Annotated in this window: 103 protein-coding genes and 1 riboswitch (1 of these 104 running past the window's edge); of the genes, 26 read left to right on the plus strand and 77 right to left on the minus strand. The window is 63.7% G+C overall.

Features of this window, described 5'->3' with window-relative positions:
• The 3 genes from I8J29_RS15355 to I8J29_RS15365 all read right to left on the minus strand — a co-directional run.
• Positions 1–958: response regulator (locus I8J29_RS15355; protein ID WP_208848432.1), on the minus strand; the 958-nt coding region annotated here is incomplete at its 3' end.
• A 350-nt stretch (positions 959–1,308) separates the two neighbouring features.
• Positions 1,309–2,319, minus strand: coding sequence for a TRM11 family SAM-dependent methyltransferase (locus tag I8J29_RS15360; protein ID WP_240546226.1), 1,011 nt, complete (start codon positions 2,317–2,319; stop codon positions 1,309–1,311).
• A gap of 4 nt (positions 2,320–2,323) precedes the next feature.
• Positions 2,324–3,238 carry an ArsR/SmtB family transcription factor gene (locus tag I8J29_RS15365; protein ID WP_208848433.1) on the minus strand — a complete coding sequence of 305 codons (915 nt, stop codon included), beginning with the start codon at positions 3,236–3,238 and terminating at the stop codon, positions 2,324–2,326.
• A gap of 164 nt (positions 3,239–3,402) precedes the next feature.
• Here I8J29_RS15365 and arfA point away from each other — a divergent pair, with 164 nt between their 5' ends.
• Together arfA and I8J29_RS15375 are read left to right on the plus strand one after the other, a co-directional pair.
• Positions 3,403–4,911 carry an arabinosylfuranosidase ArfA gene (gene arfA / locus I8J29_RS15370; RefSeq protein WP_208848434.1) on the plus strand — a complete coding sequence of 503 codons (1,509 nt, stop codon included), beginning with the start codon at positions 3,403–3,405 and terminating at the stop codon, positions 4,909–4,911.
• Between the two features lie 408 nt (positions 4,912–5,319).
• Complete coding sequence (locus I8J29_RS15375) at positions 5,320–5,691, plus strand: VOC family protein (protein ID WP_208848435.1); 372 nt, start codon at positions 5,320–5,322, stop codon at positions 5,689–5,691.
• Positions 5,692–6,337: 646 nt separating this feature from the next.
• Here the strand turns inward: I8J29_RS15375 and I8J29_RS15380 are convergent.
• From I8J29_RS15380 to I8J29_RS15400, 5 genes are all read right to left on the minus strand, one after another.
• Positions 6,338–7,966 (minus strand): sensor histidine kinase, encoded by a 1,629-nt coding sequence (locus I8J29_RS15380; RefSeq protein WP_208848436.1) that lies wholly within the window; start codon positions 7,964–7,966, stop codon positions 6,338–6,340.
• Complete coding sequence (locus I8J29_RS15385; protein ID WP_208848437.1) at positions 7,963–8,646, minus strand: response regulator transcription factor; 684 nt, start codon at positions 8,644–8,646, stop codon at positions 7,963–7,965. Before I8J29_RS15385 ends, I8J29_RS15380 begins: the two co-directional genes overlap by 4 nt.
• A 359-nt stretch (positions 8,647–9,005) precedes the next feature.
• Positions 9,006–9,290, minus strand: a complete 285-nt coding sequence (locus I8J29_RS15390; RefSeq protein WP_208848438.1) for a small, acid-soluble spore protein, alpha/beta type — start codon at positions 9,288–9,290, stop codon at positions 9,006–9,008.
• Between the two features lie 65 nt (positions 9,291–9,355).
• Positions 9,356–10,309 carry a magnesium/cobalt transporter CorA gene (gene corA, locus I8J29_RS15395; RefSeq protein WP_208848439.1) on the minus strand — a complete coding sequence of 318 codons (954 nt, stop codon included), beginning with the start codon at positions 10,307–10,309 and terminating at the stop codon, positions 9,356–9,358.
• Between the two features lie 82 nt (positions 10,310–10,391).
• A complete protein-coding gene (locus I8J29_RS15400; RefSeq protein ID WP_208848440.1) occupies positions 10,392–11,798 on the minus strand; it encodes an S-layer homology domain-containing protein in 1,407 nt (468 codons plus the stop codon).
• Between the two features lie 442 nt (positions 11,799–12,240).
• Between I8J29_RS15400 and I8J29_RS15405 the strand changes: the two genes are divergently transcribed.
• Together I8J29_RS15405 and I8J29_RS15410 are read left to right on the plus strand one after the other, a co-directional pair.
• The gene (locus I8J29_RS15405; RefSeq protein WP_208848441.1) at positions 12,241–13,245 is read left to right on the plus strand and encodes a helix-turn-helix transcriptional regulator; all 1,005 of its coding nucleotides are present in this window, start codon (positions 12,241–12,243) and stop codon (positions 13,243–13,245) included.
• Positions 13,246–13,319: 74 nt separating this feature from the next.
• Complete coding sequence (locus I8J29_RS15410) at positions 13,320–14,114, plus strand: SDR family NAD(P)-dependent oxidoreductase (protein WP_208848442.1); 795 nt, start codon at positions 13,320–13,322, stop codon at positions 14,112–14,114.
• 104 nt (positions 14,115–14,218) lie between these two features.
• Here the strand turns inward: I8J29_RS15410 and I8J29_RS15415 are convergent, their stop codons facing one another.
• From I8J29_RS15415 to I8J29_RS15440, 6 genes are all read right to left on the minus strand, one after another.
• Positions 14,219–14,818 (minus strand): response regulator transcription factor, encoded by a 600-nt coding sequence (locus I8J29_RS15415; RefSeq protein WP_208848443.1) that lies wholly within the window; start codon positions 14,816–14,818, stop codon positions 14,219–14,221.
• 3 nt (positions 14,819–14,821) lie between these two features.
• A complete protein-coding gene (locus I8J29_RS15420; RefSeq protein ID WP_208848444.1) occupies positions 14,822–16,072 on the minus strand; it encodes a sensor histidine kinase in 1,251 nt (416 codons plus the stop codon).
• Between the two features lie 3 nt (positions 16,073–16,075).
• Positions 16,076–16,828, minus strand: coding sequence for an ABC transporter permease (locus I8J29_RS15425; protein ID WP_090639293.1), 753 nt, complete (start codon positions 16,826–16,828; stop codon positions 16,076–16,078).
• An 84-nt stretch (positions 16,829–16,912) separates the two neighbouring features.
• Positions 16,913–17,803, minus strand: a complete 891-nt coding sequence (locus tag I8J29_RS15430; protein WP_208848445.1) for an ABC transporter ATP-binding protein — start codon at positions 17,801–17,803, stop codon at positions 16,913–16,915.
• 513 nt (positions 17,804–18,316) lie between these two features.
• Positions 18,317–19,234, minus strand: a complete 918-nt coding sequence (locus I8J29_RS15435) for a DMT family transporter (protein ID WP_208848446.1) — start codon at positions 19,232–19,234, stop codon at positions 18,317–18,319.
• Between the two features lie 282 nt (positions 19,235–19,516).
• Entirely contained in the window at positions 19,517–20,083 is a 567-nt protein-coding gene (locus I8J29_RS15440) for a PadR family transcriptional regulator (protein ID WP_208848447.1), read from the minus strand.
• A 163-nt stretch (positions 20,084–20,246) separates the two neighbouring features.
• Here I8J29_RS15440 and I8J29_RS15445 point away from each other — a divergent pair, with 163 nt between their 5' ends.
• The 4 genes from I8J29_RS15445 (at position 20,247) to fdhD (ending at position 24,730) form a co-directional block, all read left to right on the plus strand.
• Positions 20,247–20,759 carry a hypothetical protein gene (locus tag I8J29_RS15445; protein ID WP_208848448.1) on the plus strand — a complete coding sequence of 171 codons (513 nt, stop codon included), beginning with the start codon at positions 20,247–20,249 and terminating at the stop codon, positions 20,757–20,759.
• A gap of 160 nt (positions 20,760–20,919) precedes the next feature.
• Positions 20,920–21,288: a Na-translocating system protein MpsC family protein gene (locus tag I8J29_RS15450; protein WP_090639304.1), complete on the plus strand. Its 369-nt coding sequence runs from the start codon at positions 20,920–20,922 to the stop codon at positions 21,286–21,288.
• A 178-nt stretch (positions 21,289–21,466) separates the two neighbouring features.
• Positions 21,467–23,845 (plus strand): FdhF/YdeP family oxidoreductase, encoded by a 2,379-nt coding sequence (locus I8J29_RS15455; RefSeq protein ID WP_208848449.1) that lies wholly within the window; start codon positions 21,467–21,469, stop codon positions 23,843–23,845.
• Positions 23,846–23,923: 78 nt separating this feature from the next.
• Positions 23,924–24,730: a formate dehydrogenase accessory sulfurtransferase FdhD gene (fdhD, locus tag I8J29_RS15460; RefSeq protein ID WP_208848450.1), complete on the plus strand. Its 807-nt coding sequence runs from the start codon at positions 23,924–23,926 to the stop codon at positions 24,728–24,730.
• Positions 24,731–24,817: 87 nt separating this feature from the next.
• Here the strand turns inward: fdhD and I8J29_RS15465 are convergent, their stop codons facing one another.
• The 13 genes from I8J29_RS15465 to I8J29_RS15525 all read right to left on the minus strand — a co-directional run bounded on the left by I8J29_RS15465 (position 24,818) and on the right by I8J29_RS15525 (position 42,010).
• Positions 24,818–26,101, minus strand: coding sequence for an alpha-L-fucosidase (locus I8J29_RS15465; RefSeq protein ID WP_208848451.1), 1,284 nt, complete (start codon positions 26,099–26,101; stop codon positions 24,818–24,820).
• A 190-nt stretch (positions 26,102–26,291) separates the two neighbouring features.
• On the minus strand, positions 26,292–27,950 hold the full coding sequence (locus I8J29_RS15470) for a type 2 periplasmic-binding domain-containing protein (protein ID WP_240546227.1): 1,659 nt from the start codon (positions 27,948–27,950) through the stop codon (positions 26,292–26,294).
• Between the two features lie 152 nt (positions 27,951–28,102).
• On the minus strand, positions 28,103–29,002 hold the full coding sequence (locus I8J29_RS15475; protein WP_090639312.1) for a carbohydrate ABC transporter permease: 900 nt from the start codon (positions 29,000–29,002) through the stop codon (positions 28,103–28,105).
• Positions 29,003–29,016: 14 nt separating this feature from the next.
• A complete protein-coding gene (locus I8J29_RS15480; RefSeq protein ID WP_338113177.1) occupies positions 29,017–29,922 on the minus strand; it encodes an ABC transporter permease in 906 nt (301 codons plus the stop codon).
• A gap of 429 nt (positions 29,923–30,351) precedes the next feature.
• Positions 30,352–32,565, minus strand: coding sequence for a cache domain-containing protein (locus I8J29_RS15485; protein ID WP_208848453.1), 2,214 nt, complete (start codon positions 32,563–32,565; stop codon positions 30,352–30,354).
• A gap of 1,216 nt (positions 32,566–33,781) precedes the next feature.
• Positions 33,782–34,285, minus strand: coding sequence for a glutathione peroxidase (locus I8J29_RS15490; protein WP_208848454.1), 504 nt, complete (start codon positions 34,283–34,285; stop codon positions 33,782–33,784).
• Between the two features lie 205 nt (positions 34,286–34,490).
• Positions 34,491–35,786, minus strand: coding sequence for an outer membrane protein assembly factor BamB family protein (locus I8J29_RS15495; protein WP_208848455.1), 1,296 nt, complete (start codon positions 35,784–35,786; stop codon positions 34,491–34,493).
• 287 nt (positions 35,787–36,073) lie between these two features.
• Positions 36,074–36,904: a helix-turn-helix transcriptional regulator gene (locus I8J29_RS15500; RefSeq protein WP_208848456.1), complete on the minus strand. Its 831-nt coding sequence runs from the start codon at positions 36,902–36,904 to the stop codon at positions 36,074–36,076.
• A gap of 45 nt (positions 36,905–36,949) precedes the next feature.
• Entirely contained in the window at positions 36,950–38,407 is a 1,458-nt protein-coding gene (locus I8J29_RS15505) for a stalk domain-containing protein (protein WP_208848457.1), read from the minus strand.
• Positions 38,408–38,598: 191 nt separating this feature from the next.
• A complete protein-coding gene (locus I8J29_RS15510) occupies positions 38,599–38,973 on the minus strand; it encodes a VOC family protein (protein ID WP_208848458.1) in 375 nt (124 codons plus the stop codon).
• 70 nt (positions 38,974–39,043) lie between these two features.
• Positions 39,044–39,892, minus strand: coding sequence for a sugar phosphate isomerase/epimerase family protein (locus I8J29_RS15515; protein WP_208848459.1), 849 nt, complete (start codon positions 39,890–39,892; stop codon positions 39,044–39,046).
• A 27-nt stretch (positions 39,893–39,919) separates the two neighbouring features.
• Positions 39,920–40,801: a sugar phosphate isomerase/epimerase family protein gene (locus I8J29_RS15520; protein WP_208848548.1), complete on the minus strand. Its 882-nt coding sequence runs from the start codon at positions 40,799–40,801 to the stop codon at positions 39,920–39,922.
• Positions 40,802–40,936: 135 nt separating this feature from the next.
• Entirely contained in the window at positions 40,937–42,010 is a 1,074-nt protein-coding gene (locus tag I8J29_RS15525; RefSeq protein WP_208848460.1) for a Gfo/Idh/MocA family protein, read from the minus strand.
• Between the two features lie 127 nt (positions 42,011–42,137).
• On the opposite strand from I8J29_RS15525, the gene I8J29_RS15530 reads away from it, so the two are divergent.
• Positions 42,138–42,998 (plus strand): helix-turn-helix domain-containing protein, encoded by an 861-nt coding sequence (locus tag I8J29_RS15530; RefSeq protein WP_208848461.1) that lies wholly within the window; start codon positions 42,138–42,140, stop codon positions 42,996–42,998.
• A gap of 76 nt (positions 42,999–43,074) precedes the next feature.
• On the opposite strand, the gene I8J29_RS15535 is transcribed toward I8J29_RS15530, so the two are convergent.
• Positions 43,075–43,662, minus strand: a complete 588-nt coding sequence (locus I8J29_RS15535; protein WP_090639326.1) for a guanylate kinase — start codon at positions 43,660–43,662, stop codon at positions 43,075–43,077.
• A gap of 296 nt (positions 43,663–43,958) precedes the next feature.
• Here I8J29_RS15535 and I8J29_RS15540 point away from each other — a divergent pair, with 296 nt between their 5' ends.
• The 4 genes from I8J29_RS15540 to I8J29_RS15555 all read left to right on the plus strand — a co-directional run bounded on the left by I8J29_RS15540 (position 43,959) and on the right by I8J29_RS15555 (position 47,724).
• A complete protein-coding gene (locus I8J29_RS15540; RefSeq protein ID WP_208848462.1) occupies positions 43,959–44,789 on the plus strand; it encodes a hypothetical protein in 831 nt (276 codons plus the stop codon).
• Positions 44,790–44,901: 112 nt separating this feature from the next.
• On the plus strand, positions 44,902–46,194 hold the full coding sequence (locus tag I8J29_RS15545) for a glycoside hydrolase family 18 protein (protein WP_208848463.1): 1,293 nt from the start codon (positions 44,902–44,904) through the stop codon (positions 46,192–46,194).
• A 499-nt stretch (positions 46,195–46,693) separates the two neighbouring features.
• Positions 46,694–46,921: a PspC domain-containing protein gene (locus tag I8J29_RS15550; RefSeq protein WP_090639328.1), complete on the plus strand. Its 228-nt coding sequence runs from the start codon at positions 46,694–46,696 to the stop codon at positions 46,919–46,921.
• 89 nt (positions 46,922–47,010) lie between these two features.
• Entirely contained in the window at positions 47,011–47,724 is a 714-nt protein-coding gene (locus I8J29_RS15555; protein WP_208848464.1) for a PspA/IM30 family protein, read from the plus strand.
• Positions 47,725–48,241: 517 nt separating this feature from the next.
• On the opposite strand, the gene I8J29_RS15560 is transcribed toward I8J29_RS15555, so the two are convergent.
• Positions 48,242–48,619 carry a MerR family transcriptional regulator gene (locus I8J29_RS15560; RefSeq protein ID WP_208848465.1) on the minus strand — a complete coding sequence of 126 codons (378 nt, stop codon included), beginning with the start codon at positions 48,617–48,619 and terminating at the stop codon, positions 48,242–48,244.
• A gap of 187 nt (positions 48,620–48,806) precedes the next feature.
• On the opposite strand from I8J29_RS15560, the gene I8J29_RS15565 reads away from it, so the two are divergent.
• Positions 48,807–49,670 (plus strand): SDR family oxidoreductase, encoded by an 864-nt coding sequence (locus I8J29_RS15565; RefSeq protein WP_208848466.1) that lies wholly within the window; start codon positions 48,807–48,809, stop codon positions 49,668–49,670.
• A 342-nt stretch (positions 49,671–50,012) separates the two neighbouring features.
• Here the strand turns inward: I8J29_RS15565 and I8J29_RS15570 are convergent, their stop codons facing one another.
• Positions 50,013–50,510 carry a hypothetical protein gene (locus I8J29_RS15570; protein WP_208848467.1) on the minus strand — a complete coding sequence of 166 codons (498 nt, stop codon included), beginning with the start codon at positions 50,508–50,510 and terminating at the stop codon, positions 50,013–50,015.
• A 165-nt stretch (positions 50,511–50,675) separates the two neighbouring features.
• Here I8J29_RS15570 and I8J29_RS15575 point away from each other — a divergent pair, with 165 nt between their 5' ends.
• The 5 genes from I8J29_RS15575 (at position 50,676) to I8J29_RS15595 (ending at position 54,327) form a co-directional block, all read left to right on the plus strand.
• Complete coding sequence (locus I8J29_RS15575; protein ID WP_208848468.1) at positions 50,676–50,864, plus strand: hypothetical protein; 189 nt, start codon at positions 50,676–50,678, stop codon at positions 50,862–50,864.
• A 123-nt stretch (positions 50,865–50,987) separates the two neighbouring features.
• A complete protein-coding gene (locus I8J29_RS15580; protein WP_208848469.1) occupies positions 50,988–51,911 on the plus strand; it encodes a helix-turn-helix transcriptional regulator in 924 nt (307 codons plus the stop codon).
• 6 nt (positions 51,912–51,917) lie between these two features.
• Positions 51,918–52,919 carry a cysteine peptidase family C39 domain-containing protein gene (locus I8J29_RS15585; RefSeq protein WP_208848470.1) on the plus strand — a complete coding sequence of 334 codons (1,002 nt, stop codon included), beginning with the start codon at positions 51,918–51,920 and terminating at the stop codon, positions 52,917–52,919.
• 72 nt (positions 52,920–52,991) lie between these two features.
• Positions 52,992–53,948 (plus strand): hypothetical protein, encoded by a 957-nt coding sequence (locus I8J29_RS15590; RefSeq protein ID WP_208848471.1) that lies wholly within the window; start codon positions 52,992–52,994, stop codon positions 53,946–53,948.
• A 109-nt stretch (positions 53,949–54,057) separates the two neighbouring features.
• Complete coding sequence (locus I8J29_RS15595) at positions 54,058–54,327, plus strand: hypothetical protein (RefSeq protein WP_208848556.1); 270 nt, start codon at positions 54,058–54,060, stop codon at positions 54,325–54,327.
• A 132-nt stretch (positions 54,328–54,459) separates the two neighbouring features.
• On the opposite strand, the gene I8J29_RS15600 is transcribed toward I8J29_RS15595, so the two are convergent.
• The 13 genes from I8J29_RS15600 to I8J29_RS15660 form a co-directional block, all read right to left on the minus strand.
• Positions 54,460–55,698: a trans-sulfuration enzyme family protein gene (locus I8J29_RS15600; protein WP_208848472.1), complete on the minus strand. Its 1,239-nt coding sequence runs from the start codon at positions 55,696–55,698 to the stop codon at positions 54,460–54,462.
• Positions 55,695–56,522: a carbohydrate ABC transporter permease gene (locus tag I8J29_RS15605; RefSeq protein ID WP_090639347.1), complete on the minus strand. Its 828-nt coding sequence runs from the start codon at positions 56,520–56,522 to the stop codon at positions 55,695–55,697. Before I8J29_RS15605 ends, I8J29_RS15600 begins: the two co-directional genes overlap by 4 nt.
• Positions 56,522–57,400, minus strand: a complete 879-nt coding sequence (locus I8J29_RS15610) for a carbohydrate ABC transporter permease (protein ID WP_090639349.1) — start codon at positions 57,398–57,400, stop codon at positions 56,522–56,524. Before I8J29_RS15610 ends, I8J29_RS15605 begins: the two co-directional genes overlap by 1 nt.
• A gap of 79 nt (positions 57,401–57,479) precedes the next feature.
• Positions 57,480–58,808, minus strand: coding sequence for an ABC transporter substrate-binding protein (locus tag I8J29_RS15615; protein ID WP_090639352.1), 1,329 nt, complete (start codon positions 58,806–58,808; stop codon positions 57,480–57,482).
• Positions 58,809–58,923: 115 nt separating this feature from the next.
• Entirely contained in the window at positions 58,924–59,604 is a 681-nt protein-coding gene (locus I8J29_RS15620; RefSeq protein ID WP_240546228.1) for a FadR/GntR family transcriptional regulator, read from the minus strand.
• 137 nt (positions 59,605–59,741) lie between these two features.
• Positions 59,742–60,236, minus strand: coding sequence for a translation initiation factor IF-3 (gene infC / locus I8J29_RS15625; protein ID WP_208848473.1), 495 nt, complete (start codon positions 60,234–60,236; stop codon positions 59,742–59,744).
• Positions 60,233–61,120 carry an NAD-dependent epimerase/dehydratase family protein gene (locus tag I8J29_RS15630; RefSeq protein WP_208848474.1) on the minus strand — a complete coding sequence of 296 codons (888 nt, stop codon included), beginning with the start codon at positions 61,118–61,120 and terminating at the stop codon, positions 60,233–60,235. Before I8J29_RS15630 ends, infC begins: the two co-directional genes overlap by 4 nt.
• Positions 61,121–61,510: 390 nt before the next feature.
• A complete protein-coding gene (locus I8J29_RS15635; protein ID WP_208848475.1) occupies positions 61,511–62,686 on the minus strand; it encodes a GntR family transcriptional regulator in 1,176 nt (391 codons plus the stop codon).
• Positions 62,687–62,913: 227 nt separating this feature from the next.
• Positions 62,914–63,366: a hypothetical protein gene (locus I8J29_RS15640; RefSeq protein ID WP_208848477.1), complete on the minus strand. Its 453-nt coding sequence runs from the start codon at positions 63,364–63,366 to the stop codon at positions 62,914–62,916.
• Between the two features lie 150 nt (positions 63,367–63,516).
• Positions 63,517–64,032: a GNAT family N-acetyltransferase gene (locus I8J29_RS15645; protein WP_208848478.1), complete on the minus strand. Its 516-nt coding sequence runs from the start codon at positions 64,030–64,032 to the stop codon at positions 63,517–63,519.
• 44 nt (positions 64,033–64,076) lie between these two features.
• Positions 64,077–64,238 carry a hypothetical protein gene (locus tag I8J29_RS15650; protein ID WP_208848479.1) on the minus strand — a complete coding sequence of 54 codons (162 nt, stop codon included), beginning with the start codon at positions 64,236–64,238 and terminating at the stop codon, positions 64,077–64,079.
• A gap of 125 nt (positions 64,239–64,363) precedes the next feature.
• Complete coding sequence (locus tag I8J29_RS15655) at positions 64,364–64,996, minus strand: hypothetical protein (RefSeq protein WP_208848480.1); 633 nt, start codon at positions 64,994–64,996, stop codon at positions 64,364–64,366.
• A 179-nt stretch (positions 64,997–65,175) separates the two neighbouring features.
• Complete coding sequence (locus tag I8J29_RS15660; RefSeq protein ID WP_208848482.1) at positions 65,176–65,751, minus strand: hypothetical protein; 576 nt, start codon at positions 65,749–65,751, stop codon at positions 65,176–65,178.
• A gap of 239 nt (positions 65,752–65,990) precedes the next feature.
• Here I8J29_RS15660 and I8J29_RS15665 point away from each other — a divergent pair, with 239 nt between their 5' ends.
• Positions 65,991–66,950: an MraY family glycosyltransferase gene (locus I8J29_RS15665; RefSeq protein ID WP_208848483.1), complete on the plus strand. Its 960-nt coding sequence runs from the start codon at positions 65,991–65,993 to the stop codon at positions 66,948–66,950.
• Positions 66,951–67,063: 113 nt separating this feature from the next.
• Here the strand turns inward: I8J29_RS15665 and I8J29_RS15670 are convergent, their stop codons facing one another.
• From I8J29_RS15670 to I8J29_RS15710, 9 genes are all read right to left on the minus strand, one after another.
• Positions 67,064–67,513 carry a DinB family protein gene (locus I8J29_RS15670; protein ID WP_208848484.1) on the minus strand — a complete coding sequence of 150 codons (450 nt, stop codon included), beginning with the start codon at positions 67,511–67,513 and terminating at the stop codon, positions 67,064–67,066.
• A 19-nt stretch (positions 67,514–67,532) separates the two neighbouring features.
• Positions 67,533–68,336 (minus strand): DeoR/GlpR family DNA-binding transcription regulator, encoded by an 804-nt coding sequence (locus tag I8J29_RS15675; RefSeq protein WP_208848485.1) that lies wholly within the window; start codon positions 68,334–68,336, stop codon positions 67,533–67,535.
• A 346-nt stretch (positions 68,337–68,682) separates the two neighbouring features.
• Positions 68,683–69,117: a hypothetical protein gene (locus I8J29_RS15680; protein ID WP_208848486.1), complete on the minus strand. Its 435-nt coding sequence runs from the start codon at positions 69,115–69,117 to the stop codon at positions 68,683–68,685.
• A gap of 14 nt (positions 69,118–69,131) precedes the next feature.
• Positions 69,132–70,100, minus strand: a complete 969-nt coding sequence (locus tag I8J29_RS15685; protein WP_208848550.1) for an ABC transporter ATP-binding protein — start codon at positions 70,098–70,100, stop codon at positions 69,132–69,134.
• Positions 70,101–70,108: 8 nt separating this feature from the next.
• On the minus strand, positions 70,109–71,122 hold the full coding sequence (locus tag I8J29_RS15690) for an ABC transporter ATP-binding protein (protein ID WP_208848487.1): 1,014 nt from the start codon (positions 71,120–71,122) through the stop codon (positions 70,109–70,111).
• A gap of 35 nt (positions 71,123–71,157) precedes the next feature.
• Positions 71,158–72,003, minus strand: coding sequence for an ABC transporter permease (locus tag I8J29_RS15695; protein ID WP_208848488.1), 846 nt, complete (start codon positions 72,001–72,003; stop codon positions 71,158–71,160).
• A 4-nt stretch (positions 72,004–72,007) separates the two neighbouring features.
• Positions 72,008–72,958: an ABC transporter permease gene (locus tag I8J29_RS15700; RefSeq protein WP_208848489.1), complete on the minus strand. Its 951-nt coding sequence runs from the start codon at positions 72,956–72,958 to the stop codon at positions 72,008–72,010.
• Between the two features lie 70 nt (positions 72,959–73,028).
• On the minus strand, positions 73,029–74,660 hold the full coding sequence (locus I8J29_RS15705) for an ABC transporter substrate-binding protein (RefSeq protein ID WP_240546229.1): 1,632 nt from the start codon (positions 74,658–74,660) through the stop codon (positions 73,029–73,031).
• A gap of 331 nt (positions 74,661–74,991) precedes the next feature.
• Positions 74,992–75,282, minus strand: coding sequence for a hypothetical protein (locus I8J29_RS15710; protein ID WP_208848490.1), 291 nt, complete (start codon positions 75,280–75,282; stop codon positions 74,992–74,994).
• 397 nt (positions 75,283–75,679) lie between these two features.
• Between I8J29_RS15710 and I8J29_RS15715 the strand changes: the two genes are divergently transcribed.
• A complete protein-coding gene (locus I8J29_RS15715; RefSeq protein ID WP_208848491.1) occupies positions 75,680–76,327 on the plus strand; it encodes a transcriptional regulator in 648 nt (215 codons plus the stop codon).
• 744 nt (positions 76,328–77,071) lie between these two features.
• Here I8J29_RS15715 and I8J29_RS15720 read toward each other — a convergent pair.
• The 5 genes from I8J29_RS15720 to I8J29_RS15740 form a co-directional block, all read right to left on the minus strand.
• The gene (locus I8J29_RS15720) at positions 77,072–77,956 is read right to left on the minus strand and encodes a carbohydrate ABC transporter permease (RefSeq protein WP_208848492.1); all 885 of its coding nucleotides are present in this window, start codon (positions 77,954–77,956) and stop codon (positions 77,072–77,074) included.
• A gap of 16 nt (positions 77,957–77,972) precedes the next feature.
• On the minus strand, positions 77,973–78,872 hold the full coding sequence (locus I8J29_RS15725) for an ABC transporter permease (protein WP_208848493.1): 900 nt from the start codon (positions 78,870–78,872) through the stop codon (positions 77,973–77,975).
• A gap of 84 nt (positions 78,873–78,956) precedes the next feature.
• Positions 78,957–80,720 (minus strand): extracellular solute-binding protein, encoded by a 1,764-nt coding sequence (locus I8J29_RS15730; protein WP_208848494.1) that lies wholly within the window; start codon positions 80,718–80,720, stop codon positions 78,957–78,959.
• 131 nt (positions 80,721–80,851) lie between these two features.
• Positions 80,852–82,654 (minus strand): response regulator, encoded by a 1,803-nt coding sequence (locus I8J29_RS15735; protein WP_208848495.1) that lies wholly within the window; start codon positions 82,652–82,654, stop codon positions 80,852–80,854.
• Positions 82,632–84,413, minus strand: coding sequence for a sensor histidine kinase (locus tag I8J29_RS15740; protein WP_208848496.1), 1,782 nt, complete (start codon positions 84,411–84,413; stop codon positions 82,632–82,634). Before I8J29_RS15740 ends, I8J29_RS15735 begins: the two co-directional genes overlap by 23 nt.
• Positions 84,414–84,861: 448 nt before the next feature.
• Here I8J29_RS15740 and I8J29_RS15745 point away from each other — a divergent pair, with 448 nt between their 5' ends.
• Complete coding sequence (locus I8J29_RS15745; RefSeq protein ID WP_208848497.1) at positions 84,862–85,878, plus strand: LLM class flavin-dependent oxidoreductase; 1,017 nt, start codon at positions 84,862–84,864, stop codon at positions 85,876–85,878.
• A 79-nt stretch (positions 85,879–85,957) separates the two neighbouring features.
• Here the strand turns inward: I8J29_RS15745 and I8J29_RS15750 are convergent, their stop codons facing one another.
• From I8J29_RS15750 to I8J29_RS15770, 5 genes are all read right to left on the minus strand, one after another.
• A complete protein-coding gene (locus I8J29_RS15750) occupies positions 85,958–86,899 on the minus strand; it encodes a hypothetical protein (protein ID WP_208848498.1) in 942 nt (313 codons plus the stop codon).
• Between the two features lie 28 nt (positions 86,900–86,927).
• Positions 86,928–87,995 (minus strand): phosphotransferase family protein, encoded by a 1,068-nt coding sequence (locus tag I8J29_RS15755; protein WP_208848499.1) that lies wholly within the window; start codon positions 87,993–87,995, stop codon positions 86,928–86,930.
• Positions 87,996–88,045: 50 nt separating this feature from the next.
• Positions 88,046–89,860, minus strand: a complete 1,815-nt coding sequence (locus I8J29_RS15760; protein WP_208848500.1) for an ABC transporter ATP-binding protein — start codon at positions 89,858–89,860, stop codon at positions 88,046–88,048.
• Positions 89,861–89,900: 40 nt separating this feature from the next.
• Complete coding sequence (locus I8J29_RS15765; protein ID WP_208848501.1) at positions 89,901–91,643, minus strand: ABC transporter ATP-binding protein; 1,743 nt, start codon at positions 91,641–91,643, stop codon at positions 89,901–89,903.
• Between the two features lie 173 nt (positions 91,644–91,816).
• Positions 91,817–92,140, minus strand: a complete 324-nt coding sequence (locus tag I8J29_RS15770) for an MGMT family protein (RefSeq protein ID WP_208848502.1) — start codon at positions 92,138–92,140, stop codon at positions 91,817–91,819.
• Positions 92,141–92,453: 313 nt separating this feature from the next.
• On the opposite strand from I8J29_RS15770, the gene I8J29_RS15775 reads away from it, so the two are divergent.
• Entirely contained in the window at positions 92,454–93,686 is a 1,233-nt protein-coding gene (locus tag I8J29_RS15775) for an aminopeptidase (protein WP_208848552.1), read from the plus strand.
• A 109-nt stretch (positions 93,687–93,795) separates the two neighbouring features.
• Here the strand turns inward: I8J29_RS15775 and I8J29_RS15780 are convergent, their stop codons facing one another.
• The 8 genes from I8J29_RS15780 to I8J29_RS15815 form a co-directional block, all read right to left on the minus strand.
• On the minus strand, positions 93,796–95,046 hold the full coding sequence (locus tag I8J29_RS15780; RefSeq protein WP_208848503.1) for a cytochrome P450: 1,251 nt from the start codon (positions 95,044–95,046) through the stop codon (positions 93,796–93,798).
• A gap of 34 nt (positions 95,047–95,080) precedes the next feature.
• Positions 95,081–95,641 (minus strand): TetR/AcrR family transcriptional regulator, encoded by a 561-nt coding sequence (locus I8J29_RS15785; protein WP_208848504.1) that lies wholly within the window; start codon positions 95,639–95,641, stop codon positions 95,081–95,083.
• 227 nt (positions 95,642–95,868) lie between these two features.
• Entirely contained in the window at positions 95,869–96,591 is a 723-nt protein-coding gene (locus tag I8J29_RS15790) for an amino acid ABC transporter ATP-binding protein (RefSeq protein ID WP_208848553.1), read from the minus strand.
• Positions 96,592–96,608: 17 nt separating this feature from the next.
• A complete protein-coding gene (locus I8J29_RS15795) occupies positions 96,609–97,259 on the minus strand; it encodes an amino acid ABC transporter permease (RefSeq protein ID WP_208848505.1) in 651 nt (216 codons plus the stop codon).
• Positions 97,260–97,343: 84 nt separating this feature from the next.
• The gene (locus tag I8J29_RS15800) at positions 97,344–98,186 is read right to left on the minus strand and encodes a basic amino acid ABC transporter substrate-binding protein (RefSeq protein ID WP_208848506.1); all 843 of its coding nucleotides are present in this window, start codon (positions 98,184–98,186) and stop codon (positions 97,344–97,346) included.
• Between the two features lie 353 nt (positions 98,187–98,539).
• Entirely contained in the window at positions 98,540–100,882 is a 2,343-nt protein-coding gene (locus tag I8J29_RS15805) for a histidine kinase (RefSeq protein WP_208848507.1), read from the minus strand.
• 177 nt (positions 100,883–101,059) lie between these two features.
• Positions 101,060–101,254, minus strand: a riboswitch (cyclic di-AMP (ydaO/yuaA leader).
• 252 nt (positions 101,255–101,506) lie between these two features.
• Positions 101,507–102,766 carry a DUF445 domain-containing protein gene (locus I8J29_RS15810; RefSeq protein WP_208848508.1) on the minus strand — a complete coding sequence of 420 codons (1,260 nt, stop codon included), beginning with the start codon at positions 102,764–102,766 and terminating at the stop codon, positions 101,507–101,509.
• A 146-nt stretch (positions 102,767–102,912) separates the two neighbouring features.
• Entirely contained in the window at positions 102,913–103,659 is a 747-nt protein-coding gene (locus I8J29_RS15815) for a class I SAM-dependent methyltransferase (protein ID WP_208848509.1), read from the minus strand.
• A 456-nt stretch (positions 103,660–104,115) separates the two neighbouring features.
• Between I8J29_RS15815 and I8J29_RS15820 the strand changes: the two genes are divergently transcribed.
• From I8J29_RS15820 to I8J29_RS15830, 3 genes are read left to right on the plus strand one after another with little or no spacing between them, the layout of a single operon-like run.
• The gene (locus tag I8J29_RS15820) at positions 104,116–105,144 is read left to right on the plus strand and encodes a LacI family DNA-binding transcriptional regulator (protein ID WP_208848510.1); all 1,029 of its coding nucleotides are present in this window, start codon (positions 104,116–104,118) and stop codon (positions 105,142–105,144) included.
• Positions 105,141–106,124, plus strand: coding sequence for an N-acetylglucosamine kinase (locus tag I8J29_RS15825; RefSeq protein ID WP_208848511.1), 984 nt, complete (start codon positions 105,141–105,143; stop codon positions 106,122–106,124). Before I8J29_RS15820 ends, I8J29_RS15825 begins: the two co-directional genes overlap by 4 nt.
• Positions 106,125–106,179: 55 nt before the next feature.
• Complete coding sequence (locus I8J29_RS15830) at positions 106,180–107,490, plus strand: 6-phospho-beta-glucosidase (protein ID WP_208848512.1); 1,311 nt, start codon at positions 106,180–106,182, stop codon at positions 107,488–107,490.
• A gap of 93 nt (positions 107,491–107,583) precedes the next feature.
• Here the strand turns inward: I8J29_RS15830 and I8J29_RS15835 are convergent, their stop codons facing one another.
• The 7 genes from I8J29_RS15835 to I8J29_RS15865 all read right to left on the minus strand — a co-directional run.
• Positions 107,584–108,501 carry a copper amine oxidase N-terminal domain-containing protein gene (locus I8J29_RS15835; protein WP_420831126.1) on the minus strand — a complete coding sequence of 306 codons (918 nt, stop codon included), beginning with the start codon at positions 108,499–108,501 and terminating at the stop codon, positions 107,584–107,586.
• Positions 108,502–108,574: 73 nt separating this feature from the next.
• Positions 108,575–109,222, minus strand: a complete 648-nt coding sequence (locus I8J29_RS15840) for a hypothetical protein (protein ID WP_208848514.1) — start codon at positions 109,220–109,222, stop codon at positions 108,575–108,577.
• A gap of 1,116 nt (positions 109,223–110,338) precedes the next feature.
• Positions 110,339–111,517: a response regulator gene (locus I8J29_RS15845; protein ID WP_208848515.1), complete on the minus strand. Its 1,179-nt coding sequence runs from the start codon at positions 111,515–111,517 to the stop codon at positions 110,339–110,341.
• Positions 111,489–113,324 (minus strand): sensor histidine kinase, encoded by a 1,836-nt coding sequence (locus tag I8J29_RS15850; protein ID WP_208848516.1) that lies wholly within the window; start codon positions 113,322–113,324, stop codon positions 111,489–111,491. Before I8J29_RS15850 ends, I8J29_RS15845 begins: the two co-directional genes overlap by 29 nt.
• Positions 113,325–113,366: 42 nt before the next feature.
• Complete coding sequence (locus I8J29_RS15855; protein WP_208848517.1) at positions 113,367–114,191, minus strand: carbohydrate ABC transporter permease; 825 nt, start codon at positions 114,189–114,191, stop codon at positions 113,367–113,369.
• Positions 114,192–114,207: 16 nt separating this feature from the next.
• The gene (locus I8J29_RS15860) at positions 114,208–115,098 is read right to left on the minus strand and encodes a carbohydrate ABC transporter permease (RefSeq protein ID WP_090639471.1); all 891 of its coding nucleotides are present in this window, start codon (positions 115,096–115,098) and stop codon (positions 114,208–114,210) included.
• Between the two features lie 146 nt (positions 115,099–115,244).
• Positions 115,245–115,343, minus strand: the 3' end of a protein-coding gene (locus I8J29_RS15865; protein WP_208848518.1) for an extracellular solute-binding protein. Its footprint extends 1,263 nt past the window's final position; the window shows 99 of its 1,362 coding nt (coding positions 1,264–1,362); its start codon lies beyond the right edge, outside the window — the gene reads right to left on this strand; its stop codon occupies positions 115,245–115,247.

Raw genomic sequence — 115,343 nt, forward strand, 5'->3', positions numbered from 1 at the left:
GTTCGCGGGTCGCGGGCTCCGCCGGCTCCGGCCGGAAGGCGGCGTCGACGGGCGGCGCGGCCGCGAGCGTCCCCTCCTCGGCGTTCGCCGCGAGCGCCGCGGCCGCCGCCCGGGCGGACAGATGGATGCCGGCGGGCGACGCCGCCGCATGGCCGATGCCGCCGGAGAAGGCGGACTTGAACAGCCCCCGGTACTTGCGCCACATCGGAAGCAGCTCGGCGAAATGCCGCTCGGCCTCGGGCTTCGCGCACAGCACGTACGCCTCGCCCGTCTGCCCGTTCACCCAATGGTAGCCGAGCTCCTTGCCTTCCCACAGATCCGCCAGGATGTTGTCGAGCGAGAACGCGAGCAGCCGCCGCTCCTTGTCCCCGATCCGCGCGCCCGCCGCGATCCGGTCCGGCCGGAAGATTGCGACCGTGAAGCTGCCGCCTTCGAGCAGCACCTCGCCGCCCGCGCAGCCCTCCTCGAGATCGGCCTCGGAGAGCGGCTCCTGGAACAGGCGGCGCAGGAAATCGTCGCGCAGCACCTTCGCGAGCAGCTCGGCCTTGCGCTTCAGCACGGAGACGCGGAGCTCGGCCTGCTTCTCCTCGCGCAGCCGCTCCACGGCGCGCGCGAACGTATCGCGCAGCATCTGGAACTGCAGCGGCTTCAGCAAGTAATCGATCGCGCCGAACTGAAGCGCCTTCTGGGCGTATTCGAAATCGCTGTAGCCGGACAAAATGACGACCCGGATGAACGGATAGCGCGCGTTCATAGACGTCATCAGCTCGATGCCGTCCATGAACGGCATGCGGATATCCGTCACCACGATGTCGACGGGACGCTCCTCCACGAATTGAAGCGCTTCCAATCCATGCGAGCAGGTGCCCGCCACTTCGATCCCGACCGTCTCCCAGGACCAGGAAGCGAGGCCCTCGCGAATTTCTTTCTCGTCGTCCACGATCAGCAATTTGTACACGTTGCGAATCCCCCCGTATCTGTCGGTCCCAACAAGTAACAGTATTGCGTTATTGATTCCAGTGTACTGCTGCCCGGCCCGGCCGACAAGGGAATCCCGGAAAAAGGAAGGCCGTTGGTCCCGGGCGAGGGCGAAAACCGGAAGGATTTGGCGAATCGCATAATTATGGAAGAAATTCGCCGCGTTTCGTCACGGCGAACGGCAAAAAAGCCTCCCGTTCCGGGGAGGCCCCGCTTATTCGAAATCGCTGAAGCATGTTATTCGGCACGCTTACTTGGAATGTTTATTTTAACCGTTTGTTATTCGAAACACGATTTCGGTACGCCGTAGTTCGCAGCCTCGTCGCTGCTTCACCGCACCCGTGCTTCATCGGCGCCTTGCCGCTTCGCTCGTTCGCCCTCGCACACCAGCACGTGCCGCTCGAACTTGCCCTTGCGGACCGCGGCCCGGTCCAGGACGCGCAGGCCCGCCTGCGCCAAGGCGGCGTCGATCGTCTCCGTCGTGACGACGACGACCCGGCGCGCGAGCCGGCGCGCGGCGCGCAGCATGGCGAGCCGCTCGTCCTCCGGCAGCACGGAGCACAGATTGTACGGCAGGTCGAGCACCGCCGCGTCGCACGGCCCTTCCGGACCGGGCGCAAGCGTCGTCATGTCCGCGAGCTTCACGACGTCCGGCATGCCGAAATGCGCCAAATTGAGCCGCGCGCCCTTCAGCGCGAGCGGGTTCACGTCGTAGCCGACGATGTCGATCCCCATCGACAGCGCCTCGATCAGCACCGTGCCGATGCCGCAGCACGGATCGACGGCGCGCAAGCCCGCGCGGATGTCCGGCACGGCGAGGTTGACGACCGCCCGCGCGACGCGCGTGCCGAGCGCCGTGGAATACGGCTGCGGCTTATCGTTGTGCTTCAGCCACGCGGCCTCGCTCTTCGCGTACTCCCCGAACCAATAGCGCCCCCGCGCGAAGGCGACCCCGAACAGCCGCTCCGGCCGGCGCATCTCGGCTTTGCCGGCGATCCGCCAGCCGATCGTCCGCTCGGCCGCGCGCTGCGCGTCGTAGTCCGGCTCGCCGCAGACGAACGTCACCTTGAACGTCCGGCCCTCGAGCCGCACGGCGTCCGCGGCATAGGCGGCGATGTCCTCGGGACGCCCGCCGGACGCCGTGACCGCGAGCCGGCCGCGGATGAACGGGCTTCGGCTCGGATCGACGTTTTTATCGGATATCACACAACCGTCGACAGGTTCGGCGCCGAACAGCGCGCGCATCTCCAGCAGGAACAAGTCCCGCTCGTCCTCGTGCGAGGCGACCGGATAGAGAAAAACCGGTCGTTCCGGCCCGTGCATGTTTTGCATGTTTTGCATGTCCTCAGCCTTCCATTCCCGCGCTGCGGTAAGTGCGGAAGAGGATCGACTGGTTGTAGTTGCCGAAGCCCTCGCCGTAGAGGGTAAGGCCGCCGACATGCTCCGCGTCCTCGGGCACCTCGAAGCGCAGCTGCCAGTCGTTGCGCGCCCGGACGATGTCCCGCAGCGTCACGGCGGACAGCCGCTGGCCGTCGATGAAGGTGCCGTCGTTCGTGACGCGGACGACCTTCAGCCAGCCGTACTGGTTGACGGTCCACCAGGGAGGCGTCAGCCGGCCGCGGCCGTCGCCGGAATCGCCGGGGCTCGTCCAGACGCCGAGCAGCGTGTCGTTGAGGTAGAAGTGGATGTCCGACGGCCAGTCCGCCTGCACGCCGGGAGCCTCCGAGCCGATCTCGAACGAGATTTCGATCTCCTCCAGCGCTTGGCCGGGGAGGACGTAGTTCGGAATCCGGTATTGAACGAAGCCTTTGCCGAACCAGAGGATCTGCGCGTGCATCCGCTCCGGCTCCATGAAATAGCGCGGGTCGTCGAACTGCCCGATGATCCGCTCCGTCGTGGCGAGCCCGCAGGTCGGGTGCACTTCGAAATCCGTGTAATGCCCGACCGGCACGGCGATCTCCTGGCATTCCCGCTTCTGTCCCTCCGGCTGCGGCAGGGACAGCTCGACGCGGCTGACGGCGAGCGAGCAGATCTTGTGCGTGCCGCCGCCCCGCCGGACGAGCTTCGTGCGGATCAGGCCGCCCTTCTCCAGCTTCTTCGTGTGCATCGTCACGATGGCGCTGCTGAGGCCGAGCGCCGCGGCCAGCTCCTTCACGTTCATCGGCTGCTCCGACAGCAGCTCCAGGATGCGCAGGCGGACGTCGCTCGCGAGCGCTTCGTAGAGAGGGAGCCATTTCCGGTCCAAATTCGCGCGTATCATTGCTTCTCACCGCTCCATCCATTCAAGTTAACCTTTATATTAATTCAGAACGAAGCAAAAGAAAAGCTTGCTACGAGACTTCGGGATAGGGTTTAATAGGGTTGCAAGCGCTATTATGTTAATTGGTTAACAACAATATTAATTTAATTGACGAGGTGGGTTCCATGGCAATGAAAGCGACGATGATCGTGGATAAGGATTTTACGATCGGCGAGGTCGATAAACGTCTCTACGGCTCGTTCATCGAGCATTTGGGGCGGGCGGTGTACGGCGGCATTTACGAGCCCGGCCATCCGTCGGCCGACGAGCAGGGCTTCCGGACCGACGTGCTGGAGCTCGTGAAAGGCATCGACGTGCCGATCGTCCGCTATCCCGGCGGCAATTTCGTCTCGGGCTACAACTGGGAGGACGGCGTCGGGCCGGTCGAGCTGCGTCCGAAGCGGCTGGAGCTCGCTTGGCGCACGGTCGAGCCGAACCTGATCGGCTTGAACGAGTTCGTCGACTGGTGCCGCAAGGCGAATTCAGAGCCGATGATGGCGGTCAACCTGGGGACGCGCGGCCCCGAAGAAGCCCGGCAGCTCGTGGAATACAGCAACCATCCGTCCGGCTCGCAATGGAGCGATCTGCGCGTCTCGCACGGGTACAAGCAGCCGCACGGCATCAAGACGTGGTGCCTCGGCAACGAGATGGACGGCCCGTGGCAGATCGGCGCGAAGACCGCCGCGGAATACGGCCGGATCGCGGCCGAGAGCGCGAAGGTCATGCGCTGGGTCGACCCGTCCATCGAGCTGGTCGCCTGCGGCAGCTCCAGCCTGAACATGCCGTCCTTCCCCGAGTGGGAGCGGACGGTGCTCGAGCTGTGCTACGACCAGGTGGACTACCTGTCGCTGCACCAATATTACGGCAACCGCGACAAAGATACGGCGAACTTCCTCGCCCAATCCATGGGCATGGACAGCTTCATCCACTCCGTCATCGCCACGGCCGACTACGTGCAGGCGAAGAAGCGGAGCAAGAAGAAGATTCACCTCTCCTTCGACGAATGGAACGTCTGGTACCACTCCAACGACGCCGACGCCCGGATCGAGCCGTGGTCGGTCGCGCCGCCGCAGCTCGAGGACGTCTACAACCACGAAGACGCGCTGCTCGTCGGCAGCATGCTCATCAGCCTGCTGAAGTGCGCGGACCGGGTGAAGATGGCCTGCCTCGCGCAGCTCGTCAACGTCATCGCGCCGATCATGACCGCGAACGGCGGCGGCGCCTGGAAGCAGACGATCTACTTCCCGTACATGCACGCGAGCCTGTTCGGCCGCGGCACGGCGTTGGTGCCGCTCGTCTCGTCGCCGAAGTACGACGCGAAGGACTACACCGACGTGCCGTATCTCGACGCGGTCGCGGTGCACAACGCGGAAGCCGGCGAAGTGACCGTCTTCGCGGTCAACCGTCACCTGAGCGAAGCGCTGCCGCTCGAGATCGACCTGCGCAGCTTCGGCGCCTGCCGCGTGCTGGAGCATCTCGTGCTCGAGAGCGACGACCTGAAGGCGGCGAACACGCAGGACGCGCCGGACCGCGTGGCCCCGCACGCGCGCGGCGGCGCCGAAGCCGACGGCGGCGCGGTGCAGGCGCGGCTAGGCCGAGCGTCGTGGAACGTGATTCGCTTGAAGGTGGTTTAAAGCGCGAGACGAGGAAGGGACGGAAGGGCGAAGGCGGAAGGGATGGCAGGTCGAACGAGGAAGGGATGGCAGGTCGTAAGACGACCTCCCGTCCCTTTTTTTGCTGCGTGCCGGTGCGTGGTTTCTGGACGGCGTCCGCTCGCTCCTGACCAGTGTAGCTCCGATTGCGCAACTTGCCGCTCAACGAATATACTATCATTATACGAAACTAAATTTCATACAATGAAACCATTCCGTGAAACCGGACCATGAAATCATACGGAATCCAAACCATGAAAACATTCGATAACTCAAAACCATGAAATCATACGATAACACCATACCTTGAAAACATTCGATAACTCCAAACCATGAAATCATACGATAACACCATACCTTGAAATCATCCTTCGTTAGGAGGCGTTGTTCATGACATTCTCGTTCCTCGGCATCAATCACGTTCAGCTTGCCGCGCCGAAGGGCTGCGAGGCGGCAGCAAGGGCGTTTTTCGGCGGCGTGCTGGGCTGGCCGGAGCTGCCGAAGCCGGAGCCGCTCGCGCGGCGCGGCGGCGTCTGGTTCCGCTGCGGCGCGCATCAGGTGCACATCGGCGTCCAGCGCGATTTCTCGCCGGCGACGAAGGCGCATCCGGCCTTCGCGGTCCGCGGGCTCGACGCGCTGATCGCCCGCCTTGCCGCGCGCGGCTATGCCGTTACGCCCGACGACGCGCGCGGAGAAGAAGGCGTGCGGCGCTTCTACGCGAACGATCCGTTCGGCAACCGGCTGGAATTCATGGAGCTTTAGCCGCGCCCCATTGTTGGCCATGCTTGCGCCCGGCGCCCGGCCGCCGCATCTTAGTACCTCCGCATCCCCATATGCATCCACCGCCTGCAGGTCCGCCTAGTTCATCCGCCCTGCCGCCCTAGTCGCCAATCGCGGGCACTCGTATGCACACGTACTCGCCGCGGCCCGAAGGGCGACAAACGCCAAAAAGCCCCGGATCCAAAGGAATCGCGGAGCTTTCCTATCGAGGCGGAAGAGCGTCGCAAGCCGCGGCGGGCTCTTGTACGCTGGCGGCACGGGCAAGTACCGCGGATGCTCTCGGGGTTCGCTGGGCACTCGCGAGGCGCGACGGACACCTAATCGCGAACTTTCGCGGCCACCAGAGCCGTTATTTGCGCGAAAACGGGCTTATCGCCATTGAAACGGCCACACGTTCCGCTATTGCACCATTTCGAGGCCTAATAGCTTGCCAAACAAGCCAATAAGCGCTCCCGTGTCCGCGAAACGGGGATTTGACGCCCATTCGCGTAAATAGCGGCTCTCCTGTCCGCCTAACAGCGCCCGCTCTCCCCTCCCCTCCCCTCCCGACTTATTAGCGGCCTAACCGCAAAAAAGCCCCGCCCGCCCGCGACGACCGCGGACAAGCGGGGGTCTCCCCATACCCAAGCTACGCCGCGCCCGGCAGCAGCACGTCGAAGCGCACGCCCTCCGGCGTGTTGCCGATCCGGTACTTCGCGCCGTGCGCGTCCAGCACCTTGCTGACGATGTACAGCCCGAGCCCGCTGCCGCCCGTCGACCGGCTGCGCGACTGCTCCGCGCGGAAGAACGGCTCGAACAAGCGCGGCAGCTTCGCCTCGTCCAGCTGGACGCCGGTGTTGAGCACCTCCAGCCGGTAGCGGAGCGGCGCCGCCTCGAGGTCGTCCAGCAGCTCGGACGCCGTCGTGCCTTCCAGCGTCGCGCCGGCGGAACCGGCCGCCGCCGCCTTCGCGCCTCCATGCCCGCCGAACGCCTCGTCCGGCGTTCCCGCCGCCCCGCCGGCCGCCCGGCGCTCCTCCACGAGCCGCACGTACACCCGCTCGCCTTCGCCGGAATACTGCACCGCGTTCGTGATGATGTTCGACACGGCTTTCGAGATGAGCCGCTCGTCGGCAATGATCATCGCTTCCTCCGGCAGCTCGCAGGCCAGCTCCATCTGCTTCACGCCCGCCAGGTAGCTCATGCCGTCCATCGATTCCCGCACGAGCTCGGACAGGTCCACCTTCCGCATGAGCGGCCGGAAATCGCGGCTTTCCAGCTTCGACAGCTCCAGAATCTCGTGCACGAGCTTGTCCATGTCCTGCATGATCCGGTACGACTTGCGCAGGTACGTGTCCCGGTCGCGAAACGGCCCGACGCCCGCGATCATCGCCTCGAGCTGGCCGCTGACCGCGGTGATCGGCGTCTTCAGCTCGTGCGAGATCGTCGCCACGAACTCCCGCCGTTTCGCCTCCTGCTCCCGCTCCCGCTCGATGTCGCTCTTCAGCTGGGCGTTCGCGTCCTGCAGCTCGCCCATCGTCGACTGCAGGTTCACGGCCAGCTTGCTCAGGCTGAGCGACAGCTCGCCGAGCTCGTCGCGCGACTTGAGCGCGGGCTCCGTCGCCGTGAAATCGAGCTTCGCGAGCCGGTGCGCCACGCCGTTCAACGACAGCAGCGGCCGCGCGATCAGCCGGGCGTAGATGAACGCGCCCCCGATGGCGATCAGCAGGATCGGGACGAGCATGTACGGCAGGAACAGCAGGATGACGTCGGCCGCCTCGCCGATCGGCTGCAGCGGCGCATCCACGTACAGCGTGAACGGTTCGTCGCTGCCCGCGAACGCGACCTGCCGTTCGGCGCTCAGGATGCGATCGCCGCCCGCCGCCCCCGGTCCGCCGCCGCGGTCCACGAACCGCCCCGTCTCCATCTGCTTGCGCAGCAGCGGGAAGCCGCCAACGCCGGAGCCGTCGGACAACCAGCCCTTGAACGAGCGGAAGTTCGGCGGAATGTAGTACCCGCCCCCGTCCTTGTCCCGCAGCATCATGACGGCGTTATGCTCCTGCCCGAACGCCGCGATCCGCGGCAGTCCGTCCTCCGCCGACCGCCCGTCCACGGCGCGGACCAGCTCGTTGACGCCGCTTTCGAGCCGCGACTGCTTGATGTAGCGGTAGTAGCTCGGCAGCATGAAATACAGCGTGAGGTAGATGAGCACCGCCGAGACGACGAGCAGCGCCGTCGTGACGAGGAAGATTTTGAACCGGATCCCTTTGCGCCGGATCATCCGCCTACCCCGGCCAGCTCCGACTCCAGCGCGTACCCGACGCCCTTCACCGTGCGGATCACGGAGATCCCGAGCTTCTTGCGGATGTTCTTGATATGCGCGTCCACGATCCGGGAATCGCCGAAATAATCGTAGCCCCAAACTTTATCGAGCAGCATGTCCCGCGTCATGATGCGGCCGGCGTTCGCGATCAGCGTGTTCAGGATGTCGAACTCCTTCGTCGTCGTCTCCACGAGCTTGCCGTCCACGAACACCTTGTACGCGTCGGCATCGAGCCGCAGCCGGCCGCCCCACAGCTGCTCCCCGGACTGCGCGCCGCGCGTCCGCCGCAGCACCGCCTCCACCCGCTTCATCAGCACGTGGAAGGAGAACGGCTTCGTGATGTAATCGTCCGCTTCCTCCTCGAAGGCGCGCAGCTGGTCCTTCTCCTCGCCGAGCGCCGTCAGCACGACGACGGGCGTATCGCCCTTCTCCCGGATGCGCCGGCAAATCGTGTAGCCGTCCAGCGTCGGCAGCATCAGATCGAGGATGACGAGATCGTACGTCCCGGCCCGGAACCTCTCCCATCCTTCCAAGCCGTCTTCGGCCACGTCGACGTCGTACTGCTTGGCACGCAGAAACTCCGCGATCAGCTCCTGGATCGCCTGGTCGTCCTCAATGACAAGAATAGCCGCGGGCATAGGCAAACAACCCCCATTGAACTAAGATACGTTCAGTGTAGCCGCCCTTGCTGAAGCAAAAATGAAAGAAATCTGAATTTTAGCTGAAAAGCCCGGGCAAGGTAATACGTGTCCTGCGCCGCCCGAACGATAACCGTCCCGGACGCGCGAAAGCCGCCCGGCTGCCCGGACGGCTTGGCTTCATCGTTTGACGATCGGCATCATGACTGCATGATGACGGCAAGAGTTGCGTATCGATACGGATGACGATTTCGAATTGCGGCCGCGGAATTTCTTCCGAAACGATAGCCGCTCAAGCGGCCCTCTCGCCGCTTGAGCGAAAAAGGCCGTCATCATAAGGCTGCCAAACTGCCGCCGCCTTACGGCTGCTGCTTGGCCAGCTTCTCCTGCGCCATGCGCACGAGCTCCTTGACCATCGAGCCGCCGATTTGGCCGCCGATCTGGCCCATCCGCTCGGTGGACGCGTCGCCGTTGTAGCCCCGCTCGAGCGGGATGCCGAGCGACTGCGCCACCTCGAATTTCACGTCGTCCGGCCGGCTCGGGTTCACGACGAACCCTTCCCGCCGCATCACCTCGGCCTTGAACGCGCTCATCGCGGCGTCCGCGCCGGGCACGAGATGCTTGCGCCTGCTGCGTCTTGACATGTGACTCGCCTCCTCGGGTATCGGTAGTCCTACGTTCCCCAAGCGGCGGTCATCTTATGCGCGCGTCAGTCGAACCAGCCTTTCACCTTAAACCATGCGAACATGCCGAGCGCCACGATTCCCATGATGATGAGAACGCCGTAGTAGCCGGTATGCCACTTCAGCTCCGGCATATTCTCGAAATTCATGCCGTAGACGCCGGCGATAAACGTCAGCGGCATGAAAATGACCGTGATGACCGTCAGCGTCTTCATGATCGTGTTCATGCGGTTGGCGCTGAGGGACATGTAGTGGTCGCGCAGATCCGACGTCATCTCGCGGTTGGACTCGACGATTTCGGCCAGCTTCAGCAGATGGTCGTACACGTCCGTGAAGAACATCTGGTAGCGGTTCAGGTTTTCGATCCGCTGCGTGTTCTGGATCCGGTACAGCAGCTCGCGCATCGGCAGGACCGTCTTGCGCAGCTTCAGCAGCCGGTTCCGCATGTCGAACACCTGCTCAAGCTTCTGCCTGGTGCCTTGGTCGTTCGAGCCCGTCGCGAACTCCAGAATCTGATCCTCGATCGCTTGAGCGGCCGGAAAATATTCGTCCACCAGCTCGTCGATGACGACATACGCCGCATGGATGCAGCCGTGCGTCTCCCAATGCGGCTTATGCAGCACCTTCTCCCAGGCGCGCAGCAGCTCGCGGCGGGGGTGCTTGTGATAGCTGACCAGGTAGTTCGGGCCGAGAAACAGGTCGACCTCCTGCGTCTCCAGCGTGTCCGCCGACATCGCGTGCAGGACGAGGAAGTGGACGTCGTCGTAATGGTCCAATTTCGGGCGCTGCAAATAGTACAGGCAGTCCTCGATCGCGAGCGGATGGAAGTGAAAATGCCCTTCCCCCAGCAGCAGCGCCTCCTCGGCCGACGGAGCCATGAAGTCGACCCAAAACCAGGTAACCGCGTAGTCCTTCAGTTCTTCGAGCGAGGACAGCTGGACCATCCGCTTGTCCTCCGTAGCGGCAAGTATACGAATCATGATGCACGCACTCCAATGCAAAGCCGTTTTCAACTAGTGTATCACCCGAAGCCGCCCCCAATCAAAAAGCAGGGTCCCCCGCTCAATCGTACGCGAACCGGAACGTCACCACGCCGCTGTTGTCCAGCGTATAGGCATAAGACCGGACGTTGTCGTGCTTGGTGATCATGGCGTTCCAAAAATCTTCGCCGTTCGGGTCGGCGTACGTCCGCTTGAGCGTGATCGTCTCCTCGCCCGCCTCGATCGCGGCGTCGACGCGCGCCTCGAACGCGGCCGGCGTGTCCGCGACCAGCCCGTTGTAGACGTAGTAGTTGTACGCCTGCGCGGTCGCCTTCGGCAGCTTGTCCGTCCATACGTGGTCCCGGCGAAGCTCCGCGTCCGTGACGTTGAAGTATCCGTACGCCACCCGCCCTTCCAGGTCCGGCACGGGATCGTCCCAGGTGACGTCCAGGTTGTAGTAGCTGCCTTCGATCTTGACCTTGTTCCATGCATGCGCGCCGCCCCCGGCCGTGCCCCGCACGTAGTAGGCCTCGATGCCCGCCATCCGCAGCAGCAGCTGGGCCGTGTACGCGTAGCCTTGACAGACGGCGACGCCGTCGACCAGCAGACCGTACATCGTGTAGGAATCGGCCGGCACCGTGTCCTTGCGGTAATTGTCGTAATCGTAAGCCGCGTGCAGCAAAATATAATCGTGGATCGCCAGCTCCCGCTCGTATTCCGTCATGCCCGGCTTGACGATCTCGGCGAGAATCTCGCGCGCCTTCTTGTCGACGATGCCCGCCCGCTCGTCCTTGATGACGACCGGCTTCGTCTGCAGCGGCGCGCCCAGCAGGTCGGCCTCGCTCCGGACGAAGTACGAGCCGAACCGCTCGAAGATCCGGTACACGAGCACGATGGACTGCTCCCGCGTCGTCGTCTGCTTCGGCAGGAAGCGCGCGTACGGGCCCGTGCCGTCGCCCTTCATGACGCCGCTCGCCGCCAGCAAGCCGACCGCCTCGCGCGACCAGTCGGCCAGCTGCTTCGCGTCCGCGAATACGGGGGCCGTCCCGGCCGCGCCCGAAGCCAGCTCGTCGCGGAAGCCCGCCTTGGCGAGCGTGTTATAGAGCATGAGCGCGATTTGCTCGCGCGTCACCGTCGCCTTGGGCGAGAAGGTATGCGCGCCCGTCCCCTTCACGATGCCGAGCGCGTACGCCCGCAGCACGCCGGCGCTGCTCGTGTCCTTGAACGGATTGGCGCCCGGCGCCGGCGCCTCCTGGTCGGTCAGCACCTCGTACAGCTGCACGGCCATATCGCTGAATTCCTGGCGCGTGAGCGCCAGCTGGTAGCTGTTCGTCAGGCCGTACGGAATGAGCCCGCTCGCGATGGCCGCGTCGATCTCGGCCTTCGCCCAGGAGCTCGGCGCGCCCGCCGCCGCCGCGGCCGCCGGCCGGGCCGGCCAGCCCAGCTGTCCCGCCAGCAGCGCGACGATCAAGATAAGCGCGATCCCCATGCCGCGCGTTCGTATCCGCATTGGCGTCCGTATTGGTTTCTGTCTCTGTTCCGTCTTCCGTTTCCCCATTTGCAGCTGCTTCTGTATCCGCTTCCGGTTCTGCATCCGTTTCCGTACCCTCCCGCGTGTTCGCTAGGAATCTCTCGATTTCTCGCCAACGCTATGAATCTAGCATTTCGTCCCTAGCTTACCACATGCGCGGCCGCGATTTACAATATTTTGAATCCGCCGGACGCGAAAATGCCCCGAACGGCCTAGTCGCGGCCGCCTGGGGCAGTCCCGGGTTGCGCTGCGGAACGGCGCCGGCATCGACAGGCCGGCGAGGTGTCAAAAAGACCCAAGATGACGCCGCCCGACGGTTAAGCTATACTCGGAAGCATCGATGGTCCGCGGGCACCGCGGACCGTATGCGATTGGACGTTGTCTTAGGAGGTCGACAGCCATGAACGCTCCTTCCGCAGACCGCATCAAGATCGCGCCGGGCTTCTGGACAAGCTTAAGAAGCATCGGGGTGGAACCCGTTGACGTAGCGATCCAAGCCCGTCTAGCGCGATCCGTCATCGACGAACCGTTCGTCACGGCCGCCCGCTATTACGCGATCTGGCAGGCCTATTCCGATCTAATCGGCGGCGCCGCCGCGGGAATCGTCAAGCTTGCGACCGCGTACGAAACGGCTCACTATCCGCCGGCCGCCTTGGCGACCTTCCACGCCCGCGACTACCGGGACGCGCTGAACCGCATGGCGCGCTATAAGCAGCTTTGTCCCCCGGAAAACTTGCGCATGCGGGAAGACGGCGGGCAGTGCTCGATAGAATTGGCGTGGCGGGATGCCGGGCAACCCGGACCGCCGGTGCTCGTCGGCATCACGTTCGCCTACCTGCTCGAGCTCGGGCGCCGGGGAACCGGCCGTCGCCTGACGGCTCGTTCCGTCGAAATCATCCCTTCCATGGGCGACGTTCGCGCCCTTGAAGATTATTTCGGCTGCCGCGTTCGGACGGGGGCGGACCGCAACCGGCTAACGCTGAATCGGGACGATCTGGACCGTCCCTTCGCTTCGCACAACGAAGAGCTTCTCGAGATTCTGACTCCCGCCTTGGACCGTACGCTGGATGAACGACGGAACCCGCCCGCCATAAGCGCTTTAGTGAAGCAGACCTTGTCCCGATTCCTCGCGCGAGGGCCAATCGATATCCCGACCGTCGCCTTCGAGCTGGGCATGAGCGATCGCACCTTGCAGCGCAGACTGACGGACGAAGGCACGAACTTCAAGCGGTTGTTGGCGCAAACCCGGCACGAGCGGGCGCTCGCTTACTTGGCGGACCCGTCGCTCGCGATCAAAGAGATCGCGTTTCTCGTCGGCTACGAGGACCAGAATTCGTTCTATCGCGCGTTCCGCTCGTGGGAAGGGGAGACCCCCGCCAATTGGCGCGCCGCGCAAGAACGTTGACGTTCCGCGCTAGTTACCGGGCAGGCGAAGTGAAGTATCCTAATCCCTATCCTAGACAAAAGGAGTACAAGCAGATGGAGATGGGATTAACGAATAAGACGGCTTTAGTAACGGGATCGACCCGAGGCATCGGAAAAGCGATTGCCCTTGAACTCGCCCGGGAAGGCGTTCACGTGCTTGTCAACGGCCGGAACAACGACGACGTCGCGCGCACGGTCGCGGAGATCCGAGCGGCGTTCCCGGAGACGGAACCGCGGAACGCGGCGGCCGACCTCGCCGATGCGCGGCAAAGAGAAGCTTTGCTCGCGAGGTACCCTTGCGTCGATATTCTCGTCAACAACGCGGGCATCTACGAGATCATGGCCTATGACGATGTAGACGATGACGTATGGGAGAAGTACATCCGCACCAACGTTTTGGCCGCCAACGGCTTAACCAAGTTTTATCTGCCTGCCATGCTGAACCGCGAATTCGGCCGCATCGTCTTCATCGCGAGCGAAGAAGCCGTCATGCCTTCCGGCCAGATGCCTCAATATGGCGTGACCAAATCCATGCTGTTGTCGCTGTCCCGGAGCTTGTCCAAGCTGACCCGCGGCGCCGAGGTGACCGTGAACGCAATCTTGCCGGGACCGACCCTCTCCGAGAACGTGCGGCAGATCATCGAAAGCGCGTATGCGAACGAAGAAATGGCCTTCGAGGCGAAAGAGAAGGATTTTATGGCGAAGCACCTGCCTCAATCCGAAATCCAACGGTTTATCCGGCCCGCGGAGATCGGCCGCTTGACCGCGTTCATCTGCAGCCCGATGGCCTCCGCCTTCAGTGGTTCTCCGATCCGCATGGACGGCGGAATGGTACCGACGATATTCTGATTGTTCGGGTTGGCGGATGCGATCGTGCGGCAAAACAAAAAAACAGTCGGCCGCTTTATTTTCGCGTCGGACTGTTTTTTTGTGAGTTCCCCGAAATGTCCGTACTACAGCCAGCCGTTCTTCTCCGCGATGCCGATCGCGTCGATCCGGTTCTTGGCCTCCAGCTTCTGGATCGCCTCGGACAGGTAATTGCGCACCGTCCCCGCGGACAGGTAGAGCCTGCCGGCGATATCGCCCGCGGAGAGCCCTTCCGCGGCCAGGCGCAGCACCTCGCGCTCGCGCTCCGACAGCGGGTTCTCGCTCTCGAAGAACGACAGGGCGAGCTCCGGGCTGACCGCGCGGCCGCCCTTGTGCACCGTCCGCAGCGCCGCGCCCAGCTCGTCGATCGGCGAATCCTTGAGCAGGAAGCCGCGAACCCCCGCCTTCATCGCCCGCTGGAAATACCCCGAACGCGAAAAGGTCGTCAAAATGACGACTTTGCACGCATGGCCCCGCTCCTTCAGCTTCTCCGCGACGTCGAGTCCGCTCATGTGCGGCATCTCGATGTCCATGACGCAAATATCCGGCCGGAGCCGCTCGATCTGCTCCAGCGCCTGCCGGCCGTCCTCCGCCTGGGCCACGACCTCGATGTCGTCCTCCAGGTCGAGCAGCGCGCTGAGCGCGCCGCGCAGCATGCCCTGGTCTTCCGCTACGATGACTTTCATGGCCTATGCGCCCTCCCTTGCTTTATCCACGAGCGGCACCGTGAAGACGAGCCGCGTTCCGCGCTCCGCGAGCGGCCGCTCCGCCGCGAGCACGCCCTCGATCAGCTTCAGCCGGTCGCGCATCCCCTTCATGCCGTTGCAGCCCGCGGCCGTTTCGTCCTTGCCCTTGTCCGGCAGCCCGACGCCGTCGTCCTCGACCGTCATCCGCAGGACGCCCGGCTCCCGCCGCAGATCCACGGTGCAGACGCGGGCCCGGCTGTGCTTCACGACGTTCGTGACCGACTCGCGCAGGCACATGCCGAGGATGTTGTCGATGAGCGGCGACGGACTCAAGCGCTCGGCATCGCTCTCGCTCCCTTGCGCCGCGACGCCGAAGCGCGGGGATTCGCCCGCGAAGGCGGCCTCTTCCTCCGGCGAGACCGTACCGCCGTCGCGCGCCGCCGCCTCGGCCAGCTCGCCCCGCTTCTCGAGGAAGATGCCCGCGGCGGCCAGAATTTGCTTGGCATGGTCGACCTCTTGGCGAATCGTCACCGCGTTCATGCCCGATACTAATTCCCGGACCTGCTTCAAGGCGGCGCGCGACGTCATCTGAATGTCCTTCACTTCCTGCGCGGCGCGCTCGGGGTTCTTCATGATCAGTTTCTCGGCCAGCTCGCTCTTCAGCGTGATGAGCGACAGCGTATGGCCGAGCGTGTCGTGCAGGTCGCGGGAGATGCGCTGCCGTTCTTCGTTCTTCGACAGCCGCGCGATCTCCTCGTTGGCGAGGTTCAGCTTCTTGCGCAGCTCCTTCGACCGCTGCCCCAGCTTGAAGCCGATCGGCATGAGCAGCATGACGGCCATGGCCGGGAAGAGCTGCACCATCATGTCCGGATCGCGATACACCTGCCAATAGACGATATTGAACCCGAACAGCCCCAGCATCAGGACATAGCCGGCGATCAGCTCCCAGCGCTTCCGCAGCTGCCCGACGAGCGGCGACGCGTAGAACGCCAGATAGATGCCGCTCGCGTCGAACTTCAGGCAGAACAGCAGCGTGATCGCGATGAGGCCGAACACGGAGACGATCCGCCAGCGGTCCAGGAAGTAGCCGCCGACGTACAGCGCGACGAAGACGACGACGACGCCCAGGCCTTCGATCATCTGCACCGCGGGCAGCTGGAACAGCGCCGTGAGCGGGAACACCAGATAGACGAGCCAGACCAGCGTAAAGACGAGAGGCGGTCCCGATGCGGGCCGCCTGGCGAATTTGAACATGGATTACACCGCTTCCTGCTTTCTCATGATATAAGAAGATACTACCATGAACACGACCACGTATGCAGCCAAAATTCCGATGCCAGCCCAGTCGACCGTGCCGCCGGCAAGCATGTTCCACGCGCCTTGGCCGAGCCGATAGGTCGGCAGCGCCTTGGCGATGTCCTGCATCGTCTTCGACATCGTCGTGATGGGCATCCACAGGCCGCCGAGCACGGACATGCCCATGTAGACGATCATGCTGACGACCTGCACCGCGTCCGGGTTGCGCATCGAGCCGAAGAGCGTGCCGAGCGCCATGAACGACATGCCGCCGATCCAGATCCACAGACCGCACGAGAGCCAGGTCGACGCCGGCAGGTCGAGATGCTTGCCGAAGCCGCCGATGAGGAACATCATGACGATGATGAACAGGTTGATGAGCGCCTGCGCGCCGATCTTGGAGACGATGTATGCCCAGGAAGGGAGCGGCGTGATCTTCAGCATCCGGATCCAGCCTTGGGAACGCTCGCGGGCGAGCCGCATGCTGAAGGTCGTGAAGCTCGCGCCGATGATGCCGTAGCAGGTCATGGACATCAAGTAGTACGCATTGAAGTTCGTGCCGGCGATGTCCTGGTTGCCGATCGTGCTCGAGAAGAGGAAGTAGAAGACGACCGGCATGATGACCGAGAAAATGACGAACCGTTTATTGCGGACCGTCCGCAGCAATTCCGCCTTGCATTGGGCGACCGTCGCCCGAAGCATCGTTTGATTCATTCGTATTCATCTCCTAAATGAGGGTGGGCTATGCGATGTTGCGATCTCGCCTTTCGTTCCGTCAAGCCGAATGTCCGAAGCGCCTTAGTTGGCTTGCTCCACGAGCGCCTGGAACGCGTCGTCCAGTCCGCCGCTGTGGATTTCGATGTCGCGCATATCGAACTTGCCTTCGACGAGCGCCCGGATCAGGCCGTCGGTGTCGCGGCTGAACACTTTGACCTTGCGCCCGCTCCACTCGACGTCCGTGACGCCCGGCAGCCGGTGCAGCGCGTCCGTCGTGACCGACGGACCGGCCACGAACGAGACGACCCGGCCGGTCGTATCCGACTTGATCTCGCCCGGCGTGCCGTCGGCGATGATCCGGCCGTTGTTGATGACGACGATGCGGTCGGCGATGCTGTCCGCCTCGTCGAGGTAGTGCGTCGTCAGCACGATCGTCCGGCCTTTGCCGGCCATGGCGCGGACCGTGTCCCAGAACAGCTGGCGGGACGTCACGTCCATGCCGACCGTCGGCTCGTCGAGGAAGATGACGTCCGGGTCGCCCGCGAGCGAGAGGGCGAATCCGAGCCGGCGCTGCTGGCCGCCCGAGAGCGAGGAGGCGAGTTTATCTTTCTCGGCTTCGAGGTTCGATACCTTCAGCAGGTAATCGAGCGGCAGCGGCTTCTCGTAATAGCTGCGGAAGAGGTTGATGCTCTCGCCGACCTTCAGCCCGTCGATGACGCTGACTTCCTGCAGCATCGCGCCGATCCGGTCGCGGACGCGCGCGTCGCCGGGATCGCCGCCGAGCAGCTTGACCGTGCCCTTCGTCGGCTTGTGCAGGCCGAGGATCATGGACACCGTCGTCGTCTTGCCGGCGCCGTTCGGGCCGAGCAGCGCGACGACCGTGCCTTCCGCGATCGACAGCGTCAAATTGTCGACGGCTTTTTTGTCCTTGTAGATTTTGCTCACGCCGGTTAACTGAATTGCTGGTTTCATCTCGTTCACTCCCGCCTTCGCGTTCTTGATGATTTCATTCTACCGCCGGCGCCGGCCTCCCGGTACGCATGAACGTAATGCGTTTCGCATGACAAGTGTCACCCGTTTCGCGGCATGTTTGTCATGCGCGCCGGCGCGGCCGCGGCTTGACGGATTACGGTTATGCGCGTATAATGATGAATCGTATCAAGTGTAACCTCTGGTTTTTCCTCGAATTGATGTGATTTACCCTCCACGAATCACCGCAGTTTAATTCCTTTTAACACGGCTGCTTGAAGGAACACGGATTCACCACTGGCGCGGTCTAGGAACCGCAAGGACGATCGAGAGGTCGGGCTATCGTCGCTTTCGTGCATGTTTATGAAAGTAGGAAGACATGGCGGTTACGCTTAACTATATCGGGGCAGCGCTGCAGGTAATACCCGGCGCTACGCTCTGCTTGCACATACAAGACCCCCGCTTCGTTACGAAGCGGGGGTCGTCCAATTTCTATGGGCGCCGACGCGCGCCCGCTCAGGCGCCGATCGACGCCGGCTCGCGGCGTTCGATGCCGATCCACAGCAGGCCGGCCGCCATGAAGGCCGTGCCGGCCAGCTGCCAGCCGCTGAACGCTTCGTCGAAGAACAGATAACCGGCCCCGACCGCGGAAGCCGGCACGACGTAGCGGAAGAAATTCGCCCGCGCGGCGCCGATGCTGAACATGCCGGCGTTCCAGACGACGAAGGCGAAGACGGTGCAGACGAACACGTTGAACAGGATCGCCGTATACTCGCTGCCGCCGAGCGCGGCCCACTCGACCTTGCCCCAGGAAGGCAGGGTCAACGGAAACATGAACAGCACGCCGAACGCCGTATACCAGGTGCTGACGCGCAGCGCGGAGTAGCGCTGCATGAGCGGCATGCAGGCCAGGTTGAACAAGGCGCCCACGACGCTGACGGCCAAGGCGAGCAGGTTGCCGGTCATGTGGCCGGACGAGAGGTCGAAGCCTTCCCCGCCGCCGAGAATGATGAAGCACACGCCGACGATGGCGGCGATCCCGCCCGCGACGAGGCGCGGCGTGATCCGCTCCCGCAGGAAGAGCGGCCCGAACAGCGCGGCGAAAATCGGCCACGGCGCGACGTTCAGGAGCGACGCGTTCGCGAGCGTCGTGTATTTGATGGAATACATGACCGCGATCTCGAGCCCGGTCACGCCGAACAAGCCGAGCACCGCGAGGCGGGGCAGCTCCTTCGCGGGCAGCCCGACGCTGCCCTCCCGCGCTTTCAGCAGCAGGAAGAAGAACGGCAGCGCGAGCGAAAAGCGCAGGAACGAGAACAGCACCGGATCGAACGTCTCCATCCCTTTTCGCGATACCCCGAAATTCGCGCCCCAGACGGCGGCGACGACGGCCAGCCCGGCATAATGCATCCATCTGCGTTCCTGCTTCTTCATCTCTCTCATGTCTCTCCTCGAACCCCATTCCCCCGGTTGGTCGCTTGCGTGAAGCCTGACAACAGTTTGCCGGATTCGCGAGGGAAACTCAATACAAAAATTCCGGCTTCCGGCACGTCGTCGCGGCCATCGCGGGCGCGTTCGAAAGACGGGCCTTTGCGACGGCGGGGATTCGCGCGCGGAGAACCGCCTTGGCCTGGCGGCCGGGCGGCCCCGAGCGGGATCGGGCCGAGGCGCGCGGGCGAGCAGCGGCCGGCGGGAAGCGCCGCCGGAACCGCGGCGTCACTCCTCCGGCCGCGGCCGCGCGGACGACGGCTTGAACAAGGGCAGCGCCCAATCGATCCAGCCGACCTCTTCCCGCAGCAGGCGCATCCGCCGCTCGTAGAGCAGGTAGCGGCCGAACTGCTTGGACGCGATGTCCGCGACGGGCGGATCCTCGTCCTCCTCCATGCCCTTCATGCCCTCCTGCATGCGCGCCAGCCGGGCGAGCAGCGCCTCGCGTCGTTCCAGGAACAGCTTGCGGCCCGTCTCCGGATCCAGGAGGCCGATCGCGTAGATCTTAATGAGGAATTCGTCGCGCTCGAGAATATCCGACGGCGGCTGCTCCTTGATCCAGGCGCGCAGGCGCCCGGTGCCGGCGTCCGTGATGCTGTACAGCTTCTTGTCCGGCTTGCCGGTCTGGCCGATGAGCTCGAAGGTGACCAGTCCCTCCTTCTCCAGCTTCGCGAGCAGCGGATAAATCTGGCTGTGCTGCGCCTGCCAGAAGACCTGCAGCAGCTTCGTGAGCTCGTACCCCGAGCAGGGCTTGCGCGCCAGCATGCAGAGCAGGGCGTAAGCTAATGCGATCATGAACGGTAATCCCCCTACGATAATGCGTTTTTCTGAAAAAATGGTACCACAAATCGGCGCGAAACGCATGCCGGCGCCTCGAGGGTACCACGAAAGTTAGAACTCTCCGCGCGCGCGGGGCGGCGCTATGCTGGAAACAAACCTTCCCGAAGGAGTGACTCCCATGGCCGACCCGACCGTCCCTCTCTCCCGGCACATTCTGCCCTGGCTGGGCCGCAAGCTGGCGGCCGCCGCGGTCGCGACGGCGATCTCCGCCGTCTTCCTCCCCGCGTTATTCCATTTCGCGTCCGGCAGCCCGTCCTGGGCGGATGCGCTGACATCCTGGCTGTTCGGCAGCTTCTTGCTGCTGCTCTACGCCGCGCCGTTCAACTTCGTCTACGGCGTCGCCTGCTCCATGCTGATCGAGCTGACGCTCTTCCGGCTGCTCCATCGCCGCCCGCACGCCCCGATCTCGCTGCTGCTGCACGCCCTCTGCGGCTTTTGGGCGCTGCCGCTGCTGTTCGGCGCCCTGAGCGGCGGCTGGCTCGGCGCCTTGTGCGCGGCGCTCTTCTTCTTCGCGGACCTCACGCTGGCGAGTACCGGCAGCCGGCGAAAGCGGCTCGGCGCCGCGCTCGCCTTCCTGCTCCTCCTCTCCCTGGTCCCGCTCTGCGTCTCGCTCTTCGCGGCGGCTTTTTAAGCCTGGCCGATGCATTGCCATGGTTGCGCTTTCTTGCTAAGATTGAACTAGAATCCAAGCAGAATGAAACCAGTAAGGGAAGCTGCGCGTTGAACAGACGCCGCACGGCACGGAACAGCGCTCCTGTCACCGGTTCTGCGGACAAACGAGGTGCATGGCAATGAACAAGGCGGAAGCGGAATTCAGCAATTTGGTCAAAGCCTTCCGCAAGCGCCACATGGGCAAAGGCCCCGGCCGCATCACGACGACCTTCTGCAAGCATTGGGCGATTTGCGAGATGGAAGGCAACCTCTCCCCCGTGGAGAAGTTCATCGCGACGGCCGACGACGGCAAGCAGATGCTGCGCGAAGCGCGCACGCAGTGGGTGAAGGACATTTACCGCAACCACCCGCCGGTCGAGATGGAGGCGCTGCTCGGCGCCCGCTTTTTGGAGCTGTACGTGGATATCGATATCGATAAGGATTTCGGCATGTCGATCTTCGTGTTCGATCAGGACATCGAGCGCAAGTTCGGCGGAAGCCGCCCATAACGGCACGCGTTGGCGCTTGGCAGCGAACCTGCGAGAGACTAACCGCGTTCGGGACGATTTTTTTCCGGTCTGGCAACGGCTTGGAGAGAAAGCGCCCCGGCGCGGTTTTTTTGTCCCTTCCGGCTCGTTCGCGCGCCGGCGCCCGCATGCCGCCGACGTTCGAGAGGAGACGCTTAAGATGGGGAAAACGAAGCACACGGGACCGGTCAAGCTGCCCGGCCGCCCGGATCCCAAGCTGTGGGTCAGCAAAATGCCGTTCGGGCTCGGCAAGGTGAAGCCCCACCATATCCGCGACACGCTGAAGGTCGTGGCGGAGAACCGCGACAATCTGCCGTACGCGTACCGCATCCTGACGCAGGGCGTCTGCGACGGCTGCGCGCTCGGCGTGTCCGGCCTGCACGACCGGACGCTGGCGGGGCCGCACGTCTGCACGACGCGCCTCAACCTGCTGCGGCTGAACACGATGCCGGCCATCAAGCCGGACGTGCTGCACGCGGACATCGACGAGCTGCGCAAACACGACAGCGCCGCGCTGCGGAAGCTCGGCCGCCTGCCCTACCCGCTCATCCGGCGCAAGGGCGAGCGGCGGTTCAGCCGGCTGTCCTGGGACGAGGCGCTCGATCTGATTGCGGCGCGCATCCGCGCCATCGATCCGAAGCAGCTCGCCTTCTACCTGACGGCGCGCGGCATCACGAACGAATCGTATTACGCGGCGGCCAAGGCCGCCCGCTTCCTCGGCACGAACAACATCGACAACGCCTCGCGCATCTGCCACTCGCCGTCCAAGACGGCGCTGAAGCGGTCGGTCGGCATCGGCGCGTCGAGCTGCAATTACAAGGACTGGATCGGCACGGACGTGCTCGTCTTCTGGGGCAGCGTCGCCGCGAACAACCAGCCGGTCTCGACCAAGTACATGTATGCCGCCAAGCGCAAGGGCACGCGGATCATCGTGATCAATCCGTACCGCGAGCCGGCGATGGACGGCTACTGGGTGCCGTCCATCGCGGAATCGGCGCTGTTCGGCACGAAGCTCGCCGACGACTTCTACCAGGTCAACATCGGCGGGGACATCGCCTTCATGCACGGCGTCATGAAGCATTGGTTCGACATGGAGGCCGCGAAGCCCGGCTCCGCGGTCGACCATGCGTTCGTCCGCGAGCACGCGAACGGCTACGACGCTCTTCGCGCGCACGCGCAGCGCCAGGACTGGGCGCAGCTGGAGCGCTCCTCCGGCCTGACCCGCGCGCGGATGACCGAATTCGCCGAGCTGCTGGCGGCCGCGAAGTCCGGCGTCTTCGTCTGGAGCATGGGGCTGACGCAGCACCGCTTCGGCACGGACAACATCTCGCAGGTCGCGAACCTGGCGCTGCTGCGCGGCTTCCTCGGCCGCGAGCACTGCGGCCTGATGCCGATTCGCGGCCACAGCGGCGTGCAGGGCTCCGGCGAGATGGGGGCCGATCCGTTCAGCCTGCCCGGCGGCGAATTCAAGGGGATGGACATCCCGCGCATCGAAGGCGTCTGGGGCTTCCCGCTCCCGCGCTGGCAGGGCGACATCGTCGGCGTCACGCTGGAGAACGCGATGCTGCCGGACGACCACGAACGGAAGCTGAAGGTGTTCTACACCTCCGGCGGCAATTTCCTCGAGACGATGCCGGACCCGGACTTCGTCCGCGCGTGCCTCGAGGCGGTCGACATCCGCGTGCACCAGGACATCGTCCTGAACACGTCGACGCTCGCCGACGCGCGGGAGGCGGTCGTCGTCCTCCCGGCCATGACCCGCTACGAGCAGCCGGGCGGCGGCACGTCCACCTCCACGGAGCGGATGGTGTATTTCTCGCCGGAGATCGCCGGTCCCCGCATTGAGGAAGCGCGCGCGGAATGGGCCATCTACGGCGACCTGGCATCCCGGGTGTATCCGGAGCGCGCCAAGGCGGTCGTCTTCCGGAGCGCCCAGGCGCTGCGCTCGGAAATCGCGCTCGCCGCGCCCAATTACGACGGCATCCAGTTCCTGAAGGAACGCGGCGACGTGTTCCAATGGGGCGGCGCGTGGCTGTGCGAAGGGGGCGTCTGCCCGACGCGGGACGGCCGCGGCCAGCTGCTGCCGATCGAGCTGCCGGAGCTGCGCAAGCCCGAGGGACATTTCTACGTGACCTCGCGCCGGGGCAAGCAGTTCAACTCGATGATCTACAGCGACAAGGACGCGTTCAACGGGGCCGACCGGTACGACGTGCTCATGCACCCAAACGACGGCGCGAAGCACGACATTAAGGAAGGCGACCCGGTCGTGCTCTACAATGCCAGCGGCACGTTCCACGGCCGGGCCAAATTCGCCTCCGTCGCGCCGGGCAACCTGGAGCTCTTCTGGCCCGAATGCAACGCGCTCATTCCGAAGAAGGTGTACGAACCTCATGCCGGCATCCCCGAATACAACGCGGCGGTCGTCCTGGAGCGCGCGGACACGTACCATGCGCTGAAGGATACCCGCTACGTGGAGAAGCGCATCGCCGAGCTGGACCATGAAGCGGACGAAGAAGAGGGCCGCCATGCGTCGACATGACGGACGGCGCCGCGCGGGCGCGGCGCCTCGCGGAACGGACGCCGGCCGAGGCCCGGCGACAGGAGAGGAGGAGACGGCATGCTGCCCCGTATCGTAACGACCTGGCCGATCCGCAAGTACGCGGACGGCGCAGCCATCCAGCGGGAGGACGACATCGCGTCGGAATACCCGCTGACGCTGGAGGTGGACGGCGAAGAATTCGCCACGATCGTCTGCTCGCCGACGGATCTGGAGGAGCTCGCGATCGGCTTCCTCGCGTCCGAGGGCATCATCCTCGAAGCGGCGGACGTGAAAGAGCTGCGGATCGACGAGGCGCGCGGCTACGCGTACGCGTCGCTGCACCGCCCGCAGTCGACGGGCAAGGACGACTACGCGAAGCGGTTCATCGGCTCCTGCTGCGGGAAGAGCCGGCAGTTTTATTTTCGCAGCGACGCCCGCACGGCGCGGACGTCGATGACGCGGATGACGCTGACGCCGGGCCAGTGCATGGCGCTCATGCGGCTGCTGCAGCTCGAGTCCGCCGACTTCCGGCTGACCGGGGGCGTGCACAACGCCGCGCTCTGCACGGCGACGGAGCTGCTCGCCGCGCGCACCGACATCGGCCGGCATAACGCGCTCGACAAGCTGTTCGGCTATGCCCTGCGGGCGCGCATGCCCGTCGCGGACAAGATCATCGCCTTCAGCGGCCGGATCTCCTCCGAGGTCGTCCTGAAGGCGGCGAAGATCGGCGTCGGCTTCCTGCTGTCGAAGTCCGCGCCGACGGACCTCGCCCTGAAGCTCGCCGACGACCTCGGCATTACCTGCGCGGGCTTCATCCGCGGGCAGGAAATGAACGTGTACACGCACGGGCACCGGATCGTGGACGAGAGCTCGCCGGACGCGTAAGGGCGCGGCGCGCATGCACGCGAAAAAAGGCGTCTGCCGATAACGGCAGACGCCTTCGTTATGCCCGATTGCCCGTACCCCGCGCCTCTAGAACGCCAGCGCCGGGTCGCCCGCGTAATGGACCGAAAGCCCGCGCAGCGCCGGCTCCCCTTCGCTCGACGTCACTTCCACGATGACGCCGGCGGCCTTGACCGCCGGGATGCGGACGATCGCTTTATGTCCGATGTTGCGGCCTTCGTAGATCGCGACGAGCCGGCGGGACTTCGCCGACACGATCGACACGGTGAACGCCTGCACCTGCTCGCCACCCGCCAGTTCCTCCTGGAGGATAATGTGGTCGATCAGCTGCGGCTTCTCCGCGTCGTACCGCCACTGGCGGCCCTCCCGCGCGAAGTCCGCGAGCGTCGCGAGCGGCGAGCCGAAGCGGCGGCGGATCTCCTCGCCGAAGCGCGCGAGATGCGCGGTATCCTTGGCCGGCAACAGGCCTTCGCGGTTCGGGCCGATGTTGAGCAGCAGATTCGCGCCGCGCCCCACGGACAAGTAGTAGAGCCCCATCAGCTCGTCGACGCTCTTGACGAGATGCTCGTCTTCGTCGCTGTAGAACCAGCTCTTGCCGTTCGCCCGCATCTGCACGTCGCATTCCGCCGGCAGCCACAGCCGCTCGCCGAACCGTTCCTTCTCCTCCGTGTAGATCGAGAAGTCCGCGGAATCCGCGACGTTCCAGCACGGCACCGGCGCGATGCCGTCCTCGTTGCCGACCCAGCGGAAGTCGGGATCGCCCATGTTGAAGATCAGAATCTCCGGCTGCAGCCCGCGGATCGTGCCGATGATCCGGTTCCAATCGTATGCGTGGTCCTCGGAGCCGCAGCCGTCGAACCACAGAATGTCGATGTCGCCGTATTCGGAGAGCAGCTCCGTGATCTGGTTGACGAAGTAATCGTCGTACGCCTTGGCGTCCTGCGTGTAAAAGTCGGCCGAGCCGTCGAAAGGCGAATAATACAGCCCCGCCTTCAAGCCGTGCTTCCGGCAGGCGTCGACGTAGTCGCGCACGACGTCGCCGCGGCCGTCCTTCCACGGCGAAGCCGCGACCGTGAACCGGCTGTACTTGGACGGCCAGTTGGAAAATCCGTCGTGATGCTTCGCCGTCAGCACCGCGTACTTCATCCCCGCTTCCTTGGCCGCGCGGATCCATTGCTCACAGTCCAGCCGAGCCGGATCGAAGGCCTCCGGGGTCATCGGCCGCTCGTCGAAATCCGCGTACCCCTCATAGAACGTGCGCAGCCCGAAATGCAGAAAAAGCCCGAATTCCCAATCTTGAAACGCCAATTGCTTCGCCGTCGGCACGACGCGCGGATTCGTTTCCGTTGTCATCGTCAGCCCGCCTTTCGATTATTGTCGCTCTGCATGGAATCATTTCGACGGCGGGCTGCCGGCTTCCTTCGCCCGTTCGCCGCGTTCCGTCTTTCCGTTCATTCGGATCGCTCGGGCCTCCCTCGGGACGGCCCCGGAGCTCCGAAACAAGAGAGCCGGCCCGAAGGCCGGCTCGAGCGCATGCGCCGGTTTACTTTTTCTCTAGGGCCGACTGGTAGATCTGCACGTACTGCGGGAGGTTCAAGCCGTCGAACCCTTTCACGTACGCGTCCCAATCCTTGTCCAGGCTCTTGTCGCCGATGATGAACTGCGCCATGTTGGACTGCACGTAGTCCTTGATCGACGTCGACAGCTGCGCCATCGTGTCCGTGTCCTCGGGACGGATGAACGTGCTGGACGGATAAAAGGCTTTCGGCGCGTACGGCGCGTACGTCTTGGTCGCGTCGGCGAGACGCTTCTCGTAGCCGGCGGAGGTCAGCGGATCCTGCGCCGTCGCGAACAGGTCGCGGAAGTCCTTCGAGAGGTCCTTCGGCCCGAGCAGCGTCCAGCTGTCGTTGCGCACGACGTTCGGGTCGACCGGCTGCAGGTTGGAGAAGCTGTACTTGGCCGGCTTGCCGTCGATGTTCTTCTCGTCCGCTTCCGCCTTCTTCCAGCCGATGCCCTCCTTGACGCCGTATTCGCTCAGCAGCGCGCCTTCCTCGCTGAAGGCGTAATCCGCGATTTGGATCGCCGCGATCTGCTGCGCTTCGCTCGCCTTGTTCGTGATCGCCATCGCGAACTCGCCGAAGCCCTGCGACATCCCCGCGAGCTGGACGCCCTCCGGCCCTTTCAGCGGCGGCACGATGACCCAATGCTTGTGGCGCGTGATGGTGTCGTCGTATGTGTTTACGAGGTAACTGAGCAGCGCCGTCGTGATGGAGCCGACGACCTCGTCGCCCTCGCGGTTGCCGAGCTGGCCGATCGCCTGATCGTTCTGCGTGAACGACGCCTTGTCGATCAAGCCCTCGCCGTACAGCTTGTGCATGTAGGCGAGTCCTTCCTTCCACTGCGGCTTGTTCGGCGCGAAATCGACCTTTCCGTCCGCGACGGTCAAATATTTGTCGTTATCGTTATAGATGAACGCGTTCATGAGGTAGGCGTCGATGTTGCCGTTCCAGACGTACTTGTTCGGCGCGCCGGTCAGCGGGATCTCGTCCGCTTTGCCGTTGCCGTTCGGATCCTTCGTCTTGAACGCCTTGAGCACGGCATAAAGCTCGTCCGTCGTCGTCGGCACGGAGAAGCCGAGCTTGTCGAGCCATTCCTTGTTGATCCAGAACTTCTGCGAGAAGGTGCAGTGATAGCATTCGTTGAAGCGCGGAATGCCGTAGATGTTGCCGTCCGGCGCCGTCATCGCTTCCTTCAGGTACGGCTTCTTGTCCATCATCGCCTTCAGGTTCGGCGCGTATTTGTCGATCAGGCCGTTCAGCGGGATCAGCACGCCCTGCTTGCCGTACGTCAGCAGGTCCGCGTTGGTGAATTTCCCTTCCAGGAACACCTCCGGATAGTCCCCGCTCGCGAGCAGCAGCTGCCGCCGGTCGACGAGCGCGTCGGTCGGCGCGAGGTCCCACTTGATGGATACGTTGAATTTCTGCTCGACGTACTTCGTGTAATCGTTATCCTCGAGCGGCGCCTTCCCCTGCGGCGCGAAGAACCCGATCGTCACCGGCTTCGACGCCGTCCCTTCCGGCGCCGCCGAACCGGCCGTGCCGGACGCACCGCCGGCGTTGTCCGAACCGCTCCCTCCGCAGCCCGATAACGCGAGGCTCGTGATCACGATTAGCATAAGCGATACCCATATGGACTTTTTCAACCTGCCCTCTCCTCCTTGGATCGTACGAATGTCGGTCCGCCCCCCGCGTATCCGGGCCGGCCTCCCCCTTGCCTTCCTTGAACGTCTCGCCGCCTTCTGCCGCGCCTCACCTCCGTGCTTACTATTCGCCGCGTCCGCCGTTCCCGCCGCCGTCAGCCTTTCAAGGAGCCGATCATGACGCCTTTGACGAAATGCTTTTGCACGAACGGGTACAGGATCAGCACCGGCACGCAGGCGACGACGATCAGCGCGTACTTGAGCACCTGCTCGAAGCCCTTGTCGCGCAGCTGCTGCGCCGTGTTGGCCAGCATCTCGGGATCGGCCGCGTTCAGGATGAGCATGTTGCGCAGCACGTACTGCAGCGGAAACAGATGCTCCGACCGCAGGTAGATGAGGGCGTCGAAGTAGGCGTTCCAATGGCCGACCGCGTACATCAGCGTCATGACGGCGAGGATCGGCTTCGACAGCGGCAGCACGATGCTCCATAGATACCGGGTGTCGCGGCAGCCGTCGATCTGGGAGGCCTCCTGCAGTTCCTGCGGAATCGACGCCATGAAGAAGGTGCGCGCGATGATGACCTGGAAGACGGAGAACGCCCCGGGCAGCCAGAGCGCCCAGCGGGTGTCCAGCATGTGCAGGTTCTTGACGAGCAGGTACGTCGGAATCAGCCCGCCGCTGAAGAACAGCGTGATCATCATCAGGATCATGACGTACTTGCGGCCCGCCATCGTCCGCTGCGACAGCGGGAACGCCATCAGCACGGTGAAGGCGACGTTGATGAACGTGCCGACGACGGTGTACACGATGCTGTTGTAATACCCGAGCATCAGCTGCGAGCTCTGGAAGATCGACTTGTACGCGCGCAGCGAGAACTCCACCGGCACCAGCCACACCTGCCCGGACACGACCGCGTTCGGCGAACTGAGCGAGGAGCTGAGGATATAGAGCAGCGGGTAGAGCACGGTCAGCGTGATCGCGCCCAGCAGCGCGTAGATCGCGCCGAGCAGCAGGCGGTCGCCGAACGGTTCCCGAATCTTGACGTTGGCCGGCATGGGCGGCCTCCTTCCTACCATAGGCTGTTGTCCGACACGCGGCGGGCGACGGCGTTGACGGCGACGAGCAGCGCGAGATTGATGACGGAATTGAAGAGTCCGACCGCCGAGGAGAAGCTGAAGTTCGCGCCGACCAGGCCGACCTTGTAGACATAGGTGGAGATGACCTCCGACGTGCTCAGGTTGAGCGGGTTCTGCATCAGGTAGATCTTCTCGAAGCCGACCGCCATGACGCTGCCCAAGCTCAGGATCAGCATCGTGACCGCGATCGGAACGAGCGACGGCAGATCGATGTGGAGAATTTTCTTGAACCGGGACGCCCCGTCCATGCGCGCCGCCTCGTACAGCGACGGATCGACGCCGGCCAGCGCGGCGATGTAGATGATCGACGCGTACCCCATCTCCTGCCAGACGCCGGACCAGACGTAGATGGACTTGAACAGCTTGGGCTCGCCCATGAAGTTCGTCGACGACCAGCCGAAGAACGTCAGCACCCGGTCCACGACCCCGACGTGCGGCGACAGCATCAGAATGATGATCGACACCATGACGACGGTCGAGACGAAATGGGGGGCGTACGTAATCATCTGCACGGACCGTTTGAAGAAGCCCGTCCGAATTTCGTTCAACGCCAGCGCCAGCAGGATCGGAATCGGGAAGCCCGCCAGCAGCGAGTACAGGCTGATGAGCAGCGTATTCTTGATCAGCAGCGGGAAGTTCGGCGAGCGAAACAGCTCGTGGAAATGCTTGAAGCCGGCCCACGGGCTGCCGAGAATCCCTTTGACGACGTTGAAATCCTTGAAGGCGATGACCACCCCGAACATGGGGATGTATTGGAAAATAATCAGATAGAGTACCGGAAGCAGCACCAGGAGATACAGCTCCCAGCTTCGCTTCGCTTTGATCCAGGCTTGCGCCATCCGCAGCTCTCCTTCGCTAAGAATCATGCCCGCTCGGCGATCCCGGCGTCGGCGCGCGTCGGCGCCGGCCGTTGCCGATCGATAGCCCGATTCTAGCCCGCCGCGCCGCGAACCGGCAATGCGTATGATTCGCGGAGCATGCAATTTTCTCCAGCGGCGCCGCGCGACGGGGCGCGGTGAGCCGGGACGGAGCGCGGGTAAGCAGGGACGGGACGGGGCGCGGGTAAGCCGGGACGGGCGCGGATGAGCCGGTGCGGGGACTTCTCGTTTTTCTACGCTTCGCGTTATTCGCCAGGACGGGACGCGGCGATCCGACGGCAGTGCCGCCCGCCGCGAGCCGGCTGCCGTGAGCCGGCTGCCGTGCTTATCGCTCGAAACGTAAACAACCCCGAAAGCCGCCGTGGTCGGGCGATTCCGAGGTTGCGCTGTCTATCGGGCCGCCTGCTGCTTGCGGTAATCGCTCGGCGAGAAGCCGGCCACGTTCTTGAACGCCCGGTTGAAGGAATTATAGTTGAAATATCCGACCTGCGCGCTGATCTCCTGCAGCGAGTCGCCCGTCGAGAGGAGCAGCTGCTTCGCCTTGTCCATCCGCAAGCCGATCAGGAAATCGACGAAATTGCAGCCGCATTCCTCCTTGAACAGCTTGCTGATGTTCTTGGCGTGAATCGCGAACTTGTCGCTCAAGTAATCGAGCGACAGCTCCGGGTTCGAATAATCGTCCTCGATATACGCCCGGATGTCGGCGATGACGGTGCGGGTCCGCTGCGAATCCTTCAGCGCCTGCAGCCGGCCGGCGGCCGCTTCGAAGATCAGCGTGCAGCCCTGCTTCAGCTCGGCCAGCGTCTCCCAGTCGCCGAGCAGCTCCAGCAGCTCGTCGTCGGCTTCCTTCCAGACGTTCCGGTAATCCTTGGACAGCTCGAGGAACGCGCGGTTCAACTGCTGGTGCAGGAACTGCATGAAGCTTTCGATCTCCTTGCGCGACGAGACGGCGTCCGCGATTTGGCCGAACAGCTCGTCCAGCCGCTTCCGCCACGCGCCGTCGGCCAGCCGGATCGCCTGCGTCAGCGCATGGATCGTGCCGAAATAATCGTGCGCGCGGTAGTCCGTTCCGTCCGCGTCCGCCGAGACGAGCAGCCGCCCCGTGCCGAGCACCGCTTTATGATGAAGCAGATTGCGCGCGATGGCGTGCGACCGGCGGATCTCCTCGAGGTTCGCCGCCATGCCGTGCACGCCGGCCGTGACGGTGAACGACAGGTTCGCGCGCACCCATTCCACGATTTGCTCGCCGATGACGGCGCTCAGCGCTCCCCCGTCCTCGCCGCCTCGCACCCAGACGATCGCCGACAGCCGGCGGTCGGACACCCATTCGGCCCAAGCCGAGGCGCCTTCCAAGCCGGCGATCTCCTGCGTCACGCTCGAGACGACGAATTTCAGCATCGATTGATCCTGCAGCCCGTAACGTTCGGCGAACCGCGCGTACCGGTCGATCTCCAGCTCCAGCATGAACGCCAGCGCCCCGGCAGGGTTGATATGGAAGGCTAGCAGATCCGTCTGCCACTCCGATTCGCGGATCGGCCCCATGCCTTCGACCGCCTCCTGGAACCGGTGCTTCTTCCTTAAAATGATCGTTTCCTTGTCCTTCTGCCGCGTTCGCGTCGTCTCCTCCATCAGGTGCTCGAGCGCACCGCGGATGAAGCCGAACTCGTTGCGGCCCGGCCCGATGTCGTGCTTCAGCAGCGCGCTCGTCCGGATGAGCGACACCAGCTGGCTGATCGGCCGGTAATTGCGGCGCGTGACGTGCACGACCCACGCGACGCCGAGCAGCACGACGGCGACGGCGGTCATCATCCAGATGCTGTAGAAGTCGAGCGCGAACTTGGACAGTCCCCCGCTCGCCGGACCGCTCTCGAACACCCAACCGGTGTACGGCGACACGTAGCGCGACAGCACGCTACGCGTCCGCTGCCCGACGGGCAGGTCGTCCATCAGGACGCCGCCGTCCCGGTCGCCGATGCGGATGAACGTCTGCTCGGGGTTGTACATCGGCGCGATCGTCTGCTTCAGCTTCGCCAAGCTGACGTTGACGACGATGTAGCCCTGCTTGTCGGTCGTGAACAGCGGATAGCCCTGCACGAGCGAGATCACGTCCGCCGGCGTGCTTGCCGCGTACGGCCGGAAGGCGCGCTTCCCCGACCACTTCTCGGCGACCTCTCGGCCCTCAAGATACGGCCGGATGAACGGCTCGTCCGGGAAGTCCGCGCGCTGCCCCGCTCCGTCGCCCAGCACGAACCGGTCCTTCGCCCGAATGAAATAAACGGAATCGATGATGCCGTAATTCAGCTTCCAGTCGTCGATTTTCTTGGTCGCTTGGATGTTGCCGTAGACGTCGTCGCCGTTCGTGCGGAAGAACCGCTTCAGGTCGGCGGAAGACAGCGTGTCGCGCAGCACCTGGTAATCAAGCGCTTTCAAAGAATTGTCCGCGTACCGCACGGCCTGCTCCGCCAGAAACGCGTTGGCCTTCAGCGCCTCCTTCCGGTTCTGCTCGCTCAGCGACTGGAAGAAGGCGACGAACAGAATCGTCACGACCACGACGAATACGGGAAGATAAGATAAGAGCAATTTGCGAAACCAGCTGCTGTTCATGGATCTCCTCCGCCTTTCCGGCCACGCGCCGACATTCATCCTGCCAGGAAGAAAACGAGATCGTCCGCATGGACCGCGGATCCTGCCGGAGCCGGCGATGCGATGGCAGATTAGCTGACATGTCGGCGCGAATCCCGAGAAATGTCCATTTTACACCATTCGCCTGCGTAATTCTACCGCCGTCCGACCGGAAATCGACGCCAGCGGCGAATGTTCCCGTTTCTCGCCGATCCTTCGCTTTTTTCCGTCGAACGCTTTTGTATAAGGATAAAACGCGCCCGCGCCGCGCTCAATGGGATTTTTTCGGCGACTTCACCTTTTTCGCCGGATGCATGCCGGCATGCGTTTTTCCGGCGCCGGACGCGCGGAAAATCGCGCCATCCGCGAAAAAAGCCGCGCCGGAAGAGGCGGCTTGGCGCCGGACGCGCGGGCAGGAAGAAAGACCAACCGGGGAGCCGGTTGGTCTGAGCGAGCGCCGAACGCGCGGGCAGGAAGAAGACCAACCGGGGAGCCGATTGGTCTGAGCGAGCGCCGGACGCGCGGGGCAGGAAGAAAAGACCAACCGGAGGAGCCGGTTGGGCTGAGCGGGCGCCGGGCGCGCGGGCAGGAAGAAGACCAACCGGGGAGCCGGTTGGTCTGAACGGGCGCCGAACGCGCGGGCAGGAAGAAAGACCAACCGGGGAGCCGGTTGGTCTGAGCGGGCGCTGAAGGCGCGGGGCAGGCAGCTTGAGCTGCGAGTTGCGGCCCGAAGGCCCGCACTCGCTGCTTGGTTAGGCAGTTGCCAAGGTCATCGTGCGTCGGAAGCCGTATCGACTCGCGCAGGCCGGCTCCGAAACGGGCACGAGCGGCTGTTCGCCGGGTTGTGCCTCGTTGCCGGACAGGAGCGCCGCTATTGCTCGCTTTTTCGAGTAATCGCCAATTGTGCGGCCACACGTTCCGTTATTTGCGCTCCGGGGCTCTAATTGGGGCGCAATGATGGCGAATAACGGCTCTCATGGCCGCCAAATGGCGAAACAAGGCCAATTTGCCGAAATAGCGGATCTCCTGTCCGCGAAATCGGCCGGCGATATCGAAAACGGCCACGGCCGGGGTATCGTGCCCGGCACGCGACTGGCCCCCACCGCAGTCGGCTCGCGGCAAGACCGCACCCCCGCGCAGGCCCGGCACGCCGTTGCTCCCGCCGCGGGCCGCCCGCGGGCGCCCTGCATGCCTGCCCTTAGCCGGTCGGAGTGCCTTTCTTGGCGCCCGCGAGCAGCTTCTGGATGTGCGCTTCGAACTTCAGCGGCTTCGTCGCGGGCGAGTAGCGCTTGACGACGCGTCCTTCCGCGTCCACGAGGAACTTCGTGAAGTTCCACTTGATGGACGAGCCGAAGAAGCCCGGCGCTTCCTTCTTCAGATAGCGGTACAGCGGGTCCGCGTTCTGGCCGTTGACGTCGATCTTGCCGAGCAGCGGGAACGTTGCGCCGAAGTTGATCTGGCACGTTTCCTGCATCTCGCTGTCCTTGACCGGCTCCTGCTCGCGGAATTGGTTGCAAGGAAAGCCGAGCACCGTAAGTCCCTGGTCCTTGTACTTCTCGTGCAGCTGCTGCAGCTCCCGGAACTGCGGGGCGAAGCCGCATTTGGTCGCCGTGTTGACGATCAGCAGCACCTGGCCGCGGTAATCGGCCAGCGGCTTCGCTTCGCCGCGGGACGTCTTGACCGTGAAATCGAAAACGCTCATCACGAATCACCTCGTTTGATTTTATACAATGTTATTTTAAACAATTAAAAACCGTTTGAAAAGCGAAAGTTTATCCGGCGCTTCCCCTTATGAACGGCTGCCTCGGCGGGAACGCAAAAGGAGCGCCGTCCGCCGGGGACGCCGCTCCTTAGTTTGCCGTTTTCCGCTCTTCTATACGCACGGGCATTCCGTCTCAGCCCGCTCGCTACGCCGACAGTCCCGCCGGCTCCTTGAACGCGAGCAGCCTGCCCTTCGCCTGGACGATGATCATGGCGCCGGCCTTCAGCGTCGGCCCGGTCACCTGCGCGTCCGTCCGCACCCGCATCGCCGGCCGTCCCGACGCGAGGTCGACGACCGCCAGCGCCCCGTCCGTCTGGGCGACGTACAGGCCTTGCCCGATGAGGTCGAAGCGCGCGATCGGCTTCTCGAGCCCCGCGTTGTAGGAGAGGCGCGCGCCGTCCGCCGTCCTCACGCCGTAGACGCCGTCCCCGTCGGAGAACAGCAGCCGCCCGTCGTACGGACCGGCCGCGTACCGCAGTCCCCTCGCCTGATTCGCGACGTAAACGTCGGGCCGGACCTTGGACGGATCCGCGTTCAGCGGGTACCGGTACACGGCGTGGCCGTAGCCGACGAAGACGTCGTCGCCCTGCAGCAGCAGCTGTCCCGGACCGTAATACACCACGGCCGCCGGATTGACGCCTTCCGGATTGTACACGCGGGACTTGACGATCTTGCCGGTCGCGAGGTCGATGGCGTCCAGCGTCGTCAGCAGCGCGTGATCCATGATCGTCTGCTCCCGCGCGGCGTACGCGATCCCGCCGCGCACGTCGATGGGCAGGCTTTCGTTCGCTAGCTGCCACGACTGCTTGCCGCTGCGAACGTCGATCGCATGCAGCACGTAGGAGCTGTAAGCGCCCGTATCGACGCTCGACGCCAACAGGTAATGCCCGGCGAACAGCAGATCGCCGTAAAACTCCCCCTGCTTCCACAGGAAGGCGCCGTCGGCGAGCCGGAACGCCGCGACCTGGCTGCCCTGGACGTACAGCCGTCCGCCGTTCGCGTACAGCTTGCGGGCGTCCGGGACCGGCTTATCCGCCGTCCATAACGTCTTGCCGGTCTTGGCGTCCACCTCGACGGCCCGGCCGTCCTCGGACATGGCATAGACGCGTCCCCCCGAGGCCAGCAGGGGCGCCTTCAGCTTGGCACCGGACGACCACAGCGTTTTGCCCGTGCCGGCCATGACCGCCTTCAGCTTCCCGCGCTCCAGGAAGAACACCCGCTGCGCGTCCGCGGCGACCCTGCCGCCGCCCGTCGAATCCTCGTCGCCCGGTTGATCCGCGGCATGCGTCCAGGCCAGGGCTGCGTCCGGCGTTAGGGCCGCGCCGGCGGCGCCTCGCCCGCCGGAAGGGGCATGCCGGCCCGCGCTGTCCGCCAGAACGGTCGTCGCGCTCCCCAAGATCGTCAACGCCAGCACGACCGTGGCCAGCTTCATAGGCCGCATGGCCGGCACCCCCTCTCCGTTCACGTTGGTAAGTAGACGGGTCCTTCGCGCGAAAGGTTTCGCTTTAGGCATAATTGCCTTCATTTAACACAACATATCCGTTACTCCGCCTATACCCGATATCCGTTACTCCGCCTATACCCGACTTTTGCCGGTACCGAAACCTTAAGGGGCGCCGAAGATGACAGCGCTTCCGCCGCCCGGACCGGAAGCCCGAAGGCTTCCTTCCGAACGCGGCGGCGGCACGCGCGCATGATGCGGCCGTACCGCCGCGCGACGTACCGCCGTCAAACGTTCGGCTGCGCGCGCATCGTCTTGCGGTATTCGCTCGGGCTCGAGCCCGTGTACTGCTTGAACATCTTGGAGAATTGATAGAGCGAGCTGCCGACCCGCTCGGCCGCCTCGGAGACGGACATGTTCGTCTCGACCATCCACTGCTTCGCCATCTCCATCCGCCGCTGGTTCATGTATTGCATCGGCGAACGCCCGGTCGCCGATTTGAAGAACCGGATGAAATAATTCGGATGGAAATGCGCCAGCTCCGCCAGCTGCTCAAGCGTCACGTCGTCCGACAGGTGATGGTCGATGAAGGCCAGCACCCGGCTGACTTTATCCACGTGGCCGCCGGCCGGCCGGCGCAGGTTCGCGCCCCCGCCCTGCTCCAGGAATTCGCACAGCAGCTCCTGCAGCAGCAGCTTCGCCCGCAAGTTCGACGTCAGCTCGCCGCCGCGGTAGTGGCGCACCAGTTCGCCGAACGCGCGCGCCGTCGCCTCGGGATTCGCCGCCGTCACGCAGCTGGGCGTCTCCAGCAGCTCGAACAGCTCCTGATCGCCGGATCTGGCGTTGAAATGGCAGACATAATGGGAGAACTCGCGGTTGTCGATCGTCCGGACCGACAGCGTCGTTCCGGCGGGCAGCACGACGAGCTGGCCGGCCCGCGGGGACAGCTCCTCCTCCCCGATCTTGAGCTGGGCGCCTTCGCCCAAAAAATAATAAAGCCGATTGAAATCCGATACCACGTCCGTTTGACGCCAGCTCGCCGTACTCTGAAAGTACGCGGCTTCCGATATATGCAGCTGCATGTTGGCGATATAATTGCTTATGGCTTCCGTTTGCATGATTACCTTCCCGTCCCCGTCCTATTCCCGCGAAGCGCCGCCGCGTCAGCGGCCGGCGAGCCTCAGCTCGCCGCGCTTGCCGTCCCACGCCGCCTGTACGCCCAACTGCCTCAGCAGCCCCGCCGGAATCATCGAGACCCCGGAGAAGCTCCGCCGCACGGGCGCCAGTACGACCGGCTTGCCGTCGACGATGCCGCCGCCCTGCGTCAGCACCGCCGTCGAGCCGCCGTACGTCAGCGTCGTCGCGTAATCCGGCGCGACCGCGAAGCTGCCGCCCAGCGCTTGCAGGACGTCCCGCATCGGGACCGAAACGTTCCCCCCGTCGATTCGGGCCGGGAACGGAGACAAGAGCCGTTTGCCGTTCACGTAAACGTCGATCGCCGGCTGAACGGGCGTCGGCGCGTACAGCATCCCGTCGCCGGACGGCCGGACGCTGCCCGTCTCGTTCCAATTGTCCGCGCCCCAGCCCCAGACGCGTCCTTTGGCGTCCAGCGCGAGGTCATGGTACCCCCCGGACGCGATCGAGACGATGCCGGAAAGCCCCTTGATCCGGCCTTCTTGGCCGTTCGGGCCTTTGCCGATCGTCCACACCTCGCCGTTCTCGATCAGCAGGAGGCCGTATCCGCCGGCCTGCACTTCCTTCGCCTTCAGCTGCGGATACAGCCGCGCCGGCTTGCCGTCGACGCGCGCCGCCCCGGGCTTGCCTTCGCGATGGAACGCGGACAGGTCCAGCTTCCACGTCCACGCGCCGCCGCTGCGGTCCACGCCGTACAGCCGGCCGTAATTCGCTTGCGCCGACAGCTGCTTCATGGCCGGCAGTCCCGCCAGCTTGAACGGCTGCGCGAGCGTCGTTACGCCGTTCGCGTCCCGGCGCACGCCGAGCCCCCATACGCCGCCGGACGCATCGAGCGCGAATGCCAGATCGCCGCAGGCGATCAGATTCGTCCATTTATAGGTGCCGGGCACGGCGGTTACGGCCGCCTTGCCGTCAGCGCCGGCATGCGACCAGGTCAGCAGCCGGGCGTCGCCGGTCAGGGCGATGCCGGTTCCCGCTTCCACGGCGGTCACGGCCGTGACGTTGGCGAGGCCCTGCACCTGCGCCGGCAGCGTCGAAGAACGCGGCGTCGGCTTCAGGCCGGGCACGGAGCCCCATTCCCAGACGGTGCCGTCCGCCTTGCGCGCGACGTTCATGCCGCTTCCGTTCGTCGCGATGGCGGCAATGCCGGACAAGTTCGGCAGCCGGACCGGCGCCGCGATGCTCGTCACCGCGTTTTGCGCGAGCACGCCGATTTCGCCGTACAGGTTGCGGCCCCACGACCACACGGTGCCGTCCGCGCGAAGGGCGGCGGAATAGTAGTTGCCGGCGATGATTTGGCTGAACGCCGTTCCGGCGGCCGGCGCTTGGGCCGGCTGCGCCGCGGAAGCGGGCGCCGCGGCGACGGCGCCCGTCAGCGCCGCGGCCGCAAGCGCGGCCGAGAGCAATTTAGGGTAACGATTGGCCATGTGCAGCGCTCCTTTCGGTAGGTGAACCATCTTTTACACGTTGACGCCGGAGCCCGGAAAAAGGTTGCATGCCTTTCGCGATTCGTTAACCAAACAGCAAGTATTTGGCAGAAACAAAAAAGCCCGCGGCGGCTGCGCCGTGGCCTTCAAGGCCCGGAATCGCAACCGCCGCGGACTTCGCGGCGCCCCGTTCAGACGGGGTCCCGATTATCAAAATATTGGCACATCATCAGCGGATTGCCGTCGCAATCCCGGAACGTGAACGCCGCATGGTCGCTATAGCGCGCGAGCGGACCGACGGTCACGCCTCTGTCGTGCAGCATGCCGTGCGCCGCCTCGATATCCGGCGTATCGAACGCGAACGACGCGCGCTGCGCCGGCTGCGCGGCTTCGTCCTTGAACAGGTGCATGACGTACTCCCCGCCGAGGCCGAGCTCGACGAAATCGTTCTTGCCGTAGCCCCGCAGCTCGAGGCCAAGCTTCTCGCAGTACCAGGCGCTCGCATGGTCCAAATCCCGGACGTAATGCATCACGCCGAACAGTTCCCGCTTCACTAGCGGCTTCATGGGCTATCCCCTCGCTTTCGGCGACCGGTCGCGATCGCGTACAAGGATCATTACCCGCATCGCCGCGAAGCTACGCGTGCTTCTTCGAATCCGGCACGAGGCCGTGCAGCAGCTTCACCGCTTTGGCCGTGCCCGCCTTCTGCTCTTCCTGCCCTTCGTACTCGACGCTCAGCCAGCCCAAGTAGCCGATGCCCTCGAGCCGCGCGACGATGTCTGCCGCGCCGGCGTCTCCTTCCGTCGGCGCCACGCCGACGTAATAAGCCTGGCCGCCGAGCGTGCGGTACGTTCCCGGCGTGCCCTCCGGCACCCGCTTGAAGTCCTTGGCGTGCACGTGCGAGATATACGGCCCGAGCTCCTGGAAGGACGGCCCCGGCTCCTGGTCCACGAGCAGGAAATTGCCCATGTCGAACGTGCTGCGCAGCGCCGGCGAGTCCACCTGCCGGATCAGTTCCAGCACCTGCTCGCTCCGGCCGGCGAACACGCCGTGATTTTCGAGGCACAGGACGATGTCCCGGCTCTGCGCGTACGCCGCGGCTTCCGTCAGTCCCTGCGCGATCCAGGTCTTGCCTTGGTCGTAGCCGATGCCGTCCTTGACGTCGCCGGCGAACACGCGCACGATCCGCGCGCCCAGCAGCGCCGCCATGTCGACCGAGTTCTTGATATCCGCGAGCGCGGCGGCGCGCTCCGCTTCCGACGGCCGGACGAAGTCGTTGCACGCCCCGAAGCACGCCAGTTCCAGCCCCGTCCGGGCCAGCGCCTCGCGCACCGCCGGAACGTCGGTCTCGGCGTTCCAGAAGATGCTCAGCAGCTCGACGCCCTGCGCCCCGACGCTTGCCGCGTAGTCGATAAAGTCGGCATTGGTCCACGTGCCGTCCTGCAAATAGTGATGGCAGCTCCATACGCTGACCCCGATTTTCATAACCGCGTTTCCGCCTTTCCGGGTACCTTACCGGTACCGTTTAATGAATTCCACCGCTTTGCGGATGTCCTGCTCCGGGTTGTCGCCGACCTCGCGCTCGATCGTCAGGTAGCCGCCGTAGCCGATCGACTGCAGCGCCTTGAAATACGCGCCGAAATCGACGTCGCCCTCGCCGAGCGGCAGCTCCGCGAAATCCGGACCGCCCGACGCCATTGCCGCGATCTGCTCGTGAGACATGCCCTCGTAGCCGAGGAAGCCGTACACCTCGCGCGGATCGACGGCGCGCAGCCGGCGGCCGTCCTTCACGTGCGTGTGCACGATGTAGTCCTTCAGCGTGACGACGCCCTGCACGGGGTCGTCCCCGGTCACCATGACCATGTTCGCCGGGTCGAAATTGACCGATACGCCGTTCGTGCTCAGCGTGTCCAGAAACCGCTTCAGATGCGCCGCCGGCTCCGGTCCCGTCTCGATCGCGAAGTACGCGTTCATGCTCTTCGCGTACTGTCCCAGCTCCTCGCAGGCGCTTTGCATGGCCGCGTAGATCGCGCCCCGCTCGTCGTCCGGCACGATGCCGATATGCGTCGTGACGATCGGAGTGCCGAGCTCCACCGCGAGGTCGAGAATCCGTTTGGACTTCTCGACTTTGAGCGGATTGGCCGCCGCGTCCTGGAAACCGTGGCCGCCGAGGTCGCCGCACAGGGCCGAGATCTCGAGCCCCAAGTCCGCGATGAAGCCGCGCAGCTCCCGGCGCGCCGCTTGGTCCAGGCGAGCCGGATCCATCTCGCCGGATACCGCGTAGATTTGCACGCCTTCGGCGCCGACGTCCTTTGCCTTGCGCAGTCCTTCGCGCACGCCGACGTTGAAGCTGTCGACGATGACGCCGATTTTATTGCTAAGCGGATTCGCCATGTCCATCATCCCTTCGTCTCTTCGAAAATTACCCGCGCCGGGACGGGCGCAAACGAGCCTTCCGCTTCGCAGCCGCCCCGGGGCGAGCCGCTTGCCCGCCCATCGGCCGGCCAGCCGGCTTTGGCCGAACCGAATTTAGTCGAACCGAATCTCCTTGCCGGACGCCGCCGATTCGTACACCGCGCTCAGCATGCGCGTCACTTCCAGGCCGTCCTCCACGGGGCTGAGCGTCTCGCAGCGGCCGAGGCCGCTGTTCACGAAATGCGCGATCTCCCGGCCGAACGCTTCCGTCGCGTCGAAGCTCGCATGGTCGATCTGCGGCGTCGCGTTGATGATCGCGTCGTGCTTCTCGGACATGACGAGGAGCGCCGGTTCGACTTCCGCGCCGCCCTTGTCGCCGTACAGCTTGATGTACAGCTCGTCCTTCGCCGCGTGCAGCGTGAAGCTGACGTCGACCATCAGCGACGCGCCGTTCTCGAAGCGGATGACCGCGTTCGCCGCGTCCTCGACGTCGTTGCGCGACGCGTCGTAATCCGCCGCTTTATAGAAGGAGAGGTTTTGGATATGCGCGCGGTTGCCGAGCCGGTTGTACGTGTTGCCGCTGACGGATACCACTTTCGGCCGACCCATCAGATACCAGCAGATGTCGATGATATGGACGCCGAGGTCGATCAGCGGCCCGCCGCCGGAACGCTCCTTGTCCGAAAACCAGCCGCCGGGATTGCCCAGCCTGCGCAGGCACGATGCCTTGGCATAGTAAATCTCGCCCAGCTCGCCCGCGTCGATGAACCGCTTCAGCACGTCCACGCTGCCGGCGTAGCGCCGCACGAAGCCGACCTGCAGCACCTTGCCCGAGCGGCGGACCGCTTCCACCACCCGCTCCGCGTCCTCGACCGTCCGCGTCATCGGCTTCTCGCACAGGACGTGCTTGCCCGCCTCCAGCGCGGCGATGCTGATCTCCGCATGGGTGTTGTTCCACGTGCAGACGCTGACCGCGTCGATGCCGGGATCCGCCAGCAGCTCCCGGTAATCCGTATACGCCCGCGCCGCGCCGTACTTGTCCGCCGCCGCTTGGGCGCGCTCCCCGTTCAAGTCGCAAATCGCCACGATCTCCGCGTCCGGACACCGCTTGTACGCCTCCAAATGCAACCCCGAAATCGATCCCGCGCCGATGACGCCCACGCGCAGCTTGCCGTTCTCCGTCGCCACGATAAAATGCTCCCTTCCCCTCCGGCCCCAACGCCGGCTATAATGGCCTTGCAAGACGTAAGCATGACTATCGTAATTAAACCTGCCTCTACCTTACCACGTCGTTTCCAACGGGAGAATGCACATTATGCCAACCTACATGGATAATATGATCAGCCCGCTGCCCATCCGGCTGTTCGGCGGCGTCATCGATCTGAAGAAGCTGCGCGTGCAGTCGCTCGTCATCCAAGGCGCCGGCCATTTGCCCGGCCGCATCCAGCAGCGGACCGACGCCCGGTTCGAGCATTGGGCGTTCGTCTATATCGGCGGGGGACGCGGCTATTACCAGGCGGGGAGCGGCCCGCGGCAGCCCGTGGAAGCCGGCTCGCTGTTCTGCCTGTATCCCGGCGAGACGTTCCAATACGGGCCGGAGGAAGGCGGCTTCTGGGACGAATATTACTTCTCGCTCGAGGGCGCGCGCGTGCAGGAATGGCTGGCCGGCTGGTACGGGGAGCCGGAGACCGTCAGGCCGGTCGGCACCGACGAGAGCTTCTCCGGCAAAATCGAACTCATCTTCCGGCTGCTCGACAGCGCCGTCCCGGCCAATCAGGACCGCGCCGCCCTCGCGCTGGAAGCGCTGCTCTTCGACATGTCGCTGCGCTTCAGCCGCGCGGAGACGGACAGCCGCGCGCTGTTCGTCCACCGGCTGCTCGACGATCTCGCCGGCGCCGTCTACGGCAAGCCGAGCGGAGCGGAAATCGCCGCGAGGCATCATATCTCCGTCCCGACGCTGCGGCGGATCGTGCACGATTACACCGGCCATCCGCTCGGCGAATTCATGCACCGGCTGAAGGTCGCGGAGGCGAAGAAGCTGCTGCTGAACACGGACAGGAGCGTCATGGACATCGCGGGGCTGCTGGGGTACTCCGACGTGTTCTATTTCTCCCGGATCTTCAAGAAATTCGCGGACGCGGCGCCGACGGCGTACCGGTCGCAGATGGGGCGCTGACGCGGCGGAAAGCGCAAAAGGCCGCTCCTTCGCGGACGAAGGGGCGGCCCGAGGCCAAACGCGATGGCAGGAACGGTTAATCCCGCTCCACCAAGTTGCGCTGCAAATAGTGCTCCAGCGTGTTCGTGATCTCGAACACCGTATGCGCAAGGTCGTAATTCTCGAAGGCGTGCTCGCAGCTCGACTGGTAGGCGATCGCCGACTCGTACTGGTTCATGCGCGCCTGCACGATGCCGGGCGCCACGCCGGATTCCTTCTGGCGTTCTTCCACCGTGCGCCTGTCCGCGTAAATGAAAAGCCGGACGAGCCGGTCGCCGTACTGCTCCTTCAGCAGCTGCGCGCCTTCGGGGTTGACGATGAGGAAGATGCTGCCGCCCTTGCCCAGTCGCTGCTCGATGTCGATGCCGCGCAGGCCGTAGCGGTTCCCGTTCAAAGCGATGCTCTCGATGAAGTCGCCCGAGCTTTCGAGCTGCTCGTAGAGCTCGGGAGTAATGAAATGATAGTCCTGGCCGTTCACTTCGCCCGGCCGCGGCTTGCGCGTCGCGTACGAAAGCACCTTGGCGATGCCGAGCGTCGTGCCGACGCTGTCCGCCACCGTTTTGCGTCCGGAGCCGTCCGGTCCCGTGAATACGAAAATCAGCTTGCGATCCGGTTGATTGTTCATCGTCCCAGCCTCCCTGAAAATCGTTCGATTTGCGTGTCCGCCAATCTGCGTGACTGAAGCATCCGGCATGCGTTTCCAGCGATTTACATGCTTTGATTATAACGTATGCCGCAAAAATCGGGCAATCCGCATTCGCCTTCCGGCTTGACGAACCCCGCGGGATCGGTTATAGTAAACAAAAACATATGTTCGCGTTCACTTACGACGGAAGCACCCGTAAGCAAAGGCATCATGCCTTTCTTACGGGTTTTTTGCGTTCTGCCGAAGCGATCCGCGGCAAAGGAGGAAAAAAGTTTATGTTAAATGCTATGAGAATGAACGCGTTTTCATCCATCCTGCTTGCGCTGCTTGCCTTCGCCCTGCTGATTCCCGGCTCGGCCTCCGCCGCCTCGGTCTCGATATCCAAGACCGCCGAGACGGCGCTGACCAAGCATATCGCGGCCGCGCCGGCCGCGACGAAGGACAAGCTGAACGCCCAGTACCTCGCCCTGCAATCGTACCAGCGGCAGGAGACGAGCCTGGACGAGCGCTACAAGTCGCTGCACGCGAGCAACGGGCAGCTGCTGGACGCCGCGAACAAGCGGATCAAAGCGATCGACGCCGAGAAGCTGGCCCGGCTCGCCAACGAAGCGAACGCGGCGCGCGAGAAGTACAAGCCGCTGTTCGACCTCTACACGTCGCTCAACAAGCGGATCGCGGACGCCCGCAAGCTCAAGCTGAAGGAGCTGACAGCCGTCCTTTCGCGCCAGGCGGAGACCGTCAAGGTTGCCGTACAGCTGGCCCGCGCGGAAATCCGGATGCGCGACGACGCGCTGAAGGCCGCCAAGGCGTCGACCGCCAAGACGGTCAAGGCGCTGAAGACGAAGCTCGCGGCGATCGACCCGCTTCGGGATCAGACGAAGGTCGCGCAATCCGCCGTCTCCGGCATGAAGAAGAACATCCCCGGCGTCGTGAAGACGATGAACGCCTGCGTCAAGAGCGGCTCCTTCGCCGGCACGCTGGAGGCGCTGAACGCGCTCGTCTCGTCGTCCAAGGGCATCGCGGACCAGAAGTCGCGCATCGTCGGCTACGAGAACGGCATAACCGCCGTCATCAACGGCGTCAACGCTCAAATTCCGGCCAAATAACGCCCCCCCTCCGGCCGGCGGCGCGAAATCGCGGTCATGCGGCGAGGAGCGGACGAATACGCTAGAAGAGGCGTTTACGGGATTCGTCGGCCGAACCGGGGAGGGAACCACCATGCAAATCCATGTCGTGCGGGCCGGTCAAACCTTGTGGCGGCTGTCGCGGACATACGGCATTCCGGTGGACGCGATCGCGTCCGCCAACGAACTATCGCCGGAGCAGACGCTGGTGATCGGACAGGCTTTGGTCATTCCCGTCGCGGGAAGCTACTACTTCGTCGTTCGCGGGGACACGCTGACGTCCGTCGCGGCCCGGTTCGGCACGACTGCGGCCAAGCTCGCCGCCGTCAACGACATCGCGCCCGGCGCGGTGCTCCAAGCCGGGACAGGGCTGTACGTTCCGCCGGCGCCGAAGCGCAAGGCGTACGTCAACGCGTACCTCGACCCCGGGCCGTCGGCGGTGTCCGCCGCGTTGACGGAAGCCGCCCGCGACGCGGCGCCCCTGCTGACGTACCTGGCCCCGTCGAGCTTCCGCATCCAGCGGGACGGGACGGTGAAGCCGCCGCCGCTCGGCGATCTCGCGAACATCGCGGCGAGGCGGCAAGCCGCGACGATGATGGCCGTCACCAACCTCGAAGGCGATCAGTTCAGCGACGAGCTCGGGCATCTGATTCTGAGCGATCCCGCGCTGCAGGATAAGCTGATCGCCGACATCGTCGCGACGGCGAAGCGGCTGCGGTTCCTCGACGTCCATTTCGATCTGGAGCATCTTCTTCCGGCGGACCGCGAGCCGTATAACGCGTTTCTGCGCAAGGCCGCCGGGCCGATCCGCGCCGCGGGCCTGACGATGTCCACGGCGCTAGCGCCGAAGACGAGCGCGGACCAAGCGGGCGCGTGGTACGAAGCCCACGACTACCGGGCTCACGGCGAAATCGCGGATTTCGTCGTCATCATGACCTACGAATGGGGCTACAGCGGCGGTCCGCCGATGCCGGTCTCCCCGATCGGTCCCGTCCGCGACGTGTTGGACTATGCGCTGACCGAGATGCCCGCGGGCAAGATCCTCATGGGCCAGAATCTGTACGGCTACGACTGGACGCTGCCCTACGTGTACGGCGGGCCTTATGCGAAGGCGCTCAGCCCGCAGGCGGCCATCTCGCTCGCGCGGCAGCGGAACGCCGAGATTCTGTACGACGCGGAAGCCCAGGCGCCCCATTTCACTTATTGGGACGACAACCGCAAGGAGCACCGCGTCTGGTTCGAGGACGCCCGTTCGATCCAGGCCAAGTTCGACCTGCTGAAGGAATTGAAGCTGCGGGGCATCAGCTACTGGAAGCTCGGCCTGAGCTTCCCGCAAAACTGGCTGCTGCTCGAGGACAACTTCTCCGTCGTGAAGCTGCTGCCTTGATGGGGGCCTCGAGGGGAGCCTTGATGGTAGCCTTGATGGAGCCTTGATGGGGGCTTAATGGGAGCCTTATCTTTAAACTTTATGGAGGCCTTATCCTAAAGCTTTAATTGAAGATTTAATTGGGATGAAGACTCGCGTCCGCTGCGTGAAAGCAGCAAGATGCGAGTCTCTTTCTGCTGCCGCTCGACCTTCGTTCGCCGGACCCGAATCCCTGGTTTCGAGGCGCCGACGACTCGCGCGCACCGCGCCGGCAGGCCGTTCATTCACGCCCGCATCCCGCCCGGTTGGCCGGCGATGCGGGCGTTTCTAGTGCCGCCGGGCCGTCTTAGGTCGTAGCCGTTCCCCGCCTTAAGGCCAGATGCCAAAACCGCCGCGGGACCGTTTCGGCGCTTCCCCGTTCCCTTTAAGATAAGGATATCGGTTGACACAGTCGCAAAGACGCTCGCAAGCAAGCAGGTCTTCCACATAAGCGCACACCAATAAAGGAGAGGATTTCATTATGAAAAAGCTGTACCGTTCCACGCTGAACCGTAAATTGACCGGACTCGCCGGCGGCATCGGCGATTGGCTCGGGGTCGACCCCACCATCGTCCGGCTGCTCCTTCTCGTATCCGGCGTGTTCAGCTTCGGCGCCACGCTGCTGGTCTACGTCGTCGCCAGCGTGCTGGTGCCGAAAGCGCCGTTCGAGGTCATGACGCCGGACCATCCGTTCCGGTACTACGGTTAACCGCCGATCGCGCCTGGCCAATCCGCATCACCTACGAACGCCTCATAAGAAACGCCAAATTCGAACACCTTACCTAGGAGATGAGCGAAATGGGAATTTTGAACCGCCTGTTCAACATGACGCAAGCCGCAGCCAACGAGCTGCTCGACAAGCTGGAAGACCCGGCCATGATGATGAACCAGTACGTGCGCCGCATGCAGGACGAGATCGCGAACGCGCAGCATGAGCTGCTGAAGCAGGAGGCGCTCGCCAAGGGCGTGCAGCAGCAGGCGCAGGAAGCCGCCATCCTGGCGGAGCAAAGCGAGGCCCGCGCGCTGGACGCGATGAAGGCCGGGCAGGAGGCTCATGCCCGCGAGGCGCTGACGGCGAAGCTGCATTACGAGGAGAAAGCACGGGAATACGGCGCATGGCACGAGAACGCCAAACGCCAAATCGCCGAGCTGACGATCCGGCTGGAATCGGCCAAAGCCGAGCTGCCGCAGCTGCTGAAGAAGCGCGACGAGCTGGTGAACCGCATGCAGCAAGCCGCCGCCAAATCGCGCACGTCCATGCCGAGCTTCAGCGTGGGCCCGAACATTTTGGACGGCGGCGGCGCGTCCCGCGGCTTCCAACGCATGGAGGAGAAGATCGCGCAGTGGGAAGCCCACATCGAAGCGTCCCGCGGCCCGTTCGGCGCGCAGGGCTATGGCGCCGCTTACGGCAGCGGCTCGACGTATGCCGGCACGCCCGGCCCGTCGAAGTCTTCGCTCGTCGACGAGCAGCTGGAGCAGCTCCGCAAGAAGCTGCCCACGGACGGCGAATAAAGCGCGGCCTCTAGCCGCCGCTCGCCGCGCCTGAGCCGCGCCGGCCATGGACATTCGGCCCGGGCGGGTTGGCTCATCACCCTTCGGCCGCCGGCAAGATAACGGCAATTTATGGAGCGGAATCCTGCGCACGCGCAGGATTCTTTTTCGTTATTGCGTCCGCTTTTCGATTGCTGCGTCTGCTTCCCGCTTTTCGTTATTGCGACCGCTTTTCGTTGCTGCGTCTGGCTTCCCGCTTTTCGTTATTGCGACCGCTTTTCGTTGCTGCGTCTGCCTTCCCGCTTTTCGTTATTGCGTCCGCTTTTCGTTGCTGCGTCTGCCTTCCCGCTTTTCGTTATTGCGTCCGCTTTTCGTTGCTGCGTCTGCTTTCCGCTTTTCGTTACTGCGACCGCTTTTCGTTATTGCGTCTGCTATTCGTTATTGCGTCCGCGTTCGGCATGCCCCGCAGCGAAAGACCTGCGGCGCAAATCATACGAAGCCGGGTTTGCCTTCCAAGGTGCCGACCTGACCGCTGCCGTCAGGGGAGCTTGTCGAACCGGTTGTCCTGCGCGTCGATCAAGGCCAGCTTGTAATTGAGCCGCTCCAGCGTCTTCATCAACTTGCCGATCTGGTCCTCCACCTTGCTCCTCTGAAGGGTCAGCATCTCTTTCCGCTGCCCTAAGGTCGCCTCCCCGCCCTTGTACAGCGCCAGGTACCGCTTGATCTCGGCCAGCGACAAGCCCGTGGAACGCAGCGCCTGCACCGTCTCGATCCATTCGAGGTCGGCCTCGCTGAACAGCCGCACGCCGTTCGCGTCCCGCTCGACGCTCGGCAGCACGCCCTCCTTCTCGTAGAACCGCAGCGTATACGGCGAAATATCCGCCTTCTCCGCAGCTTCTTTGACCGTGTACCCCATGCCGCATCTCTCCTTTCGCCGCCGCTAAGCTTAGAGTTACTCTAAGCCATTATAAGGCCCGGACGGCTGCCCGGGCAACGAAGCCCCCGATTCCCAAGGCGCCGCGAAACGCGTTGACTTCGAGCTTCTCTCATCCCTTAAGCTGGAACAGCACCGCCAAAAGCTTAACAAAGAGGAGAGATCGATCATGACAAAAACGGTACTGATAACGGGCTGTTCGACCGGACTGGGGAGAACGGCGGCCCTGACATTCGCGGACAAGGGGTGGAACGTCGTCGCCACGATGCGCAAGCCGGACGAGCGCTTAGCGGCGGAGCGTCCCGGCCGGATCTTCGTCGCGGCGCTCGACGTTACGAGCCCCGCCGGCATCGAGGCCGCCATCGCGGCGGGCATCGCCCGGTTCGGCCGGATCGACGCCGTCGTGAACAACGCCGGCGCGAGCGTCGTCTCGATCTTCGAAGCGACGCCGATGGACGTCCTGCGCGGGGTCTTCGAGACGAACGTCTTCGGCGTCATGAACGTCATCCGGGCGATCGTGCCGCATTTCCGCTCCCGCGGCGGCGGGACGATCGTCAACGTCAGCTCCGGGGTCGGCTTCGCGGCCGCCCCGCTGCTCACGGCTTACGTCGCGTCCAAGCACGCGGTCGAAGGCCTCTCGGAGTCGCTCGCGTACGAGCTGGAATCCCAGCATATCGCCGTCAAGCTGGTCGAGCCGGGCGCCATTCGCACCACGAGCTTCACGTCGAACACGATGGCCGCCTCCCACGGCTTGTCCGTTCCGCCGGCGTACCGGGCGTATTTCGACCATATGCTGCAGGCGATGACGGACTATCCGTTCGAGGACGCGGACGAGCGGCAGGTCGCCGAGCGGATCTTCCTGGCCGCCGATGACGCGTCCGACCGGCTGCGCTATCTCGCGGGGCCGGACGCGGAGGAAATGGCGCGGCTGCGGTGGACGCATTCGGAGGACGGCTACATGGCGGCCATGCGGGAGCTGATGGGACAGACGGCTTGGCGGAGCAAGCAGGCCGCGCGCGGAGCGGACGCTTAGTCCGCCCGTCCGCCCGTCCGCGCGCCGCGGAGCGCCCGGTCCCGGTCGCGCGGCGCGTTTTCCGCTCGGGTCACCTCGCGGCCGGCTTGAAGCTCCCATGCTCCCAGCTCCCCTGCTCCTCCTGCTCCTCCTGCTCCTACTCCCCTACTCCCCTGCTCCCCTGCTCACCTGCTCCCCTGCTCCCCTGCTCCTCCTGCCCCTCCTGCTCCTCCTGCTCCCCCGCTTCTCCCCTGCTCCGCCGCTTCCGCCGCGCCCGCGCGCGAAGAGCCCGGCCCGTTCAACCGAACGGGACCGGGCTTTTCGCATGCCGCCTTGCTTTCGGCGCCGACGGCGCCGTCCGCGCTACACCAGGAAGAAGCCTTCCTCGTGCAGGTATTGCTCCGCTTCCTCGTACGTTTCCAGCACCATTTCCAAGTTCGCTCCGGCGTATACGTACCAGAGGTCGTCCTCGTGCTTCAAGGTGAGCGTCTGCTTCCCCGCGCCGTGCCATACCGTCGCGTTCGCCTTGCCGCCGCGCGCGGACGCCGCCCGCTTGCGGGAGGGCAGCGCCGGTTCGGGCTCGCGGACCGACAAGGAGCGGATCGATTCCGTCACGAGCGCGCGCAGCGCGGCCTCGTCGAAATCGCGGATGTTCACGAAGCCCTTGTCGTCCGTCTCGTAGCCGGCCAGCTGGCCCGCGTAAATGAAGCCGTTGCCGTTGGGATGCAGGTGGAACGCCACGTTCTTCTTATCGTAGAGGCTCTCCTCGTACTGATAGTTGACGCGTCCGAGCGACACGTCCTTCCGGCTGAGCTCGGGGAAGGACTCCATAATCGAAAGCTTCTGTTCGAAACTAAGCATAATCGCCTCCGGAATAACGGAAATAGAATTGCCTGTGATTATACCACAGCCGCCTTCGCAAGGCCAAAAATTGCCGGTCCGGTACGACGCGTTATGTCGTACCGGCTGTTCTACACTGAAGCTGCGCCAATCACAAAACCAACCTGACGAAAAGAGGGGTCCATCATGGCCAAGACGAAACGGGGCCGCGCCTTGTGGAGCTTGCCTTCGCGGGGCCGCGGGACATGCCCGGTCTGCAGCCGCACGCGCATCAAGCTGCTCTATCCGCGGGCCAAATCCGACGGTACCGCGGTCAAGGTATGCAAGCGGTGCATCCATGCGCCGCAGAACCGGATCGACGAGACCGCGGGCTAACCGCGCCGCCGCCCGTTTCCTCGCCGGAAACGGGCGTTTCCCGCCGATTGGGCTTGCCGTTCGGGCATCGCCGGTGGTGTAATAAGCCTATCGGAATGCGTTTGCATGAAAAGAGGTGGTTCCATGAGCAATTTGCACCGGATCCGGTGGTTCGACGGTCAGATCAGAGAAGGCCGGTATCCGAACAGCGCCGCGCTCGCGGAGCGGTTCGAAATCTCGAGGCGCCAGGCGCAGCGCGACATCAAGTACTTGGCCTATTCTTTATCAGCCCCCCTGCTTTACGTGGCGAAGTACCGCGGGTATTGCTACGAGGATAAAACATACGCGCTTCCGCTTCTATATATGACGGATGAGGAGCAGAAGATTTTGAACTATTTGGCGCGCCGCTACAGGCAGTACGATTACGACGGCGCCGCCTCCGTCAAGCGGGTCGCCGACCTGCTGGACCGCTTCGCGCCGGACGGCGGGGACGCGCAGGAGCTGCGCCTGCCGGTGTTCGAGGCGGCCCCCGAGCTGATCGACCGCGCGGAACGGCTCGCGCGCGCGATCGCCGACCGGGCCGTCGTAACGCTGACGTACCGCGAGGACGCGGGGACGGAAGCGCTGACGGTCTGGCCGCTCAAGCTGTTCGCGCGGTTCGACAGCGACTATGCCGGCGTCTACTCCGCGGCGGAGGGGCGGCGGCGGACGCTTCGTCTTGACCGCGTCGCCGGCCTGACGGTCACGGACGGACGGTTCGATCCCGCCGGCCTGGAGGAGGCGGAGTGGACCGGCGGCGGAACGGCGGCGCGCAAACCGTTCGCCGCCACGCTGCGGCTGCCGGGGCCGGTCGCGGCCGGCTCGGCGTGGCAGGGCTACCGCATCCGCGCCGTCCCGGAGCCCGACGTCGCGGTCGTGGAATTCCACGACGCCGACGCCTTCCTGCAGCAGCTCTGGCTCGCGGAATCCGCGTGGGACGCGCTGCTCGCGCCGAGATGGCTCCGCGAGAAGCTGACGCGCCGGTGCGCCGCCGTGCTGCAGCGGATGAATTCTGCCAACGAGAGGTGATCGCGCATGGCCCGCGTCATGCTGGACCGCGTCGACATGACGCGGCAATCGAAATCGTACGTGGACAGCGTCCACGCCGTCCTGACGGCCGCCGGCCTGTTCGAAGGGCCGAAATACATGCTCGCCGGCCTCACCGGCATGGCGTTCAAATTCACCGTGCACCGCAAGCTCCTCCCCTTGTCGGTCTCCGCTTACGGCCAATGGGGCAACGAGCACGCGCCCGCGATCGAGAATTTGGGCCTCCTTACCGTCTGGGACGGCGGGCGCACGCGGCACCCCACGTTTCCGCATTATCAGCGGGATGCCGTCGACTGGGTCAGGCAGTCGCTCGACGCCGGCGTCGGCGCCGTCTATTGGCTGCCCGAGTTCGGGACGATCTGCGGCTACGACGACGAGGACGGCGTGTTCTACGTGCAGGACGGCCGGCAGCCCGAACCGCTTATCGTGCTGTACGACAACTTCGGCCTGAACGCCACGCCGTTCTGGTACTGCCAAATCTTCGGCGGCCGGGTCGCGCTGGATCCGGCGGAGGCGGTGCTGGAATCGCTCCGGCTCGCCGTCCGCGACTGGGAGACGCCGCACAAGACGCTTCCGGATACCGAGCTCGCCTCCGGCAGGCTCGCCTTCGCGTATTTCATCGCCGGCCTGCAGGCGGGCGGGTACGACGAACGCGGCGCCGATTATATTTTGCGCGATTACGTGCAGGTGCGGGAGGAAATCGCGGATTACCTGCGGGACGTGCGGCACCTGCTGCCGGGCCTGGGCGAAGCGGCCGCGCTCTACGGCGAGCTGCGCGGCCGGCTTGACGCCTTCCGGGACTGCCGGACGGCGTCCCCGGAAGGCGGCGGCCGGATCGCGCCCGACCGCATCCCCGCGCTGTGCGCGCTCCTGCGCGAAGCCGAAGCGCTGGAGGAACGGGCCGTCGCCGTATTCCGCCGCATCTCCGCGCGCTGCCCGGATCCCAAGCGGGCGACGCTCCCGCGGTGGGGCGAGCTTACGCCTCGATAGCGGATGCGCGCGCCGAAGCGAGACCTGCGAACCGCCCGCGCCGACACGCGCGGCAAGAAAGGAACCAACCGGATGAACCATATGGAATTGACGGGCCTGCGCATGACGCGCGACTCCTTGTCGTACAGTGACGCGATGCACGCCGTGGTGACGCATCGCGGCTGGTTCCGCGATACGAAGGCGATGCTGGCCGGGATGACCGTGAACGGCTTCCGCTTCAGCGCCGCGCGCAGCCTGAGCGCGGATTCATGGCATGCGTACAACTGGGTGGCCGAGCATTTTCTCGCGGCCGATTTCATCGGCATCGCCGCGTCCTCGAACGCCGGCTTTCGTTTCGCCCCTACGTTTCCCCTGTACCGGGAGCATGCCGTCGCCATGATCAAGCGCTCCCTCCTGCGCGGAACCGGCGCCGTGTTCTGGAAGGACGACTTCGTCGTCGCGGCGGGCTACGACGACCGGGACGGCACGCTGCTGTACGACGACGGATCCGTTGCCGGCGGGGAGCTGAAGCGGCTGCCTTACGCCGAATTCGGCTCGAACGCGACGCCGTACTGGTATTGTCAGATCCTCGAAGCGCGGCTCGAGGCCGACGAGCTAAGCATCTACAAGGAATCGTTCATGCAGGCGATCTACAAGTGGGAAACGCACGACCCGCTGCTGCCCGAAGACGGCTACGCCTGCGGCAAACGCCTCTACGAGGTAATCGTCCGGCGGCTGGAGGACGGCCCGTACGACGCGGACGGCCTCGCCTCCTTGCTCCGCCGGTACGCTGCGGCCAAGCGCGATCTGGACGCGTATGCCGCGCGGCTCGCTCTCGTCTGGCCGGAATGCGAGCCGATCGCGGCCTGCTATGCGGTCGTCGCGGCGGCATTCGTCCGCCTCGCGGCCGGCATCCGCCCCGGCGGGGAGCCGGACGCGATCGTCCTGCTCCGGGAAGCCGCCGAGGCGGAGGAAGAAGCGGTCACGCGGATGAAAGCGCATATGAGCGAGCGTCTCCGCAACCGCTTCAACGACATCGCCCTGCGATGACGGCCGCTTGGCCGGCGCGGCCGCTGCGTGTATTTTCCCGAATCGGGGTAATATTATAGGGGGCAGCTGGAATAGCTCTCCAATTCACGCAGAAAGGCGGCGTTCGCCCATGACGAAGCGAAACCGGGACGAATACGGCGAAATGTACAACGAGACCTCGAACACCGCGGCCGGCATCAACACCCCGAAGGACCATGAAGGCTGCGGCCCGATCGATATGGTCAGCGACGCGGTCGAAGCGTTCGTCGACAACGTGCAGCATACGTTCGACCACGCCGAACGGCGCGACGAACACGGCGCCCTCGACGACGAGACGGATGCGTACGATCACCGCGAACATGTGCAGCGGCACCAGCGCCATGACCGGCATTCCTATTGACCGGCGGTCGCCGGCACGCAACTAAATCGCCCTCCGCTTTGGCCGAAGACCGGCCAAGGGAGGGCGATTTTTCTTTTTCTTTCGTCTTTGCGTGCTTCGTTTGGCGGCCGAGCCGCGCCAAGCTGAGCCGGGTTAAGCCGACTCGTGCTTCGGCGTCTCGTCCGCGCCGCCGGCCGCCGGGTCGTTCAGCCCGAGCGACTCCGCCGCCTGGCCGATGTCCGCGATCAGGTCCTGCGGGCTCTCGAGGCCGATGTACAGCCTGACGATGCTGCCGTCCTCCGGCGTTTTGCCGGCTTGATTGACGGTGACGAGGCTTTCGAAGCCGCCCCAGCTCACCCCGATTTTGAAATACCGCAGCCGGTTCGCCCACTCCTTCATGACCGCCGGCGGCCGGTTCGTCATGAACGAGAACAGGCTGCTGTAGCCCGCCATCTGGACGCGGCCCAGCTCATGCTGCGGATGCGACGGAAGGCCGGGATGGTTCACGCGCCGCACGAACGGCAGCGAACGGACATGCTCCGCGACGGTCAGCCCGCTCGCCTCGTGCCGCTCCATGCGCAGCGGCAGCGTCCGCAGCCCCTTGGCGACGAGCGCCGCGGTTTGCGGCGTCATGATCGAGCCGAGCAGCATGTACTCCTGGTTGCCGATCGCGTCGACCAGCTCCCGCGAGCCCATGATGACGCCGCCGACGCAATCGCTGTGGCCGGCGATGTATTTGGTGATGGAATGCACGACGAGATCGACGCCGAGCGCGAGCGGATTCTGGTACATCGGCGTCGCCCACGTATTGTCGATGATCGTCCGGGCGCCGATGCTTCGCGCGAGCGCCGCGCACGCCCGCAGGTCCTGCAGCTCGAAGCGCATCGTCGTCGGGCTCTCGAGGTAGAACAGCTTCGTGTTCGGCCGCGCGGCTTCGCGCCAGTTGTCGAGCAGGCGGCCGTCGATGAACGTCGTCTCGACGCCGAACCGCTTCAGGTAGACGGACAGCAGCTCCCGCGTCGGGCCGTACGCCTGATCGACGCAGACGACGTGGTCGCCCTGCCCCACCGCCCCCATGACGGCCGCGGAGATCGCGCCCATGCCGGACGCGAAGCACTTCGCCGCCTCGGCGCCCTCCAGCGCCGCGAGCTTCTGCTCCAGCGCCGCGACGGTCGGATTATTTCCTCGGGAATAAACGTGGTTCTGCATCAGATCCTTGAACGCGTCCTCGAACGCCGCGTACGTCTCGAACGCGAACAGGCTGTTTTGATAGAGCGGGACGTGAATCGCGCCGTGATGCCGGGAATCGAAAGGATCGTGGGCCGCTTGCGTGAATTGCCGCTCGAGACGGCCCTCTCTGTCTTCATGAGGTCGCTGGTCTTCGTTGCTCATCCTTTTTCTGCTCCTTGTGTCAAGCCTTCAACGATAAAGCGCTGCGCGAACGCGAAAATGATCACCGTCGGAATGATCGAAAGCACGACGCCCGCCGACATGGAACCCCAGTCGACGTCGAATTTCAAGATGAACGAGTTCATCGCGACCGGGAGCGTCTTCAGCTTGTCGTCGTCGATGAACATCGCCGCCAGGAACAGCTCGTTCCAGTTTTGCACGAAGGCGAAAATGAACGTGGAGGCGATCCCCGGCAGCATGACCGGAATGATGACGCGCAGGAGCGCCGACCAGCGCGAGCAGCCGTCGATCATAGCCGCTTCCTCGAGGCTGGAGGGGATCCGCTGGAAGAAGCCGCGCAGCATGATCGTCGAGAACGGGATCAAGCCGACGGTGTACATCAGCACGAGCGAGAACCGGTTGTTCAGCAGGTCCAGATGGCTCATCATCAGGTACAGCGGCGCGAGGGCGATGAAGCCCGGCAGCATCTGCGTCGCGAAGAACGCGAGCATGATCTGGCCGTGGCCGCGGAACTTGAACCGGGCCAGCACGTACGCGCTCAGCACGGCGATGACGATGACGACCAGCGCCGCCAGAATCGCGACGACCAAACTGTTGCCGATATAGATCTGGAATTTCGAGATTTTGAAGATCTTCTCGTAGTTGTCGAACGTAAAGCGCTCCGGCCAATAACGAAGCGGGAACGAGAAGATGTCCTTCTGCGGCTTGAACGACGTGATGACGATCCAATAAAGCGGGAAGATCATCACGACGAGGTAGACCGCCAGGAATACGACCTTGAACGCCGTGCCGAGCCGCTGCTTCATTAGAAGTCACCCACTTTCTCCGCCTTGGTGACGGACAGGAAGAAGATCGTGTACAGCAGCAGGATGCCGATCATGATGACGCCGATGGCCGAGGCCGCCCCGTAATCGCCGGCGTAAATGATCCGGTCCAGCATCAGGGAGGACAGAATATGGGTACTGCCGGCAGGACCGCCGTTGGTCAAGCCGTAGATGATTGTCGGGTCGTTGAAAATCCAGATCGCCCGCAGCAGCGTCGTGGCGATGATCGTCGGTAAAATGTACGGGAGCGTGACGTTCCACAGCTTGCGGACGCCCGTCGCGCCGTCCATGTCGGCCGCCTCGTACAGCTCCGAAGGCACGGACTGCAGCGCGGCGAGCAGCATGATGGCGAAGAACGCGATGCCGTACCAGACGTTGGCGATGATGACGGAGGTCATGGCCCATTTCGGATTCGACAGGAAGCCGATCCGTTCGTGGATGAGGCCGATGCGAAGCAGGAGATCGTTGATGACGCCGATTTGCGAGTTGAACAGCCACTTCCAGATCATGCCGATCAGGAAGCCGGACAAGGCCCAGGAATAGAACGCGAAGCCTTGGAAAATGCCTCTGCCGCGGAACGGCTTCTTCAGGAGAAGCGCGAGCGCCAGGCCGAACAGGAATTGAAAGATCAGCGAGAAGAAGACCCAATAGCCGCTGTTGGTCAGCGCGTGGAGAAACTTCGGATCGTGGAAGGCCGCCTTGAAGTTGGACAGGCCGACGAAGTGGACGTTCCGCAGATCGAACAGCTTGTACTCCTGGAACGCCATGACGATCCCCTTCAGGAAGGGATAATACGTGAACGCCAGCACTAGCAACAAGGCGGGGAGCAGCCCCGATAGAATAAAAATCCTGTTTTTCATGTTTTCGCACCGCCTTGCTTCTGGAATATAGTAAGGGCGGCTATCGCCGCCCTCCTCGAATCGATTGAACGCGCGTCGCTTACTTGCTGCCTACCTTGGACTTCTGGTCGGTCCAGTAGGCGTCCCATTTCTTGAGCGTGTCGTCCAGGGAAGCCTGGCCAAGCAGCAGCGCCTGACCCGATTCCATCTCCGTCTGTCCCCATTGTCCCGTGCCCGGGTAGGCGAACGGCGGCTTGTAGTTCACGAACTTGTCCGGTGCGTTGGACATGTCGATCAGCGTTTTGTACGGGCCGGATTTGAAGAAGTCGTCTTCCGTCGCCGACGTGTGGATCGGAATGAGTCCGAAGTCTTTCGAGAATTGCGTGTTCTCGTCCGGGCTGGACAAGAACGATACGAGCTTCCAAGCTTCTTCCTTATGCTTGGAGTTGGCCGTGATGCCCCAGCCCGCTCCGCCCGCGGCGAGCAGCGCTTTGCCCGACGGACCGGCTTGCAGCGGCGCCGTCGCCCAGGTGCCTTCGGTCATCTTCTCCGTCAAGGATTGGATGACGTCCGGATCCTGCAGCAGCATGCCCGTTACGCCGGACGTGAACGCCTGCACCTGCTCCTGGAAGCCCCAGTTGATGGAGTCCGGCGGCGAAGCGTCTTTATACAATTTGAGGTAAAGGTCCATCGCTTGCTTGGCTTCCGGCGTCGAGAAGATCGTCTTGCCGTCCTTCGTGAACATGGAGTCCTCGAGGTTGACGTTGTCGCCGTTGTAGGCCAGGATCATCGCGTCGGTCGTGCCGTTCGAGCCCGAGCCGCCCCGGAAGGAGAAGCCGTACCGGTTTTGCGACGGGTCGGTCAGTTTCTTGGCCGTCTCGTACAGCTCGTCCCACGTGGCCGGCGGATTCAGGCCTTTCTCTTTGAACCAGTCCGCGCGGTAGAACAGCTGGCGCTCGTAGAGGCCGTTCGGGATGAAGTACAGCTTGTCCCCGATGGAGCCGACCGATTTCGAGATCGCGCTGACGGACGCGTAGTCCGACCACTTGTCGGCGTAAGCGTTGAGCGGCTCGACGAACCCGTTGTTCACGAATTCCGCTACGGTCAGGTCGCGCACTTCCACGACGTCCAGATCTTCCTTGGCACCAAGCATCGTTCTGATTTTATTGTCGGCTTGGTCAAACGGGGGCGAGATCAATTCCACTTTGATGTTCGGGTTCGCGGCTTCGAATTTGTCGATGGAAGCCTGAATGAGTTCTGTCCGTTTCGGACTGGTCAAACTTTCAATCATCCGCAGCGTGACTTGCTCGTCGCCGCTTCCGGCGCCGTTGTCGCCGGTCGATTCGTTGTTGCTGCCGCAGCCCGCCAAAAGTCCGGCAGACAAAGCACCGCAGAGCAGTAAAGCCGAGTACTTTTTACGCTTTGCCATATCGATTTCCCCCCATCAGATGTATCATACAGTCATCCTGTCTGATAGGTTTGATTATATTGAAAGCGCTACACCCTGTCAATGAAAAAGTTGCGAAATGTTGACGAATTTTGTACTATTTTACGCTTTTCAATTTATTTTCAATGAGATCCATCATCTTGTAAAACTCCTGCATGGCGCCTTCCGTGTTGTGCGTCTTGATCGCGTCGAACATCGTGATGTGGTACGGATACGTGTCGTCGAACAACTGCTTGTCGCCCATCGGCTCGTTGAAAAACCGCTCGTACATGACCGAAAACGAATCCAGCACGCTCTGCAGCACGTGGTTCCCCGTCGCCTTGATCACGAGCTGGTGAAAGGTCAGATCGATCTGCGACGTGTCGAGCCCCGCTTCCTTCTGCCGCTTGTATTCCGCCAGCACCGCTTCGATCTCCGCGACCTGCTTGTCGGAAATCCGCTTGGCCGCCAGCCTTACGGCCTGTCCTTCGAGCGCTCTGCGGACTTCGAGCGTGTCCAGCAGGAAGTTGCGTTCCCGTTCGATCTTGACCTTGCCCATGAAGCGGAAGGTGTTGACGTCTCGGACGAAGATGCCTTTGCCGTTCTCCACTTGAATGACGTCGAGGGCTTCCAGGGAGCGCAGCGCTTCGCGCAGCGAGGAACGCCCGACGCCGAACATATGCGTCATCTCTTCGACGGAGGGAAGTTTGTCGCCTTCGGCTAGTTCTTTCTCTTGAATGTAATTCTGGATTTCCTGCGAAACTTGCTCGTGCACGAGAACCTTTTGAATTTTTCGCATGATTTCAGCACTCCTCCTCCCAACAGCCTATCAGACAGGTTAATCGTAATGGAGCCGTATCCAATTGTCAATAAACGCTTCCATGGCATGTGAGGAAGCTTCGGCCGGTCCGGCCGAAGCTTCCCCGCCCGCCGCGGCTACGGCCGCCGCGCGGGCACGACCCGCACGGCGGCGCCCTTGCCGCTCGTTTGGATGCCGGTTTCGCGGCTGCCGCGGCCCTTCAGATCGGCCAGCAGCCGCTCCAGCAGCGCCTTGGCCTGCTGGCTCTCCTTGCCCTGCGCGCGCACCGTGAGGTCGACGGCCAAGCCGCCGTCCAGCAGCTTCTCCAGCTGCCGCAGCTTCGTCTCGTAGTCGTGTTCCTCGATATGCGGCGTGAGCCGGATCTCCTTCGCCTTCAGCGGGCCGTCCTTGCGCTTCTCCGCCTGCTTGCGCGCGTTCATGTCCTGCTTCGCCGCGCCCCGGCCGATCAAGCGGCACGGCGGCGGACTGCTCATGAGCGATTCGCAGACGAGATCGACCTTATGCTTCTTGGCCAGCGCCAGCGCCTCGTCCCGCGTCATAACGCCGAGGTCCTCGCCGTCCAGACCGGTCAGCCGCACTTCGGACGCCTTGATCTGTTCGTTCGCGATCATGACGCGCTTGCCTCCTTCGCGAGCCGCTCGATGAGCTGCGGCAGCCAGCCGTCCAGCTCGCGAAACGCGAAGCCTTCGGCCCGCGCCTTGGCCGTATCCATGACCCACGGCGCCGGAATGCCGAACGGCGACATGTCCGCCTCCTCCGCTTCGGGCGCGACGATCGCGCGCTTGCCGGTCGCCGCCTCGATCAGCCGCACGATCGCGCCGGGCGAGATCTCCCCGTTCGAGCACGCGTTATACGGCCCCTCGGCGCCCGTGCGGCCGAGCCAATCGAGAAATTCCGCCGCTTCGTCGGCGAGAATGAACGACATCGGAACGTCCGGCGCCGGAATGCCGATCGGCTGCCCCTTCAGCACGTGCTCGACGTGAAAATGCAGCCGGCGCGTGTAGTCCTCGGTGCCGAGCACGATCGGAAAGCGCGCCGCGGCCGTCGGAAACGGCGCCTTTTGCAGCAGCACCGCCTCGACCAGCCGCTTGCCCTCGCCGTAGTCGATGTCGGCCGGGTACGCCTCGGGCAGCTCGCGCCCGCTCGCGTCGTACATCGCTTCCGTCTTGGCCGGTCCGCCGAACGGATAGACGCTGAGCGACGAGGTGACGACGTACTTGCCGATGCGCCCCGCGAACAGCTCCGCGGCTTCCTCCGCCTCCTGCGGCAGATAGCAGATGTTGTCGTACGCGACGTCGTACGCCGCGTCCCCCAGCGCCTCGCGCAGGGCCGCCGCGTCCTTGCGGTCCGCCTGGCGATGCCGCACGCGGTCTCCGAACGGATTCGGCAGGCCGCCCCTTGTCACGATCGTCACGTCGTCCCCGGCCGCGATCAGCCGTTCGACCAGCTTCCGGCCGAAGAACCGCGTCCCGCCTAACACCAGCACCTTTCGCATGCGTTCCACTCTCCTTCGTTCGATGTGTGCACTTTATCTTGCCATATTCGGCGGACGGACGCAAAGTCCGTCCGCGGCCGGCGGAACGCGGATTCGCCGCCGCCCCGAAGCTAGCAAGATAGACGCGCACGCCGCCGCGCCGATTAAACTTCCGTCAATCCCGCGGTCCGCGAACCGGAAATAAAACGGTTACAAATTCTGTTATATCAGCTTGCATCCGGTATGTCGACCTTCAATTTCCTAATCCGGCGCGCATGGCGGACGCTCCGGCGACTTCGGCAAGCCTCCGGCGACTGCGGGCAAGCCGCTTAAGGCTGCGCCGGCGGGGCTTGCCCGCCGCCTGCCTGTTCGCGCGGCTCTCCCGCGCGGCGCCGTGCCGCGCGGCGGGACTCAGGCGTCCCGCCGGCGCGGCTTCATCGGCGCCGTCGATTGGCCGACGACGAGCGCGGCGTCCAGCAGCGTCTTGCGGGGCAGCGGCTCGCCGTCCCGCAGCTTCAGCACGTGCTCGAACGCCAGCGTGCCCATGCCGTGCTGGTCCTGCTTCAGATGCGTGAGCGGGAAGGCGCCGTTGATCTCGGGGCTGTCGAAGCACAGGATCGAAAGCTCGTCCGGCACGGACAGCCCGAGTTCCCGCGCCGCGCGGAACGCCAGCTGCGCGATGTTGTACTCCGTCGCGAACATCGCCGTGATCTCCGGGTGCCGCTCCAGATGGTCCTTGATCTTCGCGATATCCCGCCGCCGGTTGTCCTCCGCGTTCGCCTGCGGCAGCGAGGAGGCGATGTCCTCGATCCACAGCGCGCGGTCGACCTTGATGCCCTTCTCCGCGTGCGCCTGGATGAAGCCCTCGATCCGTTCCTCGATGGCGGTCGTATCCGCCGGCGGCGGCGTCAGGAACGCGATCGACGCATGCCCGAGCCCGAACAGGTAATGCGTCCCTTCCTTGGCCGCCTTGACGTTGTCCGTGCTGATGGAGGCGGCCGCCACGCCCTTCAAATGCCGGTCGACGAGGACGAGCGGAAACTTCGCGATGACGAGCTTCAGAATTTCCGCGTTGAAATACTCCCCCTGCGCCGGAAACACGATCAGCCCGTCCACGCCGAGCGCGAGCAGCCCCCGGATGGCTTCCTCCTCGTAAGCGGGAACGCCGAACGAGCGCCTAAGCACGAGATAGGCGCCGTGCAGGCGCGAAGCCTCCTCCATGCCGTAGATGAGCGCCGTGCCGTAGCTGTCCGCGAAATCGGTGATCACGAGCCCGATCAGCAGCTTGCCGTCCGCGCGTGCCGGACGGCGGGCGACGACCCGCTGTCCGGCAGGGCCCTTGGCCGGCTCTTTCGCCGCGGCCGGGTCCGCGACGAAGGAGCCGCGGCCGGGCTGGCGGACGATGTAGCCCGCGGCCGCCAGCAGCTCCAGCGCCTTCTTGCTCGTGATGCGGCTGACGCCGTGCGCGTCGCCGAGCTCCTTCTCCGAGGGGACGCGGTCCCCTACGTCGTATTGGCGCGCGATGATCGCGTCGCGCAGCGTTTCGAAAATGCGTTCGTACATCGGCTTCGAAGCGGATTCGCTCATTCTCGGTTGACCTCCAGGCGCGACAGGCGCCGGAGCCGGCTCCCGCCTCTCCGTTCGTCGCTATTCTTATATCAATATATGCTTTCGCATGCCATTTGCCAAGCCGCATGGCCCGGAACCGCCCTCGCCGCGCGCCGCGCAAAACAAAAGAAGCGGCCGCCCGGCTGCTTCTCCTCGTGGGTGGGGATTCGATTCGCGTTCGTACGGGCCAAGCGTGCCCTGCGGGACTATCGGACGTTGCCGGTAAACGCGGACAGCTGCCGCGTCGTGTCGGCGTCCGCCGGATCGGCGCTCAGCTTGACGAACAAAGCCCGGAGCGTCGGCGCGTTCTGCGTGACGGCCTGCCGGTTGACGGGATTGAGCAGAATTTTGCCGAAACGGTCCAGCGCGACGTCGAGCACGTCGTTGCGCGACTCGAAGCTCGTCTGGCCGGCCAAGGCCGCGGCGGCGGACACGGACGCCACGCACGCGTTGAAGTTGGACTCGTCCTCGTCGAAGTCCGTGCCGAGGCTCGAGGCCGCCAGGCTGAGCTGCGTTCTGAACGCCTCGTCGACGCGCTGCTGAAGCGCGCTCAGGTTGTTTTGGGCCCGGTGCTGCTGCACGGCCCGGTTCGCCAGCAGCGCGGCCAGTATCAAAATCGCGACGGAGAAGACGACGTTGCGGCGGGTTGGCATGATCAATGCGGCTGCTCCTCTCGGTCCGGGATGTCGTTGACCGCCCTCATCGGGACGGCGGCGCCGGCGGGCGGGCAAGGCGGCTGCGCGGCGAAGGTGCCTGCCTTCGTCCTCATTAGCCCTTTTTGCCCCTCATTGCCCTCCTTCGGCGCCTCTTTAATCGTAATCCAGCTCCTTGACGAAATAAAGCACCAGCTCGTCGTCGACCGGCACCGTCTGCCCCGGGCGCACTTCCTCGTCCCGGTACATGACGCCGTGCCCGTCCGGAATGTACCCCCGGCGGCAATAGATGCGCTGGGCGGCGCCGTAGTCCTTATACAGCCCCACGCCGATCCCGATTTGATTGTGGTGCCGGTTCACGATCGTCTCGAATTCGTCGATGAGCCGGTTGGCGACGCCGTGCCTGCGGAAGGCCGGGAACACGTGCAGGTCGTTGATCTCGGGGATATGCCGCTCGCGGAAATGCGGGTAGTCCGAAGCGTACTTCAAATGCGCGCAGCCCCCGGCGCGCCCGTCGGCGAACGCCAGCAGCGTCACCCGGGTCCCCGCCTGGTTCTCCGCCAGGCACCGGTCGAAATAGCCGTCCGGCCGCCCGATGCGCTGTTCCTCGAACGCCGCCTGCCACTGCGCCTTCAGCGCTTCGCTCTCCACTTGCTTCAATACGATGTCCATGCTGCTCCTCGCCTCGTTCCGTGTAAGATTGTCGTGTTGCGATGTTAGTCCGCGGTCGCCGGCTGTTCCGGATAATGCCCGATATCGCCATGAAGCAGGATGTCCGTCCGTCCTTCGCAGACCTCGGGCTTGCACGGGCTGGCCGGATGAATGTACGGCGGCCGCCAGAGCTCGACGTTCCGCTCCGTCTGCCCGTGCCGGGCCACATAAATCGTCGTGACTCAAGGCCGTCCCTCCTCCGCCGGTATCTTAGGCGCGCGATTCGTCCCCGGAAATTCCAAGACGGTTTCGAATGATTAGGTACCGGGGGATGCAAGAAGCGACGGAACGGCTAGGACGCCGCCCGCGCCTCGTTCTCCCCGGAGAATAAGTCGGCCCGGTCCATGATGGCCTTCAGCATGCCGTTGTCGTTGAACGTCAGCTCGAAGCTCCGCGACTTGCCGCCGCTCGTGACGGTCACTTTGGCGACGTTCTCGCGGGTCCAGTCGACGGCAAGATCCGAACCCGAGATCGGCTCGCCGGACGCGCCGAGCGCCACGAACGCCTGGTCGGACGTCCGTTTGAAGAACCGGTTCTCGACCTGGTAAGCCCGGACGTCCGCCGAACCGCCGCTGCCCGATTCCTCGAGCAGCAGCCGGTACCGCTGGGTCGGCGAGTCGTAATAATAGCGGTTCGCGTTCGATTCGAACAGGTCGCCGAAGCCGGCCGCCCGAAATTCGAAGAACAGCACCGCCGCGCCGAGCGCGAGCAGGATCCAGTAGAACCTCGCCCGCGCGGCGTACTTTTGCAGGAGCATGGCGGCCACGAGGAGGCATTCCAGGGCGAGCAAGATTTCGATTCCGTCGAGAAGCCGGCCGTCGATCAGCGAATACTGGTACTTGCGCTCGATGAACGCGATCGCCGTCCTGAACAGCATTCCGAATAACCCGATCCACAAAAGGAACTTGGCCAACATTCTTTTCATTACGAGCGCCCCCCGCCTGGAAGATTTGGCTGCTGCAAATAGCGTGCGGATAGATCGGCATGGCGGGCGCGGCGGCCCGGGTGCCTCAGTCGTTCGAGATGTCGATTAAATTGCCGTCCGGGTCGCGGATGCGGATGGACCGAGCCGTGCCCTTCGCGCGGCGTCGGCGCTCATGCGCGTCATGGCTTCGCCCCCCGGTCGCCGAAGCCGCGGCTATCCGCGGAATCCGCCTCGTACAGCTCGGCCCGGGCACCGCGGACGCGAAACCGCAGCCCGAGCGCGGCGAGCCTGACGTAGACCCGCTCGTCATGCTCGAACAGGTCCGCGCCGGCGCGGTAATACGCCTCGCAATCCAGCACGGCCGGCGCGCGGCCGGGCAGCGCGAACGTGTAGGCGGTGTCCTCCTGCCGCAAATACGGGTAAAATAATTTCACCCGCACGTAGTACTCGCCGTCCAAGCGGAGCAGCGGGTACCCCGGTGCGCGGTCCGCGTTCGGGTACGCCTCGAACAATCCGGATTCGAACGCGTACGTCGGCGATTGCCGGAGGATCGTCCGCAGCTGATTCCGCGTCATCGGCAGCCCGAGCGAGCGATGATACGCGCCCTGCGCGCTCTCGGCGATCGTCGCCAGCGACAGCAGGACGAGCCCGACGGCCACGCACAGCACGATGACCGTCACGTTGCGCGCGTAGATGCCCGCGATGGAGCCAAGCATCAGAATAACCAGTCCAAGCCAGCTCTGAAAGGTCGTCATGACGTTATTCCTCCCGGTTTCGAACGATTCCTGCCGGTTTGGCGCGCGCTGCTTTGCCCGATTGTCGGTTTTGCCCGTTTCTTTATCTAGTTTAGCATATTATGGAATCCGAAATCGCCGATATCGGAAACCTTTTGCCGAAACCGCTCGTCTTATCAGGAAGAGAATAGCTGAACGGCTTTTGGCGCATCCTTACATTCGGACCCCGTCGTCCAAATCTTTCCATTGGAGATGAAATCATGTCGTACGTCATCGCGTTTCTCGTTTCGTTCGCCATCGTATACCTGCTTATCCCGCCGCTCGGACGGCTGGCGTTTCGCCTCGATTTCGTGGACAAGCCCCGCGAGAACGTCGAGCGCAAAATCCACCGCAAGCCGATTCCGCTGACGGCCAGCTATGCCATCTTCGCGGGCTTCATCGTCACCTACCTGTTCTACCTGAAGGGCTTCACGCTGCAAACCGGCGCGATCATCCTCGGCTCCCTGCTGCTGCTCGCGATCGGCACGGTCGACGACTGGTACAAGACGCGGGGCAAGGATTTCCCGACGTTGCCGAAGTTCCTGGTGCAAATCTCGGCCGCGGTCATCGTCTATGCCGCCGGCATTACGTTCAGCGGATTCTACAACCCGATCACCGGCGGCTTCGTGAACCTGCCGGTATGGCTGCAGTTCGCGCTGACGATTCTGTGGATCTTCGGGGTGACGACGGTCATCAACTTCTCGGACGGCATGGACGGGCTGGCCGGCGGACTGTCGGCGATCTCCGCGGGAACGCTGTTCGTGGTCGCGCTGGCCAAAGGACAGTCCGATTCCGCCATGATGGCGATCATCCTCGTCGGCGTCACGATCGCGTACCTGCGGTTCAACAAGCCGCCGGCGCAGGTGTTCATGGGCGACGCGGGGGCGACGTTCCTCGGCTTCATCCTCGCCGTCATCGCGCTCGACGGCGCGTTCAAGCAGGCGACGGTGCTGTCCATCTTCATTCCGATTCTGGCCCTCGGCGTGCCGATCTTCGACAACCTGTTCGTCGTGGTCAAGCGGCTCCTCGGCGGCAAGCCGATCTACCAGGCCGATGCCAGCCAGGCGCACTACCGTCTGCTGCGGGCGGGCCTCAGCCCGAAGCAGGCCGTCGCGTTCCTGTACCTAATCAGCGGCGTCCTGAGCCTGTCCTCGATCATTTTGCTGATGCTGCAGGTATAGCGGCGCGACTTCGGACAAACTCGTAAACGATCTAGTCCATAGGCAAACAACCGCCCCGAACGCCATGCTTTCCTGACGTTCGGGGCGGTTGTTTTGTTGCGCGGACGGCGGCGCTAGCGCACGAAAGCGATGTAATCCACGTTGACCGGCTCCCCGCCGAGCCGGCGCAGCTTCGCGTTCACTTGCCCGCGGTGGTACTGGCCGTGCAGCGCCACGTGCGTGAGAATGTCCCGGATGGACGTCCGGAACTCGCGGCCCGCCTGGTTCTCGTAGACGACGACGTCGTCCAGCCGCTCGGGCTTCAGCCGCGCCAGGTAGGACGCGAACGCCTCCTTGTTCTGCTTCGCCAGCTCGACGCAGGCGTCCACGCCGTCCTCCGACCAAAGCGGCACGTGCGCGCTGTCCTGCCCCAGCAGCCGGGCATGCCAGACCTGCTCCGCGCGCAGGACGTGCTCGAAGAGCCCGGCCGCTTCGGCGCTGCCGGAACGGTCGGCGCACAGCGCGCTCAAGATTCGCTCGTTCGCCCAGTTCAAATGGCTGAACATTCGTTGAATCGTTTCCATCTTCGCGATCCCTTCCTTATCAGAGGCTCTCCTTCAGCTTGCCCTTGACGGGACAAACCATGACCTGCACGCCGAACGCCTCGATCTCCCGCAGCAAGCCCGGGTCCGTCAGGTCGCTCGTGATCAGCACGTCCACGTCCTGAAAGCCCGCGAACGACACGAGCGCCTGCCGCTCGAACTTGCTGTGGTCGGCCAGGATGACGATCCGGCTGCCGGCCTTGATCATCGCCCGCTTCACTTCGGCCTCGTACAGGTCGGAGCTGGTGAAGCCCTTGCCGAGCGCGATGCCGGAGGTGCCGAGAAAGGTGGAATGGGCGCTGTACGTGTTCAGCTCCCCGACCGCCTGCGGGCCGACGAGCGACATCGATTTCGTGACCAGCTTGCCGCCGAGCACGAAGATCGACGCCGCTTCGTTCTGACTGCACTCTTCCGCGACGTTCATGCCGTTCGTCACGAGCACCAGATTCGGAATTTCCTTCAGATGGCGGGCCATGCACCACGTGGTCGAGCCGGAATCCAGCACGACGATCTGCCCTTCGCCGACGAGCGAAGCGGCCAGCTTGCCGATCGCTTCCTTCTCCTCGTAGTACTGGAACTTGCGCTGCTGGACGGGGAGGACGGAAGCGAGCGACTGCTGATAATCGTCGGTCAGGATCGCGCCGCCGTAATTTTTTTGCACCATGCCTTCCTTCTCCAGCTGCTGCAAATCCCGGCGGATCGTCTCTTCGGACACGCGGAATTCCTTGACCAGATCGGCTACCTTGACGCTGTGCTCCTGAAGCAGCATTTCTTTGATTTTATTCCGGCGCTGGACCGCGATCATAAGGAACCCTCACTTCGGCCTATAATGAATGGCTTCATTATACGCATTTTTTGGGAGCTAGTCGAATGTCCGCGGCGAAGCATGGAAGACGGCGGCGGCCGGCGCGTTCCAAGCCGAATAGGCGACGCCCCGCAAGGCTTCCGGCACGCCGCGCCAGTAGACGGCGATCACGCGACAACAGCTTCCCGTACGGCGACGCAACACGCTCCCCCCACGCTGACTCAAGACAAAAAAGCCTCGGAACGCCGTATGCGTTCCGAGGCTTATCCCCGCTTCCGCCCTGCTTATGAGTAGGCTCGCAATCGAGAACTCTCCCAGCCTCTCCATGACCCGCTCGTCCGCTCCGTTAGCGCTGGATCGGCTCGATTCGGTACGTGCCGGCCTCGCCGGGGCGCTCCTCGCGCACCGCCCAGCCGTACGACAGGACGGACAGCAGCCGTTCGCGCTCCGCCGGCGTCAGCTTGGCGACGACCGACTCGTTGCCGGCCTCCAGCACGAGCTCCGGCTCCTGCGCGAAGGCGACGTTGATCCACGAGCGGATGCCGCGCACGGTGTTGTACTTGATAGCGTAGCCTTCGCGCACCGCCCGTTCGAACGTCTCCGGGTTCGCGGCCGCGAAGTCCGCCAGCTGCGCGTAATCGAACTCATAGATGCTGTCGTCGGCCGGCAGCCCGTCGCGTTCCCGGATGCGGCGGACGATCTCCTCGTCCGTCCAGCCCAGCCCGCGCAGCCCTTCCAGCATCAGCGCGTCCCATTGGGACAGTTTCGCTTTCGTTTCCATGCGCTCTTCCTCCTTCATTCGGATCCATGGCCGGCCACGAAATGGCCCGGACGGACCTCCCGCAGCCCGCCGTCTCCGCCGCCCTCGCCCGAAGCCCGCGGATCGTAGACCAGCGGACGCTGCTCGCGCGCGAGGCGCGGATCCGGAATCGGAATGGACGAGAGCAGCGCCTTCGTGTACGGATGCAGCGGATTCTCGTACAGCTCGTCGCTCTCCGCCACTTCCACGAGCCGTCCGCCGTGCATGACGCCGATGCGGTCCGAGATATGCCGCACCATCGACAGGTCGTGCGCGATGAACAGGTACGTCAGGCCGAATTCCGCCTGCAGGTCCTCCAGCATGTTGATGACCTGCGCCTGCACGGATACGTCGAGCGCCGAGATCGGCTCGTCGCAGACGACGAACTCCGGCCGCACGGCCAGCGCCCGCGCGATGGAGATCCGCTGCCGCTGCCCGCCGCTGAATTCGTGCGGATACCGCAGCATATGCTCCCGCTTCAGCCCGACCCGCTCGAGCAGCGCGCCGACCGTCTCCTTCCGTTCCCGGTCGCCCTTATGAACGCCGTGAATGTTCATCGGCTCGCCGATCAGCTCCAGCACGTTCATCCCCGGATTGAGCGACGAATACGGGTCCTGGAAGATCGACTGGATGCGCCGGCGGAACGGCTTCAGCTGCTTGTCGCCGAGCTTCGCGAGATCATGCCCGTCGAAACGCACCTCGCCGTCCGTGTAATCGTACAGCCGCAGCAGGCACCGCCCCACGGTCGACTTGCCGCTGCCGGACTCGCCCACGAGGCCGAACGTCTCGCCGCGGCGGATCTGGAAGCTGACGCCGTCGACGGCCTTCAGCACGTCCCGGCCGCGCCCCAGCAGATCCGTCCCTTTCGCGAAATGCTTCTTCAGGTTCCGCACGTCCACCAGCACCTCGCCGGCGTCCTTCGTCCGCAACTCGCCCGCCGAACCGGCCGGCAGACCGCCGTTCATGACCTCGCTCATCGCGCCTCGCCTCCTTCCGCCAGCGCCTGCGCCAGCGTCTCCTTGCCGTCCACGAGCCAGCAGCGGGAAGCATGGCCTTCGCCGAGCCCGAACATCGGCGGAAGCGCCTTGCACTTCGCGAACGCGTGCGGGCAGCGTTCCATGAACGGACAGCCGGGCGGGGGATCGATCAGATCCGGCGGCGAGCCCTCGATCGGGACGAGCCGCTCCCGGCCCGCCCCGCCGTGCTTCGGCAGCGAGCGCAGCAGCCCCTGCGTGTACGGGTTGCCCGTGCGGTAGAAGATGTCCTCGACGCTGCCCTCTTCCATCACCATGCCGCCGTACATGACGACGACGCGGGTGCATACCTTCGCCACGACGCCGAGGTCGTGCGTGATGAGCACGATCGCCGTGCCGGACTCCTCCTTCAGCCGTTGCAGCAGGTCCAGCAGCTGCGCTTGGATCGTCACGTCGAGCGCGGTCGTCGGCTCGTCCGCGATCAGCAGCTCCGGGCCGCACGAGAGCGCCATCGCGATCATGACGCGCTGGCGCATGCCGCCGCTGAATTCGTGCGGATATTGGCGAATCCGGCGCTCCGGCTCGGAAATGCCGACCTTGCGCAGCATCTCGGCCGCTTCCTTCAGCGCCGCGTCCTTGCCGAGCCCCCGGTGCCGGCGGATCACCTCGGCCATTTGGAAGCCGATCGTCTTGACCGGATTGAGCGACGTCATCGGGTCCTGGAAGACCATGGCGATCCGGTTGCCCCGGAGGCTCCGCCACTTCTTCGCCGGCAGGCCGCGCAGGCTCTCGCCGCGGAACGCGATGGCGCCGCTCTTGATCTCGCCCGGCTCGGCGATCAGGTCCAGGATCGCCTTGGCCGTCACGCTCTTGCCGCTGCCGGATTCGCCGACGATGCCGACGGTGTCTCCGGCGCCGACGCGGAAGCTGACGCCCCGTACGGCTTGATTTTCCCCGCTGCGGGTATGGAACGAGACGCGTAAGTCGTCGACCGTCAGCAGCTGTTCTGTCATGGTCTCTTCACTCCTTTGCCCTTCGGCCGCCGCGTTTATCGTTTGCCGAGCTTCGGTTCGAAGCCGACGCGCAAAATATTGCCCAGAATGTTAAAGCAGAGCACGGTCAGGAATATGAGAACGCCCGGAAATATCGCCAGATACGGCGCTTGAACGATATAGCCTTGCGCCCCGTTCAGCATGCTGCCCCACGTCGCGTTCGGCGCCTGCACGCCGAAGCCGAGGAAGCTGAGCGACGATTCCATCATGATCGCGGAGGCGATGTTGTTCGTCGCGCTGACGATGATGACCGACGCGAGGTTCGGCAGCACGTGCCGGCCGATGATGCCGAGCGCGCCCTGGCCGGACGCCTTGGCGTACAGCACGTATTCGCGTTCCTTGAGCGCGAGCGTCTCCGCGCGGACGATCCGCGCGATGTTCATCCACATGAGCAGCGAGATGATCACGATCAAGTTGCCGACGCTCGGCTTCAGGTAGACGCTTAGCAAAAGCAGGATAAGAAAAGTCGGAATAGACAATATGATTTCCACGATCCGCATCAGCACGGTATCGATCCAGCCGCCGAAATAGCCGCTCGCGACGCCGACCGCCACGCCGATGCTTGTCGACAGGATCATCGCCAGGAAGCCGACCGTGAGCGACACGCGGCCGCCGTACAGCGCCCGGGCGAAGTAATCCCGCCCGTAGTCGTCCGTGCCGAACCAATGGCCGGCTCCGGGCGGCTTCAGCTTCTCCAGCACGTTCAGCGCGTTCGGATCCTTGTTCGTCAGGAACGCGAAGGCCGCGGCCAGGACGAAGACGGCGAGCAGGGCGACCGCGGCGATCCCCAGCTTGTTGGCCATCAGCTCCGCGCCGACGTTGCGCCATTTGCTCCGATTCATGATGTCACCTCGTAAGTTTGATTCGTGGATCGGCAAAGCCGTACAGCATGTCCGCAAGCAGATTGCCGACGATCAGCATGACGGAGGACAGGAGCGTGATCCCCAGGATCACGGGGTAGTCGAAGCCGCGGACCGCCGTCATCCCGAGGGAGCCGATGCCCGGCCAGGAAAAGACCGTCTCGGTCACGATCGCGCCCGTCACGAGGTCGCCGAGCGACATCCCGAGCAGCGTGATGACCGGCAGCAGCACATGCTTCAGCACGTGGCGGAACAGGACCGTCCGCTTGGCGGAGCCGAAGGCGTATTGGATCTGCACGTAGTCCTCCTTCAGCTGGCTGATCGTGCTGGAACGGATATAGCGCACGTAGACGGACAGGAAGCCGATCGCGAGCACGGCGCAGGGCAAAATCCCGTGCTTGATCACGTCGAGCGCGCCGTTCTTGCCGATCGTATGCATGCCGAGGCTGGGCAGCCAATGCAAGCGGATGGCGAATAAATAGACGAACAGAATCGCGAGCCAAAAGAGCGGCACCGAAATGCCGATGTAAGCCAGCAGGTTGACGAGCTTGTCGACCCACTTGTTCCGGTTCGCGCCCGCGAGCAGCCCGAGCGGAATGGCCAGCAGCACCGCGAGCGCGATGGCGGCCCCGACCAGCCCGGCCGTCGCCGGCAGCCGGTCGACGATCTGCCCGAGCACCGGTTGATGGTTCACGAGCGAATAGCCGAAATTGCCGCTCAGGCCTTCCTTCAGCCATTTGACGTACTGCACGTACGCGGGCTGGTCCAGGCCGAGGTTGTGCCGGACGCGCTCGATGTCGTCCGCGTGCATGTTCGGCGTCACGAAGGACAGTACCGGATCTCCCGGCGCCGCCTTCACGAGCGCGAAGCAGACGAGCGAGACGAAAAAGAGCATCGGCACGGTTTGCAAGAGTCTTCGAACGATGAGTCGTCGCATAATGTCGCTCTCCCAGCTGCATGAAGCAAAAAAATAAGCTGGATGAACCAGCTTATTTTCCCGCGCATCCTTATTTCAGATAAAGTTTGGACGGATCTTCGAAAATCACGACGGGCTTCAGGATGGCTTCATCCAGTCCGCCGTATTTTTTGTCCACCGCCACGATCGTCTTGGTGTAGGCGATCGGGTAGACCGGCGCGTCTTCGGCGACGATTTCCTGCAGCTGCTTGTAGATCTCGCCGCGTTTCGCCTGGTCGCCTTCGGCGCCGCCCTGCTTGAACAGGTCGTCGACCTTCGGGTTGGAGTAGTGCGTATAGTTGGCGTCGCCGTTCGTCGCGTACAGGATGCTGTACGCGTCCGGATCGTAGCCCATGATGTAGCCGCCGGCCGCGAGCTCGTAATCGGTCGACTTGAGATCCGAGAACTTCGTGCCGTACGCGGAAGCGTCCATCGCGTTGATCTGCACGTCCACGCCGACCGCCTTCAGCTTCTGCTGCACGTACAGGGCGATCGCTTCCTGCGCCTTGTTGCCGCTCGACGTGATGAAGCGCAGCTTCAAGTTGCCGGCGCCGGCCGATTGCAGCAGCTCCTTGGCTTTCGCGGCGTCATTGTCGAAGCTCGGCACGTCGTTATCGAAGTAGATGTTGTCCGAGGCCAGGATCGACTTGGCCGGATCCGCGTAGTCGCCGGACATGTACGCCGTCGAGATCAGCTCCTCGCGGTTCAGCGCGTAGGACAGCGCCTGGCGCACTTCCTTCTTCTTCAGCGCGCCCGTGTCGCTGTTCTCGTTGAAGAGCAGGTACGACAGGCGGCCTTCGCTATACGGCAGGATTTCGAAGTTGTTCGTCGCTTGAATCGTCGCCACGTCCTGCGGATCGAGGTATTTCACGTTGATCTCGCCGTTCTGCAGCGCCAGGTTGGCGGCGTTCGTGTCTTTCGCGATGCGGTACGTGATGGAATCCAGGTGCGGCTTGCCGCCGAAGTAATGATCGAAGCGTTCCAGCGTCACGTATTCGCCCGTCTTGTATTCTTTGAACTTGAAGGCGCCGGAACCGACCGGCGTCGCGTTCTTCGTGCTCTTCTCGATGTCGGCTTCGTTCTCGAAGACGTGCTTCGGAATCGGCGACACTTGGACGAGCGTCGCTTCGAAGGCCGGCGCGACCTGCGGGAGCTTAAATTCGACCGTCAGGTCGTCCTTCTTGACCGCTTGGATCGGCTTGCCGTTGATGATGAAGTTCGCGCGCAGGAAGCTGTTCTGCTTCTCGTCGAGAATCTTGTCGATCGTGAACACGACGTCGTCGGCCGTCAGCTTCTGGCCGTCATGCCACGTCAGGCCGTCCTTCAGCTTGAGCGTATAGGTCAGCTTGTCCGCGGAAAGGTCCAAGCTGTCCGCGAGGTAAAACGTCTTCTTGCCGTTATCGACTTGGAACAGCGGCGCGTACAGCGCTTGGTCGATCGTCAGGCTGACGCGGTCGCCGGCGTAGTTGGGATTCAGAATAACCGGATCCGCGCCTACCGCGACGATCAGACTGCCGCCGTCCTTCGGCTGGCCGTTGTCGGCCGCTTGTCCGTTGTTCGCCGGCGCGTTGCCGGTCGTCGTGTTGCCCGTGTTCGTTCCGCCGTCGTTGTTGCCCGAGCAAGCGCTCAGCAGCACCGTCAACGACAGCATGACAGCCCCGATAATACTCGTGCGTTTACGCATGATGTCTCTCCCTCTCTTAGCTAACATGAAATCTCTCTAATGCCTAGTATTGTATACTGGTTTAGTCGGAATTGCAATGGGGAAAACGCGTCTTGACGGGGATCGCTTAGGACGGAAGTCGCGCTTGATTGGGCTTATTATGCCACAATTGGGAGCAGGATATCAGTCCTGTCATAAAACGTTCAACATTTGTCGAAACAAATCGAAAACGCCCGCTCCTCTGTCGGAACGGACGCTCGGCTTCCGGTTGCGCTTGCATCGGCGCGAACGAGGCCGCGTACGGGGCAAGTGATTGCTGCTTGTCTCGTAAACTTCGCCTCCCGCCGACTTCTTAACGATAAGCGACGACCGCCCAGACGCAGAGCCCGGCGAGCGCGACGCAAGCCCAGAAGATCCGGTACGCACGGCGGACGGGGCGATGCGCGAAGGCGCGTTTGGCGATCAGGATCTCGTTGCCGACGAAGACGCTCAGCCCGATCAGCGCATAACCCCCGTAGATCGCGAGCAGCGTCGAGGCGGGTTCGCCGGTATCGTTGAACAGGAACGCGACGCCGAGCAGCAGCAGCGCGCCCAGCGTCGCGAGCGCGGAAATCACGCGGACGATATTTGGCAGCACGTTCATGGCGCCCCTCCTTCGGATGGCCGGTCCATCGGTTCATTACCCTTTATTACCCCGGCGGCCGCGATGTAATCCGGTTGGTCGAGGTAGTCGCGTTCGGCGCCGTCGCACGCTAGCCGGGTGAAATGCATGATGCCGAGCAGCTCGGCCGGCTTGTTGGCCGGTTCGAGCCCATCGGACGTCTCGAAGTCCCCGACATCGGGCGGCGGAGCAACGCTTCATTCTAGCATATATCGGCAGATGCGGAGGCGTAGATTATTGTCCGATTCAGCCTCCTACGTTATAATGACGCTCATAGGTCGTGAAGCACACGCCGCCTCGATACGATGCTCATCCGGAGAACCGGACGCATCGGCGAGGCGGCTTTTTTGCGCACATTTTCTCAGGGGGCGAGATTGCGATGACGAGGTTCGAACAGCAGTATGAGGAATGGATGCAGCGGCAGCTCGCGGAGGAGCCGAACGCGCAGCGCAGCGAGATACTGCGAAAGGGACTTGGGCATGGCAGCGTCGCCTTCCTCCGCTCGGTGTGGTTCCCGGCGGTCGGACACTTCCACGATCTGCGCGCGGAGTGGGAAGTGCGGGATTTCGGCAACGGGTACCGTTACCTGGATCTCGCCTATCGCCCTGGTGGCGCGAAAGGCGGCATCGAGATACAAGGCTACGGGCCGCACGCCCGCGACTTGGACATCGTGCGGTTCAAGGACTTATGCCGCCGGCATTGCTTGCTGGCGTTGGACGGATGGACCTTTCTCCCGATCGCCTATCCCTCGATCGTAGACGAGCCTAAGGCGTGCCAGCAGCTGGTCTTGGCGTTCATCGGCAAATTCGTGGCAACGGACGTGCCCGCTTCGCTATCCTGGCTCGAGGCCGAGACCGTCCGTTTCGCGCGCCGGCTGCTGCGGCCGTTTTCGCCCGCGGAGCTCGAAAGCCACCTCCGCGTCAGCGATCGCCATGCGCGGCGGGTGCTGCATGATTTGGTCGAGCGGCAGCTGCTCGACATCGCAAGCGGCAGCCAGCGGGCGCGGACGTATCGGATTCGGGTATGATCCGGGCGGCGCTTGGAGCTCGAGCCGGCAGGGGCGGACATGCCGGATTCGAGCATGAGCGAGTTGGTTGGCTGCAAAGCGGACGCGCACCCGCGGCATTCGAGCATCAGTAAGTTGTTGCTTGGCTGCAAAGCGGACGCGGGCCCATGGCATTCGAGCATCAGCGAGTTGCTGCTTGGCTGCAGACGGTTCGGCTTTCGGCCGATTGTCTTTTGCAGCTAGTTTTTAGGCGCTAAGCTTTGAAGGTTCGCTTTTGGCGGACAGGAGATCCGCTATTCATGTCAAAAGCGCCGATTTGTGATTTTGGCGGCCACAGGCGCGCTTATTCACCTTTGTCGGCGTCAAAACTCGGGGGTTCGGAAGCAATAACGGATCTCCAGTCCGCCAAATCGGCAGAATGATCCGTTTCGGCGAAATAAGCGCTGTGGTGGCCGCCAAATGTATGTTGAGGGTAGTTTCCTCTTCTCGTGCACGGCATAGGTCCGCGACTGCCGCGGCTACACGGCCCCGCCTGGCCGCATCGCTTGCACCGCCATCGCGCCACAGCCGCCGCTGCTATCCGGCGCCACGCCCTGCCTCGGCAGCCGTCTCGGCCATCGCGCCCCGTCTACCGCGGCGACCCGGCGCCGCCGGCGCCACGCCGCCTGCGCGGCTGCGCGCGCCCTCCCGCGCCATGCGCCCAACGCCGAAAAACCCCCGCGCCCGGACAGACGTCCGGCCACGGGGGTTCCAACGCTAAACCGCCTACTCCTTTACGCTCCCGAGCACGATGCCTTTCATGAAGAACCGCTGCAGGAACGGGTACACGAGCAGGATCGGCAGGGCGCCGAGGAAGATTTGCGCCGCTTTGGCGGTGCGGTCGTTGACTTCGGCGAGCGACTTCATGTCCGAGGAGGACATGAGCGTCAGGTCGCGGTTGATGACGACGGTCTGCAGGTAGCTCTGCAGCGGGTAATGGTCCGGCGAGTTCATGTAGATGATGCCGTCGAACCACGAGTTCCAGTGGCCGACCGTCGCGAACAGCGTGATCGTCGCGAGCGCCGGCAGCGACAGCGGCAGGAAGATGCGCCACAGCGTCGTCCAGTGGCCGGCGCCGTCCATGAACGCCGCCTCCTCCAGCTCCTTCGGCAGGCCGCGGAAGAAGTTGAGCAGGAGGATGACGTTGAAGACCGGCACCGCGCCCGGCAGGATCATCGCCCACAGGCTGTCCATGATCCCCGTGTACTTGACGGTCATGTAGAGCGGAATGAGGCCGCCGCCGAACAGGATCGTGACGACGAACACCCAGGCGTACAGCGTGCGCATCGGGAACTTTTTGACTTCCTTCGAGAGCGGGTAGGCGACGAGCACGGTCAGCAGCATGTTGAACGGCACGCCGACGGCCACCCGCTTCAGCGTCACGACGATCGATTTCCAGAACGCCGCCTTATGCGTGACGAAATCGTACGAACTCAGCGTGAACTCCACCGGCCACAGCTTGACGTAGCCCGCCTGGGCGGCGGCGCTGGAGCTGAAGGACAAGGCCAGGACGTGGATGATGGGCAAGATGCAGAGGATGCCGAGACAGGCCAGGAAGACGTAGTTGAACGACAGAAACAACCTGCGGCTAAACGTGTAATGCTCCAGCATTCAAACTCGCTCCTTCCTAGAAAATGCGGTATTTGGCGAACCGGTAAGCCAGGTAATACGACGCGGAGATGAAGACGAGCGAGACGACCGACTTGAACACCCCGACCGCCGTCGCGACGCCGAACTGCGAATCGACGAGGCCGATCCGGTACACGAAGGTATCGATGATGTCCCCCGACTCGTACACCTGCGGGCTATATAAATTAAACACCTGGTCGAACCCGGCGTTTAACACGTTTCCAAGGCTGAGGGTCGTCAAGAGCACGATGATCGGCATCATGCCCGGCAGCGTCACGTGCAGCGTCTGCTTCCAGCGCCCCGCGCCGTCCACGATCGCCGCCTCGTACAGCGACGGATTGATGCTCGTCAGCGCGGCCAAATACACGATGGTGTTGAAGCCGAATTCCTTCCACGTATCCGTGGCCACGAGCACGTACCGGAACCAGCCGTTGTCCCCGAGAAAATAAATCGGCTCGATGCCGAACCAGCCCAGCACCTGGTTGACGATGCCGTCCGTCGGCGAGAGAATGTCGATCAGAATGCCGCCGAGAATGATCCACGACAGAAAGTGGGGCAAGTAGATGACCGTTTGGATGCCCCGCTTGAACACTTCCTTGCGCACCTCGTTCAGGAGCAGCGCGGTGACGATCGGCGCCGCGAGGCCGACGACGATTTTCATGATGGCGATCAGGATGGTGTTGTAGATGATCCGGCTCGATTCCGGCATTTCCAGTACGTAACGGAAGTTGTCGAGGCCCGCCCATTTGGAATGGAAGATCCCCTTCGCCGGCACGAACTTCTCGAATGCGATCACGAGTCCAAGCATCGGGCCGTAGCAGTAGATGACGATGAGAATAAGCCCCGGCAAAATCATCAGATGCAGCGGGAGCCGCTCGCTCTTTTTTTTCCATAACATGGGGTTGTTCCTCCCTGCTCCGCTTCGTTCGGACGGCAGGACGGGCAGGGGAAGACCGGCTTCCCCCGCTGCCCGCGCCGCCTGTTACTTGCTCTTCGCCCAATCGTTGACTTCCTGCGCGATCTGGTCGCCGCCGAGCTTCTTCCACTCCGTGACGAATTTATCGAAGTTGTCGAGCGAGTCGCCCATGATGATTTTCGTGAACGTCTCGATCTCGCGCTTCTGCAGGTTGGAGTCCTTCTCGACCATCGCCGGCGTCGGCGCGCCGTAGAATTCCGTCATCTTCAGCAGGTTGCCGCTGACGTACCCGTCGATGACCTTGAACGAGCCTTCCTTCGCGAAAATCCGTTCGTACGCCCAGCCCAGCGGATCCTTGCTCGAGCCGTCGAGGAACGCGGCGATTTTGCCATAGTTGTCCTGCTCCTCGGCGTTCAGCTTGGACGTGTCCTTGCTGTCGATCGCCGCCGTGATGTGGAGGTAGATATCAAGGTTTTTGCGCGACGGCCACGCCTGGAACGGCATCATCTTGAACTTCTCGAAGCCCTCGCTCGTGAAGTAGGCCGCGTAGTTCTCCGGCGTCGTCGTCTCGCCCCAGCCGGTCTCGACGAACAGGTTCATCGCCTTAATGACGGCTTCCGGATGCTCGGCGCCCTTCTTCACGGCGAAGTACTGCCCCGTCGAGAAGCCGACCTGCGGCGTCACCGGCTGGTCGTCGTTCGAGACGAGCGGGAACGACTGCCACTGCGCGTTCGGATCGTTCTTCTTGTTGTCCACGAGCGGGAAGAGCGGGTTCCACATCTGGCCGAATTCCATGCCGATCTTGCCGGAGGTCGTCAGCTCGGCTTCCTTGCCGCCGTCCTTGACGCCGAATTCCTTGTCGATCTGGCCTTTCTTGTACAGCTCCTGCAGGGTGCCGAGCGCCTGCTTCATCTCCGGCTGCACGCTGCCGTACACGAGATTGCCGTTCGCGTCCTTGATCCACTGCTTCGGATAGGCGTGGAAGCCGTTCAGGAGACCGGTAATGTCGGCGAAGCCGCCGTACAGGTCCTTGTTCATCGCGATGCCGTACGTGTTCTTTTTGCCGTCGCCGTCCGGATCCTGGTTCGTGAACGCATCGGAAATCTTGAGCACGTCGGCCATCGTCTTCGGCGGCTCGAGGCCGAGCTTCTGCAGCCAGTCGGTGCGGATCCAGATCATCGCCGCGCCGTCCATGGAGGAGCCGGTGTTCGGAATCGCCATCAGCTTGCCGCCGAACGTCGCCGAGGACAAGGCCGCCGGACCGTCCTGGTTCAGGATTTCCTTCAGGAACGGGGACGCGTACTTGTCGTAGACGGCCGTCAGATCCTCCAGTTCGCCGGCGTCCTGCAGCTGCTGCAGCTGCTTCGCGTTGACCGGGATGACTTCCGGCAGGTCGCCCGATGCGATGGAGACGTTCATCTTCTGCTCGCCCTGGCCGCCCGGCTGGTCGCCGCTGACGACCCAGTCGTACTTGATTTTGATGCCGAGCTTATCCTCGAGCGCCTTCGTCCACATGTTGTTGTCGATCGTCTGGCCTTCCATGAACTTGAACGTGTCGTTGATGATCCGCACGCTCGACAGCGTGATCGGCGGATCGTACTTGCCGAGGTACGGGTCCGCCTCGGCCGCCGCGTTCCCGCCGTTGCCCGCGTTCGTCGCGTCGGTCGTATTCGTCGTATCGGTCGCGTTGGTCGTGTTCGTCGTGTTCGTTGTCGTGCCGTTCGAATCGGAAGCGCTGTTGGTTTCGTTGTTGCCGGAGCTGCAAGCGGTTGCCAAAATCAGTAACGATGCCATCGCCGTCGCCGCCGTCCACTTTACAGTCTTATGCATGCAAGAATCCTCCCCTTTGATTGCTTCTTCTTTCTCTTTCAGTATAAAAGGAAGCGCTTGCAGGATCGATTGAACAATCTTTAGATTTCTTCTCTCTTTTATAGAATCTGTTCGCGGCAAAGGCCCGGGGACTAAGCCCGGGCCCGATATTCCTGCGGCGTGACGCGCAGCCTTTTCTTGAAGAAGCGGTTGAAATAGCCCGCCGTCTCGAAGCCGACCCGATCGGCGATGTCCTGAATCTTGAGCGGCGTCGTCGCGAGCAGCTCCTTCGCCTTCTCGAGCCGCGCCTCCGCGATGTATTCGGACAGGTTAAGGCCGGTTTGCTGCTTGTACAGCACGGACAAGTACGCCGGGTTCAAATAGACGACCTCGGACAGCCGCGTCAAGGACAGATCGCCCGCCAGGTTGGCCCGAATGAACGCGTGCAGCTTCGCGATGACCTGCCGCGTGCATTCCGTCTGCACCGTCCGGCGCCGCGCGAGGATGTCCGACGCGACGCCCAGCAGCCGCTGCAGCGCGTCTTCCCGGCTGCGGTGCGCGGACAGGTTCATCAACGCGTCGATGGCGCCTCCGTCGTCTTCCGCCGGCTCCGCCCCTTCGGGCGCCAGATGCCCGAGGAGCAGGCCGGCGATCGCGTAGTACGCCCGCGCATAGTCCGCATACCGGGCCGGCAGCAGGAGGTACGCCCGCACGGCTTCCGCCAATGCCGCCTCGTTCCCCTCCTCCAGCAGGCGTTCCAGCTGCGAGCCGATGACGCGCGGCGGCGCGGGCGGCTGCAGCTCCGGCTCCCGGGGCCGCGCGTCCCCCTCGTCCGGCCGCCAGAGCAGCAGCATCCGGTCGCGGGAGCCGAGCCCGATCTGCAGCTGTCGCCGCATGGCGTCGTACGCGTCCGGCAGCGCCGTCCACGCGACCGGCCGGACGCAGCCGATCAGCGAAACGTCCAGCTGCAGCAGCCGCTCGCAGGTCCGCTGCACGGATTCCATCGTCCCGCGCGCGAAACCGACCGTCTGCGGCCAGGCCGGGTCCGCCTCGTACGCGGCATCGTCCGCGGCTCCGGCATCGTCCGCGACAGCGGCATCGTCCGCGTCCTTTTCCGCGGCTGCGGCGCTTTCCGAGGCCCCATCCTTTTCCGCAGCTCCGGCAGCTTTCGCGATTCCAGCGCTTTCCGAGGCTCCGGCCTCTTCCGCAGCTCCGGAGTCCGCCGCGTCCGTCCCGTCACCCGCCGCCCGCGGCTGCAGCAGGCACATGAAATGGCTCATGTCCAGGCTGACCGAGAAGAACGCCAGCGGCTCGTAATACTCGGCCGCGATATTTTGGACCGCGTACAGCAGCAGCGACCGGTCGCGATAGCCCGCCGCCTCCGGCCAGTCGATCCGGCCGATGAGCGGGAGCACGGGCAGTCCGCGGCGCAGCGGAACCTGCAGCTCCGCCAGCTTCCCGTCCGTCGCGGCCGGCGCCTGCCGCTCCAGCACGGCCTGCAGCCAGTCGCGGTGCAGCAGGGGCATCGCCTCGCTGACGCGCCGCTTGGCCTGCAGCAGGAAGCTTTCGCTCGCCGTCTCCGCGTCCAGCGCCGCGACGGCTTTGCGGATGCTGCGCTCGATCGCTTCGTCGCCCTCGGTCTTGAGAATATAGTCGATGGAGCCCGTCCGCATCGCCGTCTGCGCGGTCTCCAGCTGATGGATGCCGGTCAGGAAAATGATTTTGCACCGCGGCCACTGCGCGACGATCCGCTTCTGCAGCTCCAGCCCCGTCATGCCGGGCATGCGCACGTCGCTCAGCACGATGTCGATTTTGGCCCGCGCCAGCCAGTCCAGCGCTTCCTCCGGCGAGTAGGCGCGGTACAGGTCCAGCTCCAACTCTTCGATCTCCTCGATCATCTCGTACAGTCCGTCCACCGTGAAGCGCTCGTCGTCAACGATCAATAAGCGGTACATGGCCGCCACCTGCCTCTCTCGGAATCGTCATGGTCACTTTAAGTCCGCGGTCCGCGCCGAGCTCTAGCGTCAGCCCGCCCCCGCCGTACCGGATGATGATGCGCCGGTGGACGTTGAGCATCCCCGTATGCTCCGACGGCTCGGCCTTGTCCAGCAAGCCCGCCTGCATGGTGCGGAGCTTCTCCTCGTTCAGGTCGTCGCCGTTGTCCTCGATGATGATGTCGATCGCGCTCTCCCGCTCGCGGAACCGCACGGCGATGAGGCCGTCGCGGCGTTTGTTTTCCAAGCCGTGGTTGTACGCGTTCTCGATGATCGGCTGCACGATCAGCCGCGGCACCGGGAATTCGCGGATCGCCTCCGGCACCTCGTCGAAATCCACCGTGATCCGCTCCGAGAAGCGGATGGACTGGATCTCCGCGTACGTGCGGGCGTGCTGGACCTCGCTGCGCAGCGGCACCTCGTCGGAGCCGTCGCGCGTGATGTATTGGAAGTACTCCCCGAGATGCTTCGTAAAGTAAACGACGTTGTCGTGATCCCTCTGCTTCGCCATGCGGTACAGGATGAAGTAGCTGTTATAGAGAAAATGCGGATTGATCTGCGACTGCAGATGCCGCAGCTCCGCGAGGCGCGCCCGGTACTGCTGCTCGTACACCTCGTGGACCAGCACGTCGAGCCGCCGCACCATGCCGTTGAACTGGCCGTACAGGTAGCCGAATTCGTCCTGCAGCGGGTAGTGCACCTCCAGGTTGAACTGGCCTTGCTCGATGCGGCGGAAGGAGCGGACGAGCCGCTTGAGCGGCTGGTGGATGATGAGGTAGATGCTGTACGAGAACAGCAGCACCAGGATGACGGAGACGACCGACAGCACGTAGAACCAGAACCGGTACACCTCGAGCGACGCGTTCACTTTCGCTTCGGGCACGTACATGAGCAGCGACATGTCGAGGCGCGGGGAATGGTTGGAGACGAGCAAATACGGCGTCCCTTTCCAGCTGACGGCCTGCAGCTGATTCTCCGCGGCCCCTTCGCCCTCCCGCTGAAAATCGCGCACGAGCGCCTCGTCGACCGCCGTCTCGCCGCCGGTGATGATGAACGGCTGCTTGTTGCCGACGAGCGCCGTCCGGCCGCCTTCGTTGGTGAATTCCTGCAGCGCCGCCTCCAGCTTGGTCCGGGATACCTCCACGGCCAGCAGGAACACCGGCTTCTGCCGGCCGGACACCGCCGGATCGGGGTACGGCAGGCTGATGAAGATCCGGTCCTTCCAGACGAGAAACGGCGCCTCGAACCGGTTCGTCGACTGCGTCAGCGCCTCGAACTGCGCCTGGTCGAAATCGCCGATAATATTGTCGTTCGCGGAGACGGTCCGGTCCATCACGGGGATGAAAGCGATTGCATCTTCGACGAATTTACTGGACTTTTTGAGCAGGTCGAGCTTGCTCTTGATGCGGAGCTGGGCTTGCATCTTCTCGATTTCGGTCATGACTTCGGAGGAGGAGGTGAGCTTGAGCAAGTCGTCGTCGTTGACGTATTCCTGCAGTTGGCGGATGACGCCGTCGAGGTCGAATTCCAGCATGTTCATATAGAGCGAGGTCCGGGAAACGAGCGAATCGGTCAGCTCTTTTTGCACGTGGCGCGAGCCGATTTCGTTCATTCGCCAGCCGATGATGTAGAGCGGCGCGAGGGTCAGGAGGAAGGTCAGGACAAGCTTGGGCAGGATGGACAAGGAAGCCAGTCGTTTCAGGATCGTCAGCGCGGACACCCCCGGGACACGGATAACTTTCCCTCACTATAGCAAAAATAGGGGGTAAATAATATGGCCGTTTCTGCCATTTCGCCCGGTATTTCGACAGCAACGGCGAGGGATGGGCGGGACGTTTCCATGGAAACGGAAAAGGGGGATTTTCGGGAAGCATACACAGGCTGACGCGTTGTCCGGCATGCTGCGGCGATCGGTTGGATTGGAGAATTATTGCACTAACAAAAGGTTAGCTGCTTGCTATTTACCCACCCCTGTTCCATAATATGAACGTATCCTTTCATGATTGTCGTACTGTCGTTTGAGATAGAGGCCGGCCCCCTCGCGGCGAGGGAGCTGCGTCTGCGGGCTTCGCTCGCAAAAACGAAGTTCAAGCTTCCGAAGCGGTTGCTGCTCATCTCGCCGCATTCCCGGCATCGCATCATCCCACCACTTTTTAGGAGGTCTTCCTATGCCCCTTGAACGTTCCGTTCCGCTTTCCGTCCTCGACCTGGCGCCCGTCGTGGAGGGCGGGACGCCGGCGGAGTCCTTCCGCCATACGATGGAGCTCGCGAGATTGGCCGAGCGTCTCGGCTACAACCGCTATTGGCTCGCCGAGCACCATAACATGGCCGGCATCGCCAGCTCGGCCACGTCCGTCGTCATCGGCTACGTGGCCGGCGGCACGAAGCGGATTCGCGTCGGCTCGGGCGGCATCATGCTGCCGAACCACGCCCCGCTCGTCATCGCGGAGCAATTCGGCACGCTGGAGTCGATGTACCCCGGCCGGATCGATCTCGGCCTCGGCCGCGCGCCCGGGTCCGACCAATCGACCGTGCGGGCGCTTCGCCGCGACCTGCGGACGCACGGGGAGGACTTCCCCGAGCTGCTGAGCGAGCTGCGGCATTACTTCAACCCGCCCGAGGGCGAATACATGCCGGTCCGGGCTACGCCGGGCGAAGGACAGCAGGTGCCGATCTGGCTGCTCGGCTCGAGCGGCTTCAGCGCGAAGCTGGCCGGCGAGCTCGGCCTGCCCTTCTCGTTCGCGAGCCATTTCGCGCCGGAATACCTGATGCAGGCGATCCACCTGTACCGCAGCAGCTTCCGCCCGTCCGGCGCGCTGGAGAAGCCGTACGTCATGATCGGCGTCAACATCGTCGCGGCCGACACCGACGATGAAGCCCAGTTCCTGGCGACGTCGCAGCAGCAGCAATTCCTCAGCTTGATCCGCGGCCGTCCCGGCAAGCTGAAGCCGCCGGTCGCCGACATGGACGCGCTGTGGCAGCCGCACGAACGCGAAGCGCTGCGGTCCAAATTCCAGTTCGGCGTCATCGGCGCCAAAGCCGCCGTCGAGAACCGGCTGCAGGAAATCCTCCGGGACACGATGGCCGACGAGCTGATCGTCACGTCCCAGATTTACGATCACCAAGCCCGGCTGCGCTCGTTCGAAATCATCGCCGAAGCCGGCGGACTGCAAGCCGCCGATTAACGCGAGACGTCAAAAAGCACTCCCGAACCGCCTTCATGGCCGTTCGCGGAGTGCTTTTTTGTCGGCATCGCCGGCGCGGTCAGCTCATCAGCCGATCCAGCCCGATCGCGCTGATCAGCAGCCGTTCCTTCTTGCTGCCGAGGAGCCGCTGCGTCCAATCGACGAAGCCGCCGTCGCCGATCGTCAGCTCCCTGCCCGCGATCGTCGTCTTGACCGCGAACTGCAGCCCCGCGTAATAGCGGTGATCCGGCTTCGCTTCTCCGATCGAGACGCGGATGCCCGCGCCGTTCGCCTCGCCGTCCGCGGCGATCCGCGCCACCAGCCCTTCGGCGTCCGGATACCCGCCGCGCGCGCTCAGAACCACCTCGATATCCGCATCGAAGCGCTCGCGGAAGATCGTCCGGTAGACGTCGACGTGCTCCCAGAACGCCGGCTTCTCGAAGCCGTACGAGCCGGTGTCGCGTCCGGCGGTTACCTGGCCGAAGAGATGGAAGTGCGGCAGCATGCCCGGCGCGTTCCCGAAGAACTGCGCGCGCACGTGCCGGTGCGTCGTGCACAGCCGCAGCCGCTCGTCCCTGCGGCGCGACCCTCCCTCGGCCCGAATCAGCTCGCACGCATGCAGCGCTAGCAAATTGGTCGCGTCCGAGACGACCTCCGTCCCCCGCAGAGCGGAGACGACGTTGTTCTGGTCGACCTCCGCGATGACCGATGCCGTTCCGAGCGGCGCGACGGGCGAGAGCTGCACCGGCGCGGCGCCGTGCCGGACCGCGATCGCCAGCAGCTCGAGTTCCAGCCGCTTCAGCGCGATCGGATCGGCCGCCGCGGGCTTCACGAAGCGGTTCTCCCGGTACCGGCGCAGCAGGTCGGCGGCGGACGAAGCCGCGGTCCGCGCGCGGAACACCTCCAGCAGCAGCGTATTCAGCTCGCTGCCGGACAATTCTTCCGCCAGCAGCCGGACGACGTCCGGCCGGCGCAGGCGGGCCCGGCTCGATTCAAGCTCCGGTTGCGATTCTTCTCCCATCGGCAAGCGCCTCCTCATCCTCTCGCGATTAGTCCGCCGCATCCAGCAGCGCCGCGCACTGCGCGAAGCTGGCCAGCGTTTCCGTCCGCTGCCGGCGCAACTGCTCCGGCGACCACTTGGCGGGCAACGCCGCGTCCCGCCGAAGCGCCGCGAGATCCTTCTCGATCAGCAGCAGCATCCAAAGCGAAAACACGGCGGCGAATAACGCATACTCCCGCTTGAATTCAGCCCCGTCCGCCGGCATGCCCCTGCGGGCCGCCTCGGAAACATAAACGTCCAACAGCCGCGACCGGACGTCCGCGTCCATCGTCTTCGGGAACACGGGATGGGACAGATCGATCAGATGGTACAAATCCCAGTAAGGGCTGTTCAGATGCGCATGCTCCCAATCGAGCACCTTCACGCCGCCCGAAGCGAGCGCGTAGTTGCCGAGATGCAGGTCGCCGTGCGACAGCACCCGCCGGGACCAGCCCGGCGCCGTGACATGGAGCGCTCCGCCTGAGCGCAGCGGCGCCGCGACCCGCTCCAGCAGGGCCGCCCCCTCCGGCAGGGCGGCGGACAACGCGGCGTGCAGCGCGTCTTCCCGGTCCAGCACGTCCGCGAGCAGCGCTTCGATCATCGGCTTCGGTCCGAGCAGCGGGGCGTCCAGCAAGCCGTCGACGGGCAGCGCGTGCCACTGCGCGATATACGGAACGAGCGCTTCGGCCGTTGCCGCATCGAAGGCGTGCGACAGCGGTCCCAGGTCCTCGAACAGGCACCAGCCGCCGGCTTCGCCATGCCCGGCCGGATCCGCGGCTCCCGCCGCGACGTCCGGGCCCGCGTGCTCCGCGTCCGGCAGCGCGTTGCCCGAGAACGCCAGCAGCTTCGGATAGATCTGCGGCAGCAGCGGGAGCACGCGGGCGTACACCCACGCTTCCAGCCCCAGTTGGCTGTCGTTGGTGAGCGGTTTATAGATGACCCGCGCCCCCGTGCTCAGGAACAGCCGCTCCACCCGCTGCCCGTTCATGCCCGTGTATAACGTCTCCCGTCCCGCGATCAACGCTTCGTTCAGCGTGCCGTCCGGCTTCTTGAATTCGCTTGCCGCCCATTCGCCCATCGTCCATTCGCCCTCTCCGATAGCTTCCTTGTGCCGTCATGCCCGCCGCGTCAGATGACGATCGGCGAGCCGCCCGCCTGGGATCCGCCCTCCGCCGGCCGCGCGGCGCCTTCCCCGGTCTGCGCCGCGGCCGTCTCGCCCGTCTGCAGCTGGTACATTTTATAATAGCGCCCTTCCAGCGCCATCAGCTCGCGATGATTGCCGCGTTCCACGATCTCGCCGCGATGCAGCACGAGAATCTGGTCCGCCTCGCGGATCGTGGACAGCCGGTGCGCGATGACGAGCGTCGTCCGTCCGGCGCTCACGACCTTGAGCGCCTGCTGGATCAAGCCTTCCGTCTCGCTGTCGATGTTCGCCGTCGCTTCGTCCAGGATGAGAATAGACGGATCGAACGCGAGCGCCCGCGCGAACGAGATGAGCTGCCGCTGGCCCGAGGACAGCGTGCTGCCCCGTTCCACGACCTGCTCGTCGTACCCGTTCGGCAGCTGCTCGACGAACGATGACGCGCCGACCTCGCGCAGCGCCGCCTTCACCCGCTCGAACGTGATGTCTTTATTATAAAGGCTGACGTTGAATTTGATATCGCCCGCGAACAGAAACGGATCCTGCAGCACGATGCCCATATGTTTGCGCAGCTCCTGCTTCGAGTACGTCCCGATATCCCGCCCGTCGATGGAGATGACGCCCTGCTGCGGTTCGTAGAAGCCGAGCAGCAGATTCAGGATGGAGCTCTTGCCCGAGCCGGTATGGCCGACGAGCGCCACCGTCTCGCCCTTGCGCGCCTCGAACGAAATGCCCTTCAGGACGTTCTCGCCTTCCTTGTAGGCGAACGTGACGCCGTCGAACTTCACGGCGCCCTCCGGGCGCGGCGTCCCTTCCGCTTCCTCCACGTCCTTGCCTTCGAGATCCATGATGGCGAACACCTTCTCGCCGGACACGAACGCCCGCTGCGCGTTCATGAGCTGGTCGAAGATGCCGATGATGGGGTTGAAGATCCGCCCCAGATAATCGATGAACGCGTAAAACACCCCGAACGAGATCGACGCCGCCGTCAGCGACTCGTTCCCGAAATACCAGATGACCAGCGCCGTCAACAGCCCGCCGATCGTGCCGACGATGTTGCGCGAAGAGAGCGAGAACACCCGGAACTGCTTCACCTGGTTCGCGTACCGGTCGTGGTTGAGCGTCTCGAATTCGCGAATCGTCGTCTGCTCGCGGCGGAACGCCTGGATGACCGGCATGACGTTAATCGTCTCGTTGAACATCGCGTTCATGTCGCTCAGCCGGGCGCGCATGATCGTGATATAGATCTTGGAATATTTCAGGTGGACGTACATGATGACGACGAACAGCGGCGGCAGCGCCAGCGTGATCAGCGCGAGCCGGGCGTCCAGCACGAACAGGGCCACGTAGATGCCGGCGAGTTGCACGAGGCTGACGACGAACGTCGCCATGAAGCTCATGAACAGGTCGCGGATCGCTTCCGTGTCGTTCGCGATCCGCGAAACGACCTGGCCGATCGGCGTATTGTCGAAGTACCGCACCGGAATGCGGGAGATATGCTTCATGAGGTCCATCCGCATGTTCTTAATGATGCGAAGCGCCGTCGTCTGCAGCAAATACGATTGCGAGAAATTGCAAACGCTCGCCGTCAGCAGCAGCCCCATGTACAGGGCGAGCAGCCGGAGCACGGCGGCGATGTCGTCTTTGTCCTGGGAAAGATGGTTGTCGATAATGGTCTTGGCGATGTACGGCCCGCCGAGCTCCGCGCCGACGGCGCAGCAGAGAATGAGCATGGCCGCGAGAATGCGGTATTTGTACGCGAGGGCATAGCGTGCCAGCCTGCCCGCGGTCGTTGACTTCATCGTGGACGACCTCCTGTGCCTCCAAGGGCGCTTGTAATGGCTACTCCTCCAGCCCGGCTTCCATCTGCTGGCGATCCCACTGCTTCCGGTACCAGCCGCCGAAGTGCATCAGCTCTTCGTGCGTGCCTTCCTCCGCGATCCGGCCTTCGTCGAGCACGAGGATCCAGTCGGCGTGGCTGACGGCGGACAGGCGATGCGTCGCGATGAGGGTCGTCCTGCCGGCGCGTTCCTGCCGGATATGCGACAGAATCCGGGTCTCGGTCCGCGCGTCGACGGCCGAGAGCGAGTCGTCCATGACCAGAATCTCGGCGTTCATCAGGAGCGCCCGCGCGATCGCGAGCCGCTGCTTCTGCCCGCCGGAGAGCATGACGCCGTTCTCGCCGACGATCGTGCCGAGCCCTTCCGGCATGAGCGCGACGTCCGCGGCGAAGGATGCCATGTCCACCGCCTTGGCGATCTCCGCGTCCGAGGCGTCCGGTTTGCCGAGGGCGATATTGTCGCTAATCGTCTTGGACAACAGCAGATGCTCCTGCGGCACGTAGGCGACCCACGCTTTCACCCGGTCGATCGCGATCGCCTCGACGGGCACGCCCGAGAAGAAGAGCCGTTCCCGCTCGAGCGGATACTGCCGCAGCAGCTGCTTCAGCAGCGTGCTCTTCCCGCTGCCCGTGCGCCCGACGATGCCGAGCGTCTGCCCGCGCTCCAGCCGGAACGAGACGCCCCGCAGGCTTGGATGCTCCGCGGCCGGGTACGTGAACGAGAGCTCGCGCATCTCGATCCGCTCCGGCACCTCGACGTCGACCGGCCGCTCGGGATCGGCAAGATCCGGCTCCTGGCGGAACGACCGCTCCACGCGGTCTGCCGAGGCGTTGCCCCGCTGCAGCACGTTGATGAATTCCCCGAACGAAATCATCGGCCAGATCAGCATCCCCAAGTAGATGTTGAACGAGACGAGCTGCCCGAGCGAGATGTCGTGGGTGAACACCAAATAAGACCCGTAGCCGATGCCGATCGAATAGCTGACGCCGACGATGAGCGAAATGATCGGCTGAAACATCGCGTTCAGCACCGATACTTCGCGGTTGCGGTCCATGACGCCGGTCGTCACGGCGTCGAACGCGTCGAGGTCCCGGTGCTCCTGCACGTAGGAGCGCAGGACGCGGATGCCGGAGATCGACTCCAGCGCATGGTCGTTCATCTTGCCGAACGCGTCCTGGGCGGCCAGGAAGCGCGTGCGCACCTTGCGCCCGAGGTAGCTGATCGCGACCGCCAGAAGCGGCAGCGGCACCAGCGCCGCCAGCATGAGCCGGTAGTCGATGAGCGAGATCATCGTAATGATGACGACCGACGCGCCGACCAGCGTGTTGACCAGCGTCATGACGCCGTAGCCCGCCGTATTGCCGATGGCGAGAATGTCGTTGGTGGCGAGCGCCATCAGCTGGCCCGTGCTGTTGCGCTGGAAGAAGCTCGGCGTCATCCGCGTCAGATGCGCCATGAAGCGGCCGCGCAGCAGCTTCTCGAGCAGCACCGAATTGCCGTAGAGCGTCGTGATCCAGACGTAGACGAGCCCGTACATGAGCAGCGCGAGTCCGACCAGCAGCAGAACGGTATGGCTCAGCTCGGACGCGGTCAGCTTGCCGCGCTGGATATGGTCGATCGTGTTGCCGATCATTTTGGGCGGAATCGTCTGAAGCAGGTTCACGGTCGCCATCAAGGCGATGGCCACCGCGTAATACCCCCATCTCGTTTTGAAAAACCACTGAAGCCGCGTTACGAACGACACGCCGTATTCCTCCGTTTCGATTCGAGTGCGGGAACGGTTCTGCGAAGCGGTCCCCGTCGCTCCGCGCCGTCTCCCCCGCCTTGGCGGGAACCGGCGCCTTCCTTGCTTGCCCTTATCCGGCTTCGACCCCCTGCGTTGCTTTGTCTTGCCTTCCTTGCTTTACTTTGCCTTCCTTACTCTTGGGGCTCCGGCGCGTCCGGCACGTGCCGGTACTCGTCCAAATCGATGACGCCCGCCGGATTGACGTACACGCCCTCCTCTTCCAGCAGCGCGCGCTGGAGGAACCGGCCCTCGTCGCCGATGGCGATCTCGCCCTTCGCGTTGATGACCCGGTGCCACGGCAAGCCGTGCTTGCCGCTCATGGAATGAAGGATGCGCACGACCTGCCTCGCGGCCCGGGGGCTGCCCGCCCGTTCGGCGATGCCGCCGTAGGTCATGACGCGCCCAGCCGGGATGCTCGAAATGATCTTCAATACGTCTGCCGTAAAAGGCGTCATGCTCGCGCCCGTCCTTTCGTGCCGCGGCCCCCAACGTCCTCCCGCTTGATCGCGCGGGTGCTGGCCGTTCATGAGGCGAAATTCCAGATTTCTACCTATTATAGCCTAACCTTTCGGTTTACGCCGCATTTTATGCGAAAATATGTTCGCAAAAATTTTCGTCTGTTCGCTTGCGCTCCGTCCCCGCCGGCGTTCTCGGCGTCCCGCGGGCAGGCGCGCCGCCGCATGCCGTCTCGCCGTCCTCCCCTTTAGGGTTTAGGCGCCTTTTGTGGTAAAATAACGCTATCCGGAAGTAAGGAGTGTTTGTACTATGATCAATGATTTCGAAGCCAAACTCGAGCGCTACGCGGCTCTCGCCGTGGAGGTCGGCGTGAACGTCCGGCCAGGCCAGACGCTCGTCGTCACCGCCGGCATCACGTCCGCGCCTTTCGTGCGGAAGGTCGTGAAGAAGGCATACGAAGCCGGCGCCAAAAACGTCCACGTCGAGTGGAGCGACGACGTCGTGACGCGCACGAAATACGAGCTTGCCCCGGACGAGGCGTTCCGGGAGTATCCGCAATGGCGCGCCAAAGGCTGGGAAGACATGGCCGAAGACAACGCGGCGTTCCTCAGCATCGTCGCGGCCAACCCCGACCTGCTGAAGGGCATCCCGGCGGAGCGGATCGCCAATGCCAACAAGGCGGCGGGCATCGCGCTGAAGACGTGGCGTACATACACGATGTCGGACAAGGTCAGCTGGTCGATCGTCGCCGTGCCGTCCGCGGACTGGGCCGCGAAAGTGTTCCCGGACGTCGCGCCGGAAGCGCAGCAGGACGCGCTCTGGGACGCGATCTTCGCCGCGACGCGCATCAACGAGCCCGATCCGGTGGCCGCGTGGAAGACGCACATCGACGTGCTCGACCGGAAGGCGTCCATCCTGAACGAGAAGAAATATTTCGCGCTCCGCTACACCGGTCCGGGCACGGATCTGACGCTGGAGCTGCCGCAAGGCCATATCTGGATCAGCGCCGGCAGCGAGAACGCGAAGGGCGATATCTTCGTCGCCAACATGCCGACGGAGGAAGTGTTCACCGCCCCGCTCCGCGGCGGCGCGAACGGCACCGTCACCAGCACGAAGCCGCTCAGCTACGGCGGCAACCTGATCAAGGACTTCGTGCTGACGTTCAAGGACGGCAAAGTGGTCGACATTCAGGCCGAAGAAGGCCTTGAAGTGCTGCAAAACCTGATCGGCACCGACGAAGGCGCCGCGTTCCTCGGCGAAGTCGCGCTCGTGCCGCACCGCTCGCCGATCTCGGACACGAACCTCATCTTCTACAACACGCTGTTCGACGAGAACGCCTCCTGCCACCTCGCCATCGGCAAGGCGTACGCCTTCTGCGTCGAGGGCGGCAAAGCCATGAACGAAGAGCAGCAAATCGCCGCGGGCCTCAACTCGAGCCTCGTGCACGTCGATTTCATGATCGGCTCCGCCGAGCTCGACATCGACGGCATCCGCGCCGACGGCACGGCCGAGCCGCTGTTCCGCGGCGGCAACTGGGCGATCTGATCCGCGAACGCGATAAAGAACGGCCGTACGGGGACGAATCCCCGTACGGCCGTTTTTAGTTGACGCTAGGACGGTTCGGCCGGGCGCGATCAGCCGCGGACAAAAGCCCTCAAAGATACAGCGGCATCGTCTCCAAGCCCCGGAACAGCAGGCTCTGGCGCCAATTCGGCTCGCCGTCCGCGAGGCGCATACGCGGATAGCGCGACAGCAGCGCGGACAGCGCGAGCTCGCCTTCCATGCGCGCGAGCGGCGCGCCCAGGCAGAAATGCGGACCGGACGCGAACGCCAAATGACGGTTCGGCGAACGTTCGATATCGAAGACGTTCGGACGCTCGAACTGCGCGGGATCGCGATTGGCCGCGCCGAGGATGACGTTCGCGGACTGACCTTGGCGGATTGTCCGTCCGCCGATCTCGTAATCGGCGGACGCGATGCGCGACGTCATCCGCACGGGGCTTTCGAAGCGCAGCGCCTCTTCGACGGCGGAGGCGGCCAATTCCGGACGCGCGAGCAGGAGGGCAAGCTGATCGGGATGCCGGAGCAGGCAGTAGACGCTGTTGCCGATCAGATTGACGGTCGTCTCGTGGCCGGCGACGAGCATCAGCACGCAGGTCGCGACGAGCTCCTGCTCCGTCAGCCGCTCCCCCTGCTCGTGCGCCGCGATCAGCTCGCTAATCATATCCTCGCGCGGAGCGGTCTTGCGTTCCGCGATCAGATCGCGGAAGTAGGCGGAGATCTCCTCCGCGGCTTGCTTCGCTTGCAGCGCGAACCCCGCCGGCCGGTCGCCGCCCTCGAGCACGCCAGCGAAGACATGCGACCACGCTTTGAACAGCTCGCGGTCCTCCGGCGGCACGCCGAGCAGCTCGGCGATGACGATGACCGGCAGCGGGAACGCGAACGACGCGATCAGGTCGGGACGGGACGCTTCGGCCATTTCGTCGGCCAGATACTCCGCGATTCCGCGGACCTTGGGCTCGAGCCGGTCCATCGCGCGCGGCAGGAACGCGTGGCTGACCAGCCTTCTCAGCCGCGTATGCGCCGGCGGATCGCGGAACAGCATCCAATTGTCCAGCAGCTCGCCGACCGGCTTCCATTCCTCGGAAGGCGGCGGCAGCTCCTGCCGCTGCGGCTCCGGCAGCGCGTTGCGTGATTCGCGGACGAATACCGGGTCCTTCAAGATCCGGTTCACGTCCTCGTACCGGGACGCGACCCAGTACCCGGCGTCCGCGACGCCGGACAGCGGCTCGCTTTCCAGCAGATAGGCATAGAATTCGTTCGGACTGCCGTGCAATCGGGGCGAATACGTTCGGAACCACGCTTCAATGTCGGATGTTGCGAAGGCTGCCGGCAACTCTTGCATCGCGATCACGTCTCCTCGGTTATGGAATGATGTCTCAAGCCAACCCTTCCTGCGCTTTTAACGCCTCGTACATCTCCTCGATCATCTTCGTCGCTTCCTCGACGTCGAGTTCCAGCGCTCCTGCGTTGATCATCGCGCCCATGCCGACCCAGAACATCGCCAGCTTCAAAAACAGGCGCCGCAAGCGGCGTTCCTCCATGTCGCCGAACCGGTCGTCGAGCTGCAGGAACGCCGCTCGCATGGCCTCGTAGAGCTTGTTGTTGTCGTACGACCCGTACTCGGAAAGGAAGATCGCCCGGAACAGCCGCTTCTCGTTCTTCGCGAACAGCAGGCAGCCGATCGCCATGTTCATGACGGGCTCGTTGTCCGCGTTCTCGTACGTCTCGATGCGGGCCAGCGCGAACCGGACCGCCCGGCCGAACACGTCTTCCTTGACGGCCTCCATGCTGCCGTACACGCTGTAGATCGGCTGCGTCGAACAATTCAGCCGCCGCGCGACCCGGCGCGTCGTCAGCCCTTCGAACCCTTCCTCCCGCACGAGGTCGAAGGCCGCGTTCAGGACGCTTTCCTTCGTGATTTCCGCTTTTGGGGGCATCGGCATCTCTCCGCGTCGTTAATTACGTTGATCGTTAGAATCGTGAACGGCAATCGTTAAACGCATGAATAATGACATCCGTTATATAACGTATGTTATATGGATATTTTTGTCATGTCAATGACGAATTTCGGCGATCCTCCGGCGGGTTCCGCGCGCAACAAAAAAAGCCGCGACGCGAAGGACCGACGGTCCCCCATGCGCGGCTGGCTTCATTCGTTTGCACCTCACAACACCTTGGACAAAAACGCCTTCGTCCGTTCCTCCCGCGGCCGCTCGAACAGCGCCTCCGGCGGGCCCTCCTCGACGACGCGGCCCTGCTCCATGAACAGCACCCGGTCGCCGACCTCGCGGGCGAAGCCCATCTCGTGCGTCACGACGACCATCGTCATGCCCTCCTTCGCGAGCTGCTTCATGACGCCGAGCACCTCGCCCACCATCTCGGGATCGAGCGCCGAGGTCGGCTCGTCGAAGAGCAGGATCTTCGGCTCCATCGCGAGCGCCCGGGCGATCGCGACGCGCTGCGCCTGGCCGCCGGAGAGCGAGGCCGGATACGCGTCCGCCTTGTGCTCCAGCCCGACCTTGCGCAGCAGCCCGAGCGCCTTCTCCCGCGCCTTCGCGGCCGTCCATTTGCGAATCTTCATCGGCCCGAGCGTCAGGTTGTCCAGCACCTTCAGATGCGGGAACAGGTTGAACTGCTGGAACACCATGCCGAGCTCCGCCCGCACCGCGACGATGTCCGTGCCCTTGGCGAGCAGCGGCGTGCCGTCGACGACGATCTCTCCGCCGGTCGGCTGCTCCAGCAGATTGAGGCAGCGAAGGAACGTCGACTTGCCCGAGCCGGACGGCCCGATCACGACGAGCACCTCCGACGGCGCCACGTCGACCGTGACCCCCTTCAGCACCTCGTGCTTGCCGAACGCCTTGGACAACGCCTTCACTTGAATAATCGGCTTCGCCGCCATCGTCATTGCACCCGCCTTTCGATCCATACCAACAGCTTGTTGAGCGTATACGTCAGCACGAAATACACGAGCGCCGCCGTCAGGTACGGCTCCCAGACGCGGATGTACTGCGCCTTCATCGCGTTGCTCCAGTACATGATCTCGGGCACCGTGATGAACGTCAGCAGCGACGAATCCTTCAGCAGCACGATGAATTCGTTGCCGAAGGCCGGGATCATGCGCTTGACCGCCTGCGGCAGCACGACGAAGCGCATCGCCTGCCAATGCGTCATGCCGATGGATAAGGCGGCCTCCGTCTGCCCCTTATCGATCGACTGGATCCCGGCCCGGTAGATCTCCGCCGTGTACGCCGCCGCGTTGAGCGACAGCGCGACGACCGCCGCGGCGACCGAGTTCGTCTTGCCGTAGACGAGCGGCACGAACGCGAAGTGCACGATGAAGATCTGCACGAGCAGCGGCGTCCCGCGGAAGAAGTTGATGTACGCCTGCATCGGCCAGCGGAGAGCCCGGAACCGCGACATTTTGCCGAGGCCGACGCCCAGGCCGAGCATCGAGCCTAAGATGATCGACGCGAACGAAATGCAGATGGTGTATAACGTCCCCCGCATGATCAGGGGGAAGTAATCTTCGATGATATCGAATCTGAAATCCATGCCGATTCGCCCTTTCTCCTGCTTGGTGACGAGACAAAAAGAGCATGCGCAACGTTCGATTACGCATGCTCCGCTATCCGTCCCTTATTTCGTTTCCAGCAAATGCGCCGTGTCCGGCTCCTCGTCGAACCATTTCTTGTAGAGGTCCGCGTACGTGCCGTTCTCGATGACCGTCTTGATCGCCGGATCCAGCTTGGCCTTCAGCCCGCTTCCTTTCGGATACGCGATGCCGTAATACTCCGGCGTGAAGTCCGTGGTGTCCTGCACTTCTTTGTATTTCTTGTCCGGATTGGTCTTGATGTAGTCCCGCACGATCGCGATGTCCGCCACGACGGCGTCCGCCCCGCCTTGATCCATCTCCAGCAGCGCCACCGCGTTGCTGTCGAAGCGCTTCAGGTCGGTGTTGCCCTCGCCCATGATCTTGGTCATCAGCGTATCGGCGGTCGTCCCGCTCTGCACGGCGACCTTCTTGCCCTCCAGGTCCTTGGCGCTCTTGATGTCGCTGTCTTCCTTCACCATGATCACGTTCACGGATTCGAAGTACGGCATGGAGAAGTCATACGTCTGCGCGCGCTCGTCCGTGATCGAAATGCTGGACACCCCGGCTTGATATTCGGTGCCCTGCTTTACGCTCTCGAGCATCGCGTCCCAGCCGACGTTGCTCACCTTGTGCTTCAGCCCGGCTTCCTTCATGACGGCCGCGATGAAATCGATGTCGAAGCCTTTGAGCTCGTCCTTGTCCATATACTCCATGGGGCGGTAACTGGCGTCGCTGGCGAATTGGTACGTCGTCTCGTCCCCGCCGCCGGACGCGCTGCTGCCGTTGTCCGCTGCGTTATTAGAGGTCGTTTCGGTTTTCGCCCCGCAGCCCGACAGCAATGCGGCGGTTATTAACGTAATAATACCTAACGCAATTCGTTTCTTCATGGTGGTTCCCCCTCGATCATTCGGATTCTGATACGATTCTACCAAGGATGCTAGTAGAATTTCAATTTAATTTTTTAAATTTTGTTAGTAAACCTAACATAGTTACCGGGATCTTCCGGATTTCGGCACGCCAGGTCCGGCTCCTTGCACCGTTAATCCACGGCCGTCGCGCCGTCGTATGCTCCTTTCCGTCCGCGCCGGGCACCCTGCGCCGCACGGCGAACGCAAAGAAGGTACGTCCGCAACCGGAACGTACCTACGAATGTATGAACGTTAACGTCTAAATGAATGCGATAGCAATCGGCGCCGGAACCCTGCCGGACCGGCCTTTACCGGTTACGGACGCCTATTCCCTACTCGTCCTCTTCCCCGAGCGCCATGTTCGGATTGAAGTCCGCCACCACGAGCACGTCCATATGGCGGCCTTCCCGCAAAATCGTATCGATGACCGGCGTGCGCGTCATGCGCTGCCAGAAGCCGGGTCGGGACTGGCCGAGGATGATCTGCGTGCTCTTCAGCTCGTTCGCCTTCGCGAGCAGCGCGTCGGCGACATGGTTCCCGGACACGCCGCTCTGCGTCTCGAAACGGCCGCCGAGCCGGTCGACCAGCGCCTTCATCTCCTCGATCCGTTTGGTGCACGTCTCGGAGCGGTCCCCTTCGGTCCGCACGTAATGGACGTGCCATTCCGCCTTCAGGCGGTGGGCGATCCGGAAGCCGCGGCGGATGAGACGCTCCGCGTTCGGGCTCGTCGTCACCGCGACGAAGATCGACTCGTGCCGCCGCCACGGGCCGCGCAGCGAGCCGTTGCGCTCCCACGCTTCCAGCCGCTCATCCACGTCGTCGGCGATTTCGCGCAGCGCCAGCTCGCGGAGCGCGATCAGGTTGCCCGTCTTGAAGGCGCCCGCGAGCTTCTCCTCGATTTTGTCGGGACCGTAGATCCGGCCTTCCTTCAGCCGCTCCTGCAGCGCGCTCGGCGCGACGTCGATCAGCTCCATCTCGTCCGCCAGGCGGAGCACCTGGTCGGGCACCGTCTCCGTCACGGTCGTGCCGCAAATCTTCTCGATGGAATCCTTCAGGCTCTCCAAGTGCTGCACGTTCAGCGTCGCGATGACGGAGATGCCCGCGTCCAGCAGCTCGCGGATGTCATCGTAACGGTGCATGTTGCGGCTCCCCGGCGCGTTCCGATGAGCCAGATTGTCGATCAGCACGACCTCGGGATTGCGCGCGAGAATCGCGGCCACGTCCATCTCCTCGGCCTGCGAGCCGTTCGCTTCGACCTTCAGGCGCGGCATCGCGGCGAGCTTGCCGATCTGGGCTTCCGTGTCCGGCCTGCCGTGCGTCTCCGCGAAGCCGATGACGACGTCGATGTCCTTGCGGAGCAGGTCGTTGCCCTCGCGCAGCATCATGTACGTCTTGCCCGCTCCCGGCGCGGCACCGATGTATACCTTGAACCGGCCGCGGCGGATGCGCTCGATCTTCTTCTCGACCTCCTGCTCGCTCAAGCGGCGGTACGGCTCGGACGGCGGCTTTGGCACGGCCCGCTTCGTCGGCAGCACCCGTTCGCCCTCGTGCTCCGCGCGATCGGCCATGAAGAAGACGTCGATGTTGCGGACGTGCTTCAGCAGACTGCGGGCGATGGAGCCCTGCCGGAGCTCCTCGGTGCGGGTCTGCTTCGAATGGCCCATGACGATCCGCGTCGCGTTGATGAGCATGGCGTAGCGAATCAGCGCGCGCGGCACCTGCTTCCGGCTCGTGATCGTGATTTCCCGGAAGCCCGCGCCGACCTTCTCGACGAGCTTCAAAATCGATTTCTTGAACGCTTCCCGTTCCTTGGTCGGCTCCTGCGAGGCGTCCGTGAAGACGACGACCTGCAGGTCTCCGCCGAGCCGCTTCGCGATCTGCTGCCCGCGGCGGATATAGATCGAGCCGTTAATATGGTACTGCGCCGCGACCAATATCCGCTCGGACGCGCCGGACGGCCCGATAAAGCCCTGCTCCTCGCGGTATTTCTCCAGCGACTCGTTCACGCCCTCCGCCATGAGGCGAAGCGCAAGCTCGCGCAGCTTGCCGACGTTGCCGCGCTTCAGCAGCTCGGGGTCCTTGACGTTGTTCAGCCGGCCCTCGCTCAGCCGGTTCAGGATCGTCTCCGGCGACACGTCGATCAGCCGCACCTCGTCGGCGATCTCCAGCAGATCCGAGGGCACCGTGCACTCCGGCGCGATGCCGGTCAGCTTCTGCGCCTGCTCCTTCACGCCCTCCAGCTCGTAGACGTTGACCGTCGTGATGACGCTGATGCCGCGGCTCAGCAGGAACCGGATATCCTCGCGACGCGTCGGGAACTTGGCGCCGGGCCGGTTCTCGTGCGCGAGCGAATCGACGAGCAGCACCTCCGGGTTGCGCTCGAGGATCGCATCCAGGTTCAGGTCCTTCTTCTCGACGTCGCCCTTCATCCAGCGGATGCTCGGAATGCGCTCCAAATCCGCCAGCTGCTCCACGGTTTCCGGGCGCCGCATCGTCGACACGGCGCAGACGGCCACGTCGATGCCCTGCTGCTTGAGCGTCTGGCCTTCGCGCAGCATATGGTAGGTTTTGCCCGAGCCGCTGACGGCGCCCACGTAAATTTTCAGACGCCCGCGGTGGATTTTGGAGATGGATAACAGCAGTTCCTCCGGAGTTTGTCGCCGGTAGCCGGCCATAACGTTGTACCCCTTTCATGCCTATACCTATAAATTTGCATGTTGCCTGGAATCTTATGCTCGACACGAAAACGGACGTCAAAAAAGAAGCCAGCGAAAGACGGCCTCCAATTCAGAGAACGCTTCTCGCGGCTTCTAGGCACACTATATCCAAAGTGGCTGTTCGCACGCACATTCGTCGCCTCTCTCGGTCGCTTACGAGGTTAGCTGTCGGATTCGGACATGAGAGCCGCCCTACCCGGGACGCGAGGCCATGCGCCTCCGCCCGGGATTCACCCCTGATGGCAAGCCTTGAAGCGCGCGGCTTCGGAAGGACTTGACATGCCGTTGGTTCCCCCGTTTTCCTGTTCGGAAATTCAGCGTTGTCGATTACGTTGTTAAGCATGACTCATGTTACGCCAGAGCCTGCCGTTTGTAAAGGAATCCCGTGCGCACTCCATCCCGCTGTGCGCGCAACGAACGCAAATATAACGCTTACAAAGGCAGCGATCTTCAGAAATCTCGCGCTACCTCACTTTATGGCCTTTTTCCGTAATTACCGCGATTGCCAGGGGCTGCCTGCGGCCGGGCTTCGTCACGCTCGCCCGGTCCGGCCCCCGGTCCGCCGCGCGGGCGGCCCGGGAATCAGACGTTCCCGGTCGCCATCTCGATGCCCCGCAGCGCAAGGCCGATCAGGAAGCCGCAGAGCGCGCCGTTGACGCGGATCCACTGCAGGTCCTGCCCGACCTTGTCCTCGATCAGCTCGACGAGCTGGTCGTTGTCGAGCCGGTCCAGATTCTCCTTCACGAACGAGCCGATCCGGGCATGGTTGCGCTCGATCAGCGCCGCGGCCTGCTTCTTCAGCCAATGCTCGGCGTCCCGCACCAGCTCTTCGTTCGCTTCGATCCGGTCGAGAATCCCCTCGACGGCCGGCCACGCCTTCTCGCCGAAATCCGGCGCGCGCAAGAATTCGAGCCCTTTCTCCCGCAGGCGCTCGAACAGCTTGCGCAGTTCGCTCTCGACGTCGAACGCCTGCAGCAGCTCTTCGCGCATCAGGTCCAGCCGGCCGGACTCCGCAAGCCGCGTCACGAGCGTATCCAGCGCTTCGCGCAGCTTGCTCATGACGATCCGGCGGCGCTCCGTCCCCGGAAGCTTCAGCTCGGCGAGCTTGGAGAGCGCGAACTGCTGGAGCATCGCCCCGAGCTTGTCTTCCTCGAGGTAGCCGATGAACGCGTTCACGGCAAACGACATCAAGCCGCCGAGGTTGAGCCCCTTGATCAGCGTCATTACCGCGCTGCCCAGCTCGCGCTGCATGCCCTCCGTGGCGACCCAGGTCTCGGCGCGCTCCAGCAGCAGATCGAGCATCCGCTCGTCCGTCCCGTCCTCCTCGGCCTTGCGGATGAAGCCGCGCAGCGCCGCCTCCAGGTCGATCCGCCGTACCGCGGCCTCGATCTCGCCGGACAGCAGCGGGACGATCCGGTCCGCGTCCACGCTCCGCAGCACGTCCGCCAGCAGCAGCGGCAGCCGTTCGCTGGCGACCGCCGAACGCAGGGCGCCGCGCACGACCGGCAGGAGCTGTTCGGCCAGCTCGACCTGATGCAGCTTCTCGAGCATGCTTTCCTTCGCCAGCAGCCGCTCTTCGAGGACGCGCACGATGCCGTCGGACATCTTCTTCCGGTTGCGGGGCAGCAGTGCCGTGTGCGGAATCGGAATGCCGAGCGGATGGCGGAACAGCGCGGTCACGGCGAACCAGTCCGCCAGCCCGCCGATGACGCCGGCCTCGAAGCCCGCGTGCAGCAGCCCGAGCCCGCCGCCGCGGAACGGCAGCGTAGCCGCGAAGCCCGCGGCCATCGCGCCGAGCGACAGATTGGCCATTTGCTTGTTTCTCTTCTTTACCTTCGCCATGAGTATCCTCCTAGGATTGCTACTTACACCATACCATTACGGACGCGGCTCTTGCAAAAATCCGGCCTGCCGCGCGACCCGCGCCCCGCGCGGCCGACGGCCGACGGCAAAACGGGACCGCCGCCCGCGCGGCAGTCCCGTATGCGTCACGTTCGCTTCGCGACGAGCATCACTTCAACCTCGTCCAGCCCGATCGGGCCGCGGTTCCACCGGCCCGCCGTGCCGCCCCAGACATGCTCGACCGCGAGGCCCGCCTCCGCGAACATGCGCGTCAGCTCCGCCGGCAGGTAGCGGCGTTCCTTGATCTCCACCCGCCGCTTGCCTTCGGGCAGATCGAGCTCCTCCACGCAGTGCTCCAGCATCGTGACGGGATCGAAGCGGCCCGACGCCACGTCTCCCTGCGTCAGCGAACGCAGCTTGGCGTAAGCGTTCAAGGTCGTCAGGATGAACCCGCCGCCCGGCTTCAGCGCGGCCGCGACGCCGCGGAGAATGGCCATGTCGTGCGCCGCCGGATCTTCGTCACGGCCAACCAGGCCGAACGCGCCTTCGCACAGGCAGACGACCGCGTCGTAAGCCTTCGCCGGCACGAACGCGGTCGCGTCGCAGCGGATCCATTCGACGTCGGCGCCGGCCGCGTCGGCCGCCTTCCGGGCTTCCGCCAGCATGCCCGCCGACAGGTCGACGCCCGTGACCGCGCAGCCGCGCAGCGCCAGCCCGATCGCGTGCCGGCCCGTGCCGCAGCCGACGTCGAGGACGGCGCCGCCCGGTTTCAGCTGCAGCTGTTCAACGATGAAGGCGACTTCCGCCTCGGTGTTCGCCGTAAATCCGTTTTCCATATAATGCGGGGCATGCGCGTCGAAGAAAGCTTCCCATTGATTGCGATAGTCGCTCATAGTCGATTCGGCCTCCGTTGGCGTAAGGGTAAGCCGGAAGCGGGCGCGGACTTGACGCGCCTGCGCCCGCTTCCGGCAATGATGAATCGAGACTTCCGAATTAGAGCCGCGCCCGCAGCCCTGCGTTCAATCGCGCTATACACGCTGCATCACATCCTTTGCCCATCAATACGATGAGTGTAGCCGGGATTTTCGACGATTTCAATCGTTCATTAGGAGGAGCCGCGACAGGCGTTGAGGATGGGGTTCAGCCCCCGAATTTCGCGATTGCGCATCCCCGCCCGCTTCGCTACAATGAATGCATAACCCAAAAGTTAAAGCGCTTAAACTTTTAATGCCGTAAAGATATTCTCCGCATCGCGCGCCGCGTTGAGAGGGTTTATTTTTTACCTCGAAAGTTAAAGCGCTTAAACTTTGCGAATCCGACCCTTAGTGAAGGGAGCTGATGCAGGCCGCATGAAAGTCAGCATTTTCGACGTCGCCAAAAAAGCCGGCCTATCCGTCGTCACCGTCTCCCGCGTGCTGAACGGCGCGGAATCGGTGCGCGAGGCGAACCGGCAGAAGGTGCTCGCGGCGATGAAGGCGCTGGATTACCGGCCGAACGCCGCGGCGCGCAGCCTGGCGCGGGGCAAGACCGGCGTCGTCGGGCTGATTTTGCCCACGCTGCAGGACTCGTTCTTCGACGCGATCGCGGGCGAGATGAACCGCATCCTGGCGGACAGCGGGTATTTCCTCGCCGTCTCGGTCTACGCGAGTCCCGGTCCGGGCGATATCCATTACCTCCTGCAGGAGGACCGCGTCGACGGGATCGCGCTGCTCTCGCCGCTCGCGGAATCGCCCTACATCGACGAAATGAACCGCCGCAGCATCCCGTTCGTGCTGATCGACAACCAGCTGGCGGAGCACGACGCGTTCGCCGTCAACGTCGATAATTTCGCGGGCGGCTACGCCGCGACGAAGCATCTGATCGCGCTCGGCCATACGGCGATCGCGCATCTGAGCGGCAGCGAGCCGTACCGCAGCACGCGGGAACGGCGCAGCGGCTTCCTGCAGGCGCTGCGGGAAGCCGGGCTCGAGCCGTTCGAGCTGGCCGCCGGGGACTATTCCGCGGCGTTCGGCTACGAGCAAGCGAGCCGCTGGGCCGCGGCGGGCAAGCTGCCGGGCGCGGTGTTCGCCGGCGACGACCACATCGCCGCGGGCGTCATTAACGCGCTGCAGCGGGCCGGCCTGCGCGTGCCGGAGGACGTGTCCGTCGTCGGCTTCGACGACCAGCGGATCGCGACCATGCTGCGGCCGTGCCTGACGACCGTCCGGCAGCCGACCGAACGGATGGCGGCCGAAGCCGTCTCGCTGCTCTTGAAACGGATCGACGGCGCGCCGAAGCGGACCGGCGGAGGCCGCCTCGCGGCGGAGCTGCTCCGCCGCGAGACGACGGCTCCCGCGGCCGCGAATTCCACTCTACCCGATAAGGAGCAATCGCCATGACGTATTATCTCGGCATTGACGGCGGCGGCACCAAGACGCACGCGCTGCTGACCGACGAGCACGGCCGCCCGCTCGGCAAAGGCCGGAGCGGCAACGGCAACCATCAGATCGACGCCGCCGGCGCGGCGCGCAGCATCCGGGAGGCGGCCGAGGAAGCGCTGCGGCAGGCGGGCGTCGCGAAGGACGACGTGCGCCACGCCTACTTCGGACTCGCCGGCGCGGACCGGGAAGCGGACTACCGCGTGCTGCGGCCCATGGTCGCCGCCGTCGGCCTCCCGCGCCATTCCATCGAATGCGACACGATCATCGGCCTTCGCGCCGGCACCGACCGGCCGTACGGCATCGCCGTCATTTGCGGCACCGGCACGAACTGCGCGGGGCGCAACAAGCAGGGCGAGCATCTTCAGGTCGGCGGCTTCGCCTATATGCACGGCGACTTCGGCGGCGGCGGCTCGCTCAGCGTCGAAGTGTTCCGCTCGGTCGTCCGGGCCTGGGACGGACGCGAGCGGCCGACGCGCCTGACGGAGCCGCTGCTCGCGCTGCTGGGGTACCCCGACGTGGAGACGATGTTCCACGATTTCCTGGACCACGACAAGCGGGTGCCGGTCGACGCGGCCAAGCTGCTGTTCGACGCGGCGGAAGCCGGCGACGAGACGGCGCTCGCGATTCTGCGGACGCAGGGCGAGGAGCTCGGCCGGTCCGCCGCGGCCGTCGCCCGGCGGCTCGGCATGGGGCGGGACGCGTTCGACGTCGTGCTCGCCGGCAGCCTCGTGACCCGCGGCGACCGCGGCGGCTGGATCCGCGGCCCGATCGAGACCGCGGTGCGCGCCGTCGCCCCCGGCGCCTCGGTCGTCAAGCTGACGGTCGATCCCGTATTCGGCGCCGTCTGGTCGGCGATGGAAGCGGACGGCCGGACGGTATCGGCGGACGTCTACGCGCGCATGCGCGCCTTGGGCCATTTCGACGAGATCGCCATTTGACCGCCTTTCCCGCTAGCAGCTTTACGCACACAAGATTGGATAGGAGTGACCATACATGAAGAAACAAGGGCTGAAAATCGCCGTCATCGGAGGCGGCTCCTCGTACACCCCCGAGCTGGTCGAAGGGTTCATCCGGTTCCATGCCGAGCTGCCCGTCCGGGAACTCTGGCTCGTCGACATCGACGCCGGCCTGCATAAGCTGAACATCGTCGGGGCCTTGGCCAAGCGCATGGTCGAGCGGTCGGGGCTCCCGATCGAGGTCCATCTGACCACCGACCGCCGGGCCGCGGTCAAGAACGCGGATTTCGTCAGCACGCAGATGCGCGTCGGCATGCTCGAGGCGCGCGGCCGCGACGAGACGATCCCGCTGAAGTACGGCGTCATCGGCCAGGAAACGACCGGCCCCGGCGGCATGCTGAAGGCGCTCCGGACCATTCCCGTGCAGCTGGACATTTGCCGGGACATGGAGGAGCTGGCGCCGAACGCGTGGCTGCTGAATTTCACCAACCCCGCGGGCATGGTGACCGAAGCGATCCAGCGGCATTCGCGCGTGCGCAGCATCGGCCTGTGCAATGCCCCGATCGGCCTGACGAAGTGGCTGTCGACAACGTACGGGACGGAGCCGTCCGCGATCGATACCGAGTTCGTCGGCCTCAATCACCTGCACTGGGTGACGCGCGTCGACGTGAACGGCGACGACAAGCTGCCGGAGCTGCTCGGGCAGACCGAAGGCTTCACCGGCAAGAACGTCCCGTCGACCGGCTGGAATCCGCGGTTCATCCGCTCGCTGGGCGGGCTGCCTTCGTATTATTTGAAGTATTTCTACATGACGGACGAGATGCTCGCGGAGCAGCAGGAGGCGTTTCGCCGCGACGGCAACCGCGCCGCGGTCGTCAAGCGCGTCGAGGACGAACTGTTCCGGCTGTACGCCGACCCGGACCTCGCCGAGAAGCCGAAGCAGCTGGAGCAGCGCGGCGGCGCGTTCTATTCCGAGGCGGCCGTCAACCTGATGAAGTCGCTCCATAACGGCACGAACGACATCCAGACGCTGAACGTCGCGAACCGCGGCACGCTGGACTTCCTGCCGGACGACGCGGCGATCGAGGTCAACTGCCTCGTGACGAAGAACGGTCCGCTGCCGCTACCGCTCACGCGGGTGCCCGAGAACGTCAAGGGGCTCATCCACGCCGTCAAAACGTACGAGCGCCTGACCATCCAGGCGGCCGTCACCGGCGACCGCGACATCGCGCTGCAGGCGATGGTCCACCACCCGCTGGTACCGAACGTGAACGTAGCCGCGCCGATGCTGGACGAAATGCTGGAAGCGAACCGGGCGTATTTGCCGGCGTTCTTCCCGCAGGGATAACGACGAAGGCCGCCGGGTTCGGCGGCCTTTTTGGTATGGCGGGGCGGCGGAATCGTGCCGAATCCGGCGGCGTCGGCCGTTCGATCGCCGTCACTAATGCGACGCATCGATCAAATAGATGGTGAAGTGGGATACGACGCCGGAATGAAAAAAGATGCGCATGAACGGATAACGGTCCTCGGCGCATAACGTTACTTCCTTCTCGCCGTCGTACGTTTTGACGTAACCGGTCGGTCCGATCGTATAGCCTTTGTAGGGGTCGGACTTGCCGTAAAAGATGCCTAACCCTTCCCGCCAATCCCGGTATTGAGGAAACGAGGACATGACCTGCTCGAACGTATCGCCTGTCCGAATGCCTCGCGGTCCCGCGAGCGCATCGCGGACGTCCACCGCCCCCGGCGTCGGATCGCGGTCGAAATCAAAGTACGTATACGTGACGCTTCCGTCCGTGTACGTCGTCTCTGCTCCCGACTCGTCGACCTCCTTGTCGAATCCCGCTTCTTCCATTTGCTCCTTGGTCCAATCCGCCCGTAGCCAATCGGTTTGAAGGATTTCCTTCCGGGTCAACGGCTTCGGAGCGCCGTTTGCGGTTGCGACCGTTGCGGTCTTCGTCAGCGAATCCCAGCCTGCGGCAATCCCCGCCGCCTCTCCGACGGAACGCAAAGAGACGTACAGCACGCCGCTGCCGCTCAGAAACGGCGCTTGCCGTTGCAAGAAGGGCGTGCCGTTCTTCAAGCCGCGAACGCTCAAATTCAATACGAAGCTAAGCCCGCCGCTTGTCGCCGTGGCGATCTTCTTCTCCCCATTCCATCGCACGTTCATCCCCAGTATGCCGCACAGCTCCCGAAACGGCACCATCATCGTCCCGTCGACGACGATAGGCTCTTTTTGAAAGGTCATGTAAATGCCATCCACCGTTACCTCCTCGCTTACGGCCGCAGTCGCTTGCGCGGCGATCCCGGGGAATTGCATCGCAAGGATAGCAACCAACGTCACGATTCGCTTAACCATCGACAAGGCATAACCTCCTTCTACCGCTATCGGGCCGATCGCATGCCCCGGCCTTTGCCGGAACCGCCGCTCGTCACCCTTCCATTTGCGTAATCAACTCGATGCCCGGCAGTACCGTATACTCGCGGAACCGGCCGCCGCCCGGGGCGCTCGCGATCCGAACGATTTTCAGCGTCTCCTTATCGATCGTGTAGTCGCTGACGGCGTTGAACAGCGTATCTTGGTCCGCGTAATAATTCACGGTCGCGACTCTTACCGTATACGTCGTCTCGTTTTCTTTGCCGTCGCGGAATTGAATATCCATCACGGCAACCCCGTCCCATACCGCATCGGACTTGAAGGTCGGGCTTACATAGGCCGCGGGGTCCGAACCGGGCTCTTGAACGGCGAGCAAGTAGCGGTAAATGACGTTCCGCGCTTTCGGCCAGTCCGCCGCCTTGTATCCGAAGCCGCCCGCTTGCCATACGTCCGGATTGATTTCGATGCTGCGGGTGTCGCCGTTCCATTCCACGTCTTCCCGATACGTCCGCGTCAGCGAAGCGGCCGGAATCATGACGTGCCCATCGACGATTCGCGGCGCCGGCAAATCCTGAAGCGGCCACTGCTGCTGCGTCATGCCGTTCACGATCAAGGTGATCGGCTTTTGCCCGGCGAATCCGGCCCCCATGATAATGCCCGCTGCCAGGCTGGCTACAGCGACGACTGCGAAGCGTTTCTTCACTCCCTCGCCTCCGATCTATTTATTTACTTTTATGTAACAAATAGGTTGACGCTTGGATAGGCATATAAGTTGCGCTCACTTGAAGGCCAGCTGACTGGATGCACGGATGGAGTCAAAGGGTTCACCGACGGGCATGCGCGGCGTAGCCGGGAAACGAACAAGCCGCGGCGATTAACGGGGAAAGTCTCGATCGCGGAGAATGAATCATAGCGGCTACGTAGGCAGCCTGAAGATGCACAGCCCCGCTTGCCGGACACACGTTCCGCTATTTCCTTAAATACGGCCCTATCCGGGATTATCCGGACACCAGCGCCGTTATTGCCACCAATCCCTCATAAAAACCTGCCTTTAGACGCAAATAGCGGCGCTGGTGGCCGCACAATCCGGAAATCCGCTGATTTCGGCCAAATTGCGGCACTCCTGTCCGCTGATTACGCAGCCTTGGGACCGTCAGCAAAGGATAGGGATGGCGAAACGCCTAAGGAAGGTTGTGAAACGCATTGGCCTTGCGAGTTACAGGGGCATCAAGCCCCCTCAAACTAACATCAGGCACCCAGCCGCGGAAGAACGCCGCCACCAAGTCTTGTCCGCGCCAGCGGACAAAAACGAGCCGCCCCCAAAGCAAGCTTCGAAGGCGGCCCCGGCGCAGGCACGCCCCTTCCGGGTCCAGGGACGGCGTCCCTGGGGTCCCCCTTAGGCAAGGGGGATTTAGGGGGTTGCGAAACGCTTTACGTTGAGAATTTAGGGGGGTGTGAAACGCTTTGGGGGTTGAATTTTGGGGGTTGCAAAACCGCTGTGAATTTGACGGTTGCAGGGGGCATCAAGCCCCCACAAACTAACATCAGGCACCCAGCCGCGGAAGAACGCCGCCACCAAGTCTTGTCCGCGCCAGCGGACAAAAACGAGCCGCCCCCGAAGCAAGCTTCGAAGACGGCCCCGGCGCAGGCACGCCCCTTCCGGGTCCAGGGACGGCGTCCCTGGGGTCCCCCTTAGGCAAGGGGGATTTAGGGGGTTGCGAAACGCTTTTAGAATTTCACGCCTGTAATAGTTAAGCTCATGTACTTATAAAGTTTAGCTCATTAAAATAAGGGGGCCCCAGGGGGAATCCCTCCCCCATCAACGCTCCGCGAGAAACTGCTGCCGATACTCCGTCGGCGTCACGTTCGTCTTCTTCCGGAACACCTGCGTGAAATGCCGCACGTCCCCGTAGCCGATGCGCTCCGCGATGTCGGCGAGCTTCAGCCCCTGCTGCCGCAGCAGCTCCTTGGCCTGCTCCATGCGCAGGCTGATGACGTAGTCCTTGTATCCCTGCCCCGTCTTCTGCTTGAACAGCTGGCTGAAGTAGATCGGGTTCAAGAACACGACGGACGCGACCTTCTCCAGCGACAGCTCCTCGTTATAATGCGCCTTCAGGTACTGCAGCGCGACCTCGATCGCCTTGTCGCCGCCTTCGGGCCGGTCGAGGCCGGGGACGGAGCTGGCTTGGCGCAGCTTCTTCACTTCGGCCGCGATGTTGCGATAGTCCGCTATTTTGCACGACGGCGTCACGTGGAACGGCACCTTCAAGTAATGCCCGAGATGCGTCTTCAGCTCCGTCAGCAGCGCGTCCTGGGCGGCGGCGCTCGGGAAATGAACGATGCCGAGCAGGCTCTGCCGGTCGAAATTGACGACGAACCCTTCCCCGTGGCGATCCACCAGCTCGGAGAGCACGTTTTCGATGATAAAATGCTCCAGATGCACCGGTTTGACCGCTTCCTCGAGATGCGCGAGGACGAGATGAAAATCCGGGTACCGCTCGAACAGCGGCGCGATGTCCATGTTGCCGATGTCGAGCCCGGACGCGAGCCGCTGGAACACCGCCTCGCGAAGATACTTCAGGTTCCGCTTCATCATCTCGCTCTCCGCCGTCTGCTCCGACTCCGCCTTCGCTTCCGCGGCCAACTGCGCGATAAGCTCGACGAGCCGCTGCTTGCCGATCGGCTTCAGCAGATAGTCCCGCGCGCCGAGCCGCACGGCCGTCTGCGCGTAGGCGAACTCCGAGTGCGCCGAGATGACGACCCATTTCGCCTGCGGATAGCGCCGCCGCGACATCTTCATGAACTCCAGGCCGTCGATGCCCGGCATCAAAATATCCGTCAGCACGATGTCGACCGGATGCTGGTCCAGAATCTGCACCGCCTCCTCGGCGGAAGCGGCCAGATGGACCGTGATATCGGGAAAAGCCCGTTTGATCGTGCGTTTCACGCCTTCGCGGATCACGTGCTCGTCATCCGTGATGAGGATGTTCGCTGTCAAGCGCAGCGCCCCCTTCCTTATGCAGCGGGAGCGGAATCGCGATGATCGCCGTCGTCCCTTGATTCGGCTCGCTCCGCAGAGCAAGCCCGTATGCCTCGCCGAACATGTGCTGGAGCCGGCGCTGAAGGTTGACGAGCCCGATGCCGCCTTCCCGGCGCTCGGACTCGGCGTTCACGTCCCGGACGGTATCGTCCTTCGCCCGCGCGAGCAGCGCGTTCAGCCGCGCCAGCGTTGCCCGGTCCATGCCGGCGCCGTTGTCCTCCACGAGGATGCGCAGCTGCCGGTCGCCTTCCTCCACGTGCACGCGGAGGACGCCGGGCCGGTCGAACAGCGGCTCGAGCCCGTGTTTCACGGCGTTCTCGATGATCGGCTGCAGCGTCATTTTCGGGAGGACGATGCGCGTCAGCCAGGTCTCGCTCACGTCCACGTCCACCGTCAGCCGGCCTTCGAGCCGCGTCACGATGATCGTCAGGTAGTGCTGGATCTGCTCGATCTCCTCGCGCAGGGTGACCGCCGCCCCCGGCTCCCAATGGCTGCTGTAGCGGAACAGCCGGGACAGCGACAGCACGACCTCGCCGAGCCGGTCATGGCCCTTCTCGTCCAGCATCCAGTAGATCATGTCGAGCGTGTTGTACAGGAAATGCGGATTGACCTGCGACTGCAGCGCCTGCAGCTCCGCGTTCTTCTCGCTCACGGACGCCACCTTCACCCGCTCGATCAGCTCCGCGATGTGATTGACCATCTGATTGAACGACGCGACCAAAATATTGATTTCCCGGTACGACGTCACGTTCAGCGAGCCGCGGAAGTTCCCGATCTCGACCTGCTTCATCTCCGAGATGAGCCGCTTGAGCGGCGACGAGAGGGTTCGCGAGAAGACCGACGCGAGCAGCACCGAGAAGATGACGAGAATCGCCCCGACGATGATCAGGAACCGCTTCGTCTCCGTCAGCTCGACGTTCAGGTCGCGGTCCGGCGTGACGCCGAGCACCGTCCAATCCGCGAACGGCAGCTGCGACGACACGACCAGCTGACCGTCGTGCTCCTCGACGACCGGCGCGCCTTCCTGCGGGCGCGGCAGGCTCCTCAGCCAAGCGGGATCCCAATGGTACGCGGTCGTGGAGATAATATTCCCCTCGCGATTCATCAAGTACACCTCGCTGTGCTCGCCGAGCTTCAGGTTATCCATCGCGGCGATGATCGCCTGCGGGTTCGTCTCGAACAGGGCGATGCCGACGGGCCGGTGGTTGTTCAGGTCGTAGATCGGCCGGCCGAACGCGAAGACGGGCCGGTCGTCGACCTGATCGATGATGGAATGGTCGAACACGCCGAGCCACACCATGCTGCCGGCCGACGCCGCGATCTGGGCGTACCATGAAGTCGATTTGTAGTCCGGGCTGATCACGTTGGCATAATTGCTGTAGTTGTACGCTTTGCCTTTATCGGTCAGCACGTGGATGCCGATAATGTCCTCTTGCGACAAAAAAGCGGCCCCCAAAATATTGGTGATGGCCTGCTCATTAAAATAATCGACAGCGGGGCTGTCGACTTGGGGATTGCTCAGAATGCGAGCAAGATCGTTATTGCCGATGACGGCCTTCGACAGGCTGTCGTACCCTTTCAGCAGGAGATCGAACAAGCCTGCCGTCTGCGAGACGTTCTGCTTCGACAGGCTGCTGATCTTCTGATGAAATTGGACCGTCGTCCGGTTATAGTACAGGATGCTGACCGTCAGCACGATTGCGGACATGCTGATCAGGAACAGCACGAACAACCGGTATTGAATGGAATGAAATCCGCGCGTCACCGCCGTTACCGCCCTTCCGTGGCAGCATCCCTTGATACGTCCTTACCCTTTGACCGCGCCGGCGACCATGCCTTTCGTGATCCGTTCGGAAAGGACGAAGTACACGAGCAGTACCGGCAGCGCGCCGAGCACGAGGAATGCGCCGATTGCGCCATAGTTGACGTTGTACTGGCTCACAAAAGTATATATGCCGAACGGGAGAGTTTTCAACTTCTCGGACGAAATGAACGTCGCGGCCATGATGTACTCGTTCCAGATCGTGATGAACGTCAGGATGACGACCGTCATGATCGGCGGAACCGAGATCGGCAGGATGATGCTCCGGAAAATCCGGTACACGTTCGCGCCGTCGATGAACGCCGACTCCTCGATCTCCGCGGGAATGCCGCGCATGAAGCCGCTCAGGATGAAGACCGAGATCGGCGTCGAGAAAGCGATGTACGGCAGGACGAGCGCCCAGCGCGTATCCAGGATGTGCAGGTTCTTAAAGATGACCATCAGCGGCAGCAGCGTCGCCTGCATCGGGATCATCATCCCCATCAGGAAGATGAGCGTGACGAGCGGGCCGTAGCGCCATTTGAACCGCGAGATCGCGTAGGCGACCATGGAGCTGAGCACGATGACGCAGATTAGCGTGACGAGCGTGACGAACACGCTGTTGCCCAGGTATTGCAAGTAGTGACCGCTCTTATAGGCGTCTCTATAGTTAGTCCATTGCGGCGTCGTCGGCAGCGAGAAGAAGCTGGAGCCGAGAATCTGCTCGTTGTTCTTCAGCGAGTACAGAATGAGCCAGAACAACGGATAAATTTGCGTGATCACGAGAATCGCGAATATGGCGTAGACGATTCCTTTGGATAATGCTTTCATGATTGCCGTTCTCCCCTCAGCTGTACTTCGCTTCGACTTTTTTGAACACGAAATTGATGACGACCGTAAAGGCCAGGCACACGAACACGAGGAACGTCGCCAGCGCGCTTCCGTATCCGTATTTCAGGGACAGGAAGGAGCTGTTATACATGTGCGTGGAGATCGTATCCGTCGCGTGCGCAGGTCCGCCGCCCGTCATGACCCAAACGAGGTCGAACTGCTGCAAAGAGCCGATGAAGGCCAGCACGATGGAAATTTTGAAGATCGGCACGGCCATCGGATACGTGATGTACCAGTCGGCCTTGAACCCTTCGGCGCCGTCGATCTTCGCGGCTTCGTACACGTCGGACGGGATGTTTTGCACGCCCGTGAATTGAATGAGCAGGTGATACCCGAAGTATTGCCACAGCGAGACGAAATACAAGCAGTACATCGCGATCTTCGGCTCCGTCAGCCAGCTGTGCGTCCAGCTGTCCAGGCCGATCGTCGTCAGGATGCCGTTCAGCATGCCGCCCATGTCGGCGGGGTTATAGATCGTTTTCCACAATTGACCGATGATGACGGTGGACAGGATGACCGGCACGAAGTAGATCGAAACGAGCGTGTTGCCCCGTTTCACGTAGCGGTTCAGCAAGCCCGCCATGAACAGACAGATCGGAATTTCCGCCATGGAGAACACGGCGTACAGCAAGGTATGGCGGACAGAAGGCCAGAAGTTCGCGTCGTGGGCGAACATCGTTTTAAAGTTGTCCAGCCCGATGAATTTCGCCTTATTGATGCTGTCCCAATCCAGCAGGCTGTCGTAGATCGAAACGAGAATCGGAACGAACACGAGTCCGATGTACACAATCAGGCTCGGCAGGACGAATACTGCGATTGTACGGGCCGGTACTTTTAAAACATTCACTGGGGTTGCCTCCTGATTCTTAGCGGGATTGCGAGAAGCGCGCGGCCGGCCCTGAGGCCGGCACGGCTTCTTCGGTGTCGAAAGGAGATCGGGGCGGAGCCGCCAGAGCCGCTCCACCCGATCCGCCTTCATGGCTTACAAGGTGCTTATTTGTTGGCGTCGTACGCGGATTGGTGCTCGGCCGCGACGGCTGCCGGATCGACTTTCTGCACGAACATGTTTTGGATGCTGCTGAGATGCGCTTG

Source organism: Paenibacillus artemisiicola (assembly GCF_017652985.1).
Classification (GTDB): Bacteria; Bacillota; Bacilli; order Paenibacillales; family Paenibacillaceae; genus Paenibacillus_Z; species Paenibacillus_Z artemisiicola.

Bases quoted from the DNA above. Each gene is read 5' to 3' on its own strand.
- I8J29_RS15400 (WP_208848440.1), bottom strand. From the start codon at position 11,798: ATGGGGATCGCGCTTATCTTGATCGTCGCGCTGCTGGCGGGACAGCTG.
- I8J29_RS15770 (WP_208848502.1), bottom strand. From the start codon at position 92,140: ATGACGCCTTTTACGGCAGACGTATTGAAGATCATTTCGAGCATCCCG.
- I8J29_RS15515 (WP_208848459.1), bottom strand. From the start codon at position 39,892: ATGAAAATCGGGGTCAGCGTATGGAGCTGCCATCACTATTTGCAGGAC.
- I8J29_RS15455 (WP_208848449.1), top strand. From the start codon at position 21,467: ATGGGGAAAACGAAGCACACGGGACCGGTCAAGCTGCCCGGCCGCCCG.
- I8J29_RS15810 (WP_208848508.1), bottom strand. From the start codon at position 102,766: ATGGCGAAGGTAAAGAAGAGAAACAAGCAAATGGCCAATCTGTCGCTC.
- I8J29_RS15755 (WP_208848499.1), bottom strand. From the start codon at position 87,995: ATGGGCGAATGGGCGGCAAGCGAATTCAAGAAGCCGGACGGCACGCTG.
- I8J29_RS15590 (WP_208848471.1), top strand. From the start codon at position 52,992: ATGAACCATATGGAATTGACGGGCCTGCGCATGACGCGCGACTCCTTG.
- I8J29_RS15580 (WP_208848469.1), top strand. From the start codon at position 50,988: ATGAGCAATTTGCACCGGATCCGGTGGTTCGACGGTCAGATCAGAGAA.
- I8J29_RS15615 (WP_090639352.1), bottom strand. From the start codon at position 58,808: ATGGCAAAGCGTAAAAAGTACTCGGCTTTACTGCTCTGCGGTGCTTTG.
- I8J29_RS15815 (WP_208848509.1), bottom strand. From the start codon at position 103,659: ATGAGCGACTATCGCAATCAATGGGAAGCTTTCTTCGACGCGCATGCC.
- I8J29_RS15415 (WP_208848443.1), bottom strand. From the start codon at position 14,818: ATGAAAGTCATCGTAGCGGAAGACCAGGGCATGCTGCGCGGCGCGCTC.
- I8J29_RS15735 (WP_208848495.1), bottom strand. From the start codon at position 82,654: ATGTACCGCTTATTGATCGTTGACGACGAGCGCTTCACGGTGGACGGA.
- I8J29_RS15675 (WP_208848485.1), bottom strand. From the start codon at position 68,336: ATGATCGCGGTCCAGCGCCGGAATAAAATCAAAGAAATGCTGCTTCAG.
- I8J29_RS15655 (WP_208848480.1), bottom strand. From the start codon at position 64,996: ATGAAAAGAATGTTGGCCAAGTTCCTTTTGTGGATCGGGTTATTCGGA.
- I8J29_RS15785 (WP_208848504.1), bottom strand. From the start codon at position 95,641: ATGCCCCCAAAAGCGGAAATCACGAAGGAAAGCGTCCTGAACGCGGCC.
- I8J29_RS15410 (WP_208848442.1), top strand. From the start codon at position 13,320: ATGGAGATGGGATTAACGAATAAGACGGCTTTAGTAACGGGATCGACC.
- I8J29_RS15855 (WP_208848517.1), bottom strand. From the start codon at position 114,191: ATGAAAGCATTATCCAAAGGAATCGTCTACGCCATATTCGCGATTCTC.
- I8J29_RS15475 (WP_090639312.1), bottom strand. From the start codon at position 29,002: ATGCCGGCCAACGTCAAGATTCGGGAACCGTTCGGCGACCGCCTGCTG.
- I8J29_RS15610 (WP_090639349.1), bottom strand. From the start codon at position 57,400: ATGAAAAACAGGATTTTTATTCTATCGGGGCTGCTCCCCGCCTTGTTG.
- I8J29_RS15440 (WP_208848447.1), bottom strand. From the start codon at position 20,083: ATGATCGCATTAGCTTACGCCCTGCTCTGCATGCTGGCGCGCAAGCCC.
- I8J29_RS15720 (WP_208848492.1), bottom strand. From the start codon at position 77,956: ATGCTGGAGCATTACACGTTTAGCCGCAGGTTGTTTCTGTCGTTCAAC.
- I8J29_RS15405 (WP_208848441.1), top strand. From the start codon at position 12,241: ATGAACGCTCCTTCCGCAGACCGCATCAAGATCGCGCCGGGCTTCTGG.
- I8J29_RS15835 (WP_420831126.1), bottom strand. From the start codon at position 108,501: ATGGTTAAGCGAATCGTGACGTTGGTTGCTATCCTTGCGATGCAATTC.
- I8J29_RS15680 (WP_208848486.1), bottom strand. From the start codon at position 69,117: ATGGAAACGAAAGCGAAACTGTCCCAATGGGACGCGCTGATGCTGGAA.
- I8J29_RS15795 (WP_208848505.1), bottom strand. From the start codon at position 97,259: ATGGATTTCAGATTCGATATCATCGAAGATTACTTCCCCCTGATCATG.
- I8J29_RS15695 (WP_208848488.1), bottom strand. From the start codon at position 72,003: ATGAATCGGAGCAAATGGCGCAACGTCGGCGCGGAGCTGATGGCCAAC.
- I8J29_RS15520 (WP_208848548.1), bottom strand. From the start codon at position 40,801: ATGGCGAATCCGCTTAGCAATAAAATCGGCGTCATCGTCGACAGCTTC.
- I8J29_RS15385 (WP_208848437.1), bottom strand. From the start codon at position 8,646: ATGCCCGCGGCTATTCTTGTCATTGAGGACGACCAGGCGATCCAGGAG.
- I8J29_RS15690 (WP_208848487.1), bottom strand. From the start codon at position 71,122: ATGACAGAACAGCTGCTGACGGTCGACGACTTACGCGTCTCGTTCCAT.
- I8J29_RS15745 (WP_208848497.1), top strand. From the start codon at position 84,862: ATGCCCCTTGAACGTTCCGTTCCGCTTTCCGTCCTCGACCTGGCGCCC.
- I8J29_RS15820 (WP_208848510.1), top strand. From the start codon at position 104,116: ATGAAAGTCAGCATTTTCGACGTCGCCAAAAAAGCCGGCCTATCCGTC.
- I8J29_RS15700 (WP_208848489.1), bottom strand. From the start codon at position 72,958: ATGCGACGACTCATCGTTCGAAGACTCTTGCAAACCGTGCCGATGCTC.
- I8J29_RS15445 (WP_208848448.1), top strand. From the start codon at position 20,247: ATGGCCGACCCGACCGTCCCTCTCTCCCGGCACATTCTGCCCTGGCTG.
- I8J29_RS15365 (WP_208848433.1), bottom strand. From the start codon at position 3,238: ATGATACGCGCGAATTTGGACCGGAAATGGCTCCCTCTCTACGAAGCG.
- I8J29_RS15715 (WP_208848491.1), top strand. From the start codon at position 75,680: ATGACGAGGTTCGAACAGCAGTATGAGGAATGGATGCAGCGGCAGCTC.
- corA (WP_208848439.1), bottom strand. From the start codon at position 10,309: ATGATTCGTATACTTGCCGCTACGGAGGACAAGCGGATGGTCCAGCTG.
- I8J29_RS15630 (WP_208848474.1), bottom strand. From the start codon at position 61,120: ATGCGAAAGGTGCTGGTGTTAGGCGGGACGCGGTTCTTCGGCCGGAAG.
- I8J29_RS15510 (WP_208848458.1), bottom strand. From the start codon at position 38,973: ATGAAGCCGCTAGTGAAGCGGGAACTGTTCGGCGTGATGCATTACGTC.
- I8J29_RS15390 (WP_208848438.1), bottom strand. From the start codon at position 9,290: ATGTCAAGACGCAGCAGGCGCAAGCATCTCGTGCCCGGCGCGGACGCC.
- I8J29_RS15565 (WP_208848466.1), top strand. From the start codon at position 48,807: ATGACAAAAACGGTACTGATAACGGGCTGTTCGACCGGACTGGGGAGA.
- fdhD (WP_208848450.1), top strand. From the start codon at position 23,924: ATGCTGCCCCGTATCGTAACGACCTGGCCGATCCGCAAGTACGCGGAC.
- I8J29_RS15830 (WP_208848512.1), top strand. From the start codon at position 106,180: ATGAAGAAACAAGGGCTGAAAATCGCCGTCATCGGAGGCGGCTCCTCG.
- I8J29_RS15465 (WP_208848451.1), bottom strand. From the start codon at position 26,101: ATGACAACGGAAACGAATCCGCGCGTCGTGCCGACGGCGAAGCAATTG.
- I8J29_RS15570 (WP_208848467.1), bottom strand. From the start codon at position 50,510: ATGCTTAGTTTCGAACAGAAGCTTTCGATTATGGAGTCCTTCCCCGAG.
- I8J29_RS15670 (WP_208848484.1), bottom strand. From the start codon at position 67,513: ATGGAAACGATTCAACGAATGTTCAGCCATTTGAACTGGGCGAACGAG.
- I8J29_RS15530 (WP_208848461.1), top strand. From the start codon at position 42,138: ATGCCAACCTACATGGATAATATGATCAGCCCGCTGCCCATCCGGCTG.
- I8J29_RS15710 (WP_208848490.1), bottom strand. From the start codon at position 75,282: ATGAACGTGCTGCCAAATATCGTCCGCGTGATTTCCGCGCTCGCGACG.
- I8J29_RS15585 (WP_208848470.1), top strand. From the start codon at position 51,918: ATGGCCCGCGTCATGCTGGACCGCGTCGACATGACGCGGCAATCGAAA.
- I8J29_RS15490 (WP_208848454.1), bottom strand. From the start codon at position 34,285: ATGAGCGTTTTCGATTTCACGGTCAAGACGTCCCGCGGCGAAGCGAAG.
- I8J29_RS15600 (WP_208848472.1), bottom strand. From the start codon at position 55,698: ATGAGCAACGAAGACCAGCGACCTCATGAAGACAGAGAGGGCCGTCTC.
- I8J29_RS15760 (WP_208848500.1), bottom strand. From the start codon at position 89,860: ATGAAGTCAACGACCGCGGGCAGGCTGGCACGCTATGCCCTCGCGTAC.
- I8J29_RS15705 (WP_240546229.1), bottom strand. From the start codon at position 74,660: ATGCGTAAACGCACGAGTATTATCGGGGCTGTCATGCTGTCGTTGACG.
- I8J29_RS15780 (WP_208848503.1), bottom strand. From the start codon at position 95,046: ATGCAAGAGTTGCCGGCAGCCTTCGCAACATCCGACATTGAAGCGTGG.
- I8J29_RS15800 (WP_208848506.1), bottom strand. From the start codon at position 98,186: ATGAAGAAACGAATTGCGTTAGGTATTATTACGTTAATAACCGCCGCA.
- I8J29_RS15730 (WP_208848494.1), bottom strand. From the start codon at position 80,720: ATGCATAAGACTGTAAAGTGGACGGCGGCGACGGCGATGGCATCGTTA.
- I8J29_RS15620 (WP_240546228.1), bottom strand. From the start codon at position 59,604: ATGCGAAAAATTCAAAAGGTTCTCGTGCACGAGCAAGTTTCGCAGGAA.
- I8J29_RS15535 (WP_090639326.1), bottom strand. From the start codon at position 43,662: ATGAACAATCAACCGGATCGCAAGCTGATTTTCGTATTCACGGGACCG.
- I8J29_RS15380 (WP_208848436.1), bottom strand. From the start codon at position 7,966: ATGATCCGGCGCAAAGGGATCCGGTTCAAAATCTTCCTCGTCACGACG.
- I8J29_RS15430 (WP_208848445.1), bottom strand. From the start codon at position 17,803: ATGAAACCAGCAATTCAGTTAACCGGCGTGAGCAAAATCTACAAGGAC.
- I8J29_RS15750 (WP_208848498.1), bottom strand. From the start codon at position 86,899: ATGGGAGAAGAATCGCAACCGGAGCTTGAATCGAGCCGGGCCCGCCTG.
- I8J29_RS15685 (WP_208848550.1), bottom strand. From the start codon at position 70,100: ATGAACGGCGGTCTGCCGGCCGGTTCGGCGGGCGAGTTGCGGACGAAG.
- I8J29_RS15425 (WP_090639293.1), bottom strand. From the start codon at position 16,828: ATGAATCAAACGATGCTTCGGGCGACGGTCGCCCAATGCAAGGCGGAA.
- I8J29_RS15665 (WP_208848483.1), top strand. From the start codon at position 65,991: ATGTCGTACGTCATCGCGTTTCTCGTTTCGTTCGCCATCGTATACCTG.
- I8J29_RS15500 (WP_208848456.1), bottom strand. From the start codon at position 36,904: ATGCAAACGGAAGCCATAAGCAATTATATCGCCAACATGCAGCTGCAT.
- I8J29_RS15550 (WP_090639328.1), top strand. From the start codon at position 46,694: ATGAAAAAGCTGTACCGTTCCACGCTGAACCGTAAATTGACCGGACTC.
- infC (WP_208848473.1), bottom strand. From the start codon at position 60,236: ATGATCGCGAACGAACAGATCAAGGCGTCCGAAGTGCGGCTGACCGGT.
- I8J29_RS15560 (WP_208848465.1), bottom strand. From the start codon at position 48,619: ATGGGGTACACGGTCAAAGAAGCTGCGGAGAAGGCGGATATTTCGCCG.
- I8J29_RS15555 (WP_208848464.1), top strand. From the start codon at position 47,011: ATGGGAATTTTGAACCGCCTGTTCAACATGACGCAAGCCGCAGCCAAC.
- I8J29_RS15725 (WP_208848493.1), bottom strand. From the start codon at position 78,872: ATGTTATGGAAAAAAAAGAGCGAGCGGCTCCCGCTGCATCTGATGATT.
- I8J29_RS15435 (WP_208848446.1), bottom strand. From the start codon at position 19,234: ATGAAGAAGCAGGAACGCAGATGGATGCATTATGCCGGGCTGGCCGTC.
- I8J29_RS15420 (WP_208848444.1), bottom strand. From the start codon at position 16,072: ATGTTCAAATTCGCCAGGCGGCCCGCATCGGGACCGCCTCTCGTCTTT.
- I8J29_RS15805 (WP_208848507.1), bottom strand. From the start codon at position 100,882: ATGGCCGGCTACCGGCGACAAACTCCGGAGGAACTGCTGTTATCCATC.
- I8J29_RS15495 (WP_208848455.1), bottom strand. From the start codon at position 35,786: ATGCGGCCTATGAAGCTGGCCACGGTCGTGCTGGCGTTGACGATCTTG.
- I8J29_RS15480 (WP_338113177.1), bottom strand. From the start codon at position 29,922: ATGGCGCAAGCCTGGATCAAAGCGAAGCGAAGCTGGGAGCTGTATCTC.
- I8J29_RS15635 (WP_208848475.1), bottom strand. From the start codon at position 62,686: ATGAGCGAATCCGCTTCGAAGCCGATGTACGAACGCATTTTCGAAACG.
- I8J29_RS15505 (WP_208848457.1), bottom strand. From the start codon at position 38,407: ATGGCCAATCGTTACCCTAAATTGCTCTCGGCCGCGCTTGCGGCCGCG.
- I8J29_RS15450 (WP_090639304.1), top strand. From the start codon at position 20,920: ATGAACAAGGCGGAAGCGGAATTCAGCAATTTGGTCAAAGCCTTCCGC.
- arfA (WP_208848434.1), top strand. From the start codon at position 3,403: ATGGCAATGAAAGCGACGATGATCGTGGATAAGGATTTTACGATCGGC.
- I8J29_RS15540 (WP_208848462.1), top strand. From the start codon at position 43,959: ATGTTAAATGCTATGAGAATGAACGCGTTTTCATCCATCCTGCTTGCG.
- I8J29_RS15825 (WP_208848511.1), top strand. From the start codon at position 105,141: ATGACGTATTATCTCGGCATTGACGGCGGCGGCACCAAGACGCACGCG.
- I8J29_RS15485 (WP_208848453.1), bottom strand. From the start codon at position 32,565: ATGAACAGCAGCTGGTTTCGCAAATTGCTCTTATCTTATCTTCCCGTA.
- I8J29_RS15375 (WP_208848435.1), top strand. From the start codon at position 5,320: ATGACATTCTCGTTCCTCGGCATCAATCACGTTCAGCTTGCCGCGCCG.
- I8J29_RS15575 (WP_208848468.1), top strand. From the start codon at position 50,676: ATGGCCAAGACGAAACGGGGCCGCGCCTTGTGGAGCTTGCCTTCGCGG.
- I8J29_RS15605 (WP_090639347.1), bottom strand. From the start codon at position 56,522: ATGAAGCAGCGGCTCGGCACGGCGTTCAAGGTCGTATTCCTGGCGGTC.
- I8J29_RS15645 (WP_208848478.1), bottom strand. From the start codon at position 64,032: ATGGACATCGTATTGAAGCAAGTGGAGAGCGAAGCGCTGAAGGCGCAG.
- I8J29_RS15360 (WP_240546226.1), bottom strand. From the start codon at position 2,319: ATGCAAAACATGCAAAACATGCACGGGCCGGAACGACCGGTTTTTCTC.
- I8J29_RS15595 (WP_208848556.1), top strand. From the start codon at position 54,058: ATGACGAAGCGAAACCGGGACGAATACGGCGAAATGTACAACGAGACC.
- I8J29_RS15545 (WP_208848463.1), top strand. From the start codon at position 44,902: ATGCAAATCCATGTCGTGCGGGCCGGTCAAACCTTGTGGCGGCTGTCG.
- I8J29_RS15660 (WP_208848482.1), bottom strand. From the start codon at position 65,751: ATGACGACCTTTCAGAGCTGGCTTGGACTGGTTATTCTGATGCTTGGC.